Source organism: Bacteroides clarus (assembly GCF_015555825.1).
GTDB lineage: Bacteria > Bacteroidota > Bacteroidia > Bacteroidales > Bacteroidaceae > Bacteroides > Bacteroides clarus.
On sequence record NZ_JADNLF010000006.1, the window covers coordinates 1 to 115,343 of the forward strand.

The 115,343-nt window shown below is 45.3% G+C and carries 110 protein-coding genes, 1 tRNA gene, 1 other RNA gene and 1 pseudogene (1 of these 113 running past the window's edge); 61 read left to right on the top strand and 52 right to left on the bottom strand.

Annotated features, from left to right (window positions below):
• The first annotated feature begins 245 nt into the window (after positions 1–245).
• From I2F54_RS08005 to cysK, 7 genes are all read left to right on the top strand, one after another.
• On the top strand, positions 246–476 hold the full coding sequence (locus I2F54_RS08005) for a hypothetical protein (protein ID WP_009121239.1): 231 nt from the start codon (positions 246–248) through the stop codon (positions 474–476).
• A 371-nt stretch (positions 477–847) separates the two neighbouring features.
• On the top strand, positions 848–2,344 hold the full coding sequence (locus I2F54_RS08010; protein ID WP_009121240.1) for a 2-isopropylmalate synthase: 1,497 nt from the start codon (positions 848–850) through the stop codon (positions 2,342–2,344).
• Positions 2,345–2,417: 73 nt separating this feature from the next.
• Entirely contained in the window at positions 2,418–3,821 is a 1,404-nt protein-coding gene (leuC, locus tag I2F54_RS08015) for a 3-isopropylmalate dehydratase large subunit (protein WP_009121241.1), read from the top strand.
• 21 nt (positions 3,822–3,842) lie between these two features.
• Positions 3,843–4,436: a 3-isopropylmalate dehydratase small subunit gene (leuD, locus tag I2F54_RS08020; RefSeq protein WP_009121242.1), complete on the top strand. Its 594-nt coding sequence runs from the start codon at positions 3,843–3,845 to the stop codon at positions 4,434–4,436.
• Complete coding sequence (locus I2F54_RS08025) at positions 4,426–5,967, top strand: alpha-isopropylmalate synthase regulatory domain-containing protein (protein ID WP_009121243.1); 1,542 nt, start codon at positions 4,426–4,428, stop codon at positions 5,965–5,967. Before leuD ends, I2F54_RS08025 begins: the two co-directional genes overlap by 11 nt.
• Positions 5,968–6,054: 87 nt before the next feature.
• Positions 6,055–7,113 (top strand): 3-isopropylmalate dehydrogenase, encoded by a 1,059-nt coding sequence (leuB, locus tag I2F54_RS08030; protein ID WP_009121244.1) that lies wholly within the window; start codon positions 6,055–6,057, stop codon positions 7,111–7,113.
• A 132-nt stretch (positions 7,114–7,245) separates the two neighbouring features.
• Positions 7,246–8,196, top strand: a complete 951-nt coding sequence (gene cysK / locus I2F54_RS08035) for a cysteine synthase A (RefSeq protein WP_039950533.1) — start codon at positions 7,246–7,248, stop codon at positions 8,194–8,196.
• Here the strand turns inward: cysK and I2F54_RS08040 are convergent.
• Positions 8,181–8,378 carry a hypothetical protein gene (locus I2F54_RS08040; protein ID WP_195501027.1) on the bottom strand — a complete coding sequence of 66 codons (198 nt, stop codon included), beginning with the start codon at positions 8,376–8,378 and terminating at the stop codon, positions 8,181–8,183. The genes cysK and I2F54_RS08040 overlap by 16 nt on opposite strands.
• A 42-nt stretch (positions 8,379–8,420) precedes the next feature.
• Between I2F54_RS08040 and I2F54_RS08045 the strand changes: the two genes are divergently transcribed.
• Positions 8,421–9,272 carry a tetratricopeptide repeat protein gene (locus I2F54_RS08045; protein WP_195500927.1) on the top strand — a complete coding sequence of 284 codons (852 nt, stop codon included), beginning with the start codon at positions 8,421–8,423 and terminating at the stop codon, positions 9,270–9,272.
• 95 nt (positions 9,273–9,367) lie between these two features.
• Here I2F54_RS08045 and recQ read toward each other — a convergent pair whose 3' ends face one another.
• The gene (gene recQ, locus I2F54_RS08050; protein WP_195500928.1) at positions 9,368–11,182 is read right to left on the bottom strand and encodes a DNA helicase RecQ; all 1,815 of its coding nucleotides are present in this window, start codon (positions 11,180–11,182) and stop codon (positions 9,368–9,370) included.
• 280 nt (positions 11,183–11,462) lie between these two features.
• Here recQ and I2F54_RS08055 point away from each other — a divergent pair, with 280 nt between their 5' ends.
• The 8 genes from I2F54_RS08055 to I2F54_RS08090 all read left to right on the top strand — a co-directional run bounded on the left by I2F54_RS08055 (position 11,463) and on the right by I2F54_RS08090 (position 21,329).
• A complete protein-coding gene (locus tag I2F54_RS08055) occupies positions 11,463–11,927 on the top strand; it encodes a helix-turn-helix domain-containing protein (RefSeq protein ID WP_009121250.1) in 465 nt (154 codons plus the stop codon).
• Positions 11,928–12,026: 99 nt separating this feature from the next.
• Positions 12,027–14,075 carry a dipeptidyl-peptidase 3 family protein gene (locus tag I2F54_RS08060; protein WP_195500929.1) on the top strand — a complete coding sequence of 683 codons (2,049 nt, stop codon included), beginning with the start codon at positions 12,027–12,029 and terminating at the stop codon, positions 14,073–14,075.
• Positions 14,076–14,369: 294 nt separating this feature from the next.
• Positions 14,370–15,032 carry a DNA alkylation repair protein gene (locus tag I2F54_RS08065; protein WP_009121252.1) on the top strand — a complete coding sequence of 221 codons (663 nt, stop codon included), beginning with the start codon at positions 14,370–14,372 and terminating at the stop codon, positions 15,030–15,032.
• Between the two features lie 132 nt (positions 15,033–15,164).
• Complete coding sequence (locus I2F54_RS08070) at positions 15,165–15,653, top strand: Fur family transcriptional regulator (RefSeq protein WP_009121253.1); 489 nt, start codon at positions 15,165–15,167, stop codon at positions 15,651–15,653.
• Entirely contained in the window at positions 15,650–16,918 is a 1,269-nt protein-coding gene (locus I2F54_RS08075; RefSeq protein ID WP_009121254.1) for an adenylosuccinate synthase, read from the top strand. The genes I2F54_RS08070 and I2F54_RS08075 overlap by 4 nt, the downstream gene beginning before the upstream one ends.
• A 135-nt stretch (positions 16,919–17,053) precedes the next feature.
• On the top strand, positions 17,054–17,749 hold the full coding sequence (locus I2F54_RS08080) for a zinc metallopeptidase (protein ID WP_009121255.1): 696 nt from the start codon (positions 17,054–17,056) through the stop codon (positions 17,747–17,749).
• A gap of 124 nt (positions 17,750–17,873) precedes the next feature.
• Positions 17,874–19,235 carry a histidine--tRNA ligase gene (gene hisS / locus I2F54_RS08085; protein ID WP_022217752.1) on the top strand — a complete coding sequence of 454 codons (1,362 nt, stop codon included), beginning with the start codon at positions 17,874–17,876 and terminating at the stop codon, positions 19,233–19,235.
• A gap of 591 nt (positions 19,236–19,826) precedes the next feature.
• On the top strand, positions 19,827–21,329 hold the full coding sequence (locus I2F54_RS08090; RefSeq protein ID WP_009121258.1) for a glutamine synthetase family protein: 1,503 nt from the start codon (positions 19,827–19,829) through the stop codon (positions 21,327–21,329).
• Between the two features lie 58 nt (positions 21,330–21,387).
• On the opposite strand, the gene I2F54_RS08095 is transcribed toward I2F54_RS08090, so the two are convergent.
• Positions 21,388–22,239 carry a bile acid:sodium symporter family protein gene (locus I2F54_RS08095; RefSeq protein ID WP_195500930.1) on the bottom strand — a complete coding sequence of 284 codons (852 nt, stop codon included), beginning with the start codon at positions 22,237–22,239 and terminating at the stop codon, positions 21,388–21,390.
• Positions 22,240–22,424: 185 nt separating this feature from the next.
• Between I2F54_RS08095 and I2F54_RS08100 the strand changes: the two genes are divergently transcribed.
• The 4 genes from I2F54_RS08100 to I2F54_RS08115 all read left to right on the top strand — a co-directional run bounded on the left by I2F54_RS08100 (position 22,425) and on the right by I2F54_RS08115 (position 26,029).
• Positions 22,425–22,697 (top strand): co-chaperone GroES, encoded by a 273-nt coding sequence (locus I2F54_RS08100; RefSeq protein WP_004290132.1) that lies wholly within the window; start codon positions 22,425–22,427, stop codon positions 22,695–22,697.
• Between the two features lie 43 nt (positions 22,698–22,740).
• Positions 22,741–24,378 carry a chaperonin GroEL gene (gene groL, locus I2F54_RS08105; RefSeq protein ID WP_009121260.1) on the top strand — a complete coding sequence of 546 codons (1,638 nt, stop codon included), beginning with the start codon at positions 22,741–22,743 and terminating at the stop codon, positions 24,376–24,378.
• Between the two features lie 254 nt (positions 24,379–24,632).
• Positions 24,633–24,851 carry a winged helix-turn-helix domain-containing protein gene (locus I2F54_RS08110; RefSeq protein ID WP_009121261.1) on the top strand — a complete coding sequence of 73 codons (219 nt, stop codon included), beginning with the start codon at positions 24,633–24,635 and terminating at the stop codon, positions 24,849–24,851.
• 155 nt (positions 24,852–25,006) lie between these two features.
• On the top strand, positions 25,007–26,029 hold the full coding sequence (locus I2F54_RS08115) for a threonine aldolase family protein (RefSeq protein ID WP_195500931.1): 1,023 nt from the start codon (positions 25,007–25,009) through the stop codon (positions 26,027–26,029).
• Positions 26,030–26,195: 166 nt separating this feature from the next.
• Here I2F54_RS08115 and I2F54_RS08120 read toward each other — a convergent pair whose 3' ends face one another.
• The gene (locus tag I2F54_RS08120; RefSeq protein ID WP_195500932.1) at positions 26,196–28,724 is read right to left on the bottom strand and encodes a glycoside hydrolase family 9 protein; all 2,529 of its coding nucleotides are present in this window, start codon (positions 28,722–28,724) and stop codon (positions 26,196–26,198) included.
• A 310-nt stretch (positions 28,725–29,034) separates the two neighbouring features.
• On the opposite strand from I2F54_RS08120, the gene I2F54_RS08125 reads away from it, so the two are divergent.
• Both I2F54_RS08125 and I2F54_RS08130 read left to right on the top strand, forming a co-directional pair.
• The gene (locus tag I2F54_RS08125; protein WP_195500933.1) at positions 29,035–30,012 is read left to right on the top strand and encodes a DnaJ C-terminal domain-containing protein; all 978 of its coding nucleotides are present in this window, start codon (positions 29,035–29,037) and stop codon (positions 30,010–30,012) included.
• Between the two features lie 15 nt (positions 30,013–30,027).
• Positions 30,028–30,324, top strand: coding sequence for a chaperone modulator CbpM (locus I2F54_RS08130; protein ID WP_009121266.1), 297 nt, complete (start codon positions 30,028–30,030; stop codon positions 30,322–30,324).
• 78 nt (positions 30,325–30,402) lie between these two features.
• Here the strand turns inward: I2F54_RS08130 and I2F54_RS08135 are convergent, their stop codons facing one another.
• Genes I2F54_RS08135 through I2F54_RS08145 form a run of 3 tightly spaced genes read right to left on the bottom strand, consistent with a single transcriptional unit; the run spans position 30,403 to position 34,034 of the window.
• A complete protein-coding gene (locus I2F54_RS08135) occupies positions 30,403–32,109 on the bottom strand; it encodes an acyl-CoA dehydrogenase family protein (RefSeq protein ID WP_009121267.1) in 1,707 nt (568 codons plus the stop codon).
• Between the two features lie 7 nt (positions 32,110–32,116).
• Positions 32,117–33,136, bottom strand: coding sequence for an electron transfer flavoprotein subunit alpha/FixB family protein (locus I2F54_RS08140; RefSeq protein ID WP_009121268.1), 1,020 nt, complete (start codon positions 33,134–33,136; stop codon positions 32,117–32,119).
• 4 nt (positions 33,137–33,140) lie between these two features.
• Positions 33,141–34,034 carry an electron transfer flavoprotein subunit beta/FixA family protein gene (locus I2F54_RS08145; RefSeq protein WP_022217745.1) on the bottom strand — a complete coding sequence of 298 codons (894 nt, stop codon included), beginning with the start codon at positions 34,032–34,034 and terminating at the stop codon, positions 33,141–33,143.
• 325 nt (positions 34,035–34,359) lie between these two features.
• On the opposite strand from I2F54_RS08145, the gene I2F54_RS08150 reads away from it, so the two are divergent.
• The gene (locus tag I2F54_RS08150; RefSeq protein ID WP_195500934.1) at positions 34,360–36,120 is read left to right on the top strand and encodes a 1-deoxy-D-xylulose-5-phosphate synthase; all 1,761 of its coding nucleotides are present in this window, start codon (positions 34,360–34,362) and stop codon (positions 36,118–36,120) included.
• Between the two features lie 160 nt (positions 36,121–36,280).
• Here the strand turns inward: I2F54_RS08150 and I2F54_RS08155 are convergent, their stop codons facing one another.
• Complete coding sequence (locus I2F54_RS08155) at positions 36,281–37,480, bottom strand: C1 family peptidase (RefSeq protein ID WP_039950535.1); 1,200 nt, start codon at positions 37,478–37,480, stop codon at positions 36,281–36,283.
• A gap of 95 nt (positions 37,481–37,575) precedes the next feature.
• Here I2F54_RS08155 and I2F54_RS08160 point away from each other — a divergent pair, with 95 nt between their 5' ends.
• Positions 37,576–38,424 (top strand): patatin-like phospholipase family protein, encoded by an 849-nt coding sequence (locus I2F54_RS08160; RefSeq protein ID WP_195500935.1) that lies wholly within the window; start codon positions 37,576–37,578, stop codon positions 38,422–38,424.
• A 98-nt stretch (positions 38,425–38,522) separates the two neighbouring features.
• Positions 38,523–38,919, top strand: a transfer-messenger RNA (tmRNA) gene (gene ssrA / locus I2F54_RS08165).
• Positions 38,920–38,992: 73 nt separating this feature from the next.
• On the opposite strand, the gene I2F54_RS08170 is transcribed toward ssrA, so the two are convergent.
• From I2F54_RS08170 to I2F54_RS08180, 3 genes are all read right to left on the bottom strand, one after another.
• Entirely contained in the window at positions 38,993–39,427 is a 435-nt protein-coding gene (locus tag I2F54_RS08170) for a Fur family transcriptional regulator (RefSeq protein ID WP_022217742.1), read from the bottom strand.
• Between the two features lie 14 nt (positions 39,428–39,441).
• Complete coding sequence (locus I2F54_RS08175; protein ID WP_195500936.1) at positions 39,442–41,397, bottom strand: heavy metal translocating P-type ATPase; 1,956 nt, start codon at positions 41,395–41,397, stop codon at positions 39,442–39,444.
• Positions 41,398–41,475: 78 nt separating this feature from the next.
• Complete coding sequence (locus tag I2F54_RS08180; RefSeq protein WP_022217740.1) at positions 41,476–42,357, bottom strand: hypothetical protein; 882 nt, start codon at positions 42,355–42,357, stop codon at positions 41,476–41,478.
• Between the two features lie 113 nt (positions 42,358–42,470).
• Between I2F54_RS08180 and I2F54_RS08185 the strand changes: the two genes are divergently transcribed.
• The 8 genes from I2F54_RS08185 (at position 42,471) to I2F54_RS08220 (ending at position 51,013) form a co-directional block, all read left to right on the top strand.
• Positions 42,471–43,946 carry a DUF5690 family protein gene (locus I2F54_RS08185; RefSeq protein WP_195500937.1) on the top strand — a complete coding sequence of 492 codons (1,476 nt, stop codon included), beginning with the start codon at positions 42,471–42,473 and terminating at the stop codon, positions 43,944–43,946.
• 33 nt (positions 43,947–43,979) lie between these two features.
• Positions 43,980–44,777 carry a phosphonoacetaldehyde hydrolase gene (gene phnX, locus I2F54_RS08190; protein WP_009121278.1) on the top strand — a complete coding sequence of 266 codons (798 nt, stop codon included), beginning with the start codon at positions 43,980–43,982 and terminating at the stop codon, positions 44,775–44,777.
• On the top strand, positions 44,774–45,862 hold the full coding sequence (locus I2F54_RS08195; protein WP_195500938.1) for a 2-aminoethylphosphonate--pyruvate transaminase: 1,089 nt from the start codon (positions 44,774–44,776) through the stop codon (positions 45,860–45,862). The genes phnX and I2F54_RS08195 overlap by 4 nt, the downstream gene beginning before the upstream one ends.
• Positions 45,863–46,160: 298 nt before the next feature.
• Positions 46,161–47,189 carry a L,D-transpeptidase gene (locus I2F54_RS08200; protein WP_181993181.1) on the top strand — a complete coding sequence of 343 codons (1,029 nt, stop codon included), beginning with the start codon at positions 46,161–46,163 and terminating at the stop codon, positions 47,187–47,189.
• Positions 47,190–47,275: 86 nt separating this feature from the next.
• Positions 47,276–47,986, top strand: coding sequence for a murein L,D-transpeptidase catalytic domain family protein (locus tag I2F54_RS08205; protein ID WP_039950465.1), 711 nt, complete (start codon positions 47,276–47,278; stop codon positions 47,984–47,986).
• 128 nt (positions 47,987–48,114) lie between these two features.
• Positions 48,115–49,461, top strand: a complete 1,347-nt coding sequence (locus tag I2F54_RS08210; protein WP_087413315.1) for an MATE family efflux transporter — start codon at positions 48,115–48,117, stop codon at positions 49,459–49,461.
• A gap of 30 nt (positions 49,462–49,491) precedes the next feature.
• Positions 49,492–50,589: a DNA polymerase IV gene (dinB, locus tag I2F54_RS08215; RefSeq protein WP_195501028.1), complete on the top strand. Its 1,098-nt coding sequence runs from the start codon at positions 49,492–49,494 to the stop codon at positions 50,587–50,589.
• Positions 50,590–50,638: 49 nt separating this feature from the next.
• Entirely contained in the window at positions 50,639–51,013 is a 375-nt protein-coding gene (locus I2F54_RS08220; RefSeq protein WP_009121285.1) for a YccF domain-containing protein, read from the top strand.
• 94 nt (positions 51,014–51,107) lie between these two features.
• Here I2F54_RS08220 and I2F54_RS08225 read toward each other — a convergent pair whose 3' ends face one another.
• Positions 51,108–51,248: a hypothetical protein gene (locus I2F54_RS08225; protein ID WP_009121286.1), complete on the bottom strand. Its 141-nt coding sequence runs from the start codon at positions 51,246–51,248 to the stop codon at positions 51,108–51,110.
• A 445-nt stretch (positions 51,249–51,693) separates the two neighbouring features.
• Between I2F54_RS08225 and I2F54_RS08230 the strand changes: the two genes are divergently transcribed.
• The gene (locus I2F54_RS08230; protein WP_195500939.1) at positions 51,694–54,375 is read left to right on the top strand and encodes a transglutaminase domain-containing protein; all 2,682 of its coding nucleotides are present in this window, start codon (positions 51,694–51,696) and stop codon (positions 54,373–54,375) included.
• A 13-nt stretch (positions 54,376–54,388) separates the two neighbouring features.
• Here I2F54_RS08230 and I2F54_RS08235 read toward each other — a convergent pair whose 3' ends face one another.
• The 4 genes from I2F54_RS08235 to I2F54_RS08250 form a co-directional block, all read right to left on the bottom strand.
• A complete protein-coding gene (locus I2F54_RS08235) occupies positions 54,389–55,144 on the bottom strand; it encodes a copper homeostasis protein CutC (protein ID WP_118468953.1) in 756 nt (251 codons plus the stop codon).
• Between the two features lie 123 nt (positions 55,145–55,267).
• Complete coding sequence (gene rny / locus I2F54_RS08240; RefSeq protein WP_022217732.1) at positions 55,268–56,806, bottom strand: ribonuclease Y; 1,539 nt, start codon at positions 56,804–56,806, stop codon at positions 55,268–55,270.
• 127 nt (positions 56,807–56,933) lie between these two features.
• Positions 56,934–57,224, bottom strand: a complete 291-nt coding sequence (locus tag I2F54_RS08245) for a cell division protein ZapA (protein WP_022217731.1) — start codon at positions 57,222–57,224, stop codon at positions 56,934–56,936.
• Positions 57,225–57,236: 12 nt separating this feature from the next.
• The gene (locus I2F54_RS08250; protein WP_195501029.1) at positions 57,237–57,530 is read right to left on the bottom strand and encodes a hypothetical protein; all 294 of its coding nucleotides are present in this window, start codon (positions 57,528–57,530) and stop codon (positions 57,237–57,239) included.
• A 380-nt stretch (positions 57,531–57,910) separates the two neighbouring features.
• On the opposite strand from I2F54_RS08250, the gene I2F54_RS08255 reads away from it, so the two are divergent.
• A complete protein-coding gene (locus I2F54_RS08255) occupies positions 57,911–58,492 on the top strand; it encodes a 5'-methylthioadenosine/S-adenosylhomocysteine nucleosidase family protein (protein ID WP_195500940.1) in 582 nt (193 codons plus the stop codon).
• A 27-nt stretch (positions 58,493–58,519) separates the two neighbouring features.
• On the opposite strand, the gene I2F54_RS08260 is transcribed toward I2F54_RS08255, so the two are convergent.
• Entirely contained in the window at positions 58,520–58,879 is a 360-nt protein-coding gene (locus I2F54_RS08260) for a YbaN family protein (RefSeq protein ID WP_009121294.1), read from the bottom strand.
• Between the two features lie 20 nt (positions 58,880–58,899).
• Between I2F54_RS08260 and I2F54_RS08265 the strand changes: the two genes are divergently transcribed.
• The 3 genes from I2F54_RS08265 to I2F54_RS08275 all read left to right on the top strand — a co-directional run bounded on the left by I2F54_RS08265 (position 58,900) and on the right by I2F54_RS08275 (position 60,732).
• The gene (locus I2F54_RS08265; RefSeq protein ID WP_195500941.1) at positions 58,900–59,733 is read left to right on the top strand and encodes a phosphodiester glycosidase family protein; all 834 of its coding nucleotides are present in this window, start codon (positions 58,900–58,902) and stop codon (positions 59,731–59,733) included.
• Between the two features lie 109 nt (positions 59,734–59,842).
• Positions 59,843–60,175 (top strand): 6-carboxytetrahydropterin synthase QueD, encoded by a 333-nt coding sequence (gene queD / locus I2F54_RS08270; RefSeq protein WP_009121296.1) that lies wholly within the window; start codon positions 59,843–59,845, stop codon positions 60,173–60,175.
• Positions 60,176–60,186: 11 nt separating this feature from the next.
• A complete protein-coding gene (locus I2F54_RS08275; RefSeq protein ID WP_118046586.1) occupies positions 60,187–60,732 on the top strand; it encodes a 7-carboxy-7-deazaguanine synthase QueE in 546 nt (181 codons plus the stop codon).
• 28 nt (positions 60,733–60,760) lie between these two features.
• Here the strand turns inward: I2F54_RS08275 and I2F54_RS08280 are convergent.
• The 4 genes from I2F54_RS08280 to I2F54_RS08295 form a co-directional block, all read right to left on the bottom strand.
• Positions 60,761–60,833 (bottom strand) — tRNA-Trp (locus I2F54_RS08280).
• 75 nt (positions 60,834–60,908) lie between these two features.
• Entirely contained in the window at positions 60,909–61,484 is a 576-nt protein-coding gene (locus tag I2F54_RS08285) for a uracil-DNA glycosylase family protein (RefSeq protein ID WP_009121298.1), read from the bottom strand.
• A 38-nt stretch (positions 61,485–61,522) separates the two neighbouring features.
• Entirely contained in the window at positions 61,523–62,155 is a 633-nt protein-coding gene (locus I2F54_RS08290; protein WP_118468949.1) for a hypothetical protein, read from the bottom strand.
• A gap of 80 nt (positions 62,156–62,235) precedes the next feature.
• The gene (locus I2F54_RS08295) at positions 62,236–62,877 is read right to left on the bottom strand and encodes an AlbA family DNA-binding domain-containing protein (protein ID WP_009121300.1); all 642 of its coding nucleotides are present in this window, start codon (positions 62,875–62,877) and stop codon (positions 62,236–62,238) included.
• 149 nt (positions 62,878–63,026) lie between these two features.
• Here I2F54_RS08295 and I2F54_RS08300 point away from each other — a divergent pair, with 149 nt between their 5' ends.
• From I2F54_RS08300 to I2F54_RS08310, 3 genes are all read left to right on the top strand, one after another.
• Complete coding sequence (locus I2F54_RS08300) at positions 63,027–63,203, top strand: histone H1 (RefSeq protein ID WP_009121302.1); 177 nt, start codon at positions 63,027–63,029, stop codon at positions 63,201–63,203.
• Positions 63,204–63,385: 182 nt separating this feature from the next.
• Complete coding sequence (locus tag I2F54_RS08305) at positions 63,386–64,657, top strand: putative DNA modification/repair radical SAM protein (protein ID WP_195500942.1); 1,272 nt, start codon at positions 63,386–63,388, stop codon at positions 64,655–64,657.
• Positions 64,654–65,427 carry a TIGR03915 family putative DNA repair protein gene (locus I2F54_RS08310; protein ID WP_129618998.1) on the top strand — a complete coding sequence of 258 codons (774 nt, stop codon included), beginning with the start codon at positions 64,654–64,656 and terminating at the stop codon, positions 65,425–65,427. Before I2F54_RS08305 ends, I2F54_RS08310 begins: the two co-directional genes overlap by 4 nt.
• 3 nt (positions 65,428–65,430) lie before the next feature.
• Here I2F54_RS08310 and I2F54_RS08315 read toward each other — a convergent pair whose 3' ends face one another.
• From I2F54_RS08315 to I2F54_RS08330, 4 genes are read right to left on the bottom strand one after another with little or no spacing between them, the layout of a single operon-like run.
• Entirely contained in the window at positions 65,431–66,411 is a 981-nt protein-coding gene (locus I2F54_RS08315) for a lytic transglycosylase domain-containing protein (protein WP_195500943.1), read from the bottom strand.
• 38 nt (positions 66,412–66,449) lie between these two features.
• Entirely contained in the window at positions 66,450–67,175 is a 726-nt protein-coding gene (locus I2F54_RS08320) for an SDR family NAD(P)-dependent oxidoreductase (protein WP_195500944.1), read from the bottom strand.
• A 9-nt stretch (positions 67,176–67,184) separates the two neighbouring features.
• Positions 67,185–67,595 (bottom strand): secondary thiamine-phosphate synthase enzyme YjbQ, encoded by a 411-nt coding sequence (locus I2F54_RS08325; RefSeq protein ID WP_087413578.1) that lies wholly within the window; start codon positions 67,593–67,595, stop codon positions 67,185–67,187.
• A gap of 30 nt (positions 67,596–67,625) precedes the next feature.
• A complete protein-coding gene (locus I2F54_RS08330) occupies positions 67,626–69,500 on the bottom strand; it encodes a PAS domain-containing sensor histidine kinase (protein WP_195500945.1) in 1,875 nt (624 codons plus the stop codon).
• A gap of 356 nt (positions 69,501–69,856) precedes the next feature.
• Here I2F54_RS08330 and I2F54_RS08335 point away from each other — a divergent pair, with 356 nt between their 5' ends.
• Positions 69,857–70,321, top strand: coding sequence for a MaoC family dehydratase (locus tag I2F54_RS08335; RefSeq protein ID WP_009121312.1), 465 nt, complete (start codon positions 69,857–69,859; stop codon positions 70,319–70,321).
• Positions 70,321–70,530 (top strand): hypothetical protein, encoded by a 210-nt coding sequence (locus I2F54_RS08340; protein WP_087413577.1) that lies wholly within the window; start codon positions 70,321–70,323, stop codon positions 70,528–70,530. Before I2F54_RS08335 ends, I2F54_RS08340 begins: the two co-directional genes overlap by 1 nt.
• Here the strand turns inward: I2F54_RS08340 and I2F54_RS08345 are convergent.
• Both I2F54_RS08345 and I2F54_RS08350 read right to left on the bottom strand, forming a co-directional pair.
• Positions 70,476–70,850, bottom strand: coding sequence for a nitrous oxide-stimulated promoter family protein (locus I2F54_RS08345; protein WP_087426584.1), 375 nt, complete (start codon positions 70,848–70,850; stop codon positions 70,476–70,478). The two genes, I2F54_RS08340 and I2F54_RS08345, sit on opposite strands and share 55 nt — an antisense overlap.
• Positions 70,843–71,298 carry a GNAT family N-acetyltransferase gene (locus tag I2F54_RS08350; protein ID WP_195500946.1) on the bottom strand — a complete coding sequence of 152 codons (456 nt, stop codon included), beginning with the start codon at positions 71,296–71,298 and terminating at the stop codon, positions 70,843–70,845. The genes I2F54_RS08345 and I2F54_RS08350 overlap by 8 nt, the downstream gene beginning before the upstream one ends.
• A gap of 161 nt (positions 71,299–71,459) precedes the next feature.
• Here I2F54_RS08350 and I2F54_RS08355 point away from each other — a divergent pair, with 161 nt between their 5' ends.
• The 3 genes from I2F54_RS08355 to nfo all read left to right on the top strand — a co-directional run bounded on the left by I2F54_RS08355 (position 71,460) and on the right by nfo (position 73,256).
• Positions 71,460–71,942, top strand: a complete 483-nt coding sequence (locus I2F54_RS08355) for a PepSY-like domain-containing protein (protein ID WP_195500947.1) — start codon at positions 71,460–71,462, stop codon at positions 71,940–71,942.
• Positions 71,943–72,073: 131 nt separating this feature from the next.
• Positions 72,074–72,385, top strand: a complete 312-nt coding sequence (locus tag I2F54_RS08360; protein WP_039950471.1) for an MGMT family protein — start codon at positions 72,074–72,076, stop codon at positions 72,383–72,385.
• Positions 72,386–72,407: 22 nt separating this feature from the next.
• A complete protein-coding gene (gene nfo / locus I2F54_RS08365) occupies positions 72,408–73,256 on the top strand; it encodes a deoxyribonuclease IV (protein ID WP_195500948.1) in 849 nt (282 codons plus the stop codon).
• Here the strand turns inward: nfo and I2F54_RS08370 are convergent.
• From I2F54_RS08370 to I2F54_RS08400, 7 genes and pseudogenes are all read right to left on the bottom strand, one after another.
• Positions 73,246–74,544, bottom strand: a complete 1,299-nt coding sequence (locus I2F54_RS08370; protein WP_195500949.1) for a rhamnogalacturonidase — start codon at positions 74,542–74,544, stop codon at positions 73,246–73,248. The genes nfo and I2F54_RS08370 overlap by 11 nt on opposite strands.
• A 108-nt stretch (positions 74,545–74,652) precedes the next feature.
• Positions 74,653–75,045 (bottom strand): VOC family protein, encoded by a 393-nt coding sequence (locus tag I2F54_RS08375; RefSeq protein WP_195500950.1) that lies wholly within the window; start codon positions 75,043–75,045, stop codon positions 74,653–74,655.
• A gap of 39 nt (positions 75,046–75,084) precedes the next feature.
• A complete protein-coding gene (locus tag I2F54_RS08380) occupies positions 75,085–75,522 on the bottom strand; it encodes a GNAT family N-acetyltransferase (RefSeq protein WP_195500951.1) in 438 nt (145 codons plus the stop codon).
• Between the two features lie 36 nt (positions 75,523–75,558).
• Positions 75,559–77,202 carry an RluA family pseudouridine synthase gene (locus I2F54_RS08385; RefSeq protein WP_195501030.1) on the bottom strand — a complete coding sequence of 548 codons (1,644 nt, stop codon included), beginning with the start codon at positions 77,200–77,202 and terminating at the stop codon, positions 75,559–75,561.
• Between the two features lie 210 nt (positions 77,203–77,412).
• Positions 77,413–78,093, bottom strand: coding sequence for a hypothetical protein (locus tag I2F54_RS08390; protein WP_009121323.1), 681 nt, complete (start codon positions 78,091–78,093; stop codon positions 77,413–77,415).
• A 101-nt stretch (positions 78,094–78,194) separates the two neighbouring features.
• Positions 78,195–78,323 (bottom strand): annotated as a pseudogene (locus tag I2F54_RS08395) (DUF4357 domain-containing protein); the annotation flags it as partial.
• Positions 78,324–78,693: 370 nt separating this feature from the next.
• Positions 78,694–79,128 carry a DUF6078 family protein gene (locus tag I2F54_RS08400; protein WP_039950473.1) on the bottom strand — a complete coding sequence of 145 codons (435 nt, stop codon included), beginning with the start codon at positions 79,126–79,128 and terminating at the stop codon, positions 78,694–78,696.
• Between the two features lie 163 nt (positions 79,129–79,291).
• Here I2F54_RS08400 and I2F54_RS08405 point away from each other — a divergent pair, with 163 nt between their 5' ends.
• From I2F54_RS08405 to I2F54_RS08450, 10 genes are all read left to right on the top strand, one after another.
• Positions 79,292–79,924, top strand: coding sequence for an RNA polymerase sigma factor (locus I2F54_RS08405; RefSeq protein ID WP_087426581.1), 633 nt, complete (start codon positions 79,292–79,294; stop codon positions 79,922–79,924).
• On the top strand, positions 79,924–80,916 hold the full coding sequence (locus I2F54_RS08410; RefSeq protein ID WP_370762169.1) for a FecR family protein: 993 nt from the start codon (positions 79,924–79,926) through the stop codon (positions 80,914–80,916). Before I2F54_RS08405 ends, I2F54_RS08410 begins: the two co-directional genes overlap by 1 nt.
• A gap of 103 nt (positions 80,917–81,019) precedes the next feature.
• On the top strand, positions 81,020–84,415 hold the full coding sequence (locus tag I2F54_RS08415) for a TonB-dependent receptor (RefSeq protein WP_009121328.1): 3,396 nt from the start codon (positions 81,020–81,022) through the stop codon (positions 84,413–84,415).
• Between the two features lie 24 nt (positions 84,416–84,439).
• A complete protein-coding gene (locus I2F54_RS08420; protein ID WP_009121329.1) occupies positions 84,440–85,834 on the top strand; it encodes a RagB/SusD family nutrient uptake outer membrane protein in 1,395 nt (464 codons plus the stop codon).
• 28 nt (positions 85,835–85,862) lie between these two features.
• On the top strand, positions 85,863–87,869 hold the full coding sequence (locus I2F54_RS08425) for an outer membrane protein assembly factor BamB family protein (RefSeq protein ID WP_195500952.1): 2,007 nt from the start codon (positions 85,863–85,865) through the stop codon (positions 87,867–87,869).
• A gap of 28 nt (positions 87,870–87,897) precedes the next feature.
• Positions 87,898–88,953, top strand: a complete 1,056-nt coding sequence (locus tag I2F54_RS08430; protein ID WP_009121331.1) for an MBL fold metallo-hydrolase — start codon at positions 87,898–87,900, stop codon at positions 88,951–88,953.
• On the top strand, positions 88,953–89,828 hold the full coding sequence (locus I2F54_RS08435) for a sugar phosphate isomerase/epimerase family protein (RefSeq protein WP_195501031.1): 876 nt from the start codon (positions 88,953–88,955) through the stop codon (positions 89,826–89,828). The genes I2F54_RS08430 and I2F54_RS08435 overlap by 1 nt, the downstream gene beginning before the upstream one ends.
• Before the next feature lie 22 nt (positions 89,829–89,850).
• Positions 89,851–90,750: a glycerophosphodiester phosphodiesterase family protein gene (locus I2F54_RS08440; protein ID WP_195500953.1), complete on the top strand. Its 900-nt coding sequence runs from the start codon at positions 89,851–89,853 to the stop codon at positions 90,748–90,750.
• Between the two features lie 12 nt (positions 90,751–90,762).
• A complete protein-coding gene (locus tag I2F54_RS08445; protein WP_195500954.1) occupies positions 90,763–92,139 on the top strand; it encodes an MFS transporter in 1,377 nt (458 codons plus the stop codon).
• Positions 92,140–92,228: 89 nt separating this feature from the next.
• Positions 92,229–93,266 carry an alcohol dehydrogenase gene (locus I2F54_RS08450; RefSeq protein WP_195500955.1) on the top strand — a complete coding sequence of 346 codons (1,038 nt, stop codon included), beginning with the start codon at positions 92,229–92,231 and terminating at the stop codon, positions 93,264–93,266.
• A gap of 11 nt (positions 93,267–93,277) precedes the next feature.
• On the opposite strand, the gene I2F54_RS08455 is transcribed toward I2F54_RS08450, so the two are convergent.
• Positions 93,278–94,090 carry a TrmH family RNA methyltransferase gene (locus I2F54_RS08455; protein ID WP_195500956.1) on the bottom strand — a complete coding sequence of 271 codons (813 nt, stop codon included), beginning with the start codon at positions 94,088–94,090 and terminating at the stop codon, positions 93,278–93,280.
• 253 nt (positions 94,091–94,343) lie between these two features.
• On the opposite strand from I2F54_RS08455, the gene I2F54_RS08460 reads away from it, so the two are divergent.
• Positions 94,344–94,484, top strand: a complete 141-nt coding sequence (locus tag I2F54_RS08460) for a hypothetical protein (protein ID WP_195500957.1) — start codon at positions 94,344–94,346, stop codon at positions 94,482–94,484.
• Positions 94,485–94,616: 132 nt separating this feature from the next.
• Here the strand turns inward: I2F54_RS08460 and I2F54_RS08465 are convergent, their stop codons facing one another.
• The 9 genes from I2F54_RS08465 to drt3b form a co-directional block, all read right to left on the bottom strand.
• On the bottom strand, positions 94,617–95,423 hold the full coding sequence (locus I2F54_RS08465) for a metallophosphoesterase family protein (protein ID WP_195500958.1): 807 nt from the start codon (positions 95,421–95,423) through the stop codon (positions 94,617–94,619).
• A 35-nt stretch (positions 95,424–95,458) separates the two neighbouring features.
• Entirely contained in the window at positions 95,459–96,856 is a 1,398-nt protein-coding gene (gene rhuM / locus I2F54_RS08470; protein WP_195500959.1) for a RhuM family protein, read from the bottom strand.
• A 28-nt stretch (positions 96,857–96,884) separates the two neighbouring features.
• A complete protein-coding gene (locus tag I2F54_RS16190) occupies positions 96,885–97,034 on the bottom strand; it encodes a hypothetical protein (RefSeq protein WP_229097155.1) in 150 nt (49 codons plus the stop codon).
• A gap of 331 nt (positions 97,035–97,365) precedes the next feature.
• Positions 97,366–100,716: a DEAD/DEAH box helicase family protein gene (locus tag I2F54_RS08480; RefSeq protein WP_195500961.1), complete on the bottom strand. Its 3,351-nt coding sequence runs from the start codon at positions 100,714–100,716 to the stop codon at positions 97,366–97,368.
• Positions 100,717–100,723: 7 nt separating this feature from the next.
• Positions 100,724–101,743, bottom strand: a complete 1,020-nt coding sequence (locus tag I2F54_RS08485) for a Fic family protein (protein WP_195500962.1) — start codon at positions 101,741–101,743, stop codon at positions 100,724–100,726.
• Positions 101,744–101,757: 14 nt separating this feature from the next.
• Positions 101,758–102,879: a restriction endonuclease subunit S gene (locus I2F54_RS08490; protein ID WP_195500963.1), complete on the bottom strand. Its 1,122-nt coding sequence runs from the start codon at positions 102,877–102,879 to the stop codon at positions 101,758–101,760.
• 5 nt (positions 102,880–102,884) lie between these two features.
• A complete protein-coding gene (locus I2F54_RS08495) occupies positions 102,885–104,381 on the bottom strand; it encodes a class I SAM-dependent DNA methyltransferase (protein ID WP_195500964.1) in 1,497 nt (498 codons plus the stop codon).
• 50 nt (positions 104,382–104,431) lie between these two features.
• On the bottom strand, positions 104,432–104,638 hold the full coding sequence (locus I2F54_RS08500) for a helix-turn-helix domain-containing protein (protein ID WP_195500965.1): 207 nt from the start codon (positions 104,636–104,638) through the stop codon (positions 104,432–104,434).
• 265 nt (positions 104,639–104,903) lie between these two features.
• On the bottom strand, positions 104,904–106,547 hold the full coding sequence (gene drt3b, locus I2F54_RS08505; protein ID WP_338083442.1) for an antiviral reverse transcriptase Drt3b: 1,644 nt from the start codon (positions 106,545–106,547) through the stop codon (positions 104,904–104,906).
• A 517-nt stretch (positions 106,548–107,064) separates the two neighbouring features.
• Between drt3b and I2F54_RS08510 the strand changes: the two genes are divergently transcribed.
• Together I2F54_RS08510 and I2F54_RS08515 are read left to right on the top strand one after the other, a co-directional pair.
• A complete protein-coding gene (locus I2F54_RS08510; RefSeq protein WP_195500966.1) occupies positions 107,065–107,997 on the top strand; it encodes an IS1595 family transposase in 933 nt (310 codons plus the stop codon).
• Between the two features lies 1 nt (position 107,998).
• The gene (locus I2F54_RS08515; RefSeq protein ID WP_195500967.1) at positions 107,999–108,430 is read left to right on the top strand and encodes a KilA-N domain-containing protein; all 432 of its coding nucleotides are present in this window, start codon (positions 107,999–108,001) and stop codon (positions 108,428–108,430) included.
• Between the two features lie 103 nt (positions 108,431–108,533).
• Here I2F54_RS08515 and I2F54_RS08520 read toward each other — a convergent pair whose 3' ends face one another.
• A complete protein-coding gene (locus I2F54_RS08520; RefSeq protein WP_148359965.1) occupies positions 108,534–109,064 on the bottom strand; it encodes a hypothetical protein in 531 nt (176 codons plus the stop codon).
• 296 nt (positions 109,065–109,360) lie between these two features.
• Between I2F54_RS08520 and I2F54_RS08525 the strand changes: the two genes are divergently transcribed.
• Together I2F54_RS08525 and I2F54_RS08530 are read left to right on the top strand one after the other, a co-directional pair.
• Entirely contained in the window at positions 109,361–109,708 is a 348-nt protein-coding gene (locus I2F54_RS08525) for a hypothetical protein (protein ID WP_195500968.1), read from the top strand.
• Complete coding sequence (locus I2F54_RS08530; RefSeq protein WP_195500969.1) at positions 109,674–109,985, top strand: hypothetical protein; 312 nt, start codon at positions 109,674–109,676, stop codon at positions 109,983–109,985. The genes I2F54_RS08525 and I2F54_RS08530 overlap by 35 nt, the downstream gene beginning before the upstream one ends.
• Before the next feature lie 34 nt (positions 109,986–110,019).
• Here the strand turns inward: I2F54_RS08530 and I2F54_RS08535 are convergent, their stop codons facing one another.
• The 7 genes from I2F54_RS08535 to I2F54_RS08565 form a co-directional block, all read right to left on the bottom strand.
• A complete protein-coding gene (locus I2F54_RS08535) occupies positions 110,020–110,655 on the bottom strand; it encodes a hypothetical protein (RefSeq protein WP_229097156.1) in 636 nt (211 codons plus the stop codon).
• A complete protein-coding gene (gene drt3a, locus I2F54_RS08540; protein ID WP_195500970.1) occupies positions 110,652–112,106 on the bottom strand; it encodes an antiviral reverse transcriptase Drt3a in 1,455 nt (484 codons plus the stop codon). Before drt3a ends, I2F54_RS08535 begins: the two co-directional genes overlap by 4 nt.
• A 127-nt stretch (positions 112,107–112,233) precedes the next feature.
• Positions 112,234–112,638 (bottom strand): hypothetical protein, encoded by a 405-nt coding sequence (locus tag I2F54_RS08545; RefSeq protein ID WP_195500971.1) that lies wholly within the window; start codon positions 112,636–112,638, stop codon positions 112,234–112,236.
• 35 nt (positions 112,639–112,673) lie between these two features.
• Positions 112,674–113,615, bottom strand: a complete 942-nt coding sequence (locus I2F54_RS08550; RefSeq protein WP_195500972.1) for a relaxase/mobilization nuclease domain-containing protein — start codon at positions 113,613–113,615, stop codon at positions 112,674–112,676.
• Entirely contained in the window at positions 113,605–113,913 is a 309-nt protein-coding gene (locus I2F54_RS08555; RefSeq protein WP_008622565.1) for a MobC family plasmid mobilization relaxosome protein, read from the bottom strand. The genes I2F54_RS08550 and I2F54_RS08555 overlap by 11 nt, the downstream gene beginning before the upstream one ends.
• Positions 113,914–114,051: 138 nt before the next feature.
• Positions 114,052–115,131 (bottom strand): DUF6371 domain-containing protein, encoded by a 1,080-nt coding sequence (locus I2F54_RS08560; protein WP_195500973.1) that lies wholly within the window; start codon positions 115,129–115,131, stop codon positions 114,052–114,054.
• A 78-nt stretch (positions 115,132–115,209) separates the two neighbouring features.
• On the bottom strand, positions 115,210–115,343 hold the end of the coding sequence (locus I2F54_RS08565) for a DUF3987 domain-containing protein (protein WP_195500974.1). The gene runs 1,243 nt beyond the window's last position; the window shows 134 of its 1,377 coding nt (coding positions 1,244–1,377); the start codon falls outside the window, past its right edge; its stop codon occupies positions 115,210–115,212.

A 115,343-nucleotide genomic window follows, 5' to 3' on the forward strand; every position in this document is an offset into this window, starting at 1 on the left:
TCCGAACAGAGAAGTTAAGCTCAGTCACGCCGATGGTACTGCGTAACAGTGGGAGAGTAGGTAGTCGCCGTTTTTTTTTAGAGAAGCCCCCGTATCGATAGAAGGATACGGGGGCTTTATTGTTTTCAGAAGGATATTACCGATCGGAATCGGGTGAGCTGTATCCTGTTTTGGAAAATTGAGCTGTTTTCCGTATATTTGCCGGCGAACTGATTTTTTAATTAATATTTAAAGCAAATTGAAGTATGAAAACTAAAGTTTTATTCGCTGCTATGGCAGTAGCATTTTCTTTCGCCGTAACATCATGTGGTAACAAAAAGGCTGATGCCAATGCAACCGGAGCGGATTCTTGCTGCGCTGCACAAACCGAACAAGTATGTGATTCTGCAAAGGCTTGCTGCCAGGCTGATTCTGCTGTTTGTCCGAAAGCTGCTTGCGATAGCGCCAAGTGTGACAAACCTTGCGAAAAGAAGTAATTCAGGACTTGTATTGAACTGAAACATAAGGAAAAGGCGTGCCTTGAAGGTGCGCCTTTTTTGTGATATATTAGAGTGATAAATGAATGTTAACTTATAAAATGATATTATTTCTAATAAAAAAGTTACGAATTTGTTTGTACGGTACGAAATAATCTATACCTTTGCATCGTTAAAACAAAAAAGATAAGATGATTCAGAACTTTACATATATTCTACTGTGTGGTATTATTATTCTACTGGCAAAGTTTAGTGGAAGTGAGTGCTGTGCATAAATATATGTAAGATATAACAATATACTAAAGCCTTTCTCACTTCCCTGTGCGAAAGGCTTTTTTTATGGAATATGAATTTATAAATATAATAAAGCGATGAGTGATAAATTATTTATTTTCGACACAACGCTCCGCGATGGTGAGCAGGTTCCGGGATGCCAGTTGAATACAGTGGAAAAGATTCAGGTAGCCAAGCAACTGGAAGCACTGGGTGTGGATGTAATTGAAGCGGGATTTCCTATTTCAAGTCCGGGTGATTTTAATTCGGTGATTGAAATTTCCAAAGCAGTGACGTGGCCTACGATTTGCGCCTTGACACGTGCCGTACAGAAAGATATCGATGTTGCAGCGGAAGCCCTGCAATTTGCCAAGCATAAGCGTATTCATACGGGTATCGGAACTTCCGACTCGCACATCAAATATAAATTCAATTCCAATCGCGAGGAGATTATTGAGCGTGCGGTAGCGGCCGTGAAGTATGCCCGCCGTTATGTAGAGGATGTTGAGTTCTATGCCGAAGATGCCGGACGCACGGATAACGAATATCTGGCACGTGTGGTGGAAGCTGTTATCAAGGCGGGTGCTACGGTGGTTAATATTCCCGATACCACAGGATACTGTCTGCCTGCCGAGTATGGGGCGAAGATAAAGTATCTGATGGAACATGTGGACGGCATTCATAATGCTATCATTTCTACCCATTGCCACAATGATTTGGGTATGGCTACCGCCAACACAATGGCAGGTGTGCTGAATGGAGCCCGTCAGGTGGAAGTTACTATCAATGGTATCGGTGAACGTGCCGGAAATACTTCGCTCGAAGAAGTGGCGATGATTATTAAATGCCATAAGGATATCAACATTGAAACCAACATCAATACGCAGAAAATTTATCCTACCAGCCGTATGGTATCGAGCTTGATGAATATGCCGGTGCAGCCTAACAAGGCGATCGTAGGCCGCAATGCCTTTGCCCATTCATCGGGTATTCATCAGGACGGCGTATTGAAGAATGTGCAGACTTATGAGATTATCGATCCGCATGATGTGGGTATCGACGATAACTCCATCGTACTGACCGCCCGCAGCGGACGTGCCGCTTTGAAGAACCGTTTGCAGGTGTTGGGCGTGTCTTTGGATCAGCAGAAGCTGGATAAGATTTACGAGGAATTCCTGAAACTTGCCGATAAGAAGAAGGACATTAACGATGATGATATTTTGGTACTGGCAGGTGCGGATCGTGCTCAGAATCATCGTATCAAGCTGGAATACTTGCAGGTGACAAGCGGTGTAGGTGTTCGTTCCGTTGCCAGCCTGGGATTGAACATTTCGGGTGAGAAGTTCGAGGCGGCTGCCAGCGGAAACGGTCCGGTAGATGCCGCGATCAAGGCTTTGAAGAAGATAATAGACCGCCACATGACGTTGAAAGAGTTTACGATTCAGGCCATCAGCAAAGGCAGTGATGATATGGGTAAGGTACATATGCAGGTGGAATATGATAACTGTATCTACTATGGCTTCGGCGCCAATACGGACATTATAGCCGCATCGGTGGAAGCGTATATAGACTGTATCAATAAATTCAAGATGTAAAATCCGTATCTTATACATACTTTATAAATACATAAATCATAATTCATAAACTGTAAATTACAACTCGTTTCCGATGAACACATTATTTGATAAAATTTGGGATGCTCACGTTGTGCAGAAGGTTGAAGACGGCCCTACACAGCTTTACATAGACAGGCTTTATTGCCATGAAGTAACCAGTCCGCAGGCTTTTGCCGGATTGCGTGCAAGAGGGATTAAGTGTTTCCGTCCGGAAAAGATATTCTGTATGCCCGACCATAATACGCCGACGCACGATCAGGACAAGCCTATTGAAGACCCTGTTTCGAAGACGCAGGTGGATACGCTTGCCAGGAACGCGGAAGACTTCGGGCTGGAGCATTTCGGCATGATGGACAAGAAGAACGGCATTATCCATGTGGTAGGTCCGGAACGCGGACTGACCTTGCCGGGCATGACAATCGTATGCGGCGACTCGCATACTTCTACCCATGGCGCAATGGGTGCGGTGGCTTTCGGTATCGGTACGAGTGAAGTGGAAATGGTGATGGCTTCGCAATGTATTCTTCAAACCCGTCCCAAAACGATGCGCATTACGGTAGACGGTAAACTGGGTAAGGGGGTGACAGCCAAAGATGTGGCGCTCTATATGATGTCTAAAATGACTACCAGCGGTGCTACGGGCTACTTTGTGGAGTATGCCGGAGAGGCTGTGCGCAGTCTGTCCATGGAAGGACGCCTCACTCTGTGCAACCTCAGTATAGAGATGGGCGCGCGCGGCGGTATGGTTGCCCCGGATGAAACGACTTTCGAGTATATCAAAGGACGTGAATACGCCCCGAAAGGTGAAGAGTGGGATAAGGCGCTGGCATATTGGAAGACGCTGAAAAGCGATGCGGATGCGGTATTCGATAAGGAAGTACGCTTTGATGCCGCTGATATCGAGCCGATGATTACCTACGGAACCAATCCGGGCATGGGCATGGGCATTACGCAGCATATTCCCGCTACCGAGGGGATGGGCGAGGCTGCCAAAACGTCTTTTATGAAGTCTATGGACTATATGGGTTTCCGGCCGGGTGAACCATTGCTGGGCAAAAAGATAGATTATGTGTTCCTGGGTGCTTGTACCAACGGCCGTATCGAGGACTTCCGTGCATTTGCCTCTATCGTGAAAGGCCGTAAGAAAGCGGCGGATGTCGTGGCATGGCTGGTTCCCGGTTCGTGGATGGTAGATGCGCAGATACGTGAAGAAGGGTTGGACAAGGTGCTGGAAGAGGCGGGGTTTGCTATCCGTCAGCCGGGATGTTCGGCTTGCCTGGCGATGAATGATGATAAAGTGCCTGCCGGAAAGTATGCGGTGTCCACCAGTAACCGTAACTTTGAAGGACGTCAGGGGCCGGGCGCACGCACTTTGCTTGCCAGTCCGCTGGTGGCTGCCGCGGCTGCGGTGACAGGGGTGATTACAGACCCGAGAGAGTTGTTAAATGAAGAATGAAGAACGAAGAATGAAGAAACAATGAAACAGAAATTCAATATCATCAACAGTACTTGCGTACCTCTTCCGTTAGAGAATGTAGATACCGACCAGATAATCCCTGCTCGTTTCCTGAAAGCCACTACCAAAGAAGGCTTTGGCGAGAACCTGTTTCGCGATTGGCGGTATGACAAGCAAGGCAATAAAATAGAATCTTTCGTACTGAATGACCCTACTTACGGCGGACAAATCCTTGTAGCCGGCAAGAACTTCGGTTCGGGAAGCAGCCGCGAGCACGCAGCCTGGGCCATTGCCGACTATGGTTTCCGTGTGGTGGTAAGCAGCTTTTTTGCGGATATCCATAAGAATAACGAACTGAATAATTTCGTGCTTCCCGTAGTGGTGAGCGAACCGTTTCTGAAGGAACTTTTCGATTCGGTTTTTGCCGACCCCAAGACGGAAGTGGAAGTGAACCTGCCCGAACAGACCATCACCAACAAGGCGACAGGCAAAAGCGAGCATTTTGAAATCAATGCCTACAAGAAACATTGCCTGATGAACGGTTTGGACGATATAGATTTCCTTGTGGAGAATAAAGATAAGATAGAATCCTGGGAGAAGAAACATGAAGCATAATCATCCGAAAATAGAAATCATGGACACCACGCTCCGCGACGGCGAACAGACCAGCGGAGTATCTTTCGTGCCCCATGAGAAGCTGATGATAGCCCGTTTGTTGCTTGAAGACCTGAAAGTAGACCGGGTGGAAGTCGCTTCCGCGCGGGTGTCCGAAGGAGAGTTTGATGCGGTGAAAATGATATGCGACTGGGCGGCCCGCCGCAATATGTTGCCGAGAGTGGAAGTGCTCGGCTTCGTAGACGGGCATACGTCGGTGGACTGGATACACGCTACCGGTTGCCGCGTCATCAACCTGTTGTGCAAAGGCTCCTTGAAGCACTGCTCCTGCCAGTTGAAGAAATCGCCCGAAGAGCATATCGAGGATATTCTGGCAGTGGTGAACTACGCGAATGTGCAGGACATGGAAGTGAACATCTACCTGGAAGACTGGAGCAACGGCATGAAAGACTCGCCCGAATACGTCTTTCAGTTGATGGACGCATTGATTCAGACCAATATAAAGCGGTATATGCTGCCCGATACATTGGGTGTGCTGAACCCGCTGCAAGTCATTGAATTCATGCGGAAAATGGTGAAACGCTATCCGCACGCGCATTTCGACTTCCATGCGCACAATGATTACGACCTTGCGGTGAGCAACGTGCTGGCCGCCGTGTTGAGTGGCTGCAAGGGCTTGCACACCACCATTAACGGTTTGGGCGAGCGTGCCGGGAATGCCCCTCTTGCCAGCGTGCAGGCCATCTTGAAAGACCATTTCAGCGCTATCACCAATATCGACGAGAGCCGTCTCAATGATGTGAGCCGTGTGGTAGAGTCTTATTCGGGCATCGTTATCCCTGCCAACAAGCCGATTGTGGGAGAAAACGTGTTTACGCAGGTGGCGGGCGTGCATGCCGACGGAGATAATAAGAGTAACTTATACTGCAACGACCTCTTGCCCGAACGTTTCGGCCGCAAGCGGGAGTATGCCTTGGGCAAGAACAGCGGCAAGGCGAATATCCGCAAGAATCTGGAAGACCTGGGACTGGACTTGGACGAGGACTCCATGCGCAAGGTTACCGAACGCATCATCGAACTGGGCGATAAAAAGGAACTGGTGACGCAGGAAGATTTGCCGTACATCGTTTCCGACGTCTTGAAGCACGGAATTGTGGACGAGCGTGTAAACCTGAAAAGCTACATCGTGAACCTTGCCTACGGGCTGAAGCCAATGGCTACGTTGAAAATAGAAATCAACGGCAAGGAGTATGAGGAGAGTTCCAGCGGTGACGGTCAGTACGATGCCTTTGTGCGTGCGTTGCGCAAAATATACAAGGTGACTTTGGGGCGCAAATTCCCGATGCTGACGAATTATGCGGTGACTATTCCCCCCGGCGGACGTACCGACGCTTTTGTGCAGACGGTAATCACCTGGACGTTTGAAGACAAGGTGTTCCGCACCCGCGGACTGGATGCCGACCAGACGGAAGCCGCCATCAAGGCCACGGTGAAGATGCTCAATATCATCGAGGGAGAATACGATAAATAAGATATTTGTGACGGGTGACCGTATTCGCCGCAGAATAAGGTGATGAAAGATAAAATAGAAAATGAATTGAAAAAGAAATAAATAATTATGGATTTTAAAATTGCAGTATTGGCCGGTGACGGTATCGGCCCCGAAATATCCGCAGTAGGTGTGGACGTAATGACCGCCGTTTGCGAGAAGTTCGGTCACAAAGTGAACTATGAGTATGCTGTCTGCGGTGCGGACGCCATCGACAAAGTGGGAGACCCGTTTCCCGAAGCTACCTATCAGGCTTGCAAGAATGCCGATGCAGTGTTGTTCTCGGCAGTAGGCGACCCGAAATTCGACAATGACCCCACCGCAAAGGTACGCCCGGAACAAGGGTTGCTGGCTATGCGCAAGAAGTTAGGATTGTTTGCCAACATCCGTCCCGTGCAGACCTTTAAGTGCCTCTTGCACAAGTCTCCGCTTCGTGCAGAATTGGTGGACGGAGCTGATTTTCTCTGTATCCGCGAACTGACGGGCGGTATGTACTTCGGCGAGAAATACCAGGACAACGACAAGGCTTACGACACCAATATGTACACCCGTCCGGAGATTGAACGCATCCTGAAAGTAGGCTTTGAGTATGCCATGAAGCGCAACAAGCACCTTACGGTGGTGGACAAGGCGAATGTGCTTGCCTCTTCGCGTCTGTGGAGGCAGATTGCCCAGGAAATGGCTCCGAACTATCCGGAAGTCACCACCGACTATATGTATGTGGACAACGCCGCCATGCGTATGATTCAGGAACCGAAGTTCTTCGATGTGATGGTGACGGAGAATACCTTCGGCGATATTCTGACCGATGAAGGCTCTTGCATCAGCGGCTCCATGGGCCTGCTTCCTTCCGCTTCCACCGGCGAAAGTACCCCGGTATTCGAGCCTATTCACGGTTCATGGCCGCAGGCTAAGGGCTTGAACATTGCCAATCCGCTGGCGCAGATTCTTTCCGTAGCCATGTTATTTGAGTACTTCGACCTGAAAGAAGAAGGCGCGCTTATCCGCAAGGCGGTGGACGCTTCTCTCGACGCCAACGTCCGTACCCCGGAAATTCAGGTGGAAGGCGGCGACAAATACGGCACGAAAGAAGTAGGCGCGTGGATTGCGGACTACATCAAACACTAATCTTTATTAAGGAAAGAAAGGGACAAACGTTTTTTTCCTACCTTTGCGAGGAGATGCCTCAAAAGTATGATACATTTATCTGTGATAATGATTTTACTTTTGATGTATCTCCTCGTTTTATAAGTAATGATTATGGCAAAAATAGCAAAGAACTTGACGGAACTTATCGGCGGCACACCGTTGATGAAGTTGGCCGGATACAGCGGGAAGTACGGACTGCAACGGGATATAGTTGCCAAACTGGAGTCGTTTAATCCGGCAGGCAGTGTAAAAGACCGCGTAGGGTTGGCAATGATTGAGGATGCCGAAGCGCGCGGAGCGTTGAAGCCCGGCGCCACTATTATAGAACCTACCAGCGGCAATACGGGGGTGGGACTGGCAATGGTAGCTACCATCAAAGGTTATCATCTGATACTGACCATGCCCGAAACTATGAGCATCGAACGCCGTAACCTGTTGAAAGCCCTCGGAGCGGAAATCGTGCTGACGGACGGGTTGGCGGGTATGGCGGGCTCTATCGCCAAGGCGCAGGAACTGAGGGATAAGATTCCCGGAGCCGTAATTCTGCAACAGTTTGAGAATCCTTCCAACGCCCGGATACATGAGCTTACTACGGGAGAGGAAATCTGGACGGACACGGACGGACAGGTGGACGTGTTTGTGGCGGGAGTAGGTACGGGCGGTACGATTTGCGGTGTAGCCCGCACGTTGAAGAAGCATAATCCGAATGTTTATATCGTGGCTGTCGAGCCTGCGTCGTCTCCCGTGCTTGAGGGGGGAGAGGATGCGCCGCACCGTATACAGGGCATCGGGGCAAACTTTATTCCGGCTCTTTATGACGCTTCGGTAGTGGATGAGGTGATTCCTGTGCCGGACGATGAAGCCATTCGTGCCGGACGCGAGCTGGCGTCTACCGAGGGACTGTTGGCGGGAATATCTTCCGGCGCGGCTGTTTATGCAGCCCGTTTATTGGCAAAACGTCCCGAATTTGCAAACAAGATGATAGTTACCTTGTTGCCTGATACGGGGGAGAGGTATCTCTCGACGGAGTTGTTCGCTTTTGACACTTATCCTTTGGAATAAATGCCGGGGAGAAACTCCCGTTCCAACGCTTGGTACCTTTCGTACCACCGGCTGGTATTGCTTGTACCAAGGCTTGGTATTGTCTGTACCAGCGGTTGGTATTCTTCGTACCAATGCTTGGTATCTCCGATACCGGCGGTTGGAACCGGTTTAAGTAAATGTTGAAATTCGGTTTGTATCAACACTTGCTTGTTTACTTATCTTATAAATATAGAATCATAAGTATGAAGAAGCTGATTTTTCTCGTTGTGTGTTTATTGGCAGGCGGTATGCCTGTATTTTCGCAGACCTATCAGGAACTTTGCGACCGTGCCATAACTTACACTGAACAGGATAGTTTGCCGCAAGCGGAAGAGTATATCCGCCAAGCCTTAAAGCTGGAACCGGCAAATCCTCACAATGCCCTTCTGTTTTCCAATCTCGGTACGATACAGCGTCGTCAAAGGCAGTACGAGCAGGCTTTGGAGTCTTATAACTTTGCCTTGAATATCGCTCCGCGCGCAGTTCCTATCTTGCTGAACCGTGCGGCTGTTTATATGGAACTGGGGCGTAATAATCTGGCGCAGGCCGATTATTCTCTGGTGTTGGATTTAGAGAAGAACAATGAGGAAGCTTTGCTGATGCGCGCTTATATTTATATGCAGCAGCGTGAGTATAAAATGGCAAAGGCTGATTATGAACGCTTGTTGAAAGTGAATTCAGCCAGCTATAACGGTCGCCTCGGTTTGGCCACTTTGGAACAGAAAGAGGGGAAATACGAAGAAGCGCTGAGCGTCTTGAACAATATGATTGCAACCACGGGAGAAACTTCTCAGTTGTCTTCTTCCCAATATGCCATGCTGTATGTAGCTCGTGCCGGAGTAGAGAAAGACTTGAACCACATGGATATGGCCTTGGTAGACCTGGAAGAGGCAATAAGACTGGATAGCTCGCAACCGGAAATATACCTGATGCGCGGTGAAATCTACCTCGCCCAAAAGAAAAAAGACTTAGCCAAACGCGATTTTGAGAAGGCTGTATCATTAGGAGTGCCGCAAGCCGATTTGCGTGACCTGCTGCAACAGACGAGGAAATAGGGGGAGCGTTTAGTGATTAGTGATTAACGATTAGTGATTAGCGGTTAGCTGTTAACAGTTTATAGCATCACAACTTAATCACTAATCACTAAACGCTAATCGCTAAACTTACGTATTAGGGCAACGAATTCTTTTCCGTATTTCTTCTTTTTGTATTCTCCGATGCCGCTGATGTTGCCGAATTCCTCAATGGTGGCGGGGCGTGAGGTACTGAGCAGGTGAAGCACTTTGTCGGACAGGACGATGTATGCGGGCAAGGCTTCTTCGTCCGCAAGACGTTTTCTCAACTTGCGCAACGCTTCAAAGAGAGCCTCGTTCTCCGTATCGGGAAGTCCCAAAGGCAGCTCTTTGCCGGGAGCGGGCACCTTGCGTTTTCTTCCCTGCTTGGTTTCGTTCGTTTCTTCCCGGCGTATTACTACTAATCGGGCGGTGGCTCTACCGAAAAGAACATCGCTTCCTGTGGAGGTTATTTTCAGATGATTGTTTTCGTTGTAGGCGATTTCAAAGTAGCCGAGCTGCAGCATTTGTAATAAATAATCATGCCAGTCGCGGGCCGGAACTTCACGTCCGGCGGCAAATGTTTTCAGTTGCTGATAGCCTTTGCTCACGACTTCGGGAGACATGGTTCCTCTTAGAATATCCACTAAAACGCCCGTGCTTATTTGCTGTTCCGTACGGGCAATGGCGCTTAAGGCTTTCTGTACGATAATAGTTCCGTCGAAGCGTTCCGGCGGGTTCTTGCAGACATCGCAATTGCCGCAATCATGGTCTGCCGTCTCTCCGAAATAGCTTAACAATATGCGGCGCCGGCAGATGTCGGATTCGGCGTATTGCTGCATGCGTTGCAGTTTCTCTAAGTTAATGCCTTCTTGCCCGCTGTCGGTGGCGAATTTGGTCAGTAAAATCAAGTCAGCCAGCGAGTAAAACAGTAATGTGTCGCTTGGCAGCCCGTCTCTTCCGGCACGTCCGATTTCCTGATAGAAACTCTCGATACTCTTTGGTAAATTATAATGAATAACCCATCGTACGTTGCTCTTGTCTATACCCATGCCGAAAGCAATGGTGGCGCATACCACTTGCACACGGTCATTGATGAAATCATCTTGCGCTTCGTCCCTGCGGGCGGGGGAGAGGCCGGCGTGGTAGACGGCGGTGCGGATGCCTTGCTTTTGGAGCATTTGCGCCACGGACTCCGTCTTGCTTCGACTCATGCAATAGATGATGCCGCTTTCTCCGGGATGACGGGCTATGAAGTCAAGAATTGTCTTGGATTTTTCCTTCTGCCGGTAGCCCCGCTTTACGGTGAGGCTCAGGTTGGGGCGGTCGAAAGAGGAAATGAATATCCGGGGGTGGTTCAGATGGAGTTGCCTGATGATATCTTCGCGCGTGATTTTGTCGGCGGTGGCGGTCAGGGCGATGATGGGCACCTGCGGAAACTGCCGGTGCAGAATCCCCATTTGTGTATATTCCGGACGGAAATCATGCCCCCATTGCGAAATGCAATGCGCCTCGTCGATGGCGAAAAGTGAGATGTGCATATCCCGCAGGAGATAGTTGGCCTCTGCAAGCAGCTTTTCGGGAGAGATGTATAGCAGTTTCAGTTTGCCCTCCGTGCAGGCACGGCGAAGGGCGGCATTCTCCGTTTCGTCATTGCTGCTGTTCAGCGCACCGGCACTGATGCCGTTGGCGCACAACGCTTCTACCTGGTCTTTCATCAGCGAGATGAGCGGTGAGACCACTACGGCGGTTCCTTCGCGCAGTAGGGCAGGAAGCTGGTAGCATATTGATTTTCCACCGCCGGTGGGCATTAACACAAGTGCGTCGTTTCCATCCAGAATGTGACGGATAATCTCTTCTTGCAAGGGGCGGAAACTGTCGTATCCGAAGTATGTTTTAAGCGTTTGTAGCATAAGCGGTGCCGGTATCTTTTTCGGGGGCAAAGTTACATTAATTCTTGCATAAAACGCAAAAGGAAGTGTAACTCAATTAAATAACTTGTGAAATTGACAGTAAAGTTAAATAATCTTATTATTGAGCGTACTCCGCTTCTTTTCAACCTTTTTCGTTGTTTATATATTAAAAATATGTGCGGGAAAAGTTGCGTATTAAAAAAAAATGTTAGACTTTTGTGTAATCTAAGGGAAACTCCTTTGGATTTCCATTTTTAAACAACCCTAACCAGTTAATTCAATGAGTGATTTAGAAAAAAAAGCACAGGAGGAGGCTACAAAGAAGCGTCCCTACAACCTGCGCGAAAAAAAAGAAAAGAAGGCCGCCTACCGTTCCTTGATACGCCCGGAACTGGCAGACGAGCTGTATGACAGGATACTGAATATCATTGTCGTGCAGAAGAAGTACAGAGACCCCAATTATTCTGCAAAAGATTTGGCAAAAGAGTTACAAACCAATACCCGCTATTTGTCGGCGGTTGTAAACTCTCGCTTTGGCATGAACTACTCATGTTTGTTGAATGAATACAGAGTGAAAGATGCTTTGCATTTATTGACAGATAAGAGATATGCTGACAAAAATGTAGAAGAAATCAGCACGATGGTTGGTTTCGCTAATCGTCAGTCTTTTTATGCTGCGTTTTACAAGAATGTAGGAGAAACTCCTAACGGTTATCGTAAGAAAAATGCGGTGAAAAGCAAATAATGCAGTGAAGCTGAATTTATAAAAGGAAATATTCTGAGACGTTTGCTCCGGAATACTTCCTTTTGTCATTTTAATACTAACTATTTCTTCCCGACACACATGAAAAAACAACTAATTACCGCGGTGGCCGCCATGTCTTTGCTGACAGCTTGCGGCGGAGCACCGAAAACGACTGCCGAGGCAGAAAAATTTGATTACACAGTGGAACAGTTTGCAGACTTACAGATTTTACGCTACCGCGTACCGGAATTTGAGAGCTTGTCTCTCAAACAGAAAGAATTAGTTTATTACCTCACGGAAGCCGCTTTGCAGGGACGTGACATCTTGTTTGACCAGAACGGGAAGTATAACCTCAGGATCCGCCGGATGCTGGAGGCTGTCTATACGGGCTATACCGGTGACAAGACTGCGGCAGATTTCAAGGCCATGGAAGTGTATCTGAAACGGGTATGGTTCTCCAACGGTATTCATCATCATTATGGCAGCGAGAAGTTTGTGCCGGGCTTTACTCCCGAATTCTTCAAACAAGCCCTTTTGAGCGTAGATGCATCCACGCTTCCGCTGGCGGAAGGACAGACGGTGGAACAACTTTATGAAGAAATCGCTCCCGTTATCTTCGACCCTCAGGTAATGCCGAAGCGTGTGAACCAGGCTGCCGGTGAGGATTTGGTGCTGACTTCGGCATGTAATTATTATGACGGAGTGACGCAGAAGGAAGCCGAGGCTTTTTACAACGCGATGAAAGATCCTAAAGATGAAACACCGGTTTCTTACGGGTTGAACAGCCGCCTGGTGAAAGAGAACGGCAAGATTCAGGAGAAAGTGTGGAAAGTGGGGGGCTTGTACGGTCAGGCCATCGAAAAGATAGTATATTGGTTGAAGAAAGCGGAAGGCGTTGCCGAGAATCCTGAACAGAAAGCGGTTATAGCCAAACTAATAGAGTTCTATGAAACAGGAGACCTGAAGACCTTTGACGATTATGCCATCCTTTGGGTGAAAGACTTGGATTCCCGCATCGACTTCGTAAACGGATTTACCGAAAGCTACGGAGACCCGTTGGGGATGAAGGCAAGTTGGGAGTCTTTGGTGAATTTCAAGGATTTGGAAGCTACCCGTCGTACGGAGATTATCAGTAGCAATGCGCAATGGTTCGAAGACCATTCTCCGGTGGAAAAGCAGTTCAAGAAAGAAAAAGTGAAAGGTGTTTCCGCCAAGGTTATCACCGCCGCTATTCTGGCGGGCGACCTTTATCCGGCAACGGCTATCGGCATCAACCTGCCCAATGCCAACTGGATTCGTAGCCATCATGGTTCCAAATCCGTCACGATTGGTAATATTACGGATGCCTACAATAAGGCGGCTCATGGCAACGGCTTCAATGAAGAGTTTGTGTATAGTGATACCGAGTTGCAGCTGATAGATAAATATGCCGATACCACCGATGAACTGCATACCGACCTGCACGAATGTTTGGGACATGGCTCAGGTAAGCTGCTTCCGGGTGTAGACCCCGACGCGTTGAAAGCTTACGGCTCGACTATTGAGGAGGCGCGTGCCGACTTGTTCGGACTTTATTATGTGGCCGATCCGAAATTGGTTGAACTGGGATTGACTCCGAATGCGGATGCTTATAAGGCTCAGTATTATACTTACCTGATGAACGGATTGATGACGCAGCTCGTGCGTATCGAACCGGGTAATAATGTGGAAGAGGCTCACATGCGTAACCGTCAGCTCATCGCCCGTTGGGTATATGAAAAGGGCGCTGCCGATAAAGTGGTGGAATTGGTGAAGAAAGACGGAAAGACTTATGTCGTAATTAACGATTACGGAAAAGTACGCGAACTGTTTGGCGAGTTACTTGCCGAAATACAACGTATCAAGTCTACGGGTGACTATGAAGCAGCCCATAAGCTGGTAGAGGCTTATGCCGTAAAGGTAGACCCTGAACTGCATGCGGAAGTATTGGAACGCTATAAGAAGCTGAACCTGGCTCCGTATAAAGGCTTTATCAATCCGAAGTATGAGGCTGTGACGGATGCTGACGGCAATATAACCGATGTGACAGTGACTTACGATGAGGGTTATGCCGAACAGATGCTGCGTTATGGCAAGGATTATTCGGTATTGCCTTCGGTAAACAATTAAATGGATACAGAGACGCAGAAGCTAAGAGGTACAAAGATACAGAGGTACCGAATTTTTCGGTCTAAAGCCTGAAAGGCTTGGAACATATATCCCGGGGTAACTCCCCGGGTGTAAAAAAGCCTCTGTCTTTTTACGCCCTGTAAGGGCAAGAGCCTTGCACGTGAATCTTTTGCCCTTACAGGGTGTAATGCTAATCATATGCATCTTCCCGGGGTGGTTACCCCGGGTTTGAAGATAAAGGGCTTTCAGCCTTACGTGATGAGCAGGACTTTCATTTTACAGAACTCTCATTTTATGGAACTAAAAGAACAACTCAAAGAAATAAAAACGCAGCTCCGTCTCTCCATGAATGGAGCTGTATCTCAAAGTATGCGGGAGAAGGGGTTGGTTTACAAACTCAACTTCGGCGTGGAACTGCCCCGTATCAAAAGTATTGCCGCCGCTTACGAAAAAGACCATGCCTTGGCGCAGGCTCTTTGGAAAGAGGATATCCGTGAATGTAAAATACTGGCGGGATTGCTCCAGCCGGTCGACAGTTTCTTGCCTGAGATTGCGGATATATGGGTGGAGAATATCAGGAACATCGAGATTGCGGAACTTACCTGTATGAACCTTTTTCAGTATCTTCCGTATGCTCCTGCCAAGTCTTTCCATTGGATTGCGGCTGAAGATGAATATACGCAGGTTTGCGGTTTTCTTACCATTGCCCGCCTGTTGATGAAAAAAGGGGATATGAATGAACGCGTGGAGAATGAATTCCTTGACCAGGCAATATCAGCATTCCTGTCGGGTTCTTACCATGTGCGTAATGCCGCACTGACCGCCATCCGCCGCTTTATGCAACACAGCGAAGAAAACGCTTTTCAAGTTTGCCGGAGAGTAGAGGGCATGAAAGAGTCTTCTTCCCAACCCGAACAGCTTCTTTATACCCTGGTAAGGGAAGAGGTGGAAATGTGATAGGGTGATAAGGTATTCACCTTGTCACTTTCTTTCCCTACTTTACTATTCTCGTTATTAATTTTTCTTTTTTTGTTTGCTTTCCGCAAAAAAGACTTAACTTTGTTGGCTGTTAAAAAACTGCGCCTTTAAATGGAAAGTCAGAACGTGAAAGATACGGTTAGGCAGATATTCACCGAATATCTCAATACGAACGGGCATCGCAAGACTCCCGAACGCTATGCCATACTCGAGACTATTTATTCCATAGACGGCCATTTCGACATCGATACGCTTTATTCGCTAATGGCGGATCAGGAAAACTTCAGGGTCAGTCGCGCGACACTTTACAATACGATTATATTACTTATCAATGCCCGTCTGGTTATCAAACATCAGTTCGGGAACTCTTCCCAATACGAAAAAAGCTATAACCGTGATACGCATCACCACCAAATCTGTACGCAGTGCGGTAAGGTTGTCGAGTTCCAGAATGAGGAATTGCAGCAGGCTATCGAGAATACAAAGCTGAGTCGTTTTAACTTGACGCATTACTCGTTGTATATGTACGGACTGTGCAGCAAGTGCGACCGTGCGAACAAAAGAAAGAAGAAAAATAATAACCATAAGAAAGAGAAATGAAAGTAGACATTCTATTAGGATTACAATGGGGCGACGAAGGCAAAGGCAAAGTCGTTGATGTATTAACTCCGAGATACGATGTGGTGGCACGTTTTCAAGGTGGCCCGAACGCCGGTCATACATTGGAGTTTGAAGGTCAGAAATACGTGCTCCGTTCCATTCCTTCGGGAATTTTCCAAGGTGATAAAGTAAATATCATCGGTAATGGCGTGGTGCTCGACCCGGCGCTGTTTAAAGCGGAAGCGGAAGCATTGGAGGCATCCGGCCACAATTTGAAGGAACGCTTGCATATTTCTAAAAAGGCGCATCTCATCCTGCCTACGCACCGCATTCTGGACGCTGCCTACGAGGCTGCGAAGGGAGATGCCAAAGTGGGTACTACCGGTAAGGGTATCGGTCCGACGTATACGGATAAAGTAAGCCGCAACGGTGTGCGTGTAGGTGATATTCTGCATGATTTTGATAAGAAATATGCTGCCGCCAAAGCTCGTCATGAACAAATTCTGAAAAGTCTGAACTATGAATATGATTTGACCGAATTGGAAAAGGCATGGCTTGAGGGTATCGACTACCTGAAACAGTTTAAGTTTGTGGATAGCGAACACGAAATAAACGGTTTGTTGTCAGACGGCAAGTCTGTTTTGTGCGAAGGCGCGCAAGGTACGATGCTGGATGTCGATTTCGGTTCTTATCCGTTCGTGACTTCTTCCAATACAATCTGTGCAGGCGCTTGTACGGGTCTGGGTATAGCTCCTAATAAGATTGGTGAAGTATACGGTATCTTCAAAGCATACTGTACGCGTGTGGGTGCAGGTCCGTTCCCTACGGAACTGTTCGATAAGACGGGTGACCAGATTTGTACGTTGGGACACGAGTTCGGCTCGGTAACAGGACGCAAGCGTCGTTGCGGCTGGATTGACCTGGTGGCCTTGAAATATGCCATCATGGTGGACGGTGTTACTAAGCTTATCATGATGAAGAGCGATGTGCTTGATACTTTTGAAACAATCAAGGCGTGTGTGGCATATAAGGTGAACGGTGAGGAAATCGATTACTTCCCGTTCGATATCGAAGGTGTTGAACCGGTATATGTAGAATTGCCCGGTTGGCAGACGGATATGACAAAGATGCAGAGTGAAGATGAATTCCCCGAGGAGTTCAATGCATATCTGTCTTTCTTGGAAGAACAACTCGGTGTGCCTGTGAAGATTGTATCTGTGGGTCCTGACCGCGGGCAAACCATTGAACGCTATACGGAAGAATAATAGATTTTAGCTAATTCTTCCTAAAAGATAAGGGAAACTGTGAGATTGCTCACGGTTTCCCTTTATTTTTGGCAAACAATTTGTTATATAAATAGAAACGACACATTATTCACTTATTTTTAAAAGAAGAAGATTATGACAACTGGAATGATAGGTATGCAATGGATTATCTTTATCGGTATAGCCGTGGTCAGCTGGCTGGTACAGATGAATCTGCAAAGTAAATTCAAGAAATATTCTAAAATCCCTACCGGTAACGGAATGACGGGAGCCGATGTGGCTTTGAAGATGCTGCACGATAATGGAATCTATGATGTTACCGTTACTCATACTCCGGGACATCTGACAGACCACTACAACCCCGCCAATAAGACCGTGAACCTGAGTGAGGATGTTTATAGCGGCAGCAGTATTATGGCGGCAGCCGTTGCCGCCCATGAGTGCGGACACGCCGTGCAGCATGCACGTGCTTATGCCCCGTTGACAATGCGCAGCAAGTTGGTGCCTGTGGTATCATTTGCTTCCAATATCATGACATGGGTATTGCTGGGCGGTATTCTGATGTTGAATACTTTCCCGCAATTGTTGCTGGCCGGTATCATCCTTTTTGCCATGACTACCTTGTTCAGCTTTATTACGCTTCCGGTGGAAATCAATGCAAGTAAGCGTGCGTTGGTATGGTTGAGCAGTTCCGGTATTACGAATGCCCGCAATCATACACAGGCTGAAGATGCGCTTCGTTCGGCTGCTTATACTTATGTGGTAGCCGCGCTTGGTTCATTGGCAACTCTTGTTTACTATATTATGATATTCCTGGGACGTAGAGAATAAGAGCATTCCGTTCCGCAGAAATAGAAAAATGCTTTCTTCATGCTAAATGGAGAAAGCATTTTTTTTCTTAATCAATAAAATACCGTAACTTTGTCGTCTGATTTTATAAATGATTGATACGATTATGGCAGCAAAACCAAGTATTCCAAAAGGAACCCGCGACTTTTCGCCTGTGGAAATGGCGAAACGTAACTATATATTCAATACGATTCGTGATGTTTATCATCTTTATGGTTTCCAGCAGATAGAAACTCCTTCCATGGAAATGCTTTCCACTTTGATGGGGAAGTATGGTGAAGAAGGTGATAAGCTGTTGTTCAAGATACAGAATTCCGGTGATTATTTTTCCGGTCTGACGGACGAAGAACTGTTGAGCCGTAACGCTCCGCGACTGGCCTGCAAGTTTTGTGAAAAAGGTTTGCGCTATGACCTTACCGTACCTTTCGCTCGTTATGTCGTGATGCACAGGGATGAAATAACTTTTCCTTTCAAGCGTTATCAGATTCAACCGGTGTGGCGTGCAGACCGCCCGCAGAAGGGACGTTATCGCGAGTTCTATCAGTGTGATGCCGATGTAGTGGGTAGCGACTCTTTGTTGAACGAGGTAGAGCTGATGCAGATTGTCGATACCGTATTTACACGTTTCGGTATTCGTGTTTGTATTAAAATCAACAACCGCAAGATTTTGAGCGGCATTGCCGAGATTATCGGTGAGGCCGACAAGATAGTGGATATTACCGTAGCTATTGATAAACTGGACAAAATAGGATTGGACAATGTCAATGCAGAATTGAAGGAGAAAGGCATCGGTGATGAGGCTATTGCCAAATTGCAGCCCATCATCTTGTTGAGCGGAAGCAATGAAGAAAAACTTGCTACTTTGAAACAGGTATTGTCTGCCAGCGAAACCGGATTGAGAGGTGTGGAAGAGAGTGAATTTATCTTGAAGACGTTGTCAACGCTCGGACTGAAGAATGAAATCGAGCTTGACCTGACTTTGGCTCGTGGCTTGAATTATTATACGGGCGCTATTTTTGAAGTAAAGGCGCTGGATGTACAAATCGGAAGTATTACCGGTGGCGGTCGCTATGACAACTTGACCGGAGTATTCGGTATGGCAGGTGTTTCGGGAGTAGGCATTTCGTTCGGTGCAGACCGTATATTCGATGTGTTGAACCAACTTGAACTCTATCCGAAAGAAGCGGTGAACGGTACGCAACTTCTGTTTATTAACTTTGGCGAGAAAGAGGCGGCTTTCTCTATGAATGTACTTGCCCAAGTACGCGCGGCAGGCATCCGTGCCGAAATCTTCCCCGATTCCAGTAAGATGAAGAAACAGATGAGTTATGCCAATTCAAAGATGATACCGTTTGTTGCTTTGGTTGGAGAAAATGAAATGAACGAAGGCAAAGTAACCCTGAAGAATATGGAAACCGGCGAACAGAAGTCGGTTACTCCCGAAGAATTGGTAAGCGAACTGAGTTAATAAAAACTGAAATACTATTAAAAAGGAGCGCATTTGTGCTCCTTTTTTTGTATATTTGTAAAGAAGGTGTTGCAGAAATGTAATATCGGGCTTTTACCTTTGCAGTGACAATAAAATAGGAGGTTTGTATGGTTTCCGTTCAATTTAAACAAGAAAAGCACAATGCTCTCGTCAGTTTTTTGATGATTGTCATAGCGGTGTTGTTTTTGCTTTATATGGGAAGTTCGCTGGTGCACTCTACCAGGACTTTTTGGGAAAACTATTCCATTGAGAATTTATTGGAATGATACTTCATCGATAAGTCTTATAGGAAGTTAACTTGATTGTACCGATGATGTTAACCAAGTGTGATGTGACAAGTTAACATCATGGTATGTATGATGTTAATATCGTATGGGTTATGATATTAACTTATAGTTTTGTTGAGACGTTATTACCTTTTTGCGGTATTTACCTATGTTGAGAATAAATAAAGGCAGCTAATCCCATTGCGGTTGGTTGTCTTTTTGTATATTTGTGAATTAATGTCTCAAAATTTCAGCACGAACGGAGTTTGTTAACCATATCATAAATTAAAAAACAACCAAAATCATGAATCAAGATTTCTCAATGCATGCCAATCCGTTGGTGGCTAAACTTCAAAAGCCGGCTTCCGAATTTACAAAAGCCGACATAGTATCTTATATAAAGGAGAATGAAATCACAATGGTGAACTTCATGTATCCTGCTGCCGACGGACGGCTGAAAACTCTGAATTTTGTTATTAATGATGCCGCTTATCTCGATGCGATACTTACGTGCGGGGAACGTGTAGACGGTTCCAGTTTGTTTCCTTTCATTGAAGCAGGCAGCAGTGATTTATATGTGGTACCCCGTTTCTGTACGGCGTTTGCGGATCCTTTTGCTGAGCAGCCTACGCTTTCCATGCTTTGTTCGTTCTTCAATAAAGACGGCGAGCCGTTGGAGAGCTCACCGGAACATACCTTGCGCAAGGCTTGCCGGGCATTTACGGAAGTAACGGGCATGGAGTTTCAGGCTATGGGCGAGTTGGAATATTATGTTATTTCGGAAGACAGCGGGATGTTCCCGGCTACCGACCAACGTGGTTATCACGAGTCGGCTCCTTATGCCAAATTCAACGAATTCCGTACCGAATGCATGGCTTATATCGCACAAGCCGGCGGACAGATTAAGTACGGACATTCCGAAGTGGGTAATTTCACCCTTGACGGTAAGATATACGAGCAGAACGAAATTGAATTTCTGCCGGTACGTGCCGATCAGGCGGCCGATCAACTGATGATTGCCAAATGGATTATCCGTAACCTTGCTTATCAATATGGATTCGACCTTACTTTTGCTCCGAAAATAACGGCCGGAAAGGCCGGTTCCGGATTGCATATCCACATGCGTATCATGAAAGACGGAAAGAACCAGATGTTGAAAGACGGCGTACTTTCCGAAACGGCTCGCAAGGCTATTGCAGGCATGATGGAATTGGCTCCTTCCATTACTGCATTCGGTAATACGAACCCTACTTCCTATTTCCGTCTTGTACCTCATCAGGAAGCGCCTACCAATATTTGCTGGGGCGACCGCAACCGTTCCGTATTGGTGCGTGTCCCATTGGGCTGGTCGGCTAAGACTGATATGTGCATGCTTGCCAATCCGCTGGAAGCGCCGAGTAATTATGATACCACCCAAAAACAGACGGTGGAGATGCGTTCACCGGACGGCTCAGCCGATTTGTATCAACTGATTGCAGGCTTGGCGGTAGCTTGCCGTCGCGGTTTTGAAATGCCGGATGCTTTGGAAGTTGCGGATAGGACTTATGTGAATGTAAATATACACAAGAAAGAAAATGAAGATAAACTGAAGCAACTGGCTCAGCTACCCGATAGTTGCGCCGCTTCTGCCGACTGTCTGGAAAGACAGCGTGCGGCTTTCGAGAAATACAATGTTTTCAGTCCCGCTATGATTGACGGGATCATTACTAAGTTACGCTCTTATGAGGACAAGACTTTGCGTAGTGAAGTTCAGAATAGTCCGGAAGAGATGCTGAAGCTGGTGGAGAAATATTTCCATTGCGGATAATGGATAAAATGGCTGAATGATTGATTATAATTATAGGGATAGTAACTCGGAACAACCGCTATTTCCGCTTTACTATCCCTACATATCCCAGTAAAATAACATTCATCATCAATGCGTAAATAATGGCCGGTATGGCTATTATGCCGTTATTGAAAACAAAGGGGCTGCTTGCTACGGCAATAGCTTGGGCGGCATTCTGCATGCCTATTTCGATGATGAGGGTGCGTTGTTCTTTTTGGTTCAGGCGCATGGATTTAGACAGTAAAACGCCGCCCCCCATTGCAAGCAAAATGAGCACCGAGATGCACAATCCCAATTTACCGAATTGGGTAATGATAGTGGCGTGATGTTGTATGAAGAAAATCGTAGCCAGCAGGATTAATGCGGGAAAGGCGGTTTTAGAAAGAACTTTATGAATGCTTTCGGCTTTTTGCGGACAATATCTTTTTACCAAAACACCTGTAATAATAGGGAGAAGCATCAACAGAAGGTTTTGCACGATGAGGCTTCCGACCGGTAAGTTTATATCGATATTCAGATGGTTTCCGATGAGGTGAGTGGAAAATTCCATGACGACGGGAATTGTAAACAGCGTAATAATGCTGCTGAGCGCAGTCAGCGATACGGATAAGGCTACATCTCCTTTAGCTATCATTGAAAATATATTGGATGAGCTTCCGCCGGGAGAACAGGCAATCAGCATAATTCCTATGAAGAATAAAGGTTCCAACCGGAATGCGTACCCCAACATGAATGCCAGTACCGGCAAGAACAGTATTTGCCCTATCAGTCCGGCGATGATGGGGCGGGGACGTTGGCGGAACAGCTTAAAGTCTTCTATGCGTAATGTAAGCCCCAGTTCGAACATTAATAGTGTCAGAATGGGCAGGACAATCCATATTGCGTTCATAAGGAATTATTTCTTTTTGAGGCTGCAAATATAGCAATTCCTGCTTTATTCTTTGCCATTTTGTCAGCCTTAATCTGCCAAACGAACAGCTTTGCCTTTTGGCACGGTTTTCGTAAGTCCTTTATCGCTTATATAAAGCAATATTACTATTATAATAAATGTATAACATATAAAACAAAAGAACTATGAACATTAAACCATTAGCAGACAGAGTGCTGATACTCCCTGCACCTGCAGAAGAAAAGACAATTGGCGGTATCATTATTCCTGATACGGCAAAAGAAAAACCTTTGAAAGGTGAAGTTATAGCAGTAGGCAACGGAACAAAGGACGAAGAAATGGTGTTGAAGGTTGGTGATACAGTGCTGTATGGCAAGTATGCCGGTACGGAACTGGAAGTTGAAGGAACCAAATACCTCATCATGCGTCAAAGTGACGTACTCGCTGTATTGGGATAATAAATTTATAAAATAGTAAACCTGAAAAAAAAGTAAAGACATTATGGCAAAAGAAATATTATTCAATATCGATGCCCGTGACCAATTAAAGAAAGGTATTGATACACTGGCAAATGCAGTAAAAGTAACTCTCGGCCCTAAAGGTCGTAATGTAATCATCGAAAAGAAATTCGGTGCTCCCCACATCACAAAAGACGGTGTAACGGTTGCCAAAGAAGTGGAATTGGCTGATGCTTATCAGAATACCGGCGCGCAATTGGTTAAGGAAGTCGCTTCTAAGACAGGTGATGACGCAGGTGACGGTACGACTACTGCTACTGTGTTGGCTCAGGCCATTGTAGCCGAAGGCTTGAAGAACGTAACCGCCGGTGCAAGCCCGATGGATATTAAACGCGGTATCGACAAGGCTGTTGCCAAAGTGGTAGAATCTATCAAGAGTCAGTCAGAGAAAGTCGGTGATAACTATGATAAAATCGAACAAGTCGCTTCTGTATCTGCCAACAATGACCCGGTTATCGGTAAATTGATTGCAGATGCTATGCGCAAGGTTTCTAAAGATGGTGTTATCACTATTGAAGAGGCTAAGGGTACGGATACTACTATCGGTGTAGTAGAAGGTATGCAGTTCGATCGCGGTTATCTTTCTGCTTATTTCGTTACCAATACTGAAAAGATGGAATGCGAAATGGAGAAACCGTACATCCTGATTTACGATAAGAAGATTTCTAACCTGAAAGATTTCTTACCTATCCTTGAACCTGCTGTACAAACTGGCCGTCCGCTGTTGGTAATTGCAGAAGATGTAGATAGCGAAGCGTTGACTACACTGGTTGTTAACCGTCTGCGTTCTCAGTTGAAGATATGCGCCGTGAAGGCTCCGGGCTTCGGTGACCGTCGCAAGGAAATGTTGGAAGACATTGCCGTATTGACGGGTGGTGTTGTAATCAGCGAAGAAAAAGGTTTGAAGCTGGAACAGGCTACTATCGAAATGTTGGGTACTGCCGACAAGGTGACTGTTTCTAAAGATAATACGACTATCGTAAACGGTGCCGGTGCAAAAGAAAACATCCAAGAACGTTGTGAGCAGATCAAAGCTCAGATTGCCTCTACTAAGTCAGACTATGACAAAGAAAAGTTGCAGGAACGTCTGGCTAAGTTGTCTGGTGGTGTAGCTGTTCTTTACGTAGGCGCTGCTTCCGAAGTGGAAATGAAAGAGAAGAAAGACCGTGTAGATGATGCTCTTCGTGCTACTCGTGCTGCTATCGAAGAAGGTATCGTTGCCGGTGGCGGTGTAGCTTATATCCGTGCTTTGGACGCTTTGGAAGGTCTGCAAGGAGATAATGCTGACGAAACAACAGGTATCGACATCATCAAGCGTGCTATCGAAGAGCCTTTGCGTCAGATTGTTGCCAATGCTGGTAAGGAAGGTGCCGTTGTGGTACAGAAAGTTCGTGAGGGTAAAGCTGACTTCGGTTACAATGCACGTACAGATGTTTACGAAAACCTGCATGCTGCCGGTGTGGTAGACCCTGCTAAGGTAACCCGTGTAGCTCTTGAAAACGCAGCTTCTATCGCAGGTATGTTCCTGACTACCGAATGTGTAATCGTTGAAAAGAAAGAAGATAAGCCTGAAATGCCGATGGGCGCTCCCGGAATGGGCGGTATGGGCGGAATGATGTAATATCGTTTTCCCTTGATTTCTTAATCATATAGATTGACCGTGATGTCTTTTTGATAGACATTGCGGTCTTTTTTTACCCGCTTGTTTTTACTTATATCGACAAAAACGTGTAAAATTACGAAACTGTTACAAAAGTGATTAATTTCCATATCTTTTGTTTGTTTTCTGTGTTGTTTTAATTGAAAATAATATCTTTATACCCGATAAAGATAACCCAACAACAAACTATTAACCTCTTTAATTGAAAAAGTAAAATGAACAAAAGTGAAATTGGACTGAATGCCGGTAAAGTTTGGCAGTTGTTAAGTGATTACGCTAAATGGAGTTATGGCGCGCTGAAAAGAAAGTCCGGATTGAAAGACAAGGAATTGGGGGCGGCTATCGGTTGGCTTGCCCGTGAAGACAAGATTGTACTTTCCCAGGAAGAAGATGAGCTCTACATTTCATTGGGAGTAAACGTGTATATCGGATAAATAGAAAGCCGATTGAATCAAGCCTTTTTTGAGGTGCGGTTTCGCAAAACGGAAAGATTACCGTGGATTGTGAAATCTGCACCTCTTTGTTTTTTCATGTTGGGGAAATATTGTTTCCTTTGCATATTCTTTTAATACTGATAATAGAAACGACTATGAGAAGTTTTGCTTCAGATAATAATTCGGGTGTGCATCCTTTGGTGATGGAAGCCTTGAACCAGGCTAATCAAGACCACGCAGTAGGTTATGGTGATGATGCTTGGACAGAAGAAGCTGTTCGGAAAATCAGAGAGGCCTTTACTCCCGATTGCGAACCGCTGTTTGTATTCAATGGAACCGGTAGTAATGCTGTTGCCCTGCAGTTGTGTACACGTTCCTATAATTCGATTATATGTGCGGAAACTGCGCATATTTATGTAGACGAGTGTGGTTCTCCGGCCCGCATGACAGGCTGTCAGATACGTCCGGTCGCCACTCCCGACGGAAAGCTGACTCCGGAGCTGGTACGTCCTTATCTTTGTCATTTTGGCGAGCAGCATCATTCACAGCCGGGAGCTTTCTATATCTCACAATGTACGGAACTGGGGACTATCTATCAACCCGATGAGCTCCGTGCGTTAACGGAGTTGGCGCATCGGTACGGTATGTACGTTCATATGGATGGCGCTCGTCTGGCAAATGCGTGTGCGGCTCTTAATCTTAGCTTTAAGGAACTGACGGCGGATTGTGGTATCGATATTCTGAGCTTTGGTGGAACGAAGAACGGGCTGATGCTTGGAGAAAGCGTAATTATCTTTAATCCGGCTTTGAAGAAAGAAGCTTATTTTGTACGTAAGCAGTCGGCACAGCTTGCATCGAAACTCCGTTATTTGTCTTGCCAGTTTACTGCTTACCTGACCGATGACCTTTGGCTGAAGAATGCTTTACATGCCAATCGAATGGCGGAGCTTTTATATACCGGATTGAAAGAGTTGCCTGAAGTGCGTTTTACGCAGAAAATGGAAAGTAACCAATTGTTTTTGACAATGCCTCGTCCGGTAATTGATAGCTTGTTGGAGGACTATTTTTTCTATTTCTGGAATGAAGAAGATAATGAGATACGTTTCGTCACTTCTTTTGATACTACGGAACAGGATATAGAAGAATTGTTGCGAGCCATTAGAAGTTATTGCCATTAACCGGTATTCATCTTTTGTCATGTAAAAAGCCCCTGAGCCTTCTCAGGCAAGGGGCTTGACTTGAAACTTTCTCTCTCTTGGGGGCGAGGAGAAAGTTTGCTGAAAACAATGCGATTAGACTTTACCTTAAATACCTTTGTTTGATAACCTTTTAACTAACCTTTTTTTATAATGTTGAATCTGTTTTAGTGCCAATAGCCTCGAGTACAGGCGCAAAAGTATAACCTTTACGTTTCAGCGTTTTTATCAGTTTATCCAAATAACCATTGTAGAATTTATCGGTACGACGGTCGTCTGTTCCGAAATGTATCAGCATTAAATGTCCGTTCAGCCCTTCTTTCTTTTCTACTTCCATTATTTTGTTGTAGATGAATTTGCTGCTCCGGTACTTCTGCCCCATGTTCGGGGTAGTATAATCTGCATTACTCATAGTACCGGGAGTATAGTTAATAACCTGTATTCCCATGCTTTTTGCCCAAGCGGCTATTTCCTTGTTGTAATATTCATAAGGCGGGATATATATAGGGGCATCTTTATATTCGATACCTGCCTTACGCATGGTTTCATAGCTTTGCATCATATCTTTTTCAAATTCCTCACGGGTCACCAATAGGGAATCTCGCTTTTCCCAGGGCATATAGAGCAAATGTCCGTAACTATGGCTGCCCACCAGATGCCCTTCGTTGAGCAGGCGTTTTACAACTTCGGGGTAAAGCTTGTAAAATTCACCGGTAAAGAAGAAACCGCCTTTGATGCCGTGTCTTTTCAAAGTGCTGATAATGGCGTCGGCGCCGTCTGCCTTGTCGGCTGCTGTGAATACGAGGCTGATTTGTTTTTTAGAGGGGTCGGTACGCACGATACCGCCATTGACGTATACATTCTTGTCTGCCGATATATTGGCTTGCTTCATTCCTTCTTTCTGCATGGCGGAGAGATAATAGGTGAGGCAGGCGGTTCCGTCCATGGTAGGTTCGTTGGTGGAATAATCATGGATTGCATCGTGATATACCATCAAGTCCGGTTGAAAGCGTTCGTAATCTTGGCCGGGCGTACCGGGAATACCGGTCATGTTAACTCCCCGCAGGCTCTCGAATATACTGCGGTATACAGGGCCGTCTACCAGTCCGCCTGTCGTATTGCCTACGCCTGCATTGAGCAGAGAAGAGTGGGGCTGTGAAGGATAATCACCGTAAAGCGGTAATTCTACAATCATACTTGTTCCCCACGGATTACACCCGAAAAGCCAGTCGCGGAGAGCGGCTTCCATTTCGGCATAAGTCTCGTCACCGGTTGTCTCACGATACAGACGGCATTGTGTCAACATGGCGGTAGTCAGGTTGTTGGAACACCAAATGTAGGGAATGCCGTGCAGGAAAGGGTTCTCAACAGCTTTTTCGTATGTACGCTCAATGCCGGTACGCATATTGCGGGTGAATTCTTTGCTGATACGCTGATTATCCACGGTAGCCAGATGGTAGTGTCCCATATTCATAAACGGATACCATTGATAATGGCGGGCGCTGTCGGCGCCCATCCACGGAGTGACAGGCTCGCGGCGTCCGTATTCGAGGGCTTGCGACAGATATTTGGGATTACCGGTAGCTTTGTACAGCTCCATGGCTCCGAGTTCCATGTCGTCTACCCAGTTGTCTTCTTCGTAGATGTAGGGTGATTTTACGGAAGCGGTCTGACATGCTCCGGGCTTCTTTACGCCTTCTTGATAAGCAGCGTCGGCTTTTCCGCCGATTTCGGCGGAAAATTCAGGATAGAAGTCTTTCAGTATCTTGGCTCCCAGGGCAAAGCAAGAAGCAAATTTACCGGCTGTGCTGGCTACGCCTGTGGTGGCATTTATAAATTGTCCGCGCACTTGAGGCTCGCCGCTGCAGAAATAAACAGGACGGCCTTTGCCCGGTCCGTATCCATAGTCTACCTCGTCTTTATTGGGTAGGCGCATACCGGCATGGTCGCGGTCGTCGGCTATTTGGTTGTACAGTTCACCCGGAGCAGGATTCATGCGATTCAGCCAGTCCAGCCCCCATTTTATCTCATCCACTATATCGGGGATACCATTTGCACCCGGCAGTCCGTCTGCATTGTAGGCGTCGCCAAATGCTTCGGGGTTTTCTTGATAGGCAAACATCATTTGGTATATGGCGTTGGCAGAGGTTGTAGTATATTGCAGATAATCGGTTGCGTCATGCCAGCCGCCGCGGACATCAATGTGTTGTCCGGTTTTTGTGGGATGGTACACTATATAACCGTCGTGCACGTGGCAACTGTCTTTTAGGAACGGATTGTAACCGCAGCGTTGTTGGCGCATGTAGTTCAGCAGGAAGTCGGCCGTACCGTTATATACTTGCGCATTGATAGGAAAGCGTGGAGAAACGGCTTTTCCCGCTTTCAGATAGTAGGTACCCGGTTCTTGAAAATTGCTGAAATCCAATCGGTAGGTACTGTTCATACCACCTAATTTTCCGGTAGCTTTGGGTGAAGTAAAAATATGTACTGTCTTTCCGGTAAAAGCGTCAACCAATGCGTATTCTTTTACGTCGGTATCCGCTTCACTCATAAATACCGCTACTTTAATAGATTGCGGCAGATAGCCAAGTTGGTTAATCCTGATCCACTCGTCTGCCTTGCACGGAAGTGCGGCAATTGCAAAAATTAGTGTTAAGAGCCAATAATAAGTTTTCATAAGGGGTTTTATTTTATTTAAGGTTGGGGAATTGTGTAAAAACAGATTTTATCCCAATACAAATAAAGTGGTTTCTATCAATTTTAGGAAGATTTAGAATAAATAATTAGATGATATTATGTGTCATTTACAAAATTTTAGAATAAATAAAGTGTGAAGGGAGTGTGTGAGCAATAATAAATTATTGTTTATCATTTACTTATATGTGTATGAAATGATTTTTAATTTTCGTTTACGCATTTTAGTTTCTAAAAAACAATGTTGGTGTGTTATTTGTTCTATCCATTTTAGAATACAAAACTTATAAACTATGGCTTATATTGATTATTATCAAGTCCTTGGAGTAGACAAAACGGCATCTCAGGATGACATCAAGAAAGCGTTCCGTAAGTTGGCGCGCAAGTATCATCCCGACTTGAATCCGAATGATGCTACTGCCAAAGACAAGTTCCAGGCTATCAACGAGGCCAATGAAGTGCTTAGTGATCCTGAGAAAAGAAAGAAATATGATGAATATGGTGAACATTGGAAGCACGCCGATGAATTTGAAGCTCAGAAGCGGGCACGGCAGCAGGCCGGTGCAGGAGGTTTCGGTGGCTTCGGCGGTACGGGCTTCGGTGGTCAAGGCGGTGCCGGTTTCGGTACGGACGGGGGCGGTACATACTGGTACTCTTCCGATGGACAGGAGTTTTCCGGGAGTAGTGCAGACGGCTTTTCAGACTTCTTTGAACAGATGTTCGGACACCGTACACGTGGTGGAGGCGGAGCAAATGCCGGCTTTCGCGGGCAGGACTTCCATGCCGATTTAAATCTGTCGCTTCGGGATGCCGCCCAAACCCATAAGCAGATATTGACGGTGAACGGCAAGAATGTCCGTATCACCATTCCTGCCGGTGTGGCGAACGGGCAAGTCATTAAACTGAAAGGCTATGGCGGTGAGGGCATCAACGGTGGACCGGCGGGCGACCTGTACATTACTTTCGTGATAGCGGACGACCCTGCATTCAAACGCTTGGGTGATGACTTGTATGTAGATGTGGATATCGACCTCTATACGGCACTCCTGGGTGGTGAAAAGTTGGTAGATACATTGGAAGGTCAGGTGAAACTGAAAGTCAAGCCCGAAACGCAGAACGGAACGAAAGTCCGTCTGAAAGGAAAGGGCTTTCCGGTATACAAGAAAGAAGGTCAGTTCGGTGACTTGATTGTGACTTATTCCGTAAAGTTACCGACGAATCTGACGGAGCAGCAGAAAGAAATGTTCCATAAAATTCAAAGTATGAACTAAAAAGGAGAACGAGTTATGCAGAACGAATTAATTATAATCAGTGAGTATTGCGACAAGTGTCACATAGAACCCTCGTTCATTGAGATGTTGCAGGAAGGCGGTTTGATAGATATTTTGACGGAAGGCGGGGAACGTTGTCTGCAGTTTTCCCAACTGCCTGATGTAGAGCGTTACAGCCGTATGTATTACGACTTGTCTATCAACATCGAAGGTATTGATGCCATTCATCATTTGTTGGAACGTATGGAAAGTATGCAGCAGGAGATTTATTCATTGCACAATAAGCTGAGGCTGTTGGGAGGTTTGGACTGACGCCTGCGGCAGCGGTACAAAAAAACGTTCCATCCTGTATCAACGGGGTGGAACGTTCTTATATAAGGGTTAAGACGCTTACTTGCGATAGCTTTCCAACTCTTCAGCCTTAAACTTGCGGATAAAGTTGAAATGCTTCTCTATTTCAGACTCAGCATAGTTTACGTATACCAGTGCCGACTTGGCGAACAATTCAGGAGCTTTTGTAGCATCCTGAATCAGCAAGTGGGACATTACGCATACGGCAGCCATTTCGTAAAGACGACGGGCCACGAAATCAAGCAATTCCTGGTCGCCGCTTTCCTTAACGGCATTGGTACAAGCCTCGAGCTTGTTCGTCATTTCTTTAACGCGATCCAACAGCGGTTGCATGTCTTCGCTACACGGAATCAGTTCATAGTCGCGCAGGGTGGCGGCATAGGAACCGTTGGTGACGTAGCGGATAGCGGCTACCGTCTGCAACTGCGTAGTACCTTCGTAGATGCTGGTGATACGTGCGTCACGATAAATGCGCTGACAAGCATATTCCAGCATGAAACCGGAACCGCCGTGAATTTGGATGCTGTCGTAAGCGTTCTGGTTGGCATATTCGGAGTTCATACCTTTGGCCAGCGGAGTGAAAGAATCGGCCAATTTGGCATATTTCTTTTGTTCCTGACGTTCTTCCGGGGTCAGTTTGCGTTCGCGGGCGATATCGTCCAATGCCTTGTAGATGTCTACGTAGCGTGAAGTTTGGTACAACAAAGCGCGGCCTGCATCCAATTTGGCTTTCATGATAGCCAGCATATCGTATACGGCGGGGAACTCGATGATAGCTTTACCGAATTGTTTACGGTCTTTGGCATAAGCCAGACCTTCGTTGTAGGCGGCTTGTGACAAACCTACGGACTGGGCGGCGATACCCAGGCGGGCGCCGTTCATCAATGCCATTACGTATTTAATCAAACCGAGTTTGCGGTCGCCGCAGAGTTCGCACTTCGCATTCTTATAGACCAGTTCGCAGGTAGGAGAACCGTGAATACCCAACTTGTTTTCGATGCGGCGAACGTTTACGCCGCCGTCGCGCTTGTCGTAGATGAACATGGACAGGCCGCGGCCGTCTTTTGTTCCCTCTTCCGAACGTGCCAGCACGAGGTGCAGGTCGGCATCACCGTTAGTGATGAAACGCTTCACGCCGTTCAGACGCCAACAGTTGTTTGCCTCGTCATAAGTAGCTTTCAGCATTACGCTTTGGAGGTCGGAACCGGCATCCGGTTCGGTCAGGTCCATTGACATGGTTTCGCCGGCGCAGATGCGGGGGATGAAACGGCTGTGCTGGTCTTCGTTACCGAACTCGTAAAGAGTTTCGATACAGTCTTGCAAAGACCAGATGTTGCCGAAACCGGCATCGGCGGCAGCTACGATTTCCGCGCACATGGTGTACGGGGTAATCGGGAAGTTCAGCCCGCCGAAACGACGCGGCATGGTCATGCCGTTGAGGCCGGCTTTCACCATAGCGTCGAGATTCTGTTTGGTACCGCTGGCATACTCCACACGGCCGTTGGCGCAATGAGGACCTTCTTCGTCCACGCCTTCGGCATTGGGAGCGATAATCTCACCCGTAATCTCACCGGTGATTTCGAGTACCTTGTCGTATGAGTCGATGGCGTCCGCATAGTCCTGCGGGGCATAATCGAACTTGTCTTTATCTTCGTAGCCGCGTTCTTTCAGTTCGCAGATACGCTGCATCATCGGATTGTTCAAGTGATACTTGAGTTCCGGAATATCTGTATAAAAATTAGCCATGGTTTTCTTACTTACTATTCTGTTTGTAATACTTAATCATCTTCGGGATAACCTCTTCTACCGTACCGTTGATTACATAATCGGCAATGGTGTTGATAGGAGCGTTTTCGTCGTTGTTGACGGAGATGATGATACCGCTCTCTTGCATTCCGGCGATGTGCTGGATTTGTCCGCTGATGCCGCAAGCGATGTAGAGTTTCGGACGGACGGTAACACCGGTCTGACCAATCTGACGGTCATGGTCGGCATAGCCTGCATCGACGGCGGCGCGGCTGGCGCCTACTTCGGCGTGAAGTTCCTTAGCCAGTTCAAACAGCATATCGAAGTTCTCGCGGCTGCCCATGCCGTAACCGCCGGCTATAACGATGGGGGCGCCTTTCAGATTGTGTTTGGCTTTTTCTACGTGGCGGTCGATAACCTTCACTACATAGTCCGTTTCGGGGACATACTTGGCAACGTCGTGACGGATAATTTCACCCTTGTAGTTGGCATCCAGAATCTCTTTCTTCATCACGCCCTCGCGTACGGTCGCCATTTGCGGGCGGTGTTCGGGGTTCACAATCGTTGCTACGATGTTACCGCCGAATGCGGGACGGATTTGGTACAACAGATTTTCGTAGGTCTTGCCCTCTTTCTTGTCTTCATGGTTGCCGATTTCGAGTGAAGTACAGTCGGCGGTCAGTCCGCTGGTCAGTGCGGAAGACACGCGGGGACCGAGGTCACGGCCGATAACGGTTGCTCCCATCAGGCAGATTTGCGGTTGTTCTTCTTTGAACAGGTTGATGAGGACGGAAGAGTGGGGAAGGGAAGTGTATGGGAACAAGCCCGGAGCGTCGAATACGTGTAGTTTGTCAACGCCGAAGGGCAATACTTGCTTTTCAATGCCTGCCAAATTGTTTCCGGCGGCAACAGCTTCCAGCTGGCAGCCCAACTGATTAGCCAGTTTACGACCTTTGGTCAGGAGTTCGAGACTGACATCGGCAACCGTAGTGCCTTCTATCTCTAAATATACAAATACATTATTCATAATCTTATCCTATCGTGTGGTTAGCTAACAGTTCAACAATCAAATCTTCTACATCCTGGTCGCTGCCTGTCAGTGTCTTGCTTTCTTTGGCTTGGAATGAAATGTTCTGAATGGTTTTCACCTTTGTAGGCGAACCGCTCAGACCGCATTGTACGAGGTCGCCGTTTACGTCGGCTACACTCCACTCGGTGATGTTCAGATAAGGATATTTCTCATAAAGGGCTGCGTACGGCAGTTCTGCGCCTTCTTTTTCAATGGCGGCTTTCTCCTGTGCACCGAGAGCGCGTTTGTATTTCTGTACCAGTTTGGCATTGCGCGGACGGCAGGGAGCGGCACTTCCGTTGACGGTGATAACGATGGGTAACGGACCTTCTACCGTCTCCACACCACCGTCGATATGACGTTTTACGGTAATCTTCTTGGCGGCCTTGTCTACATTCAGAATCTCTTCTGCATAAGTAACCTGCGTCAATCCCAATTTTTCCGCTACCTGCGGACCTACTTGAGCCGTATCACCGTCGATGGCTTGGCGGCCACCGATGATGATGTCGCAATCGCCAATCTTCTTGATGGCGGTGGCAAGGGCATAGGAAGTAGCCAGTGTATCAGCTCCGGCAAAAGCGCGGTCGGTCAGCAGATAACCGTTGTCAGCGCCACGGTAAAGTCCTTCACGAATAACTTCGGCTGCGCGTCCCGGTCCCATAGTCAGGATGGTTACGGTGGAGCCCGGATGTTCATCTTTCAAACGGAGAGCTTGCTCAAGGGCATTCAGGTCTTCGGGGTTGAAGATGGCAGGGAGTGCCGCGCGGTTAATGGTTCCGTCGGCTTTCATGGCATCTTTCCCAACGTTACGCGTGTCGGGAACTTGTTTTGCCAATACAACAATTTTCAAACTCATGCTATTAATAATTAGTATTAGTATTTCTACATGTCAGTGCCGGGAATAGGAGTAGTAGAGTCCTGCTACTGAAATTATCCGGTTAACTATCAGCGTGCAAATTTACGCAAAGAGTTGGGTTTGACAAGAAAACAAAGTAAAAAATGCACATCCGAGAAGATTTTGAGCAAAAACGCAAAACGTAAAAATGGTAATTCAAACCGTAATTCGTCTACTTCCCGAATGTTTCTTCCGTTGTATTTTTGCAGCGTTGAATATATCAGGAAATATTTCTGATACCAGATAATCAAGAATAATTTTGAATCAATATATTTTAATAAAAGCTATGTATATAGAAAAGATTAACGGGCCTGCCGACGTGAAACGGCTTTCGGCGGGCGAACTGGAAACATTGAGTGAAGAAGTGCGCAGCGTATTGCTGAAAAAGCTGAGCGAACATGGCGGTCATGTAGGGCCGAACCTGGGTATGGTAGAGGCTACCATTGCCTTGCATTACGTATTCAATTCACCGATAGATAAGATTGTCTACGACGTTTCCCACCAAAGCTATACGCACAAGATATTGACGGGGCGTAAGGCGGCATTTATGAACGCTGCCGAGTATGATGAAGTGTCGGGCTACACCGAACCGTCGGAAAGCGAACACGACTTCTTCGTCATCGGACATACGTCGACTTCCGTCAGCCTTGCCACCGGACTGGCCAAAGCGCGTGATTTGAAAGGTGATACGGGCAATGTGATAGCCGTAATCGGTGACGGCTCTTTAAGCGGCGGCGAGGCTTTCGAAGGATTGAACAATGCGGCCGAATTAGGTACGAACTTCATCGTGATTGTGAACGATAACCAAATGTCCATTGCCGAAAACCATGGCGGACTGTATCGTAACCTGCAACTGTTGCGTGATACCGACGGACAGGCGCCTTGCAATTTCTTTACTGCTATGGGATTGGACTATCTGTACGTAAAAGACGGTAATGATGTGCAGGCATTGATAAGCGCTTTCCAAAAAGTGAAAGATATCGATCATCCGGTTGTGGTGCACATCAATACCCTTAAAGGTAAAGGCTACCGTCTTGCCGAGCAGCAGCAAGAACGTTTCCATTACAGTATTCCGTTTAGTTTGGAAACGGGTAACCCGTCGGTTGACTTCGGTAATGAAGAAGATTATGGCGACCTTACGGCACGTTACCTGCTGCAAGAGATGAAGCGAGACCGTACCATTGTCGGTATCACAGCGGGTACACCCACTGTTTTCGGCTTTACGGCGGAGCGTCGCGAAGAGGCGGGACGTCAGTTTGTTGATGTGGGCATTGCCGAGGAACATGCCGTTGCCATGGCTTCTGCCATTGCTGCCGGTGGTGGAAAGCCTGTCTTCGGTGTATACAGTACTTTCATCCAGCGTGCCTACGACCAGTTGTCGCAAGACCTGTGTATTAATAACAATCCGGCATTGATTCTCGTCTTTTGGGGCGGAGCGTCGAGCATGAATGATGTCACTCACCTTTGTCTCTTTGATATTCCGGTCATCGGCAATATTCCGAATATGGTCTATCTGGCTCCAACCTGCCGTGAGGAGTATCTGGCTATGTTGGAGTGGGGCATTCACCAGACGGAGTATCCGGTGGCCGTCCGTGTTCCCGCCAACGGGGTTATTTCACGCGGCATCGAGCCGGAAAAGGATTATGGCAAGCTGCTGAACCGCTATGAAGTGTCGCGCCGTGGCGAAAAGGTTGCCGTTCTCGGACTTGGTTCTTTCTATCAATTGGGTGAGGAAGTAGTCAGGAAGCTGAAAGAGGACACCGGAATCGATGCAACGCTTGTCAACCCTCGTTTCATTACGGGTGTGGACGAAGAACTGCTCGAAGACTTGAAGTGCGATCATACATTGGTGGTTACTCTGGAAGACGGTGTGCTCGATGGCGGCTTTGGAGAGAAGATTGCCCGTTACTATGCTTCGTCGGATATGAAAGTCTTGAATTATGGTATCAAGAAAGAGTTTGCAGACCGCTATGACATAAGCGAGTTGTTGCGGGATAACCGTTTGACAGCGCCGCAGATAGCGGATGATATAAAGAGGGTAAGATGAGAAAAAGCGGAGATAAGCTTTGGCAAAATAAACTCCCGGTTTAATGGGGATAAATTAAGAGTTTAATAGCAATAAACAGGCAGTTTATTGCTATTAAACTCTTAATTTGTTTTGGGTAAACGATAGTAAACTATACGTGTCTCGATTGTCGGTCTTCAGGTTACTTGATACCCAGCTTCTTGGCAATGTCTTTGGGCAGTGCATCCTTATGAACGATGATGTTCATCGTTTTGTAGCGCACGAACGCTTTGGAAGCATACCACAAACCTTTGTATGTGCCGGCTTGTCCCCAAGAATTCTTTACCATATAATATTCGTTGCCCTCTTGGTCTTTGGCGATACCGTAAATCAGCATACCGTGGTCATCGGTCGTTTCCCAGTTGTCGTATGCCAACTGACGTTCTTCCTGTGTGCACCATTTTTGCGGTTGCGGCTTGCTGTTCAGTTTCTTTTCCTCGGGTTTCATCTTCAGCCAGTGCGCCATGTCGGAACCGCTTAACTCTTGAACTTTTTCAGCATCAGGCATAACGGCCACACCGTCGCGTGTGAAACCCTGTTCGCTTACGTCGCTGCCCCAAGCGATGGTGTAACCCTTGTTGATGGCATTGTCGAATACTTGCATCAGCTCGTCGATAGGCAGGTTGTAGGAAGAAGCCCAGCGCCAGTTGTCTTGGATTTCCAGAACGAACGGCTGGTAGAACGGGTGGTGAGTATAGGAAGTGAGTGAGATGTAATCATCAGCATTCAAGCCTGTGGATTCGTAAAAGGACTTCGGGGTATACTCCTTGCCTTTGTAGGTGAACTTTTCGGGACGTTCGCCCAAATAGATGTCGTGTATGGAAGCGATGGCTTTCTTCCAAAGCAGGTTGTTGTCTTTGTCGGCCTGCAATTTGCGGTGATTTCCTTTGGCGATGGCTGCCACTACGGCATCGGATACGGCTGTCAGCTCGTTATGATTGCTCAGCGTATCACCGTACATCACTCCCGGACGCATTTCTTCTTCGGGCACCAGGCCGAATGTTTTCATACCGTATATCACATCGTAGAACGAACCGCCTTGCGAGAAAGATATATCGCCGTGTGTGCGTACTGCTTTGTCGGCACGGTCTAAGTAAGTGTTGTGCACGATAAACATTTCTGACAGGTCGTACTCGCCCTTGCCCATACGGAGCAACTCGGATTCGATGAACGCCAGTCCGGAATAGCACCAGCATGTGCCGGCACGGTTTTGGTTCTTGATGGATGTAATCGGGTTTTCTTTTACGGTAGTAAAGACGAATCCCTCTTCTTTCGGGGTGTCCTGTGCCATTGTATTCAGACTGAACAGTCCTAAGGCAGCGATCAGTATAGACTTTTTCATCATGATTAAATTGTTATTAATTTATAGTTGTAGCCGCAAATATAGGTAGAATATCGTAAACAAAAGCTATCTTTGGCACGTTAATTCTGACACTTATGGAGAAAATAGTACGTATGGACAATCAAAGCGGCCTGGTTCTTGAGGGTGGCGGCATGCGCGGCGTCTTTACTTGCGGCGTGTTGGATAATTTTATGGACCGGGGTATCCGCTTTCCTTATACGATTGGCGTCAGTGCAGGCGCATGTAATGGACTGTCGTATATGTCGGGGCAGAGGGGACGTGCCAAGTATAGCAATATAGACCTGTTGGAGAAATATAATTATATCGGACTGAAGTATCTGCTGAAAAAGCGCAATATCATGGATTTCGACTTGCTGTTCAGGGAATTTCCCGAACATATCCTGCCGTACGATTATGATGCGTATTTCCGTTGCCCGGAACGTTTTGTCATGGTAACGACCAACTGCCTGACGGGGGAAGCCAATTACTTTGAGGAAAAACGGAATAAGGAACGGGTCATTGATATTGTCCGCGCTTCGAGCAGCCTGCCTTTTGTTTGCCCCATTACCTATGTGGATGATATCCCGATGCTGGATGGCGGCATTGTGGACAGTATTCCTTTGATGCGCGCCCGCTGGGACGGTTACGACCGCAATGTAGTGGTGCTGACACGTAACCGGGGCTACCGTAAGGATATTCAAGGGACTAAAGTTCCGCCTTTTATTTATAAGAAATATCCTCATTTGCGTGAGGCAATCAATCGGCGCAGCAGTGTCTACAATGAGCAGCTGGAATTGGTGGAACGACTGGAAGATGCGGGGGAGATTACCGTTATACGCCCGCAAAAGCCGATAGTGGTAGACCGCATCGAAAGAGATATAAACAAACTGACTGCTCTTTATGAAGAGGGATATGCGTGTGCGGCAACTTTCCGGTTTGAGTAAGCTGTTAACTAAGGTATAAATTTGCCGGATAAGAATCATAATAAGGAAAATAATTTGTATCTTTGCGCCCACATAACTTCTGCAAGTTATGAATATCCGGGGTTGACTGGATTTGACAGCGGGCAGAAATGGTAAGTAAGCATGCAGTGCGTCGTTGATTTGCACTTAAATCTCAGTCTTCAAAATTTTATCTGGCGAAAGACAATTTGCTCTTGCTGCTTAATCGAAGTATAGTAGATTAGCTTAATCCCGATACAAGGTGTCGGGACGGGACATCACTCGGAAGCTGTTGCTCCGAAGCATTCCGGTCAAGTGGTGCAGTCAAATCGGGGATAGTTCGTGTCGGCCTCGCGGCATGGATGAAACTTTAGAGGATAAGGTAACGGTTGATGGCTTTGGTTCTGCCGTTGCACGAAAACTTAGGCAAAGATAAGCATGTAGAAAGCTTATGATTTCCTCGTTTGGACGAGGGTTCGATTCCCTCCAGCTCCACTTTTGATGTTGAAAGACAGGAGATTGGAATAACGACTCCCCCAATTAGTCTCATAAAACTAATTGGGGGAGTTCTTTATTCTTTGGGAGTTGCCTTTGCCGCGCATTCCGGGCAAAGCCCTTTCAATACATAGTTGATACTGCTCAGCGTAAATCCTTCCGGCACCTGTACTACCGGCGTAGGGATATTCTGGAAGCAGAATGTTTTGTTGCATTCTTCGCAATGAAAATGAGTGTGCAAATCATTGACTTCGCAAGAACAGCCGGCGCTGCATACCGCATATTTAAACGACCCCGACCCGTCGTCAATGCTGTGTATCAGGTGATGAGAAAGGAAAAGAGTGATGGTGCGGAAGATAGAAGATTTATCAACCGTATCCAGCATATTTTCCAAATCGAGCAAAGAGACGGAGCGGCCTGCCTTTAGCATGGCCTGCAACACTAATATGCGTATGGCGGTAGGTTGTATCTCTCTCTTTTCCAACAGGTCTAAATAATCCTTTTCTTTCATAAGATTCTGCCTTTCTATTTTATCAGTTTCTGTATGCGGATAGCGTTTACTATAGCGATAAGAGCCACGCCGACATCTGCAAAAACGGCTTCCCACAGTGTAGCCAATCCGCCGGCACCTAAAATCAGTACTAACAGTTTAACCCCGAAAGCCAGCGAAATGTTCTGCCAGACAATCCGGCGCGTCTGCTTACCGGCACGAATCGCAGTAGTTACTTTGGAGGGCTGGTCGGTCTGGATTACGACATCGGCCGTTTCAATGGCGGCGTCGCTGCCCAATCCGCCCATTGCGATTCCCACATGGCTGAGGGCGAGGACGGGAGCGTCATTGATGCCGTCGCCTACAAAAGCTATCCGATTGCCTGCATTCTGCCGAAGTTCCTCTATGTGCTCCACTTTGCCGTCGGGCAGTAAGTCGCCATAAGCCTGTGTTACTCCCAGCTTTTCTGCAAAGTTAGTGACAATCGCTTGTTTATCTCCCGATAATATCTGAATATTATTGATATTTAAAGCTTTCAAATCCTCTATGGCTTTGCGGGCGTCTTCTTTCAGCGTATCGGATAACAGCAGGTAACCCGCATAGGCAGAATCGATGGCGCAGACTACCACCGTATCGGCAATCTTGGATAATTCCTGCGGATATTCCACGTTATATTTGGATAATAGGCGGGCGTTACCTACCAGTATGCGCTGTCCGTCTATCTTTGTTTCAAGACCGTGACCTGCAATTTCCGTGACTTCCGCAGTGGGAACAAAGGATATCCGCCTTTGCTCCGCGTAGCCGGTAATAGCCTTGGCTATGGGGTGTGTGCTGTTGCGCTCCGCGGAAGCGATGATTTGTATCAGCTTTTCTTCGGATACGCCGTGTTGTGTACGGCAGGACTGTACTTCAAACGTTCCTTTGGTCAGTGTGCCCGTCTTGTCGAAGACTACCGTATTGACTTTGGTAATGGCATCCAGGTAATTACCGCCTTTGAACAATACACCCAAGCGGGATGCGGCGCCGATACCGCCGAAGTATCCCAAAGGAATGCTGACTACCAGAGCGCAAGGACATGAAATGACCAGAAATACAAGTGCCCGGTACAGCCAGTCGTCAAAGGTGAATATGAACTGCGTGTTTGCCAATGAATAGAGGAAAGGCAGCAGTACTATCAACACCGCCAGCCCGGTTACAATCGGTGTATAGATGCGGGCGAACCTGCGTATGAACAGCTCGGCGGGCGCTTTGCGTTCGGACGCGTTCTGCACCAGCTCCAGTATGCGCGACAAAGCGCTCTTCTCAAAGGACTTTGTCACTTCCACCCTGATAACCTTATCTGTGGCAATCATTCCGGCAAGTACTTCTTCGCCTTTTCGTATCGTGCGGGGCACGCTTTCGCCCGTAAGGGCGGAGGTGTTGAATGCGGCCGATTCGCCCAGCATTGTTCCGTCCAGCGGAACACGTTCCCCGGGTTTCACTTCGATAATGTCACCCACCTGTACATTGCGGGGAGATTCGGTAACGGCCTCATTATCCCTGATAACCGTAGCCTTTTCCGGGCGTACATCAAGCAATGCGCTGATATTCCGCTTGGCTCTGCTTACCGCTTTGTCCTGAAATAATTCCCCCAATGAATAGAACAGCATTACTGCCACGCCTTCCGGGTATTCCTTAATATAGAAAGCCCCTAACGTAGCGATAGACATCAGTGTAAATTCACTGAAAACATCTTTCCGCAGAATACTTTCCCATGCCTCTTTCAGTACGGGTAACCCTACGGGCAGATATGCCAGCAGATACCAGACAAGTACGACGGTATCGTCCGAGAAGAAGCTTATATTCATCGCTTTCATGGCTATTCCGCCAAAGAGCAGAAGGGCTGAAAGCAGGATTCTCCGATACTCCTTTAAGAAACCGGTATTTCCCGGTGTATTCTTCGGCTGTGCATTGTCATGCGCACAGCAACATGTACAACTATGATGTCCCATATTATCTTTATTTTTGATGCAAAGATAGGCAATGGGAAATGCAACCAAGTTGCAAAGTTACGTTACTCTGGATAATATTCAGATTTCAAGCATTTTCTTTTCTCTTTCCAAATCCTTTTCATTGAGAAGGGGAGAGGGGACAGAGCAGGTTTTGATATAATCGCCCGGTTGGCAGGTATAATTATAATAAGGTATTTGCTCTTCCGTCAGTTCTTCTTTAGGGATGATAGCGCCCTTCAGCTCCAGAAAGTCATCCATGTTGGTGCTGTCCGAGTATTTGATGAAGATGATTCTTCGGGCTATCGGGTTGCGGTTATAATCCAGACAGAGGTAGAGGCCTTTGAGCATGTGCGGGAAATCGTACATGGGCAGTTGCAGATAGATTGTGAATAAGGCCATTTGCGGAGATTCCCGTTCGTTGAACATAATGTAGGAATTCTGATGATTGCTGAAGATACCTGTGCCGAAGTGGGTAGTGTTGTAGGCGCTCATGTGTATGACCTTGACATAATCGTTGTTTTCGGATGTCGTGATAAGGTAAGGCTCCACTTTCAGGGCGTTGGTTGAGGAAGAAAGGCTGTAACTGATGTATATGCCGCTATAATTGTACGCGTCTTGCACCGAGCGGAGCATTTCTTCCGATATCATGTCCAGAAAGGGATTCTCTTTCTGTCCGGTGGCAGCGGCGGGTTCCAGTTCGTACAGTCGCTCTTTTAATTCTTTCAGATTACCGAGAAGGCGTTTTTTCGATACATTGTTCACTTGCGACAGCGCGTAGTCCAGTGCTTCTTCTTCATTATTACCTTTTTTAATGCACCCGATATAGGTGGGCAATACGCTTGAGTAGAGCGAGGACAATACGCTTGCCGCCATATTGGTATGGTCGGCTATCTCTTTCATCTTTACACCTTTGTTGCGCAGGTACTCAATGCGTTTGTATATTTCCGGCAGTTCGTTCATATCGTTGCGGGTTACTGGCTGTTTACTTAAAATGTCTGCAAAGAAAATCACGTGGTGTTATGCTTTCATTACATTAATATTGCATTAATGTTACATTATAAAATGCTGGTTTCATGAATATTATTAATAATGGAAATTCATTTTTGCTGTTGAAAAGCTGCCTTACATTTGCTGCCGGAATCAAAAACAAGATAGATATTATGAATACGATAACCGGTAAAAAAGAAGCCGTTGTTTCCAACAAGAAATTGTCTGATGCCCTGTTTATTCTTTGGGCGGGCGGGGCGGCACTGCTTTCTTATTCTTTGGTATATGCATTGCGCAAGCCGTTTACCGCCGCAACTTTCGACGGACTCGACTTTTTCGGAATGGACTATAAGACTGCGACCAGTATTATACAGATATCCGGTTATTTTATTTCCAAACTGATAGGTATCAAAGTGATTTCTGAGCTGAAGAAAGAAAACCGGCTGAAGTTTATTATCCTTTCGGTCGCGGTCGCCGAACTGTTTCTCGTTCTTTTCGGAGCGCTTCCGCAGCCTTTCAATGTATTCGCCCTGTTCTTCAACGGGCTTTCTTTGGGATGCATGTGGGGAGTGATTTTCAGTTTTCTGGAAGGGAGGCGGGTAACGGATTTGCTGGCCAGCCTTATGGGACTGAGCATCGCTATCAGCTCGGGCACCGCAAAGTCGACCGGACTTTTTGTGATGGATAACTTGCATATCAGTGAATTCTGGATGCCTGCTTTTATCGGAGCGTTCGCTTTTCCGCTTTTATCCTTTTTGGGGTGGCTGATGACGCGGATGCCCCAGCCTACGCAGGCTGACAAGGAACTGCGCACGGAAAGGGTTACGTTGGACAGCAAAGCCCGCCTGAATCTGTTCAAGAGCTTTATGCCTGTACTGATAATGCTGTTCTTCGCCAACCTGTTCATTACGGTATTGCAGGACATCAAAGAGGATTTTCTGGTGAAGATACTCGATATCAATGCTGCGGGACTTTCTTCGTGGGCGTTTGCCCGGGTAGACGCGACGGTTACATTAATCATTCTGTGCATGTTCGGGCTGATGTCAATGGTAAGGAGCAACATAAAGGTACTGTGCCTGCTGTTAGGACTGGTTACTTGCGGCACGGCCGCGTTAAGTTTCATGGCTTTCAATTATTCGGCTTTGCGGTTGCCGCCTATGATGTGGCTGTTTCTCCAAAGCTTGTCGCTCTACACAGTCTACCTTAGTTTCCAGACACTCTTTTTCGAGCGCTTCATCGCTTGCTTCAAGATAAAAGGGAATGTGGGCTTTTTCATTATTACACTGGATTTCATTGGTTATACGGGTACGGTGGTGGTACTGGTATTCAAGGAATTCTTTAATCCTGCCGTCAACTGGCTGGACTTTTACAATCTGATGTCCGGTTATGTAGGTATAGTGTGCAGCGTTGCGTTTGTCGGTTCGGCAATTTATCTGGTACAGCGTTATCGCCGTGAGAAATATGCGGAAACTTCCGGCGAGGAATTCGATACACCTCATCCGGCGGGTGGTTTATCCGGTAAGCGTGTTTCATTGGAACTTCTTCCGGATATGGCAAAATAAGCAGACAGGAAAAATAACAGTAAGATATAAATTATGAAGAAAATTGAATGTATTATCATGGATTGGGCAGGCACGGCAGTCGATTACGGCTGTTTCGCTCCGGTCGCCGCTTTCATTGAGAGTTTTAATGTGATAGGCACTCCGGTAACGGCTGCTGAGACACGTGCCCACATGGGGCTGACCAAAGTAGAGGAAATACGCGCTTTGTTCCATATTGACCGCGTAAGAAACGAGTTTGAAAAGAAATACGGCCGCCCGTATACCGAGGAAGATATATTGGCGCGCTATGCGGATTTTCAGCGTGTGTTGTTTGCATCCCTGGAAGACTATACGACACCCGTTCCCGGTGTGGTCGAAACAATATCGGGATTGCGTGCGCAAGGGATTAAGATAGGCTCTACTACCGGTTATAACCGTGCAATGATGGATGTCGTATTGCCTGCCGCCGCAGCCCGCGGATATGTGGTTGACAATTGTGTCACTCCCGACGGACTGCCTGCCGGGCGTCCCGCTCCTTATATGATTTATAAGAACATGACGGAGCTTGCCGTGCCTTCGGCAGACTGTGTAGTGAAAGTAGGCGATACGATTGCCGACATCAAAGAGGGAGTGAATGCCAAAGTCTGGACGGTAGGCGTCATACTTGGCAGCAACGAACTGGGGCTGACCCTGGAAGAAGTGAATGCTTTGCCCGCCGCCGAATTGACAATCCGCAAGCAGGATGTCCGCCGCCGTATGCTGGCCGCCGGAGCCCATTATGTAATAGACTCCGTTGAAGAACTTCCTGCCGTGATAGATGATATTAATAACTTTAAAATACCAAGAATATGAAACCTTACATTTTATTGACCCCCGGACCTCTCACTACTTCCGAAACCGTAAAAGAAGCCATGCTCACCGATTGGTGTACATGGGATGCGGATTATAACGTGCATATCGTGGAAGAAATCCGCAAATCCCTCGTTGCGCTTGCCACAAAGCAGACTGATGAATATACTTCCATTCTTTTGCAAGGCAGCGGAACCTATTGTGTGGAAGCCGTTATCGGAAGTACTGTTAAGCCGGGTGACAAGCTTCTTATTTTAAGTAACGGAGCCTACGGTGACCGTATGGGAAATATAGCCGAATATCACGGCATCGACTACGATATGCTGGCCTTTGATGAGACGGAGCAGGTATCTGTCGACTATGTGGATGATTATTTGGCGCATAATGCGGAGATTACGCATGTGTCGGTAGTGCATTGTGAAACCACTACCGGGGTGCTGAATCCGTTGAAGGAGATTGCCCATATTGTAAAGATGCACGGCAAGAAACTGATTGTAGATGCCATGAGCAGCTTTGGCGGCGTACCTTTGGATGTGCAGGAGCTGGGTATCGATTTCCTTATCAGCAGTTCCAATAAGTGTATTCAGGGAGTACCGGGCTTCGGCTTTATTATTGCCCGCAAGTCGGAGTTGGCGCACTGTAAAGGCGTTTCCAAATCTCTGTCGCTCGATATTTACGATCAGTGGGAAACAATGGAAAAAGGTCATGGAAAGTGGCGCTTTACATCGCCTACCCATGTGGTGAGAGCTTTTAAACAGGCCATGGATGAATTGCTGGAAGAGGGCGGGGTAGAGGCACGCCACGAAAGATATTGTGCGAATCATGACGTACTGGTAAAAGGAATGCGCTCACTCGGCTTCAAGACTTTGCTTCCTGATGAAATACAGTCTCCGGTTATTACCTCTTTCCTCTATCCGAATGCGGACTTCGATTTCACATCGTTTTATGCGCAGCTCAAGGAAAGGGGCTTTGTGATTTATCCGGGCAAGATTTCCCAGGCGGACACGTTCCGTATCGGTAATATCGGTGATGTGTATCCGGAAGACTTCGGCAAGCTGATTGAGGTAATCAAAGAATGTAAGTATTAATGAGCGTTTCGGGCAAACTGCGGTTTCCCGGTCGCATACCGAGATACTCCGGGGCATATCCTCGGGGTATCTCGGTCGTATTCACAGGGTATCTCGGCTGTACCTTCAGGGTGTCTCAGCCGTACCTTCAGGGTACCTCGGTCATATACTTAGGTATCCCCCTGCCTGAAATGCGCTGTGGGGCACAACAATTATCGGGGGAAAATCGTTGTAGACGTAAGAAAAAATTATATCTTTGTTCGTAGAGTCAGGTATTCATGAAGATTCTGAACCCGATTACGAACTTAAATTCATCTTTATGAAACGATTCTTCCTCTTTGCCGCTGTGGCTGCATACATGGTGCTTGCAGGATGTAACGGGCGTCAAGACCACGCTTCATCTCCTGTCGCGCGGGTATCGGAACCTGCCGATACCGTTGTGCCTGTGGTGGAAACGCCTTTCAGGGAGAAGTTGCTGACGGCAGCCGATATCACGCTGACCAAAGACTTGCTTTACGATACGTATACGTTGGAAGATACCTATCCGTACAAGGATACCGTGCGTTCGTTCAAATGGGATGTAATCCGTAATTGTCTGGCTTATATAGAGAACATGCAACGGGACGGCGTGAAGTGGGCGGTATTGCAGAATTATAAGAATCTGAATCGGGAAGCCCCTTTAGTCCGCAAGTTTGTGCGTAATGCCTATCGCCGCGTGGCGGACACACTCGGAGTGGAGCGTTATCAGTCCGTTCCCTTGTATCTGCCGGGAGATACGTTGGTCCCCGAACGCTATGGCAGGGATGGGACATTGGCTTATCTGCTGGGTACGGAAGGCGGTTTCGACCGTATTCTTCCTATTACGCTGGAAGATGAATGGCTGGTACCTCATCGTTATCTGAGAGAGCTGGCGGACAGTACCGTCTTTCATCATGTCATTTTCGTAGACCGGCTTGACCAGAATATCGCCACGCTGGAGCGCATGGATAAAGGCGAATGGAAAATCCGCAGCATGAATCCTGCCACCACGGGACGGCATGCGCCGCCCTATGCGCAGGAAACGCCGCTGGGGATGTATTTGCTTCAGCAAAAAAAGTCGCGTATGGTTTTTCTGAAAGACGGCTCTACGGCAACGGGCGGGTATGCACCCTATGCCAGCCGCTTTACCAACGGTGCCTATATTCATGGAGTACCGGTGAATGTGCCGCGTACGGCGATGATTGAGTATAGCTGGTCGTTGGGCACTACGCCGCGTTCGCATATGTGCGTGCGCAATGCTACTTCACATGCAAAGTTTGTGTTTGACTGGGCGCCGGCGGAACGATCTTTAGTGGTTGTTATCGAATAATACCTTTCTTTTTAACTATCTGTGTGATAGGTGTATGGACGGAAAGTGCTAACTTTGCCGCCGATATTTTCTCAGGTCGGATATTTATGTTGCGAGTTTGCTTGTCTTTTTTATTCCTGTTTTTTCCTTGTTTCCTGTTTTTGGGAAGCAAGCCTGCCACGGGTGTGCCGGATAAGCCTGATGTTGCGCCGGCGGTGGAATCGGCGGCATGCGCAGAGCTGTACCGTTCCATGCAACTGGAAGGAGTGGTGAGTTGGAACGCTTTCCGTCAGGCGGTAACGGGGTATCATAAAATAGCAGGCCGTAAACGGGATGTGCTCACTCTGATTGATTTCTCCCGTCCCTCTACCGAGCAACGTCTGTTTGTATTCGATATGGGGCGGCGGAAGCTGCTTTTTTCCTCGGTCGTTGCGCATGGCAAAAACAGCGGTGACAAGTATGCTACCTCATTCTCCAACGAATACGGTTCTTACAAAAGCTCCTTGGGCTTCTACCTGACGGAGACGACCTATCAGGGCAGGAACGGATATTCCCTTATCCTGAACGGGTTGGAAAAGGGTATCAACGACCGTGCCCGTGAGCGCGCCATTGTGATGCACGGGGCTGCCTATGCCGATCCTTCGGTGGCAAGCAGGGGAGGACGTTTGGGACGGAGTTTCGGCTGTCCGGCTGTCCCGCAAAAACTCAGCCGTCCTATCATTGACGCCATTAAAGGAGGGAGCGTGATGTATATCTACGCCGGGGCTCCCGACTATCTGGCTCATAGCTCCGTACTGAAGAAAACGACCGGCTTGTAAGCGACTGTTTTCTGTCTGAATAAACATGTCGAATCACTCTCCGGATTTTCCGCATCTTTTGATATGCATCAATTTCCGCCAGCATTTCTTTTACTAATTTTGCACCGACTTTCGGGGGATTAGATTGTATGGCGACATCAAGAGAAATGACGGAAGGACGGGCTCTTCCGCTGATATTCAATTTCACTTTGCCTTTATTGCTGGGTAATTTGCTGCAACAGACCTATTCTTTGGTGGATGCTGCGATTGTCGGTAAGTTTTTGGGGATAAATGCGCTGGCTTCTGTCGGGGCGAGTACATCGGTCATATTCCTGATACTCGGTTTTTGCAACGGATGTTGCGGCGGGTTCGGCATTCCGGTGGCGCAGAAGTTCGGGGCGAGGGATTATGTAACGATGCGCCGTTATGTGGCGGTCAGTCTGCAATTGGCCGTGGTAATGTCGGTGGTGCTTGCCGTGGTCACAAGCGTTTATTGTGCGGATATTCTGCGCATGATGCGTACACCGGAAAATATCTTTACCGGAGCTTATTATTATCTGCTTGTCACTTTTATAGGTGTTCCCTGTACTTTCTTCTATAATTTGTTGTCCAGCATTATACGTGCTTTGGGGGATAGCAAGACGCCGTTTTGGTTTCTGCTTTTTTCCACCGTCCTGAATATTCTGCTCGACTTGTTTTGTATCCTTGTTTTGGACTGGGGCGTGGCGGGAGCGGCGATCGCTACGGTCTTTTCCCAGGGAGTTTCGGCGGCGCTGTGTTACATCTATATGATGAAGCGTTTTGAAATTCTGAGAACTACTCCTGCCGAACGTAAATTCGACGGCGCGCTGGCGCGTACGCTGATGTATATCGGAGTGCCTATGGGGTTGCAGTTTTCCATCACCGCTATCGGCAGTATCATGCTGCAGAGCGCCAACAACGCGTTGGGTACGGCGTGTGTAGCGGCTTTTACGGCTGCCATGCGTATCAAGATGTTCTTTATGTGTCCCTTCGAAAGCCTGGGTATGGCGATGGCCACTTATAGCGGACAGAACTACGGTGCGGGCAAGCCCGAACGTATATGGCAGGGTGTCAAGGCAAGCGCTCTGATGATGATTGTCTACTGGGCGTTCACTTTCGTGGTGCTGATGCTCGGAGCCGGAACGTTCGCTCTGCTGTTTGTAGAGGCTTCGGAAGTGGAAATACTGAGAGATGCGGAACTTTTCCTGCATATATCTGTCTCTTTCTTCCCGATACTGGGGTTGCTTTGTATCCTGCGCTACACGATTCAAGGAGCGGGCTACACCAATCTGGCTATGCTTTCGGGCGTTTCCGAAATGATAGCCCGTATTCTGGTCAGCTTGCTGGCGGTTCCGGCATTCGGCTACATCGCCGTTTGCTTCGGTGACCCGACCGCTTGGATTTTCGCGGATTTGTTCCTCATTCCCGCTTTTATTTATGTCTACCGACGTATACTTCGGATGAACAAAAAATAGTGTATCTTTGTACCGGTAGTTGGTACGATGATGGCCGAACGGAAGATTATACATATCGATATGGACGCTTTTTACGCATCTGTGGAACAGCGCGATAATCCGGAACTGCGTGGCAAGCCTGTGGCAGTGGGGCATGCCGAGGAACGGGGCGTGGTGGCTGCCGCCAGCTATGAAGCCCGCCGGTTCGGGGTGCGTTCGGCCATGTCGTCACAGAAAGCGAAGCGGTTGTGTCCGCAGCTTATTTTCATTCCGGGGCGCATGGATATGTATAAATCGGTATCCCGCCGGATACATGAGATTTTCCATGAGTATACGGATATCATAGAGCCTATCTCTTTGGATGAGGCTTTTCTGGATGTGACGGAAAACAAGTCGGGTATGCCCCTGGCTGTGGATATAGCCAAAGAAATAAAACGGAAAGTACGTGAAAGGCTGAGCTTGGTGGCGTCTGCGGGAGTTTCCTATAATAAATTCCTTGCCAAAATAGCATCCGATTACCGTAAGCCGGATGGCTTGTGCACCATTCATCCCGACCAGGCGTTGGGGTTTATAGCACGTTTGCCGATAGAAAGTTTCTGGGGAGTAGGACCGGTGACGGCAAGGAAAATGCATGCTTTGGGGATACACAATGGAGAACAGCTGCGCGCCTGTTCGCAAGCAATGCTGCTGCGCGAGTTCGGGAAAGTAGGAAGTATCTATTATGATTTTGCCCGTGGGATAGACCTTCGTCCGGTAGAGGCGGTACGCGTTCGCAAGTCCATCGGGTGCGAACATACTTTGGAAAAAGATATCAACCGGCAGGCGTCGGTGATTATCGAATTGTATCATACCGCGGTGGAACTGGCAGGCCGTTTGGAACATAAGAACTTCCGGGGGAATACATTGACGCTGAAAATCAAGTTTCATGACTTCAGCCAAATCACCCGCAGCATCACGCAGTCCAAAGAGTTGACTGCCCTTGATGTGATTCTGCCTTTGGCAAAGCAACTTTTGAAAGAAGTCGATTACGAACATCATCCCATCCGCCTGATAGGGCTTTCCGTTTCCAATCCTCGTGAAGAAAGTGATGAAAAAGGTGTCTGGGAGCAGCTGAGTTTTGAATTTAGTGACTGGGAATCCAATGAATAAGGAAGAAAGAATATTATCTTTGCAATGTCGAACATAAAAACGTAATATAATGGGATGTCTGATGAATATTTTGTGGCTGGTATTCGGCGGTATTTTTACCGCGGTGGAGTATATGATAGCCAGTCTGTTAATGATGATTACAATCGTCGGTATTCCTTTCGGCATGCAGACAATGAAAATGGCAGGCCTTGCTTTGTGGCCTTTCGGCAAGGATGTGCGTAGCGGAGTACGCTCCGGCGGGTGTCTGTATATACTGATGAATGTGCTGTGGATTTTTCTGGGTGGAATATGGATTTGCCTTTCACATTTGGGGTTTGGCATATTGCTGTGCATCACTGTCATAGGCATTCCTTTCGGTATGCAGCATTTCAAACTTGCCGCTTTGGCATTGGCTCCTTTTGGAAAAGATATTGTGGAGGCGTAAGCATGCTGTCTTGCATAGGCAGAAGACCGATAAAAGAAGAGGGCGGGAAACTGAAAAATTTCCCGCCCTCGTTCATTTTATTTAAAGGTGTGATTTACATGGTCATGGTGGCTTGCTTTGCCAGCAGTTTTTGTAGTTTGCCGTTTAAGGTTTGGCACATAGCTCCGTTACCCATTGCTTGATAGCGTTTGATACGGTACTGTAACATAAAAATTTCATTTGCATTCTTTTTCATAATCGTCTTCTTTTTTGCCTTCCGCGTTTCGGAAAGCGATTAAACATCTTTTATTGTTTTCTCTCTTATTAACGCTGCAAAGATACAAAATGTTCGCGAGAAGTATGTTTTATAACATAGAAATTTGCGTCTACCCTTTCATTTTCTTAAAAAACACATCGTTTTGCTATCCGGGTATTACAAATATATGGCAGAACGTGCGGTTGGTACGTGATCGGAAAGAGGCGACAGGGATGAGTCCCTCCCTTTACGGGAACATATCTTCGGAGGATAAGGGGATTTCTTCGGAGGGAAACGATATCTCCCCGGAGCGTTCGGTTTCTCCGGCAATACGAAGGATGGTTTAGAGAAGATGCCGCCTCGATAATACATTCGGGATAAATAAATTTTCTTTTGCACGTGATTTATGTTACTTTTGCAGCTCAACCTTAATGATATGTACCTTATGAAACGTACCACTTTTCTTTCCGGAATAATCGGCTTGCTGTGTTTGCTGGCTGCTTGCGGCGATTCTCATTTCATGACGGATGCCGCTTATCGCTCGCGTGTGGAGCAAGATTTTCAAAAGAAAAAGACTTTGATGCCGCAAGGAGACTTGTTTACCATATTCGATGCTTCTCTCACTGCTTACGAGCGTGAGGCTTTGGAGTTTCTTTATGCTTATATGCCCTTGGCGGATATTGCGGATTACCCCGGAGAGTTTCACTTGATGAATGTGCGTGCTTCTCGGCGGGCTGCCGATGAAATGCCTTGGGGAAAGATTATCCCTGAAGATGTATTCAGGCATTTTGTTCTTCCGGTGAGGGTGAATAATGAGCATTTGGACAGCGCCCGCGTCGTATTCTATAAGGAGCTGAAAGACCGGGTGAAATCTCTTTCTTTGCGGGATGCCATTTTGGAAGTGAACCACTGGTGCCATGAGAAAGCCATTTATATGCCTTCCGATGCGCGTACGAGTTCGCCTCTGGCAACGGTACGTACGGCTTACGGCCGTTGCGGGGAGGAATCAACATTTTTGGTTGCCGCACTCCGTTCGGTAGGTATTCCGGCACGTCAGGTATATACGCCCCGTTGGGCTCATACCGATGATAATCATGCGTGGGTGGAGGCATGGGCAGACGGTAAATGGTATTTCTTGGGAGCTTGCGAGCCCGAACCGGTTCTTAATCTCGGGTGGTTCAATGCGCCTGCCAGTCGGGGGATGCTGATGCATACAAAAGTTTTTGGACGCTATGAGGGGAAGGAAGAGATAATGTCCGTTACTCCCACTTACACCGAAATCAATGTGATTGACAATTATGCACCTGCTGCAAAAGCTTCCGTAACCGTTGTGAATGCGGACGGTACGCCCGTGGATAGCGCCTGTGTGGAATTCAAACTTTACAATTATGCGGAATTCTATACGGTGGCTACCAAATATACCTCTGCCGGCGGCACTTGCGGATTGACCGCAGGAAAGGGAGATATGTTGGTGTGGGCATCGAAGGACGGATGCTTCGGTTTTGCCAAACTCTCTTTCGGCAGGCAATCGGAACTGACGGTGAAACTTGATAAAAAGAAGGGCGATGCTTTTGCCGTGGATATAGATATCGTACCGCCACCGGAAACAGCCAATCTGCCCGAAGTGACACCGGAGCAACGCGCTGGGAATGATTGGCGGCTGGCGCAGGAAGATTCTATCCGTAATGCCTATACGGCGACATTTATGACCGAGGATTCGGCGCGCGCCTTTGCCTGTAAGTATAAGCTGGATGAGGAAGCCGTCGCGAAGATATTGGTTGCTTCCCGCGGCAATCATAAGGTAATTTGTGACTTTATGACCCGTTTGCGCTCTGATAAGTCAAAGAAAGGTGGCATCGACCTCTTGCAACGGATTTCGGCTAAAGACCTTCGGGATGTCGGTCTGGAAGTACTGATAGACCATATGCTCTCCAGCGTGCGTACCGATGCGGAGACTTTCCGTAACTATGTACGTAACCCGCGTGTAAGTAACGAAATGCTGACTCCCTACAAAGGTTTCTTCAAGAAAGTCGTTTCAAAAGCAGATATGGAAGCCTATGCGGCACTGCCGATGAAATTGGTGAAGTGGGTGGCGGAAAACATCCATGTGGATAAGAATTGTAATTTAGGCGGCGACCCTGTTTCTCCCGAAGGCGTGTGGAGAGCGCGGTTGGCGGATGCGCATAGCCGGGATATCTTCTTTGTATCCATGGCGCGTAGCATGGGTATACCTGCACGTATAGACGAGGTGACGGGCAAGGTACAGCTGATAAGGGCGGAAGGCGCAACAGATGTCAATTTGGACCGCAATCCGCAAGACCTTGTATCTATGGAGGAAACTATTCCTCTGAAGGGTAAGCTTGTCGCTGAATATCCGCCTATCAAGTCTTTGGACGATCCCAAATATTATTCTCATTTCACCCTTTCCAAAGTAACTCCGCAGGGGAAGTTGCGGTTGTTGGCTTACGATGAAGGTGACCTTGATATGGGCGGCGGCACTACTTGGAGCAGCCTGTTGAGGAAAGGGACATCGTTGGATAGCGGAGATTACCTTTTAGTGATCGGAACCCGTTTGGCAAAAGGCGGCGTGCTTTCCCGTATCACGGAATTCAGTATCAAACCCGGGCAGACGACTCATCTCGAGTTGGCGGTACGTGAAAGTAAGGATGAAGTGCAGGTAATAGGTAATTTCAATTCGGAGTCTCCCTTTACTCCGCTGCAAGCGGCCGGTTCCAAGCAAAGCCTGTTGGAAGCCTGCGGACGGGGGTACTTTGTTGTCGGAATCTTGGGAGTTAACCAGGAACCTACCAACCATGCGTTGCGTGATATAGCCGCTTGCAAAACAGATTTGGAAAAGTGGGGACGGAAGATGGTATTGCTTTTCCCGAATGAGGCGCAGTCCGGGAAATTCGTTCAAGAATCTTTTCCCGATTTACCTTCTACCGTTATCTATGGTATAGATACGGACGGTATTCAATCTCAGATTGCGGAGACGATGAAGTTAAGACATAAAGAAACCTTACCTGTATTTATCATTGTGGATACATTTAACAGGGTAGTCTTTATCTCGCAAGGTTATACAATAGGATTGGGCGAGCAGTTGACGAAAACGATTGGTAAGTTGTAAGTAGGTGAGGGATTTAACTCCCGGCTCTCAATTTTCCAATTGTTTTTTTCACCCGTTCTTTAGTTGTCACGTTGCGTTCAAATTCATTGATTTGTACGGTTGCGCCCATCGGCACCCGTTCTTTGCGGTATTGCATACGGCTTGCTACTGTTTCTCTGGCCGAGAAATGAAACTCGTTGATACCTGTCTCTTGGGCTATACGTGCGATATTTGTTTCATTTACTCCACAACCGGCAAGCAAGGTGATACGTCCTGCCGCCTGCTGTTGCAGTTCTTTCAACAGGGGAATGCCCAGTTCGGCTGTGGCTTGCTGTCCCGAGGTCAGGATACGGTCGCATCCGAGACTGATAATGTCTTCCAGCGCTTTTTGCGGATTGCGGCAAACATCGAAAGCCCGGTGAAAAGTGACCGATATATCTTGAGCGGCTTCCATGAATTGCTTCATTAGCGGAATATCGATTTCTCCGTCATCCGTCAGACAGCCTAAAACAACACCGTCTGCTCCTAAGCGGCGGGCATTGTCTATGTCCTTTAGCATGATGCGTTGTTCGATAGGAGAGTATAGAAAATCACCGCCGCGCGGACGGATAATAACATGTAGTTTGGTTTTTTGCAGGACTTCTCTTGCAATGACAATATCACCGTACGAAGGGGTAGTTCCCCCTTCGGGTATTCCGGCGCACAGCTCTACCCGATCGGTTCCACCCGCTTGGGCGGCAATGCAGCTCTCTACCGAGTTTGCGCAAACCTCAAATAAATATTCCTTCATGGCTTTTATCTCTTTTTATAGTCACAAAAATAAGAAAACTCCGTGAACTTCGGAAGCGGATAAAATAAAAAAGGAGCGAATGGCCTGTTGCCAACGCTCCTCTCATGGTTTTAATTCTTTTATTTACTTAGCGTAGCTTACCGCACGTGTCTCACGGATAACGGTAATTTTCACCTGTCCCGGATAAGTCATCTCATCCTGTATCTTCTTGGCTATTTCACCGGAAAGGTTTTCTGTCGCCTTATCGTCAATCTTGTCTGCACCGACGATGACGCGCAATTCACGGCCTGCCTGGATAGCGTAGGTCTTTGTTACGCCCGGATAAGACATCGCCAGTTGCTCAAGGTCGTTGAGACGCTTGATATAGGCCTCTACAATTTCGCGGCGGGCTCCCGGACGCGCTCCTGAGATGGCGTCGCATACTTGTACGATAGGAGCCAGCAGACTGGTCATTTCCACTTCATCGTGGTGAGCGCCGATAGCGTTGCAAATATCCGGCTTTTCCTTGAATTTCTCTGCCAGTTTCATTCCGTAGAGTGCGTGCGGCAATTCCGGCTCTTCATCGGGCACTTTACCGATATCATGCAGCAATCCGGCACGTTTTGCCTTTTTGGGGTTCAAACCGAGCTCAGATGCCATTACAGCACATAAATTGGCTGTTTCACGGGCATGTTGCAACAGGTTCTGACCGTAAGACGAACGGTATTTCATCTTACCGATGATACGGATAAGCTCGGGATGCAGACCATGAATACCTAAGTCTATGGTAGTACGTTTACCGGTTTCTATAATTTCCTCTTCCACCTGCTTGCGTACTTTGGCTACTACTTCCTCGATACGTGCAGGATGGATACGTCCGTCTGTTACCAGCTGGTGCAATGCCAGACGGGCAATTTCGCGGCGAACCGGGTCGAAGGCTGATAATACGATGGCTTCCGGAGTATCGTCCACAACGATTTCCACACCGGTGGCAGCTTCCAACGCACGGATGTTACGTCCTTCACGACCGATGATGCGTCCTTTGATTTCATCCGATTCGATGTGGAATACAGTAACGGAGTTTTCGATAGCGGTCTCTGTCGCTACACGTTGGATGGACTGTATAACGATACGTTTGGCTTCTTTGCTTGCTGTCAGTTTGGCATCGTCCATGATATCATTGATATAGGATTGCGCCTGCGTCTTGGCTTCTTCCTTCAAGGATTCTACCATGCGCTCTTTGGCTTCTTCGGCGGAAAGGCCTGAAATAGCTTCCAGCTTTTCGATTTCCTGGCGTTGCATATGTTCCAGTTCCTCTTTCTTTTTGTCAACGATTACCAATTGGGCTTCCAGATTCTCTTTCACCGCCTCGGCTTCCATCTTCTTACGCTGAATTTCTTCCTGACGCTGGTTCAGTACCAGTTCGCGTTGTTTCAACTTATTCTCTGCCTGCTGTATCTTTTGGTTACGGAGTGATACTTCTTTCTCCAAATCCGCTTTCTTGTTCAGGAATTTTTCCTTTACTTCCAGCAACTTATTCTTTTTAATCACTTCCGCTTCAGTCTCGGCTTCTTTAAGGATGCTGTCGTATTTGGACTTCAATCCATGCTTGAAGAACATATACGAAGCAAATCCGCCGACGATGAAACAGGCAATGGATACTACTATTGTAACTACTGTCATTTTATTAATTTGTTTTTAAGTATATAAATAAAAAGCACTGCATAAAAGCCTGTCCGTTACCGGACGGGGCTTTTGTACAGTGCGCGATATTGTCTCTCTCGTAAAAACGGAACAGAAAATTGTTTCCTTATCTTTCCTTGAAATAGGATTCCAATACTTCTGTCAGTTCTTTTATCTTGGCTGTATAGGGCTCAGTATCATTACGGTCTTTCAACTGAAGGGTCTCCAAAGCAAATTGATAAGCCACCATGGCTATAATCCTCTCTGAAGAGATGTTCTGATAGTGTTCCCGATACGCATTGATCCGGATATTGACCTGTTTGGCAGCTTCCCTTACTATTTCCTCGTCCTCACGGTTGATCGTGAGAGGATAGGTGGCCCCTGCCATTTGCAGGTTTATCTTTATCTTATCGTTCATACATCCTCTTTTTTATTCATTCAATAAAGCGATGCATTTATCGACTTCACGCACTAATTTGGACAATCGCAGTTTCGTCTCTTTTACGTCACTGCCGTTAAGGCTGATTGTCGTAGCTGTTTTTAGGTTTGTGTAGTTCGTTTCCAGCTCTTTGTAATCGGAACGTACTTTCTCGCATTCTTCCTCTTTAGCTTCGAGAAGTTGCTTAAGTTCAGCATTTTCGCGTTTTAATTCATCATGCAGATAGATTAAATGCCGCAGTCTGGCTTCAAAAGTACTTAATAGCTTCTTTTCTTCGTCTGTCATTACTACACCAAAATTGTACACAAAAATACAATTAACTTGGAGATTACAAAAGCTTTTCAAAGAAAAATGTTCCGTATGTACTGAAATAAGGGAAAAAAGAGGTTATGTCATGTGGGATAAAGGGAACTTTGGACTATTTAAGTGATAGTATGGCCGATATTAATCCGTAGCAATATCGGAGATTACTGCCTTAATAACTTTAGATTGGTTTTCTGTGTGTGTATTGAAATCTTCATAAAATAATTTGTGGGATAATTTAATTTATATACTGAACTAATTGTATACCTTTGTGTACCATATCTGTGCAGTTGGATAAACCGGGTAAGAAGGAGTATGTGGAGGTGTTGAATTTGTATATTATAAAACAGGAATCAAAGAATATGAGAATTTTAGTTACTTACGCCGTTCAGGGTGAATTTACGGAATTGAAGTTTCCCGGTTTGACAGGGGAAGAAGAAGTGCAGGTGGGCTATCTTCGCACCGGAATAGGAAAGGTGAAATCGGCTTTTTATCTTACGGAAGCTATCAATCGCGCACAGCCCGATTTAGTTGTCAATATGGGTACGGCAGGTACTGTCCGTCATCAGGTGGGGGATATTTTCGTATGCCGTCATTTCGTAGACCGCGATATGCAGAAGTTGACTGATTTTGATATGGAATGTGAGATAAACTCGGCGGAACTGTTGGCTCGGAAAGGCTATTGCCTGCATTGGCAGGGCGAAGGAATATGTAATACGGGGGATACTTTTCTGACGGAACTGTCGGATGTAAAAGGAGATGTTGTGGATATGGAAGCTTATGCCCAGGCATGGGTGTGCCGTACCAAAAATACACCGTTCATCGCGGTGAAGTATGTAACCGATATCATCGGGCAGAATTCGGTGAAGCATTGGGAGGATAAACTTGCGGATGCCCGTAAGGGATTGGGAGAATTCTTTGAGGCGCTTGGAGGAGCAAGGTAATTCGTAATTGAGAAGCAAGGCTTTACTTTATTTCAGTGTTTTGAAAGAGAGGATATGGTAACTTGTTCCTATTGCAATCAGTAACAATAATATTTTCAGCCACCAATAGGGGGCTATGAAAAAGATGCAGTTGAGAATTGTTATCCATATAAGTGATATGGAAATGATTTTAGCTCTTAACGGAATAGCCTTATTCTCACGGAAATTACGGATATAGTTTCCCAAATATTTTTGGTGCAACAGCCAATGGTAGAGGCGGGGAGAACTGCGGACGTAAAGAGCTGCTGTAAGTAACAGAAATGGAGTTGTAGGCAGCAATGGAAGAAAAACTCCGATGATGCCGAGTATTAAAGAAAGTGTACCGAATAGGATATAAAGGGCTTTCATGCCGCAAAAATAGAAAAAATATGAAGAATAAAGTCGTTTTGCTATTGTTTATTGTTTGTTGCGCATGGACCGCTACGGCCCAGACGGTTGCGGATTCTTTGGCTTTGGTTGCCGCGCATTGGCAGGTGACGTCTTTAAAGAAAGGCGTACTTTGCCGAAAGGCTTTTTTCAATTCTTTATATGGTGTTCCACAGGAAGTTTCCGTACTCGAAATAACTCCGAAGTATTACAATCTGGATGTACTGATTCATCAGCCTAAAGAGGAAACCAGTGTGGCTGCACACCGTTCGGGAGCAATAGCTGCCGTTAATGGTTCTTATTTTAATATGAAAGCAGGTAATTCGGTTTGTTATTTGCGGAAAAACGGAGTGGTGGTGGATACAACTGCTAACGGTGCATTGGGTACGGTTTCCAATGGAGCTGTATTCATAAAGAAAGGACGGATGAAATTGTTGCCCTGGAGCAAACAAGAAGAAAAGGCTTGTCGCTTGAAGCATGGGACGGTGCTTGTTTCCGGTCCTTTGATGCTGATGAATGGAAAAGAGTGTGATATTTCCGCCTGTAACCAAAGTTTTGTGAATACCAAACATCCGCGTAGCGCCATAGTGCTTACGAAAGATAAAAAGATTTTGTTTGTTGTTGTGGACGGACGTATGAAAGGAAAGGCGGAGGGTGTCAATATACCTGAACTGACACACATGATCCGCGTATTGGGTGGAAAAGACGCGTTGAATCTTGACGGCGGCGGTTCTTCTACTTTATGGAGCGGGGAATATTCCGATACGGGTATCATTAATACACCTTCGGGTGGAGTGGAACGCCGGGTTGCCAATTCTATCTGTGTGTATGAATAAGTGGTAATCTGATGTGTAAATTCCAAGTTTTTTGTACTTTTGCTGTCGCATCGAGGTGACATTAGATGCACAGTACTATAAATGATATTTTAATTAGCGTATTAACAGTATGTATACAGTCATTAAACGAATGGAAGTTTCGGCTGCCCACAGTCTGAAGCTTTCCTATCAGAGTAAATGTGAAAATCTGCATGGTCACAATTGGATAATCACAGTTTATTGCCGTTCCAAAGAGTTGAATGCCGATGGTATGGTAGTTGATTTCAGCCATATCAAACAGGTGGTGAAAGAGCAGTTGGACCACCGGAATATCAATGAAGTTCTTCCTTTTAATCCTACAGCCGAGAATATTGCGCGTTGGATATGCGACCAAATACCTACTTGTTTTAAAGTAGAGGTACAGGAATCCGAGTCGAATATAGCCGTATATGAAGAAGATTGACACGACCGCTTATGAGAAAGATTAACGAAATATTTTACAGTCTGCAGGGAGAGGGATTTCATACGGGTACTCCTGCTGTTTTTATCCGTCTTTCCGGTTGTAACCTGAAGTGCCCGTTTTGTGATACGCAGCATGAAGAGGGTGTTTTGATGACAGATGAAGAAATCATGGCGGAGGTGGGGAAATATCCTGCGATGATGGTGATACTGACGGGTGGAGAACCTTCGCTTTGGATTGATCGGGAATTTGTAGACCGTCTGCACCGGATGGGAAAGTATGTGTGTATCGAGACTAACGGGACACACGAGCTACCGGATAATATAGATTGGGTGACTTGCTCGCCCAAACGAGGGGCAAAACTGAGCATTTCCCGCATGGATGAGGTGAAAGTGGTGTATGAAAGTCAGGACATTACCGTGTATGAACAACTACCTGCCAAGCATTTTTTTCTGCAACCTTGTTCTTGTAGTAATACGGTAGAAACTGTGGCGTGCGTGATGCAGCATCCGAAATGGAGACTGAGTTTACAGACGCATAAGTTGATTAATATTTCTTGAGCGGTGGCTTTGCCTGATAAGGCGGTTGCACGGGAGGAGAGGCTCGAACTCCCGACACCCGGTTTTGGAGACCGGTGCTCTACCAACTGAGCTACTCCCGTGTTTGCGGCTGCAAAGGTAATGGAAACTTTCAAATCTGCAAGCCCTTTGTCACTTTATTTTAAAGGGAAAATCGCTTATAGCATTTGTAAGTCCTGATACATAACGCGATAGGCTGCCGCTTTTTTTTCTAAAGCCAGCGGATAAGCTCTTGATGAAGAAGGCATGCGATAGAGACGTATGGGGCGATCCTCGAAAATGAACTCTGTAAAATCCCCGACCTTGGGCTCTTTCAATGAAAACAGCGCGCAAAGTGTGTCCGTCGCCTTTTGCCCCGTGGTGACAATCGCTTCGCATTGCGGCAGTTGCTGCAGCAATGCGGCTATATCAGTAGGTTGGACTACCTCAAGGAACTTATCGGATGCATTATCCTGTAATCGCCGTACGGCGGTGGCCGTATCGAACAGGGCTATTCCCTTTTTGTTCAGGAAACTGATAATACACTCTTTACAGAAGGCCTTTCGGGATTTATCTACGAAATGGTCTTTATCATTAAAGAATAAGAGACCTGCAATGCGCCACATGTCGTTATTCCAATTCGGATAATAAAACTCCATTGACCACCGCTTCTTTTGCGGCGGGAAACTCCCCAGCATCAGTAAACGTGCATTGCCGGGGAGAAAAGGTTCTAAGGGATGCTGTTCTATTTCCATAGAAAAAAGCGTTTGCGCTTATTGGCCGAGACTTCGGCTTATGCTTTCTCTTGTTCGTCGGCTTTCTTTTTCGGCTCTTTCTTTGCCAGCATAACGATATTGTACACATACTCGGTCATCCATTGTTCCGAGTATCCCAAACGTTCTTTGTACTGACGGACTGTCATGGCTGTTTTGTGTACGTCATCCTTTTTCCAAACGGCCTTGGTACAAACCTCATGTACCGTTTTTTCGGTCATGCTGCGCAATGCGCCTTTAAAAATAGACGGCATACGGAATTTCCATTGCATCAGGTTACCCATCAACATCATCAGATCGTTAGAGAAGCCCTGATACATGAAAAGATAACCTTGTACGTCATTCTGAGTACGGCAGTGTTTTTTTACGGAAGCGTCGATCTCTTTAAAGAAGTTCTCGCTTATTCCGTAGTCCTGCATCAGCATCTTGCGGGAAGCCGCTTTTTCCGCTTGTCCCAGACGACCGCCCTGTGTAGGAATTTTGAATAAACGTTTGAAGTTGGCTACATCCGGTACAAAACGGATGTTGGTGATACCCAGGTTTGCGGCTATCACAGATTGGAAGTAGACACGTGTCAGTGAGACAAAGTCTTCCACATTTTTGGAAGAAACCTCTTCCGAATTCTTGTTGAATAGTTTGGCAAATATACCCATGATGATAGTTTTTCTAAATTTACGGGTGCAAAGGTAGTAAATAACTTGCTTTTTACCAGCACTCCAACTCTTTTTCTACTTCATTTCAGTTTGAAGTGAAACTTATGTCCTTCGAATATGGGTTCCACAATGTCATAGCGAATGAGTTTAGCCAGCAAATGTTCCGCGGAACGGCGTGACAGATGTGCCAGACGGCAATAACGGTTCAGTGACAATCGGTCGTTTTGTTCCAGCAAATCAAGAAGCAGTTGTTCCCGTTCGGTGTATTCCATCAGTTCTCCTTTGGGACTTTCGCTTTGCTGCCAGATACGCAGGTGTACCGGGGTGGCAAGAATGTTTTCGTCTTTAATGCGCAGGTAGGCGAGATACCTGCCGGTTTCGTCTTTGGCATATACCGGTTTCCGGTCGCTTTCATCAATTTGCACGAGTAGCACGCTGCGGCCTTCCACCTGATAAGTCTGCGTGCTGTAACTCACTTCCGGGCGACAGTATAATCGGGCTGCCGCTTCTATCATATATTGTTCCTCGTCGGAGCGTACTCCGGCTATTTTTCCATTGTCTTTTACGCCGATAAGGAGACGTCCGCCGTCCGTATTTGAAAAGGCCGAAAGCGTCTTGGCAATTTTTCGCGCATCGGATATTTCGAACTTGAAATCTTGCTGCTGGTGCTCTCCTTCGGCTATGAGAGCATGTATATATTGGGCATCAGTAAGCGTTTTCATGCCTGCAAAAGTAGATAAAAAACACGTATGAGCCCTTTTTTATGCCGATTTTGCGTATTATTTCAAAAAAAATATCGTTTTTCTGCATTTATTTCAAGAAAGAATGTATTTTTGTCGGACATTATTAACGAAGTAATTAAAAAAGGATTATGAAAGAATTAGTTGAAAAAGTTGCAGAATTGTATGCAGCATTCGAAAAAGATGCAAAAGCTCAGTTGGAAAACGGTAACAAGGCAGCCGGTACTCGTGCACGTAAGGCTTCTTTGGAAATCGAAAAGACAATGAAAGAATTCCGCAAAGCATCTTTGGAAGCTTCTAAGAAGTAAGAAAAAAGCAGATTTAATGCTGTGAAAGACTGCCGTTCGGCGGTCTTTTTTATTTTATATATAGTAGTTCCTTTGTACGGATAAGTCGTTTTTCTATCCTATCCCTCAACGATTTTTAATATATTAATTGCTTGGCCTTCGTCCTTGAAATCGAAGTTTTATTGCTACTTTTGGCACGGGTTATGGACGAGAATGTATTAAATAAGTTGAAGATATTGGCGGAGTCGGCAAAGTACGATGTATCTTGCTCATCCAGCGGTACTGTGCGTTCCAATAAAGCGGGCATGGTGGGTAATACTGTGGGCGGGTGGGGTATCTGTCATAGCTTTGCAGAGGACGGACGCTGTATTTCGTTGTTGAAAGTGATGCTGACGAATTACTGCATATACGATTGCGCCTATTGTATCAACCGTCGTAGCAACGACTTGCCTCGCGCCACCCTTTCCGTCGGCGAACTGGTGAATTTGACAATGGAATTTTATCGCCGCAACTACATCGAAGGGCTTTTTCTGAGTAGCGGTGTGGTGCGCAACCCCGATTATACAATGGAACGGTTGGTGCGTGTGGCCAAAGACCTTCGTACCATCCATCGCTTCAACGGCTATATCCATTTGAAGAGTATTCCCGGAGCCAGTCGGGAGTTGGTGAATGAAGCCGGGTTATATGCCGACCGTCTCAGTGTCAATGTGGAAATCCCCAAAGAAGAAAACCTCAAGCTGCTTGCTCCGGAGAAAGACCATAAGAGCGTGTTTGCTCCGATGCGATATATCCAGCAAGGTGTTTTGGAGAGTGCGGAAGAACGTAAGAAGTATCGTTATGCGCCCCGTTTTGCTCCGGCGGGACAGAGTACACAGATGATTGTGGGGGCTACCGCTGAAACGGACAAGGATATTCTTTTCCTTTCATCGGCTCTTTATCAGCGTCCTACGATGAGGCGCGTCTATTATTCCGGATATATCTCGGTGAATACGTACGACAAGCGCCTGCCGGCTTTGAAACAGCCGCCCTTGGTACGCGAGAACCGCCTCTATCAGGCTGACTGGCTGCTGCGTTTCTATCAGTTCAAGGTAGATGAAATCGTAGATGACGCTTATCCGGATTTGGATTTGGAGATAGATCCGAAACTGTCGTGGGCCTTGCGTCATCCTGAGCTGTTTCCCGTTGATATCAATAAAGCGGATTATGAGATGATACTCCGCATACCGGGTATCGGCGTGAAATCGGCGCGCCTGATAATCGCTTCCCGCCGTTTTTCCAAATTGGGATTTTATCAGCTGAAAAAAATCGGCGTGGTAATGAAGAAAGCGCAGTATTTTATTATGTGCAGTGAACTGCCTATGCGTACGGTCAATGAAATGACTCCGCAAGGGGTGCGCAATCTGTTGGTGCGAAAGCCTAAAAAGAAATACGATGACAGGCAGTTGACACTTGATTTTGGAGAAGAAAGAGAATGAACCTGTTTATATTCGATAATACTTTCGAGGGATTGCTGACTTCTGTTTTCGAGGCCTATTCCCGCCGTACTTTTCCTGATGCTTTGTTGGTAGAGGGAGAGCCGCTACCCTTATTCCATGATGAGGCTTTTACGGTGGTTTCCGATGAAGAGAAAGCGGGTAGGGTTTGGCGCGGCTTACAGAAAAAACTGTCTGCATCCGCCTTGTCCTGCCTTACCCAATGCTGGCTGGCGGAAGAGCCGGAAACGGCATCGCTCCTGTTTCGTTATATCCGTAAAGCAATAGATGCTCCCCGTTCCATTGAAACCAATTTTGCCGACCCTGATGTCTTGGAATTCTCACGTATGTGGAAACGGGTAGATTGGGAACGCATACGGATGTTGCAGTTCATCCGTTTTCAAAAGGCTGCGGACGGTACTTATTTTGCAGCGGTGGAGCCGGAGAAGAATGCACTTCCCCTGATAACCGGGCATTTTAAAGACCGCTTTGCCGACCAACGTTGGTTGATATATGACATTAAGCGTGCCTATGGCTATTATTACGATTTAAAAGAAATACGGGAAGTTACTTTCGGCGAAGATAGTCGTGAAGGGCATCTTGTGACGGGTATGCTGGACGAAAGCCTTATGGATAAAGATGAAAAACTCTTTCAGCGACTTTGGAAAACCTATTTCAAGGCAATCTGCATCAGAGAGAGGCTGAATCCCCGCAAGCACAGACAAGATATGCCTGTGCGTTATTGGAAGTATTTGACGGAGAAACAGACTTGACTCTTAATTTATTACCCAGTGCTTGTTATAAGGAACGGTCTTATGCGGATCGTAGTGCATTCCGGCTTGCGTCGGTATCTTTAGGATGTATGTACGTCCGCTTTTGTTCATCAAAGAAATATCACGCAGCCAGGGATTGGCATCTTTCAGCTGGGCATAGGTGATACCTTTGCTTTTGGCGAATTGCGCCAGATTGGTTATTCCCGTAGTGACTTTCACTTCAGTGTATGGGATGGACGGATAAAGATGTTCACGTTTCAGTAAGAAGCCGTATTGCTGCGGGTTGCTGATAACAGCCTTTGCCGCCAGCAAACGGAACATATAGCGTGAGGTTTCCTCTACCAGCCAAAGGTCTGCCGCCCGGCTCACCATTTGTTTCTGTAATTGTGCGGAGATGCGTCCTTGTCCGGCATTGTAGGCAGCGGCTACGCAGAGCCAGTTGCCATATTTGGCATAGGCCTCTTTCAGATATTTGCAGGCGGCTTTCGTTTCTTTTTCCACGTGATAACGTTCGTCGATGTTATTGTTTACTTCCAAACCGAACTCACGTCCTGTACCGGGCATGAACTGCCACATGCCTGCGGCACCGGCGGGTGATTTGGCAAGCGGGTTAAGCGCACTTTCTATTACGGCCAGATATTTAAAATCATCCGGTATGCCGTTTGCTTTTAATATAGGTTCTATAATAGGAAAATAGCGGTTTGCACGCTTTACGGTGAGCATCGTGGTGGAATGCATATAGGTGAACGACATCAGTTCACGGTCCATACGTTCCCGGTGGTCGTAGCGCAGCAAGTCCACTTCCTGTCCGGCAAAGGTAATCTTGGCGGGTACGGTAGGAGAGGTGACGCAGTAGGGCACTTCCGATTTAACGGATTGTTGTTCAGGATTCAGCACACTGTTGCCGAAGAGAAAAGGCAACGAAGCGCCTGTACACAGGGCAACGGTGGCTGTAAGTATCATATATCCGGCTTTTTTTTTCATCTTGGTCGTTTTTGGTTTATTGGCGTGAAGATACGAAATCAATTCTTTATAGGCAACCGTTCCCACAACCAACGTGGAATCATTCGCCAAAAGAATACCAATAGGCTGTAACGTCCGTCAATTACCGCCACCCGTTTTTTATGTTTTAATGCCCGGACGATGTGTCGGGCTACTTCGTCGGCATGCATCAGCATCGGGTACTTGCCGTTCCGCAGCAAGTCCGTTGCTACGAAGCCCGGACGGATATCGGTGAAGCGGATGTTGAGGCGCTGCATCCGCGAAAGTTGCGCCAAAGCGTCGATGTACGTATTCTGAAACCGCTTGGTGGCAGAGTAGGCGGGTGCTACACCCAGCCCCTTGGTGCCCGCTATGGAACTGATTACAGCGATATGTCCGCCACCCGTTTTTTTGAAATAGTCGAAAGCGGCGGTTACCATTCGGGTAAATCCTTCGACATTGGTACGTGCGGTGTTCAATTCTATTTCCGGTTCCAAGTCTCTGTTCTGATAACCCACACCGGAACTTAGGAAAAACAAGTCCATACCGCCTAGGCGGTCTACCAATCGGTTGAGATGCAGGATGGCATTATCCTCTGTCACATCAAGACATTGTATCTCTATCTGTTCGGGGTTGGTTTGCTGCATGCTCCGCAGGGCTTCTTCGCGCCTGCCGGCAATACCTATGCGCCAACCTTGCCGCACGAGTAAACGGGCTACTTCCTGACCGATGCCTGAGGTGGCTCCTATGATAATGGCTTTTTTCATGGGCAGAGATTATCCAATAACGGTTGCGACGATTTTTCTTCCGCCGCCACGATTGCGGAATTCACACAGATAGATACCTTGCCAAATGCCCATGTTCATCCGTCCGTTGGTAATGGGGATGGTCAGTTCCGCTCCCACAATGGTGGACTTGGCATGCGCCGGCATATCGTCGTCCCCCTCGCAGGTATGTTCGTAATAAGGTTCACGTTCCCTGACAAGGCGGTTGAAGATGGCTTCCATATCTGTCTGTACATCCGGGTCGGCATTCTCGTTGATGGTGAGTGCGGCACTTGTGTGCTTGATGAACAAATGCAATAATCCGGTTGGCGGCAACGGCGGCAGGTTGCGGGATATTTCTTCCGTAACCAGATGAAAGCCACGCTTGTGAGGGGTGAGGGTAAACTCTTTTTGTATTATCATATTTCTTTCCTGTTCTTTATTTCTATTCCGTTATGTCGCCGGCTGTACTTGGCAGGGAAACGTTACGGTAAACGTACTGCCTTCGCCTACGGCGGATATCACCTCGATTCTCCCGTTCATGTGTTCCACGATGGACTTGCAGATGGATAAGCCCAGTCCGGCTCCTTGTACGAAAGAGTCCGTTTTTTCGAACCGCTCGAATATCACGCCGAGCTTTTCTTGAGGTATGCCGCGCCCGGTATCGGAAACGCTTATCCTCGCTTCGGACTGTCCCGTTTCGTATGAAATCTCGACATATCCCTGCGTTGTATTCTTCAACGCGTTCGATACGAGGTTGCTTAATACCTGCTTGATGCGCATCGGGTCCTGCTCTATCAGGCGGGGAATTACCGGATAGCGGGTTTTGAGCGTTACGCCTTCGGGAACATTACGTTGACATTCGGTGCAGCTCTCGTCTATCAGGTCCGAGAGATTGAGCCAGACGGGAGACAGCTCTATGTGCCCGGCTTCTATTTTCGACAAGTCCAATACATCATTGATGATATTCAGCAATAACTCATTGTTGTGGTTTATCAGGGCTATATAGCGGTCGCGCTCCTCGGCATCCTCTATGTAGGGCAAAAGACCGGAGAAACCGATAATGGCATTCAGCGGCGTGCGTATTTCGTGACTCATGTTGGCGAGGAAAGCGGATTTCAGGCGGTCTGATTCTTCGGCTTTCTCTTTGGCCAGTATCAGCATTGCTTCCGTATCTTTGAGCCGGGTGATATCGTAGTTGATACAGATGAGTTCGATACAGTTCCGTTCGGGAGCGTACACTTTCACTATCAGGTTGACGTGCGTCCAAGAACAGTTGCCGTCTTGTCTGAGAATGCGTATTTCCTTGTTGAACTTGTTCTCTGCACCTTTTAGGGCGTTATCCAGAAAGCGGAGCATATCGTGACGGTCGTCGGGATGGATGTGGTTGTACACTCCGATGATTTCGGACAACGGTGTGTCCTCCTGCTCACCGACATTGATATACCAGCTGTGTTGGGCATATCCCTGCCGGGTGAGCAGATTGTAATGGGCATACCCTACTTTGGCATAGTTACCTATCAGTTCGAAGAAACTCTCGAATTCCTGTATTTTGTTGTAGGCTACGGTAGTCTCGGTCTTATCGGCATTTATCAGCAGATAGTTGGTAGGGACGTGATTTTCGTCGTACAGCGTGGTTACTTTGGTCACGAGGTCTATCGTACCCGTTTTGGTCTGCGGGTCGTAGTAAGAGCCTACTTGCGCGAAGTCGTAGCGGAACGTGAAATCGGCGTTTTCATATTTTCTCAGTTTCTCTTTCATCTCTTGCGGAAATACGGGATTGTCGAAGATATTGACACCCAGCAGGTCTTCTTTCCGTCGCAAGTGGAACATTTCCAGTTCCTTGTCGTTGAGGTCTATCAGAACTCCGTCTATGTTGTAGAGTTCGATGCCCACCGGAAGGTTCTTGTAGATGTTGTGCAAAAGCCGTTCGCGTTGTTGTAGCACTTGCGAGGCGGATGACATATAAGGGCCGTCCTGTATTTCGGCTATGCCGTAAATCTTGGTATGTTCTTTTTCATCGGTTTTCTGCATGCAGGCTTTACTGCGCACCCATACGGGGCCCTTTACGCTATCGAGCAGATAGACGGCTTCATTCATCTGCTGCATATTGTAAAAGGAATGTGCGGTGGTATGCGGTTGCTCCTCTTTCAAGATGCGTTTGTTGAAGTCTTCAAAGCTGATGTAACCGTCTTCTTTCAAACCCAGCAGGTTGGCGATGTATTCGGAACAGATATAACTCGCATCCTGCACGTCGGCTTCCCACCAGCCCATGTTGGCATTGCGCATTATGTCTGATAACAGGTTATAATCCTTTTTAGCGTCCATACAGGAATATTTAGAGTGATTGATATTCTTATTATATACTTGTATATGCTTACAAAAATAGATATAATTCGCAGAAATGAAAAGAAATGGGGAAGAGATATAATAAAAATACAATACAATAACAGTTATTACCAACCGTATGTTTGTTTTGTTATGCGGAGCCGTGACATTATCTGTTTGCAGACAAGTATAAACTTACGCGTTCTTTGTGGAATGTGCGGCTCATAATAAGGTAGACTATGGTAAAAACAGCCGGAATATATGGCTTTTTAGCAGTCTGTTTGTAATTTATTCGGAGATAAGCGGTATCTTTGTTACCGTTTACAACGCTATTTACCCAACAAAACAAAGAATATATGGAAAAAGTTATTATCAACTCGTATGAGGATTTTGAAAAGCTGATAGGTCAGCAAATCGGTGTTTCGGAATATGTGGAGCTTACGCAGGAACGTATCAACCTCTTTGCCGACGCAACGCTGGACCACCAGTGGATTCACGTTGATACCGAGCGTGCCAAGACCGAAAGTCCTTTTAAGAGTACTATTGCGCACGGTTATCTTACCCTCTCCATGCTGCCGCATCTGTGGAACCAGATTATTGAGGTGAACAACCTGAAGATGATGATTAACTATGGTATGGACAAGATGAAGTTCGGCCAGGCTGTACTGTCCGGGCAGAGCATCCGTTTGGTGGCTTCCCTGCACTCGCTGGCAAACCTGCGCGGTGTGGCAAAGGCGGAAATCAAGTTTGCTATCGAAATAGAGGGCGAAAAGAAGAAAGCGCTCGAAGGTATCGCCATCTTCTTATATTACTTCAACTGATGACGCGTAAAATGATATGCCCCCAATGTAAAGTGGGGGCTTTTTTTGTCTTGAACGGCAGCGGAGAGCGTCTGCCCGTATATGTTTCCCGTGAGGGAGAGATTGTGCCCAAAGATCCCGAAGCTTCTTTGGAAGGGTATGATTTGACGGAAGTCTACTGTTTGTGCTGTTCCTGGCATGGCAGTCCGAAGCGTTTGCTGAAATATTGATGTATATACTCCTTCCATAAATGCCGGAGTGCCGCCGCAGGGTGATAAAGCAGCATTCGCGGTCCGGCATACCGCATCACCTCACGCATCCGTTCTTTCATGGCAGGCTTGTAGCAATGAATGGGGCAGAGCCTGCAAGTGTTCTTCTTCTCGCCAAACGGGCAGCGGGACAGGCGCATGCGGGCATACTCCAGTAACTCGAGGCATTGCGGGCAAAGTTCTTTGTTGCCCTCTTTCTTGCGACAGTAGAGACGGATCATCTGCTCTACGGTGCGTTGCTCTTGGGCGATGCGTGATGGGCGGGCGTTATTTTTACTCATTCATGCTGCGTTTCAGGTAAATCATATCTTTCAGTTGCTTGCCCGCTTCGTATATGGGATGGTCGTAGTTGTCCGTAAAGAAGTCGGGGATGCGGTGCGAATATGTGAATCCGCAGCTTTCATAAAAGGGAACGGTCAGAGGACTGTCGCCCGTACCCACGAGCATGGTTCGGCATCTGCCTGCATACCGCTTGAAAAGATATTCTATCAGTATCCTGCCATATCCCTGCCGTTGGAATTGCGGGTAGGTGGCAATGTTCTTTATCTCGAAAACATCTTCCGCTTCACGAGTAACGACACAGGCGGCTTTTATGTTGCCTGCATCCGTCAGGACGAACATTTCGCCACGTTCCAGATAACGGTCTATCATGGACTCTTGTTCGTCGGCCAGGAGTAGGAGGTCGAGGTATTGTTTCTTGTTATGAAGAACAGGATATATACTTATCATATCGCTTTCATGGATTTACGTTGCAAAATTAATCTTTGCAGGGATACTACCAAACAAAAAACGAAGTGATACTGTTGATTAATCAGTGATAATTCGTGTAATAAGTATAATCCGTGCTTGCCGCGCATCATTTGCGGTGAACCATTAATACCTGAACGATTATGAATAAATTGAAAACTGCTTTATTGATTCTGATGCTTCTGGCATCTATATCCGCCTCTGCCGGTTATGCTCCCGACAGCGTGCAAATAGCTCTTAAAAAGATGTATCCCACAGCCGTCGGCATAGCCTGGTCGCAGGACAAGGCGTATTATGTGGCGGATTTTATGATGAATGGCTTCGATACCAAAGTCTGGTTCAACTCGGATGCGGAGTGGGTAATGAAGCAAACGGACTGGGAAACGCTGGATGAAGTGCCCGCCGCTGTGTTCAATGCTTTTGCCGCCAGCCAGTTTTCGGACGGGGTGGTGCAGAACGTTGTTTGGGTGCAGTTTCCCAAATGGCAACCCATCGTGGCCATACAAGTGGGCAAACCGAATGTGCAGATAAAATATCAGATATTGTTTACTCCGAAAGGCGAGGTCCTTCGCCAGCAGAATATCACTTACGCCTATAACACGCTTGGAGCAAGTACTTTCCTATAAACGGAAAGGGGGGGGGGTCCCTGTCCCGACAGGCGGGCATCTCATCCCGTCATTCGGTGTAAAAAATGAGCGGACTTGTTTTGTATGCTCTCCGTTTGCCTTATCTTTGCCGGAAAGAAAGACTGTATCTTATGAATCACGATGCTTTTCTGCAAGATGTTTACAGCGTTGTTGCCGCGATTCCTGCGGGACGCGTGGTGACTTACGGACAGATTGCCTATCTGGTAGGCAGACCTCAGTGTTCGCGTATGGTGGGACAGGCGATGCACAACGTGCCGGAAGATTTGCACCTGCCTTGCCATAGGGTGGTGAACAGTCAAGGCAGACTGGTACCGGGCTGGACGGAGCAAAGAGCGTTGCTGGAAAGTGAAGGTGTCCGGTTCAGGGCAAACGGTTTTGTAGATATGAAAAAGTCTCAATGGGAATTTATGAAAGAACAATAAACAAATGAATAACAATCGGAATATGAAATTTATAGGCGCGCATGTATCCGCCGGCGGCGGTGTGGAATTCGCTCCCGTCAATGCCCATGAAATAGGGGCGAACGCTTTTGCCCTGTTTACCAAGAACCAGCGCCAGTGGGTGGCGAAACCTCTGACGCGGGAAAGCATTGCTTTATTTAAGGAGAATTGCGGAAAGTATGCTTTGGATGCACGCTATATTCTTCCGCACGACAGTTATCTGATAAATCTGGGACATCCCGAAGAGGAAGGACTGGCGAAAAGCCGTGCGGCTTTTCTGGATGAGATGCAGCGTTGTGAAGAGTTAGGATTGAAGTTGCTGAATTTTCATCCGGGCAGTCACTTGAACAAGATTTCCGTTGAGGCTTGTCTGGATAGGGTGGCCGAATCCATCAATATGACATTGGGCAAGACGCAGGGCGTTACGGCGGTTATTGAGAACACCGCCGGGCAAGGCAGTAATGTCGGCAATGAATTCGGGCACTTGAAGCATATCATCGACCGGGTGGAAGATAAGTCCCGCGTAGGCGTTTGCCTTGATACCTGTCATACCTATACGGCGGGATATGATATTGTAAATGAGTACGATAAGGTGTTTGAGGATTTCGATAAGACCGTCGGTTTCGGCTTTCTTCGCGCTATCCACCTGAATGATTCCAAAAAGGCGTTGGGTACTCGCGTAGACCGCCATGATAGCATCGGGAAAGGACTTATCGGCATAGATTTCTTTGAACGTTTCATGAAAGATGAACGGTTCAACGACATGCCGATTGTGCTTGAAACTCCCGATGAATCACTTTGGGCGGAAGAAATCAATATGTTGCGTGGTTTTGAGGCGAACGTTATTGATTGACCTTAACGTTCTTCCATTCAAAATTAGAGATAATCTCTTTATCGCATTTGGCGTCCTTTGTCTTGATATTCAGATTCTCGAAAGTGAAATCCTTCAATTCGTACTGGTCGGACTTGCTGACGTTGAAGAATATGTCGCAACTCAGGTTGATATTGCGCAAAGTTACGTTGTTGGCACGTGAGAGGGGAATATCCTTACGGCCTTTGAGGTCGAAGAACTGTGTCCACGGTTTGATGAGCAGCATGCTCTTGGCATCGCCTGTGATGTCTTCCACCAGGATGTATTCGTAGTGTTGCGGCGTGTCGGGACGCATCTTCAGCCACAGCAGACGAGTAGCGTTGCTGATTTTGCAACGGCGGAGTATGATGTTGCGGTTGTGTATTGATTCACTGCCGCACGTCAGGCCGCTGTGGCAAAAACCATATGTACAGTCTTCTATGATGATATTGGTATTGCTGCCGTTATTGGCGTCTTTATCCGCCCACGGGCCTTTACCGCCTTTCAGGGCTACGGCATCGTCATTGACGGACATATAGCAGTTCTTAACCAGTACGTTGCTGCATACATCAATATCGATGGCGTCACTGCTCGGCGCTTTTACCGGAGCGGCGGGAGCGAAAATATGGAGATTCAGCAACTTGATGTTATTGCAGCGGTAGATATGCGTAGTCCAGAACGGAGAGTTCATGAGACGTACTCCGGAGATTTGCACATCGTTGCTGTTGGAGATGTAGAGCAGACGGGGACGCAACTCGTCCATGTTGGTGCATTTCGGGATAACCTGCCGGCGCAGCCAGAATGATTTCCAGTATCTATGTCCGTTACCGTTGATTGTGCCTTTGCCGGAGATTGTAAATCCGTTTACTTTGTCGGCATTGACCAGAGCGGCGAAATACTTCAGGCTTTGTCCTTCTATGCGGGTGTTGACAATGGCGAAATTGCTGATGTCGTCACTTCCTTTCAATACGGAACCTTCTTCCATATATAGATGTGTCCGGGGTTTGAAGAAGATTGAACCGCTGAGGAAAGTTCCTTTGGGGACAACAATGACACCGCCGCCGTTTCGGGCTGCCCGGTCTATTACCGCCTGTATCTTTTCTGTTTGGAGGATTGTACTGTCGTTTACTACACCATAATCGGTTATGGTATATTTCTGTCCCAGTGTTTCGATGTTTACGATTTCGTTTTGTCTGAACCAGTCGGGGATAGGCGTACCGTCGGGGAATTTCTCTTGTCCGAACGCTTGCAGACTGATAAATGCTGTAAATAGGAATGCAATGATTTTCATGGTTTCCGATAAATTTAAAATCAACTTATGAATTACGCTGCAAACATAAGAAACTTAGTGCAATGCCGGGCGAAAGGCGTTGATTTAAATTCTGTGTAAAATGACTTTTTAGACTGCCTTGAACACGCATTCCACCCGGTTGTCGTCGGGGTCGAGTACTACACTTTCAAAATATCCGTCTCCCGAGGTACGGGGCTCCCCGGCGATGGTATATCCGGCGCTGCGCAGTTGTTCCGTCAGGTCGAGAACTTCCTCTTTGCTGTTGAGTGCAAAGGCGAAGTGGGTCAGGCCGAGTCTGTTTTCTTCAATGGGAGTATCCCGTACATCGGTACGGCTCATCAACTCCAGGTCGGCTCCGCTGTCGAAACGGATAAAGTAGGATTCAAATCCTTTTTGGGGATTGACGTACTTTTCATTGCCTGTACCTTTGAAGTAACGGATATAAAACTCTTTCATTTCTTCCAGACGAAAAGTCCAGATGGCGATGTGGTGTATTCTCATGGAGTCAATCTGTTTTTGTGTTATGCGATATGGGTTTGTTTACGGCTTCCATTGCAGGTGCAATATGGGAAAAGGATTTCCCGCAGGGTCGGTTTCATCTCTTCCGATAAGCCGGAAGCCCGTGTGCAGGTAGAATCGGTGAGCTGATTCGTTTTGCTCGTTGACGTCTACCTTATATATATGCTTTTCGTGGAGCGCGTATTGTATCAACTGCTTGCCGCAGCCTTTTCCTTGCTCCGCGGGATGTACAAAAAGCATTTCGATGAGCTCATCGCTCAGTCCCATGAAGGCGGCGATTTTTCCTTCCCGGTTCCGGATGATGTAAAGCTCTACGGCTTGAAAGTATCGGTTTCGTACCAATGGCTTATAGAACTGTATGTTCTCTTCCGTCAGGAAATGGTGGGTGCTTCGTACGGAGGCTTCCCATACGGCGAGCAGCTCGTCATAGTCTTGCGGGGTGGGGCGGAGAATAATCATTCTGATATGTATTGTTGTTTATTCCTGAACATTTGATTAAAAGTCTGCTTTTCGGCTGATTCTCACTTGCTTCCCGGTTATGGGATGGGTGAATTCCAGTGTCTCGGCATGCAGATACAGCCGTTCGGCTTTCTTTCCGTAGAGCTCGTCGCCGATAATGGGGCAGTGCAGTCCGAGCGGGTGGGCGGCGTGTACCCGAAGCTGATGTGTGCGTCCGGTACGTGGATAAAAAGCGATGCGGGTGCGGTTATCCCCGCGTTTCAATACCTCAAAGTCTGTTACGGCGGGTTTGCCATATTCGGCATGTACCATTTGCCGGGGGCGGTCAAGCGGATTCGGGCATAGTGGCAGCTCAACCGTTCCCGTATCTTGCGAAACCATTCCTTGAAGCAATGCTATATAGCGCTTTTGGATACTGCGGTTTTTAAATTGCGCCTGCAGGTTTTGGTGAACCTGCTTGGTCTTTGCCACCACCAACAGACCCGATGTCGCCATGTCCAGGCGATGCACAATCAACGGACCGTCCGCGTCAGGATACCGTTCACGTACCACGCTGTAAACGGAAGCCGCATCTTCTTTGCCGGGAACGGACAACATGCCTGCCGGTTTATTAACCACCGCCAACCATTCATCTTCATAGATGATTTCCAATTCTTTCTTGTTGGACTGCAATTCCTTCAGCATCGGATTCTCGTCCACTTCAAGACCTTGCAGCATATGTCTCAAAATCGGTTCGCACTTGCCTTTGCAAGCCGGATAGTAATGTCCGTGATGCCGTATCTCTGTTTTGGGAGACTCTCCCCACCAGAACTCTGCCATTGCAATAGGCTTCCAACCATGCAGATAGGCTTGTTGCAACAGTTTGGGGGCGGCGCATTCACCGGCTCCTGCGGGTGGGGTTTTGTGTACGGTCTGCTCAAAGATGTCGCAAAGCGTCTTGACTTCTCCCCGGTGATTCAGCATTTTGAATTGTCCGAACAGTTTTTGTTGCAGAGCGGCGGAGCGTACCTTCCGTTCGGCTTTCAATGCCTGTATGCCGGCCTCGTGGGTGGAGACGGTTTGTTGTAAAGGGGCGATACGCTCTTTCCAGGCACGTTCCATACGTTTGTATTCCGCTTTCTGAAACTGGCTTTCACGTATCAGAGTGCTTTCTTCTTCGGGAGTGATTCGGCAATCGGGAGATAAGGCGGCCTGCCGTCTCCGTTCTTCCCGCCTCTCTTTGGCGGCTTTCATTTGCAGCCTGGCTTCTTCCAAAGACGCTCGGGCGACTTGTTGCAAGGCGGTCAGTTGCTCAATCCGCCGTCTGTATGCTTCATCCTCTTCCAACTGTCTGATACGTACGTTGATTTGTGAGATTTGCTCTTCTTCTGTTTTGAAGAATCCTTGCGGTTGCAACAGGTCGTACACGGGCGGTACAAAGAAAGGATGCACGTTTTTGCCTGCCAGGATGCCCGAGAAAGCCGCGAGATATCCTATTTCGCCTTTGTCCGTTTCCACCACCAATACGCCGAACATTTTGCCTTGTGCCAACTCTTCTTTCCATCGGTCTTGTCGGCCAAGATAGTCCTGTACCTCTTTCACCGCCGCGATGCAGAGCGGATGCGGAGTGTAGCAAAAGGGGTAAGTAAACTTTTCCGGCAGCGGAATGTCTGTTACGGACGTATGGAAGGGATGCAGCATAACTTCTTCCGAATCGGTCACAACATCATCTTCGGCTTGTTGCGGCAGAGGGCGCGGGTGTACAGATTTCTTTTTCTTTCCGTATTTACGTTCTCTTTCCCAGGCGGCCTTGCGTGCCAGGTATCGTTCGTATTGATTTTCCAGATAGTTGTCGGCCATAATCTGTTGTTTATAGGTTGTTCGGTTCGTATGGAAACTCCGGTAACTCTTTTACCGCCTGGTGGACAGTGAGAATTCCTGCCAGTCGTATTGTTGCCCGTTTCCGTCGGCTACGGCCACGCGTATGGTGATATCGCCCGTCTTTATCCGGTCTCCTGCGCTGATGTTGGCGGTATACTTCACGCCGTTGCGCGGAGCTATCTGTTCCACCATGACGGGCGGAGAAATATAGATGCGCTTCATGCCTGTAATTTCCGTCACCATAGGGACTACATTATATATTGTCTGATTCCCCTCGTTCATGATTTCAAAAATCACTTTGCTGCTTTCGCCGGAAGTGATTATATGGTCGCGGTCATCGTCGATGAAACGTATGTTTCGTATTCTCAGATTGTCGAAAACGGAGGGAGCGGGATAGGCTTCGGGCTTCGGTTTGCAGGTTTCCGTTCTTTCTATCCGATAGCTGTATTCTTCCTGTTTCGGGGCGGAGACGGCATTCCCAATGGCTGCTCCGGCAATGGTTCCGATAATTGTGCCGATGGCCGAGCCCCGATAACCGCCTCGCCAGCCGCCGTTATTGTCACCTATCAGACCGCCGATGGCACCACCGACATTTCCGCCGATGGCTGCACCCGCAAATATTGCGCCGGGGTCGCCCGACGCCATTTGGCTTGTGCCGCAACCGCTGCACACAGCGACTAACGCCAGAAATCCAACGAAACACTTCTTCATATCATTCAATTTTGTTTTATGATATACAAAGGTAGGGAAAGTATTGGAAGGTTATTCTGTTTTCTTACTTTTTACTTTTTTATTCAGTATCTTTATAATATCTACTCTAATTGCTTTCTGTAAACAGCGTCCAATGTGTTTCCGTCTTTGTCTTTCCAAACGCGCCACCCGTTATTGCAGCTGCCGGTGCAGAAGTCGGCAGCGGTACTCGGACTTGAAAAGGTGATGTCATGCTCGCTGTTATCGCGTATTCGTATCGCAAAGATAGAAAAAGAATTTTTATCCTTGTCATTTCAGTTCCTTATATGCTTCTTTTTTGTCCTGTTTCGTGTGTTGTTTCCCGTTTGCGTAGGGTGAACGGACGGCGTTGATATGGCCGACTGTTTGTTTGGATGCGCGAAACAAACTGTTTCCCTATGGAGAACACTTTGTTCGGTACGTTGGAACACTTTGTTTCAACGCATGGAACATTTCGTTTTATCGTATGGAAACAAAATGTTTTTATACGATAGAACAAAGTGTTCACCGTTGTGAACTAATCTGTTAGCTTACTTGTCGGATAAAATAGGATCGCGTATTCCCCGGCATTCCTGCGGTACTCTACCAGCTATATTCCTCGCTGTAAGAATCGAAGGCCGGTTCTCCCTGGATGTTATACTGACGGAATATGCTGCGAATATATGCTTGGTCGTCGGGAGAGAGGTAAGACTCTTCCCGGTAGAAGCGGTAGTATTTTCCGCGACCGAAGTGGGCGATGAGCCGGTTTTTCAGCGTATGCAGATATTTGTACGGAACATCATCGAGCAAATGGCTGATGCCCCACGCCACATGTGCCTTTTGTGCCGACTGGAAGTAAGGACATTTGCTGCTGTCTGCCGGTATGCACAGTGGGTTGATGACGCGGATGGACGGATATTCGGGCGTGTCGCGGACAGCGGCAAGGCGGTGCAGGCAGGTTTCGGCTTTTGCGCATTGGGCGTTGAAGCAACGTGAGAAACTATAAGGTGCCAATGGCTTTTCTGATTGATGTTTCATATTTACAGGTATAATGATATAGCAGACAAAGGTAAGGCCTTTTTTCCCGGGAAGGAAAGGAAACAAATGAAAAGTTTTCTGCTATTTTTTATCCTTTTCTATTCTACTCAATCTATAAATACCTATATTTGGCCTGTTTTTGTAACCTTAGAGCAACTGTAGGATGTCTTTGTTTATACCACTAACACCGGATATGGATGATGAAACACTTTTCGCGCGGGTAGAGCGGGGAGACGTGGAGGCGTTTACCGTGGTCTATAAAAAGTATCATAAGCTGCTTTATGTACTGGCTTATCGCTACCTGATGAACAAGACCATGGCAGAGGATGCGGTGCAGCATGTCTTTACCCGTTTCTGGGAGTTCCGTTCGGAACTTCGCGTAGGTGTCAGTCTGAAGAACTATCTGGTGACGATGACGAAGAACCATATTCTTAATGTAATCCGCAATGAGAATACTGCCGTCGCAAAGAATTATGAGATAGCGCAAAGCACGCCCGAATATGAAGATACGCTGGTAGAGAATCTGGAGAAGAAGGAACTGATGTCATTGTTTTATCAAGCGCTGGACAAACTGCCGTCTCAGAAACGTGAAATCTGTATGATGAAAGTGCGTGATGAACTTACCAATCAGGAAATAGCGGAGCGCATGCATTTGTCGGTCAATACCATCAAGACCCATTATTCGGAAGCGTTGAAGTTGTTGCGCGCGCATCTGCATAAATTGCTAATATTTGTTACATACCTCACCCTGCTGAAGCATTTAAGTGTCTTTTTTATACTATGGATAATAAGATGATGAATAAACCCACCGAAGAACAGATACAGGAAGTACTTGCCGGAACATCTACTCCTGAAACAGCCCGTCTTGTCGCGCAATGGTTCGCTACGGATGAAGGAACGGCCTATTTGTCCCGAAGCATGGATTGTGAGGTGGAACAGGTGAAGCTTGGTTATGAAGAACTTTATGTGAACCATGAAATAGCGTCTGATGAATTGTTTGCCCGTATTCGCAGGAATATCCGCCGGAAGCGTATCCGCAGGATAGCTTTCCGTGCGGCTGCGGTATTGATTCCGTTTATTGTGCTGGCAGGCCTGTTTGTACAGTTGGACAAGCGGGTGGATTTGTTTGGCGGTTCCGGTTACGAAGAAATCTATGTGGCAAAGGGTGAGCGCCTGCAAATGATGTTTCAGGATGGCACACGCGTATATATCAATTCCGATTCCCGCTTGAAGTACCCCAGGAAGTTCGCGCTTTCCAGCCGCGAAGTCTATCTGGAAGGTGAAGCTTATTTTGTGGTATCTAAAAATCCGGACCGCCCTTTCATCGTTAATCTGAACGGACCTGCCATTCATGTACTGGGAACTTCGTTCGATGTCAATGCCTATCCGGATAATAAAGATATTACCGTATGTCTGGATGAAGGGCGTATCGACCTTACGCTCCCCTCGGACAAGAAATATCCGGTGCAGCCCGGTGAACGGCTGGTGTACAACCGGGAGGACGACCGCTGTACCATTTCACGAAACAGTGACACCCGCTTTTCTTCTTTGTGGAAAACAAATGTAATCGCTTTCAGGGATGCTCCTTTGGCGGAAGTTATCAAGGTGCTGCATCGCTGGTATAATGTTGATTTTAAAGTGGAGAACCAGGACGCTTGGAATGTTTATTTCACGCTGACTTCCGAAAATACACTTCTTGAAAAAGTATTGCGTGATTTGGAGAAGATCGCCCCCTTATACTTTCGGTATGATGAGGCTGAAAAAGAGGTAATTGTCACTACAAAATAAAATTCAGCAAAAAAAAGAGATTTTCTCTCACCCGTTCCGGACTCTTGTGTGTCTACTTAGTATAAAGAGAATTTTATACTATTGCTAATCTAAAATTAAAGTTATGAAACACAAGATTCTGCTTGTACTGCTTTTTAGCTCTATGGCTTGTATTACGGCCACTGCTCAAAAGGTTTCAATGGATTTCCGGCAGGTGAAACTGGCGAAAGTCTTTGATGCCATTACTCAACAGACCGGACTGACGGTTGCATACAGCCGTCCTACGGTCAATCCCGATAAACTCGTAACTGTCCGGGCGGATAAAGAAGAACTGTCTGATGTACTGAACAGATTGCTGTCCGGCATGAACGTTGCTTATGAGATAAGCGGGAAGAAAGTCTATCTGAAAGCGAAAAACAGTTCGGAAGCTGCAGGGCAGGGTGGAAAGATGAAAAGGATTTCCGGTATCATCGTTGACGAAAAAGGCGAACCGGTAATTGGTGCGAGCATTGCCGTGAAAGGCACTTCTTTGGGAACGATTACGAATGTTGACGGAGAATATACATTGGCTGGCGTTCCCGAGAAAGCGGAAGTTGTCATCTCGTTTATAGGCTACAAGACACGGACTTTTTCGGCAGGGGACAAAGCGCTTGCCAATATAATTCTGAAAGAGGACAGTGAATTGTTGGAGGAAGTAGTGGTTGTGGGATATGGCGTGCAGAAGAAGAGCGACGTATCTACTTCCATATCTTCTGTGAAGGCGGAGGATATTGCCAAAACATCCGCTTCGGATTTTCGTCAGGCGTTGGCGGGAAAGATGCCGGGAGTGCAGGTAACTACTCCAAGCGGTGATCCGGAAGGCAATGTCAGTATCCGCGTGCGTGGTATCAGCACTGTCAATGCCGGTAGCGATCCGCTTTACATCATTGACGGTGTACCGGTAGAACGTGGCTTCGCCAATCTTAATAATAATGATATAGAGTCGGTGGAAGTGTTGAAGGATGCTTCGTCGGCAGCTATTTATGGCAGCCGCGGTTCCAATGGTGTTATTATTATTACTACCAAACAGGGGCAGACGGAAAAAGTGAAGATACAGTATGACGGTTATTATGGCATACAGAATGTATCGAAGAAACTGGATATGATGAATGCCTACCAGTTTGCGGAGTTTGCCAAGGACGGTCATGACAACGCCTATCTGGATGCCAATCCGGGAGTTTCGCCCGACGACCCGAACGGCATGCGTCCCAACTCGTGGGAACGTATTCCCACCGAACTGTTCCCTTACCTGAATGGCGACCGCGGATTGACGGACACCGATTGGCAGGATGCCATTTTTCGGACTGCCGGTACACAGAGCCATAATATCTCTGTTTCGGGGCGTGGGAAAACGGTCGGCTATTTTGTTTCGGCCAATTATTACGATAAAGAAGGTGTCGTTATCAATTCCGATTTTAAGAAATACAGTATGCGTATGAATCTTGACGGCCAGTACAAAAGATTCAAGTTCGGGGTTAATTTCTCTCCGTCCTACTCGACTTCCAACCGTGTGGACGCATCAGGTTCAGGCGGTGTTGTACAGTCTGCGTTGATGATGCCGCCTGTATGGCCTGTATATAATGCGGACGGAAGTTATAATTATCAGGGAAACGGTTATTGGAGAATCGGGAACGACTATCAACACAATGCCATATTGAACCCCGTCGCGATGGCCAATTTGCAATCCGATGTTGTAGACCGCATGGCCATTGTAGGAAAAGTGTTTGCTGAAATAGAGTTTTTTAAAGGGCTGACTTATAATATTTCTTTCGGTGGCGATTATTACGGCTCGCATAATGATACGTACCGTTCCTCGGAATTACCGTTGCTGGGACAGAAGTATTATGATACCAAATCCAATCCTGTTGCTTACAGTTCTTCCGGATTTTATTTTAATTGGTTGATAGAGAATAAGATAAATTATAATACTACTATCAATGAAGACCATTCTTTAAATGTAGTGTTGGTTCAGTCTGCGCAGAAAGAAACCTATAAAGGAGATAATGTAACGGCCACAGACTTTCCGAATGATTATATCCAGACCATCTCGGGCGGTACGGTGACGAAAGGTAACTCCGATAAGACGCAATGGACCATAGCCTCTTATCTGGCACGCGCTCAGTATAGCTATAAAGGTAAATATATGGCTTCTGCCGCCATACGTGCCGATGGTTCTTCACGTTTCGGAAAGAATAACCGTTGGGGGTACTTCCCGTCAGCTTCGGCAGCATGGAGAGTCAGCGGTGAGGATTTCTTCCAAAACACTCAGGCGCTTTCTTTTATAGATGATTTAAAGATAAGGGCAAGTTACGGTGTTACCGGTAATTTTCAAATAGGCAACTATGACCATCTGTCGCTTATGGCAATCGATAATTATATACTTGGAACAAACAGCGGCCAGCTCATTTATGGCTATAAGCCCAATACGATTAAAAATGAGGATTTGAGCTGGGAAAAGAATGCGATGATTAATGCCGGTATTGATATACAGATGTTTAAGGGGCTGCTGGGAGTTACGGTAGATTATTACAATACGAACACTTCCAATATGCTTCTGAATGTTCCTGTTCCTCATCTGACAGGTTATAGTACTGCGTTGATGAATATCGGTAAAGTGAATAACAGAGGATGGGAGATAGCTTTGACTTCTCAGAAGAATTTTACGAAAGATTTCGGATATTCGTTCAATGCCAATTATGCGACCAATACGAATGAGGTGAAGGCTCTTGGTCCCGGCAACGCTCCTATTATCTCTACCGGCAGCGTAGACCATGCTTATTATATCACTAAAGTGGGTGAGCCTATCGGCAGTTACTATCTGCTGGTGCAAGACGGTATCTTTTCCAATGAAGAAGAGCTGAAGAAGTATCCTCATTTCAGCAATACTCAGCCGGGTGATTTCCGTTTTGTAGATGTAGACGGTGACGGCGTGATGGATTTGGATAAAGACCGTACGATTGTAGGTAATTATATGCCTGACTTTACTTATGGTTTCGGTGGTAAAGTATGGTATAAAGGGATAGACTTGGATTTTAACTTCCAGGGTGTTTATGGAAATGAGATATTGAACCTGAACAGAAGATATATTGATAACATGGAAGGTAACGTCAATGGAACGACGATTGCTCTGGGGCGTTGGAAGAATGCTGATAATCCGGGTAACGGTCAGGTGAATCGTGCCAATCGTAAGTCAAAAGGCTACAACGGCAGAACTTCAACCTGGCATTTGGAGGACGGTTCTTACCTGAGATTGCAAAATGTGACTTTAGGATATACTTTGCCTCAAAGCTTGACTCGCCACTTCTTTGTCGAGAAGCTGAGAGTGTATGTGTCGGGACAAAATCTTTGGACATCTACCGATTACAGCGGATATAATCCGGAAGTTAATGCACGTCCCGGAAACTCACTCTCTCCGGGTGAAGATTATGGAACGTATCCACTGGCCAGAACGTTTTTATTCGGCCTGAATATAACTCTTTAATTATCCCTTTAATAGATATGAAATATGAAAAAATATAAACTTCTTCTAATAGCATCAGCCGCTTTTCTGTCGGTGTCCTGTACTGATAATTTTTTCGATTTGGAACCGAGCAGTAGTGTACCTACGGATAAGATATATAAGACGGCCGAGGATTTTAATGTAGCGGTTATAGGTTGTTATTCAAAGTTGCAGACGCAGGTAAGCTATTTTACCGAGTGCTGTGAATATCGGAGTGATAATCTGTATTTGAGCGCTCCCACTACCGGAACGCAAGACCGGTATGATATAGACCAGTTTTCCGATAAACCGTCGAATGGTATCTTGCAGGATGCATGGGCTAATTTTAATAATGGTGTGTACCGTTGTAATCTGGTGCTGGATAAAATAGATGGAGCGGATTTCGATGAAGCGTTGAAAAAGCAGTATAAAGCTGAAGCCTTGTTTATCCGTGCCCTGACGTATTTTAATATGTACCGTTTATGGGGAGGAGTACCTATGACTGATAAAGTCGTAACCGTTTCTGAAGCGCTGGCGATCGGACGCAGTTCGGAACAACAGGTTTATGATTTTCTGACAGGTGATTTGAAGCAGATAATAGAAAATAATATGTTGCCTCAGTCGTACACAGGTACCGAAGTAGGGCGTATAACTTCGGGAGCTGCCAAAGCGCTGTTGGGTAAGGTGTATCTAACTTTCCATAAGTGGGAGGAAGCAAGGGATGTTCTGTCTCAGATTATAGGTAAATATAGTTTGATGTCTTCTCCGGACAAAGTATTCGATGTGGATAATGAAATGAATAATGAGGTCATTTTTGCAGTTCGTTTCAATAAGGATATAGAGGGTGAGGGGCATGGCTATTGGTTCTCCATAACCAATCTGAGCGATGATACCAACCAGACGGAAGCATTGAAAAAGTGTTATTCGGACGCTGATGATAAACGTAAGGAATTGATAGAATATACACAAGTGGAAAGCAAGGTCTTTGTGTTGAAAAAATTCAAGGATGTCAAGAGCGCCACTTATAATACGGTGGGTAATGACCAGATTGTTTTGCGCTATGCCGATGTACTGCTTATGTATGCCGAGGCTCTAAACGAAATAGAGTATAGCAACTCGCAGACCTCTGTTGCCATGAATGCTTTGAATGCGGTTCATACACGTTCATGCAGTTCTGCCATACAGATCGCAGAGCTTCCTGATAAGGATAGTTTCCGCAAGGCGATTATGTTGGAGCGTCAGCGCGAGTTCCCCTACGAAGGACATCGATGGTTTGACCTTGTACGAATGGGGGGCGCTAAAGAGGCTATGAAAGCGGAAGGACATGAAATTCAAGATTACCAATTCCTGTATCCTATTCCCAAAACGGAACTGGAACGTATCAATAATGAGAAACTTCTATGGCAAAATCCCGGATATTGATTCCTTGTTAAACTTAAAGAAACAGACAATGAAAAAAGTAATATATAGTTTATTTTTTGTCTTTGCGGCAGTTTTTACTGCATGTGAAGAAGAGCTGCCGAAGGCTAATTTTGATTTGTATGAATTGAAATCTTTAGAGGCAAGTGCCGGAGATATGAATGTAACTCTGACCTGGGAAGACTATGAAAACGCTCACCCATCCGAATATCTGGTTATCTGGACTACCGGAGCCGCTGAGGATGATGGCGGACAGATGACAGTAGAAGCTGACAAGAAAAGTGTAGTTGTAGAGAATTTGGTGAATGACATGACTTATGGTTTTTCCGTACAACCTCGTTATGCAGGTGGGCTGGCCGGTAAAACGTCTGTAAATTGTACTCCCAAGAATGCACGTTATCCTGTTACGGACTTAACGGCTACTGCTGGTAATGAGCGGGTGCGGTTGAGTTGGACAAAACCTAATAGTGAACGTTTTACGAACTATCAGATAACTGTGAGCCCGAGTGGTAAGGTAATAACATTGGATGATACTTCATTGGAGTCTTATATCATTGAAGGATTGACTAATGATATGGAATATACTTTTAGTATGGTAGCTTCTTATCCTACGGGAAACTCTGAACCTGTTGAGGTTTCGGCTACTCCGGGAAAGGTTTCTCCTATTTTGGTTGATCAGTCTGAAAAGACGGAACTGACACTTTGGGAGCCTGTGACATTTACATTGAATGACATGTTTTTTATGGGAGGTGATGTACAGTCTGTAAATTGGGATTTTGGTGATGGAACGACATCTGTGGAACTAAGTCCAAAGCATGCGTATGGAGCTATTGATGAGTATGTCGTTTCCGTGACAGTGACTTACACGAACGGTACTGTTGATACAGGAAGCCTGAAAGTTATAATAGTAGATTATAAATGGAATTCGGTAGACTTGAAATTTGCAAATTATAATGGTGATGTAAAAGCGTCTAATCCGGTATTTTCATTAGATGGTAAAACAATGTATATCCCAACTACTGTGAAAGATTTGTCCGGACATCTATTTGCCATCGATGTTGCCAGTGGAGTTATTAAATGGGTATTTGCAATTGGTTATTCCAATAATAAAGGTGGTGGTGGCGCATTGGTTGGAGATGATGGGATTATCTATCAATGTGTAGGCAACAATTCTAAAGATAATGTATATGCCATTAAACCTGATGGTACTAAACTTTGGTCTGTAAAATTAGATGCCGGAATTGATGCTTTTCCTGCATTATCAATAGATGGGAGTAAACTTTATTGTCTCACTAATAAGGCTACATTATATGCTCTTAATGCAGCAAATGGAGAGATAGAATGGGCCGAGGAATTAGATAAAAGCGGGATAGGAAGTGCAGTTGCTGTCGATAAAGCTGGGAATATTTATGCGGGTACCAATGCGAAAATTTACTCTTATACTTCGGAGGGAGAAAAGCGTTGGGAAACATCAGAAGAAACGAAAGTTACGGAAACTGGTGCGTTTGCTTTGAATGGAAAACATTTGTATGCAGCATTGAAAAGTAAAGGTGGATTGATATCGATCAATATGGATACAGGAGTAAGAGAATGGAGTTGTCCTGTTTCTACCGATGATAGTTACTTTCCTGTAGTGGACAAAGATGGGGTTATATATTTTACAGAAAAAAAATCTGCTAATGTATATGCAGTAGATCCGACTAATGGAAATAAAAAATGGACGAAGGGATTAACAACAACTTATAATTTAATTTATAATGGCCTTGCTTTAAGTGATGATGGTGTACTTTATATGGGAACTCAAAAAGGATTTGCAGTATTTGGATTGAATACTATTGATGGAGAAGTCAATAGTATGATACCTAATGTTGGACAAGTCATGGCAGGTGTTACGATTGGGCCGGATAAACGTCTTTATTGTGGTACTATCAAAGGAAACATCGGATCTATTAAGGCTTTGGCTATTGATAAGGTCTTTGAAGCATCCTCCTGGAGTATGCGTGGCGGCGACCTGCAAGGTACCAACCGTCAGAAGTAAATATGAATTTTAAAGATATAGAAAGTTTATGGACAATATAAGAAAAATAAAATATTTCCTTACCTGCTTATTGGCGGTAGGGCTCATGAGTTGCAGTAATGATAATGATGACATAACGACAGGATATGAAGGAATTCTTGATGACCTCTCGGAAGAAGTCAATGTTACAGTACAAGAATTGTGGAGCACGTCTCCACTTACTCTTGACGCAAAACGAACCGGAGCTTTAACTAAAATACAAGGATATGCAGATAATTGTTTAAGTGATTACTTTTCAACTTTTCTGAGCGGATATGATCAGACTAGTGAAAATATGGAGAAAGCAGACCCTATATTAATATATTATCGTAGTGCATTTGATCGTGTTTTGGAGGATATTAAAAATTCTTCAGTAGAAGAAGGCACCGTTGAATTGTGGCAACTGTACAATATGGGATATGTGATAAAAACGTCATCGGGTTGTTTCGCCATAGATATTTCTCATCGTTGGGCAAAAGAGTTGGCTCCTTATATTGATTTTTTATGTGTGACTCATAATCATGCCGATCATTATAATAAGGAACTGATTCAAGCGATGTTTGACCTTGGCAAACCGGTTCTTTCGAACTATCTGCAAGATGAGTCGTATGAATATACCTCTAAAACTCCGACGGATTATACAATCGGTAACTTTGCTATTCACACCAGCATAACCGATCATAATAATTCCGGTTTATCCAATTTCGTAACAGTCTTTTATATAGATTGTGGTGAAGACACCGGTAACTTTACTTTGATACATACGGGGGATTCAAATTTTAAACCGGAACAATTTACTAATATTGCATCTCATGTGAATGTCCTGATTCCACGTTATGCACCGAATGCCTTGACCGAAAATAATATTATTGGTACAGGTTTGGGACAGACGCTTCCTGATTATGTATTATTGTCTCATATACTGGAACTTGCCCATGCAGATACCGATTCGTCCAGATGGTCTGTTGAAATGGCTTTGGAACGTGCCTCAAAGATAAACTGTGAACAGACGTATGTGCCTATGTGGGGCGAAAAACTGGTTTGGAAGAACGGAAAATTGAACTAATGAGAAAGTATATACTTATGACAGTGTTGTCTACATTCTCATTCATTTGCCATGCGCAACAGTATGAGGTGGGGACAACCACTGCCATTTGGAAAAATCCGGTGGCAGCAGACTTCAAGAAAGCAAAAGAACAGGGTGTTCATTATGTAGAAGTAGCTTTTAATCAGTGTTATCGGGGTGTTCCGGCGGAAGAAGTAATACCTCGTATTAAAATGATGAAGAGTAAAATTGATAGCGCAGGTATGCAGGTGTGGTCCGTTCACTTACCTTTTTCACGGGTATTGGATATTTCGGTTTTGGATGATTCGCTCCGTGAAGAGAATGTTCGTTTTATGGCACGGATGATAGAACAATGCAGGCATTTTAAACCTGCACGATTAGTTTTACATCCCAGTTCAGAACCGATAGCGGATAGTATTCGTGCACAACGTATAAAAAATGCACGGCATTCTATTATTTATCTTAAACCATATGCCGACCGTATAGGAGCACAGTTGTGTATTGAAAACTTGCCACGTACTTGTTTAGGAAATACGCCTGAAGAATTGTTAAAACTCATTCATGATATTCCCGGTGTAAAAGTATGTTTTGATACAAATCATTATACGAAGGGGTCCACAAGGCATTTTATGGAGGTATTAGGTCAATATGTAGGAACAATTCATGCTTCGGATTTTGATTTGGTGAATGAGTGTCATTGGCTTCCTACTCAAGGGAAAATAGATTGGCAAAACTTTATGAGAGATTTGCGGAGTAACGGATATCAAGGAGTGTTTATGTATGAGGCAATGAAAGATTGTGATTATAACAAAATACGCCCTGTTCCATCCCGTATTCGTGAAACTTTTGAAAAGATAATAAGCGGTGTACAGTAAACTTATTAAAAAGAAACATATTATGAAAAGATTATATTGGTTTTTCTTATTGTTTGTTTTCACCCAGTTATGTTGGGGACAGAACAAAGCTGATGAAATTAGAAATACTTTTTTGAATGACAATCTATCTCAACTTTTAGTTGTTGCTCATCGTGGGGATTGGCGTAATGCTCCTGAAAACTCTTTGCAAGGAATTCTGAACTGCATTGATATGGGAGTGGATATGGTAGAAATTGATTTGAAAAAAACAAAGGATGGGCATCTTGTCTTGATGCATGATAAGCTGATTAATCGTACCATGAACGGGAAAGGGCGTCCTGAGGATTATACATTGGCAGAATTACAAATGTTGAGACTGAAGAACGGTGCCGGTTGTAAAACTCGTCATCAGATTCCTACCTTTGAAGAGGTGATGACATTGTGCAAAGGTAAGATAATGGTGAACGTGGACAAGGGTTATGATTATTTTAAAGATGCTTACGCCATCCTTGAAAAAACAGGTACGGTGGACCAGTGCGTCGTGAAAGCCGGTTTGCCTTACGAACAGGTCAAGGCGGAGAATGGCGATGTACTGAATAAAATGCTTTTCATGCCTGTGGTGAATTTACATAAGGCGGATGCGGAAGCCGTTATTGACAGCTATCTTACTCACATGAACCCTAAAGCCTTTGAGCTGGTGTTTAATAATGATGGTCCCGAAGTACAGCGGTTGATAAAGAAAGTGCGTGATAGTGGTGCAAAAATCTTTATCAACAGCCTCTGGCCCGAACTCTGTGGCGGACATGATGATGACCGTGCCGTGGAACTGTGTCAACCGGATGAGAGCTGGGGATGGATAATCGGTCAGGGAGCCCGCCTGATTCAGACTGACCGTCCCGCCCTGTTACTGGAATATCTAAGAGGCAGGAAACTGCATGAATAAAGATTGAGTGTTATGTTTAAGTCTATTATTGATTTTTACAGGGTATCGCAAGCGAAACCCTGTAACGGCGGAGCTTTGTCCTCCAACTCGCTTTCTAGTGATTTCCGGCCTGAGGATAGACGGCGCTTGAAGCGTTTGCAATGGTCTACTTTTCTTGCCGCCACATTGGGTTATGGCATATATTACGTTTGCCGTCTGAGCCTTAACGTCGTGAAGAAACCGATAGTGGATGAAGGTGTCTTTTCGGAAACCGAACTGGGTATCATTGGCGCCGTCCTGTTCTTTACCTATGCTGTCGGTAAGTTTACGAACGGTTTCCTTGCGGACCGTAGCAATATCAACCGCTTCATGTCAACCGGTCTGCTGGTGACCGCATTGGTGAACCTTTGTTTGGGCTTTGTACATTCTTTCATCCTGTTTGCCGTACTTTGGGGTATCAGCGGTTGGTTTCAGTCTATGGGAGCTGCTTCCTGTGTGGTCGGTCTGTCCCGCTGGTTTACCGACAAGGAGCGTGGCTCCTTCTATGGCTTCTGGAGTGCCAGCCATAATATCGGTGAGGCAATGACCTTTATCATCGTCGCTTCCATTGTCAGCGCACTCGGATGGCGTTACGGTTTTCTCGGTGCCGGCCTTGTGGGGCTGATTGGCGCTTTGATTGTCTGGCGTTTCTTTCATGACACTCCCCAGAGCAAGGGTCTTCCGGCTGTCAATGCTCCTGCGGCTAAAAAGGCGGTGGATTCTGTGGAAACGGACGAGTTCAACCGTGCCCAGAAGTCTGTTTTGAGAAATCCTGCCATCTGGATACTTGCTTTCAGCAGTGCTTTCATGTATATCAGCCGCTATGCGGTTAACAGCTGGGGTGTTTTCTATCTTCAGGCTGAGAAAGGTTATTCCACATTGGATGCGAGCTTTATCATTTCCATCAGTTCGGTGTGCGGCATTGTGGGGACGATGTTTTCCGGAGTTATCTCTGACCGTTTTTTCTGCGGGCGTCGTAATATTCCGGCCTTGATTTTCGGATTGATGAATGTTTTTTCCCTTTGTCTTTTCCTGCTTGTTCCGGGAGTGCATTTCTGGTTGGATGCCTTGTCTATGATTCTTTTCGGTCTGGGTATCGGTGTGCTGATTTGCTTTCTGGGTGGCTTGATGGCCGTGGATATTGCTCCCCGTAACGCTTCCGGTGCGGCTTTGGGTGTAGTGGGTATTGCGAGTTATATCGGTGCCGGTTTGCAGGATGTGATGAGTGGTGTCTTGATTGAAGGTAATAAGCGGTTTGTTAATGGTGTGGAGGTCTATGATTTTACCTATATCAATTGGTTCTGGATAGGTGCGGCATTGCTGTCCGTGTTATTGGCGTTGCTGGTGTGGAATGCAAGCAATAAAGAGTAGTGTTTTTTGTGTTATCGTTCTTTTATTATGTGCGTTATGATTATATTCGCAAAAAAAAAATTAGGAACTGATAATAAAGGAGGGATGCTATGCTTGCATATACATATATCGAACATGGAAGATTCGGGCTGTTGGACAAACCAACACCCGATTTGAGAGATTCGCGCGACGCTATTGTTCGTGTAACACTTGGCAGTATCTGTACCAGTGATTTGCATATTAAACATGGTAGCGTGCCGCGTGCTGTCCCCGGAATAACGGTCGGGCACGAAATGGTGGGTGTTGTTGAACAGGTTGGGAGCAGTGTAATTTCGGTCAAACCGGGTGACAGGGTTACTGTAAATGTTGAGACTTTTTGCGGCGAATGCTTTTTCTGTCAACACGGATATGTGAATAACTGTACGGATGTGAATGGTGGTTGGGCATTAGGATGCCGTATTGATGGCGGACAGGCGGAGTATGTCAGAGTCCCTTATGCCGATCAGGGATTGAACCGTATTCCTGATTCGGTGAGTGATGAGCAGGCGCTTTTTGTAGGCGATGTGCTTGCAACTGGTTTTTGGGCGACTCGTATCTCGGAGATTTCTGAAGATGATACTGTACTTATTATAGGGGCGGGACCTACCGGAATATGCACTTTGCTTTGTGTGATGTTGAAGAAACCGAAACGCATTATTGTTTGTGAAAAGTCTTCTGAAAGGATTCGGTTTATTCGTGAGCATTATCCTGATGTGCTGGTGACAATACCGGAGAATTGTAGAGATTTTGTGCTTCGAAACAGTGAGCATGGCGGTGCTGATGTTGTGTTGGAAGTGGCTGGGGTTGAAGATACTTTCCGTATGGCATGGGAATGTGCCCGTCCTAATGCGGTCGTCACTGTAGTAGCCCTTTATGACAAACCTCAGCTCCTTCCCTTACCGGATATGTATGGTAAGAATCTGACTATCAAAACAGGTGGGGTTAACGGATGCGACTGCGCCGAAATACTCCGTTTGATTGAGGAAGGAAAGATAGATACTACGCCGCTTATTACACATCGGTTTCCTTTGGGGAAGATTGAAGAGGCATATCATATTTTCGAAAATAGATTGGAAGGGGTGATTAAGATTGCGATAGAAGGAAAATGAGAATTATACTATTACTTGTTGGAATCCGGTGCACGGAGTTGCCAAAAAGCTACGGCAGCGGCTGCTGCCACATTGAGTGAGTCGACATCATGTGACATGGGGATGCGTACTACATAGTCGGCTTCGGCAATCGTTTCGTATGATAGTCCGTCTCCTTCAGTTCCCATTATAATAGCTAATTTAGGTTCGGTTGCCAAAAGAGGGTTATCGATGGAGATGGAATGATCTGTTAGTGCCATAGCTGCTGTACGGAATCCTAAATCATGAAGTTTGCTAAAGGTGGTATCCAGCCAAGTCCATGGTACCAGAAAGACTGACCCCATAGATACTCTTACTGCACGACGGTTGAGCGGATCACAGGAAGTAGGGGTGAGCAATACAGCATCTATGCCAAGAGCAGCAGCAGAACGGAAAATGGCTCCGATATTGGTTGCATCAACTACGCCGTCTATTACCACGATGCGGCGGGCTTCCCGACATATTTCTTCGATGCTATGTGGTTTAGGGCGACGCATAGCGCAAAGAACACCACGGGTCAGAGTGTATCCGGTCAAGGTAGCAAGCAATTCTCTTTTACCTGTATAGACCGGAATATTTCCACAACGTTCAATGATAGTTGCAACATCACCTGTGATATGCTTTCGCTCACATAAGAGAGCTAAAGGTTCATAGCCTGCATTGATAGCCACAGAAATAACTTTAGGACTTTCTGTGATAAAAATACCTTTGGATGGTTCGATACGATTGCGTAACTGTGCTTCGGTGAGAGTACTGAAGATTTCTACTCCTGGGTAGGATAGTGATGATATTTCGATGATGGGCATATTGCTATTTATTGATGGTGTTATATGTTTTGGAAACTTTTACGCTAGGTTTTTATTATTTTCCGATGCAACATATTTACATCACTGACTATCAGTGACTATTCATTTTAATCGGTACAACCTCTGTTTTTGCAAGTACACAGAATGTGGGGACAAATGCAAACCGTTGTATTTCACAGTTTTGCATATACGTGTTGTACCGCCTCTTTTCAGCCCTTTTGTGGAATATTCGCTATCAGATTCAACGCGTTGAATGATAGGGAATTTCCGCATGGATGTTACAGAACGCTTGCTGAATGCAAAGGTAGTGGTTTTCTTGGAATTTCTGTGGTTTGTGATGGGATTTTTTGCGCTCCGATTATTTTGGGGACTCGATTCGTTGGAAAAAGTGTAGCGAAACTGAATTATTCGCTTGGAAAAGTGTTTGTGTGCCATAAATGGTACACTTTTATTTGGAGGAAACCATTATATCCTATCGGGTATAATCCTGCATCGAACATCAATATTATACCTGAAATGGTATAAATCAATAGACTTGGCTGAACTCCATAATGTCGAGCATCTGATATAGTATTCCGTCAATGGCGGAATGCCAGCTTTGATGGAAATGACCATAGTACCAATGGTTCAACGGGTGATTGTCAGTTTTGAGATGATGCAGGAGTATATCCATTGTTTTTCTTTCAGATTGTACATCATCAAGAAGTGATGAATCGTTCTCAGCCCATTGATTGAGGTTGCTTTTTAAGAATAGCTCACAATGTGATGGCGCAGTATGTGTGACAACTGTATCAATCAAGAAGTCTGCACGGATAATATTCATCTTATCCGAATCGTAAATAGGAGCTTCGCTCTGCCAATATAAATTGCGGGAAATATCATTTTCTTGCAACTCATTGGAATGAACACGATACTTTCGTTTGTTCCATTCATTTATGCGATAAATACGGTCAATGGAAATTGCTCCACCTACACAAAGGATGGTATGATTACAGGCTTGAAGAATAGTATAATCAGGAACAGCGATGAAGCGTTTGTAATTGAATGTTGTTCCATCGAAATAAGCTGGATTATCATGATTGCCACGCACAAATACAATCCAATTGTTGGCTTGGTTCATTCGCTTGGCATTTCGTCTAACCATTTGCTCATAGTATTCTTTCTTTTCAAAGCCAAAGCCACAATCCCCAGCTACAATCAATAGAGTGTCCTTCAACTTGTATTGAATACAGAGTTTGAACACTAATTGATTAAAGTCTCCATGAATATCACCGGAAACAATAATTGTCTTGGCTTCGGGAAAAGATAGTGAGAATGTGTTGCTATGATTCATTTTATGTTCCTGATAAAGTGCTTATATCGACAGAATTAATCCTTATCAAACAATCCTTTCTCTTTCCACGCCTTGATTTCCTTATCAAAATCAGAAAGATATTCTTTATCTTGAATCAAGCGAAATTTGTCGTATTCAGCGTATGCTTTTTCTCTCGCCTGTTCTGCGGAAATAGTTCCGGCATCGTTCAAGGTGTCATATTTGTATGAAGTCAAGAACTCATCCAATTGTTTTTTCCAATCTGCCATCGTGGTAATAATCTGCCTTTCTGCACGAAGTTCTGCAAAATCAAGGAATGCGGTTGAGAGCCGATTTAAGGCTAAGACTTCCTTATCGGGCAAGTAGTTTTTGGCAACTATTGTGTCTGATTTTTGAACTCTGCCATCAGGCGCATTTTTCCAAGTGGTAAGCCCCATGTGAGGCATTTCTGCATCTGCTCTTGAAAATACGATTTCTGCTGCCGTTTGGTGGGTAATAGCCCAATGCATCATATTCTGTACCATTTTGAAAAACAGTTGGGTCGTTTCGGATTTGGGGTCATAATCGGCACTACATTCGGCATATACATCAGTGATTTTTTGATAATATCGGCGTTCCGAAGCTCGTATTTCCCGGATGCGTTCTAATAAATCATCAAAATAATCTTTGCCAAAATGCTTGCCCTGTTTCAACCGTTCATCATTTAACACGAATCCTTTGACTATCATTTCTTTCAGAACAGATGTCGCCCAAATTCTGAATTGGGTAGCTTGGTAGCTGTTGACACGATAGCCTACGGCAATGATGGCATCCAAATTATAGAACAATGGTGTCCGTTCTACGTCTCGTTCTCCTTCTGATTGAACTATCCCAATTTTTCGGATAGTTGCCTCTTTGGTGAGCTCTCCTGATTCATAAATCTGCCCAAGATGATAGTTGATAGTGCGCACATCCACTCCAAACAAATCAGCCATACGTTTTTGTGACATCCAGAATGTTTCACTGTTGAAGATGACCTCAATATGTGTTTCCCCTTGCTTCGTTTTATAGAGTAAAATATTGGATGATAAACTGTTGCTGATTAATTCAGAAGTAGGTGTTTCCTGTCTGAAGTATTCTCTTGCTATTTGCACTTGTGGTTTCTTTCCATCGGCATTTTCCGCAATTATCAGACAAGCCATGCGTGATAAGTGTATGTTTTCTACTTTACGGAATGAGCCGGAACCTAATCTGACCATTTCAACCGTATGGTTAAAATGCTCTGTTGTATTAAGTCCTTTATGATTGGCTATCGCAATGGCTTTGCTTATTGTGCGTGTGAATTTTTGATAGGTACTATAACCTAATGCAACGCACAAATCACGAGAAGTCCAATACTCTGAACCGTTTTCATTCTGCTTTTTTATCTGCTCAAAATCAGAGCGGATAGTGGATATACTACTTTCTTCCATCATCCTTATTACATTTTAGAATTGTGAAACCTTACTTATATAGCTCCGGTCTCAATTCCATATTATGTTTCGTGATAATTTCTTCCATAAGAGAGCCTTTGGGGACAACTTCGTAGGGATAAGATTTCTCAAATGCTTGTCGTCCGGCATCTGTCATAAGTCCTCGGTCTTCAAGATTCATACAGCGTTCTTTGTTTAACTCAGTCCAATGACTTCTTTTGCGACGAGGTGAAAGCCGTTGTGCAAGACGTCCGTCAGGTAATTTCTTTATAGTTGAATCAATCCACCCGAAGCATAATGCTTCCTCAACGACCTCAATGTATGGAATACATTTGTATGTGGGCTGTTTAGAGCGTGAAGTGATAACCCAACACGATTTCGCTTGGTTGTGGTTAGCCTTCAGCCAATTCCTCAGCTCGTTGCGGTCTGTGAAGTCCAGTAGATTGATAATTTCCATATTACTCGTAATTCAAATTATATGTTATAGTGCATCCGATTATACAAATATTTATTTACGCTGCAATTACCTGACTGATAAGTTTTACATAATCAATAAGTGATTTGGAACTATCTCGGAAGATGGTAGGGAATTTATTGAATGGTGGTTTTTGTAATACCACAGTGGCAATATCGCCATTCTCGCATACATAGCGGATGAGTGTACGCAGATACTCCTCTTGCATACGGGTTAGTTCCGCACCATGTATCAATGCACGATATTTTTCAAGAGCCACATCCTGTTCCACACCAATGATGGAACGGATGAAGGCGGCTACGTTATGTTGGTATGGTTTTGTTCTCGTTTGTGCATCAAATTCTTCTTTTGAGCCTAATTCTTCCCAGAAAATCTGTTCCAATCGGGCAATGTCCTGTTCGGACAGCGGTTCAAGGTGATATATCTTCTGCAAGGCGTCATCATCTGATAGATGCTCTTTGAGATAGTCTTCCACTCTGCGGCGATAGGTGCGGATAGGGGTTACATTGACGCCAGAATTGTCTTCTTCAAATGTGTCGGTAACATTGATTGTAAATGTCTGCCCTGCCGTGCCACCATCCAAGTATTGGATAAGCTCACGAAGCTCCAGCCTGATGCGTTCGAGTGAGTCAAGGCTTTTCGATTCCCAGAAATGAGCGGACAGCACCTCGTTCAGCACATTCATCTTAGCCATCACTTGCGGAATGGAGGCTTTCTTCTCTTTGAGATAACTTGCTATGTCCATTATTTTCCGCTCTGACGAGGTGGAATTAACCGTTTCATCAACCAATGCAAGTTGTGATTTTAGCACAAGAGCGTCAAACTTTAAAGCAGAAGTGTCTGTCGTTGCATTTTTGAATAAAGGTGAGATATTTCCTTTCATTGCCATTACATCACCAAGAGTTAAACAAGTCATTGCTTCCAGTGTGGTGTATGTCTCTACGGCTCTCAGCTGAAGGCGCACATCTATCCGATTTCTGTTAAGTTCGGCTATCTGCTTGTGTAATATGTCGGCAAGGTTGTCGTGAAAAGCCTTTGATTCCTCCTTGCTTTGATATGCTCCATCCTGCAAGGCGAATTTAATATCCGTGCGAAGATTAAAAAGCATACTTACAATAGACTGTGATTTGGAGGGTTTGGCTCCTTCGGGATTCATTTCAAAATACTCAAAGTTTCGATAGAAATCGAATATCAAAAATTCTTCTTTATCTCTACCTTCGCTAAATAAGTTTTCACACAGGCGTGTGCCTCTGCCAATCATCTGCCAGAACTTTATCTTGGAGTGGATAGGTTTGAAGAAAACCAAGTTTACGATTTCAGGCACATCAATGCCAGTGTCGAGCATATCTACAGATACGGCAATTTGCGGTTGCTTTTCTGCATCGGCAAACTTATCAATCAGGTCGGATGAATATTTCTCGTAATTATCAATCACCCGGCAGAAGTCTGCTCCCAAGTCGGGGTAAAGGGCTGCAAACCGTTCGGCTATGAACACAGCGTGTTTGTGATTATAGGCGAAAATGATGGTCTTGCCTATCAGGGTGTCGTCTTTCACACGGATGCCATCGTTCATCAGCCTGTTCAATACATGGTCTACGGTGTCTTGGTTGAAGATGTATTTGAATATCTCTGTTGCGTTGATGGTGCGGCTGTATGGAGCATCCGGCTCCAGCCCTGCCTTCATCTTCTCATACTCGAAAATCTCTTCCAACTGCTCCCGTTCTTTCGGGGTAAGCTGTTCGGGGTCAATTCCTGTGGTCAGAATCTTTGAGTTGTCTTTTATGGCTCGAAATGGATTTAGATACCCATCGGCCACCGCTTCATCATATTCGTAACTGTCGGTCGGTTCTCCTTGTTCCATACCGAAGAGGTCGTATGTAGAGCGGTCAACTTCATCACGAGGGGTTGCCGTCAGTCCTAAGAGCAGTCCATCGAAATACTCAAAGATTGCTCCATATTTACCGAACACACTGCGGTGTGCCTCGTCGATGATAATAAGGTCAAATCTGCCTAATGAGAATGTCTTGGCATCCCTGTCCAGATGTCCTATCATGGTCTGATAAGTGGAGAATAGGATACGTGCCGATATATCCACATCACTGTCACGCAAGGAGCTGACCGTCATATTGGGCAATAACTTTGTGTAATTCTTTTTTGCCTGATTGACCAGTTCGATGCGGTCGGCAAGGAACAACACATTCTTTACCCAATTGTTTCGCACTAATACATCAACAAGCGAAATACTGACACGAGTCTTTCCCGTTCCGGTAGCCATTACCAATAGGGCACGACGATGCTTGTCGTTATAATGTTTGCACACCGATTCAATCACTCGCTTTTGGTAGTTGCGATTGGTTATCTTGTCCGAAATTTGCAAGTCGGTAATGTCGTTGCGGCCACGTTGTGCAATCATTCTGCGCAATTCATCAATGGTATGGAATCCCATCACTTTGCGCGACGGATAACCGATACCATCTATTATATGGGTTTCAAAACCATTGGTGTAGTAGATAACCGGACGAGGACAAGCGTAGTGTTTAGCTAGACAGTCGGCATACAATTCCGCTTGGTGGCGACCTGCTGCCGCATCCACACTGGTGCGCTTGGCTTCTACTACTGCCAGTGGCGTTCCGTCTGCATCAAACAGTACATAGTCTGCATATCCCACACCACTCTCATTGGGCATCCCCTGTACTTCTATTTCTGTTCCGGCTTGACGGGGGATGATTTCGCCCTTATGTTCAGATACTTTCCAACCTGCCTCGTGGAGCAACAGGTCGATATATAATTTTCGGGTTTCTGCTTCCGAGAGGTCGTTTACAACAGGCTGGGCATCCACCGTTGTAGGCTGTGCATCGGAACTTTCTTTCACCGCTTTTGCGGCAGTATCGGCAGTCTGTGTGGTAGCTGAAGATGCTTGGTCTGTTTGAGGAACAACGGCAAGGTCGCTTGGTTGGGGTGATTGGGGAATCAACTCTTTATCAAAGTCTGGCAATGTGTCAATCACCTGCCAAGCCAATAAGATGGAACCAATGATGTAATATAGATTCAGTACGGCAAAGAAAGACTCTCTACGTCCCACAAATCCATCACTGGCGTGTGCGGCATTGTTTCCTATCTTGCGCACATAGTGGATGCGCTTCATCAGGTCTTCGCTGTTTATGAATGCCGTAAAGCGTTCATCGGTGGTGAGCGAAAGCAACGAGGCACGTTCGCCTATTTGCCATCCTTTCAGGCGATAAACGGTCTTTACCATCGTTTCCAATGCAAGTCGTGCCTGCATGGCTGAGACCATTGGATTAGCTACTTGAAAATCCTCTGCCGTAGCACAATAACGATAAATTGTTCTTAATCCGTCAATGTCTTTTATGATGTCGAAATTCCTCATAACTCAATCATTCTATAAATTTCCAATAACCATCCTTGTCCGATCCGATGCGCTGAATGACTGTTCCATTCAATTTCTTGATATGTCGTGCAACAGTGGCACGGCCGATATTCAGGAGTTTGGCATACTCATCGTATGTATATTCAGGATGTTCTTTAATGGCTGCAATGAGTCGGGTTGTGGTGTCTTTAGGCGTTGCAGTGTCATTTACAGTATCACCATCTTCTTTTACAGTATCATTCATGCTTTGTTGATACTGTAGAATCCGATTTTCAAGATTGGTGATATGTTGGGTGAGCATTACATTTTGTACAATGGTGCTGTCTTCCTGCTCACGACTGTCAATCAAAGCCTGAATGTATTCACCTTTTGTCTCTTTCGTAACTATAGATGGGATAAGACCTAACTGTCGTTGTACGATGTTCATCAGCAATCGGGTTGTACGCCCGTTGCCATCAACCCACGGATGAATGGTGACAAGCCGAAAGTGCGCTTCAAAACTCAACCGATAACATGCCGCTATATCGCTTCTATCTATAGATGCCAGTTCTCTGTTTAACCAATCGCAAAAGTCGGCTGTTGCTTTAGGTACTTTTTGAAATGCCAAATAACTTCTGCCTCCGATTCCGGCACTTACATTGCATCGTCGCAATTCTCCTTTTGAGGAATCGAAACAGCCACCCATAGTGGAGTATTCCGAACCGGTACGGCGCATGACTTTGGCAGACAATTCACAAAGTAGTTCGACCGTGTATGGCTGTCCGGTTTTTGCCCATTCAAAGCCGTAGAGGTATGCGTTTTTCAAATCCACATTCATCATCTGTTCGTTCAGGCTTCTACCTTTGGCTGCAATTCCCTCGTCAAACAACAACTGGTTTTCTACTTCGGTAACAGTAGAACCCTCAATAGCTGTAGAATGGGTAATCAGTGAATAGAGGTAGAATTTTTCATAATCCACCTGTTGGTCTATCCCCGAAGCTGTATATCGGCTGATGGTCTCTATCAGTTTCTTATCAATCTCTTTCATGCCGTTATCTTGTTTTAAGAGAAATAATATTGCATCCGTTCTGCCATCAGCGTTTCTGCATCGGCTAATTGCTGACGGAGTAGCTCTTTTTGCTTTTCGATGGATTCGACTTGTGAAGCATATTTTTTCTGCATATCAATTGGAGGAACAGGTATAGGCAAACTGCTCAATAGCTTTTGGTTAATATTTTGAATACCAATGCCATTAGATTTTAAAATATGAGTATTCTTAAATTCGACATCCGTTAGTACAGCTACCAAGTACTTATTTATAATCTCCACAGACTTTCTAAATCGAATGCAGAATCCACTGAATGTCACGTCTATATCATTAGGAAAAACTTCTAAGCATCTGCCAACTAAATTTTTATTCCCATTAGAACGTACAAATACAATATCTTCATTATTAAGCAAGTATTCTTGTGGTATGTCTTCAACTTCGATATAGGATATATTATCAAATGAGGAAATACATTTAAGGTTTTGAAAATCTCCAACGCCTATTATTTTTACGGACTTGCCTCTTTCTTCTTTACTATAGTTTAATCCATTCTTAAAGTCACCAAGTTGCCCCATTGGTATAATATTCCAACATTTATCGTCAATTGCAACATTGCCGAATGTGTTATGAAAGATAGATTGTGCGAGGTCAGCAAGGTCGGCAATCTGTGCCTTGTAACCGTCAATCATTTCTTGCAATGCATCAAGCTCTGAGGCAATAGTGCATTGTTCATCAGATTTAGGCAATTTAATAAGAAGTTTTGAAAATCGCTTTACATCCAAATTCTTTTGAGCTGCACCTCTTGCTAATGAATATATTTTATCATTTAATGCAAAAGTATGCCATTTTAAAAATTTGAATAATAATAAATTTGTTTTGGGATGAAGCGTTAATCCACTATCATTGAGAAAGAATTTACCTTCAATAAATCTAGTACATTCCCTAGAAAGAGCAAAACGAGATACCGTAATAGCATTTTCTCGATTATAACTCTTTGTGGTAAAAGTTGCGCCACCTCCACCATATACATAATATTGCCCAGCTTCTGTCTGTTTTTTGACAATGCGTGTTCCAAATTGAATATCACAAACACTATCCAGCGTACAAGATGTCCACTTCGATTTATCCACTCTCATACCCCTTACGAATTTAGTAGTTTCTTAAACTCAGCAAAGGCTGCATCAATATTCTTTTGTCTTTCTTCCATCCGGGCGATAATAGTTTCCGGGGCTTCATATTCAATCGCTTCACGCTCCACCTCGTGATAACGCTTATAACTGAGGTCGTAGCCATTGGCACGTATTTCATCGGCAGTGATAAAGAACGATTGCTCTTTGCGACTGCGGTCGGCTTCCGCTTCGAGGTTGTGGAAACGGGAGATAATATCGGGAATATCGTTTTGTTCGGGCTGGGGAGTGCGCTGCGTGGTGAGCGAGAACCCATCGGCACGCATATCATAAAACCAAACCTTGTCGGTGCCGCCTGTGCCTGTCTTGGTAAAGATAATGATGGCTGTAGAAACACCGCTGTAAGGCTGGAACACACCGGAAGGCATTGTGATGATGGCTTGTACGCAATGTTTGTCCACCAATGCGGAACGTATGGTCTTGTATGCCTGTGCATCCCCAGTGAGAACCGTGTCCGGCACAATGGAAGCGCATCGTCCGCCCGACTGAAGCATCCGCATCATCAAGGCAAGAAACAACAACTCGGTTTTCTTGGTCTTGACAGCAGCTTTCAGCGTATGCGCTATGTCGTCAGTGTCGAGGCTGCCTGCAAACGGAGGATTAGCAAGGCAAAGGGTATAGCGGTTGGTATCGTTGTTCTCGTCCGACAGCGAGTTGCGATAGTACAGATTAGGCTCATCCACATCATGAAGCATCATATTCATGCAGCCGATGCGAAGCATGGAAGCGTCCGAATCCGAACCGTGAAATATCTCTTTGCGGAAACGGTTTCCCTCTTCAATATTGAGCAATTCATCACTTTGATGTTCAGCGATGTATTTGGCTGCTTCCATAATAAAACCGGCAGAACCCATTGCCGGGTCGCAGATGGTATCATTAAGAGTGGGGCGCATCAACTCCACCATCATGCGGATGATATGACGAGGGGTGCGGAATTGTCCGTTAGTGCCCGATGCTGCCATGATGCTGAGCATATACTCATACACATCACCCATCATGTCAGCCCCATCGGAAGCAATTTTTTCAATACCTTCAATGACACGAGATAACAGCCGAGCGTTGGTAATCTGAAAAACAGTGTCTTCCATAGCCTTTCTATAAGCCGAGTCCTCTTTCCCCACATGACGCAAAAAGATAAACGCATCGTTGCGCACCCGATCCAACATTTTGGTCGCCTCCATTTCTTTGAACACGTGCCAACGCATTTCGTGGTAGGGCACATCTTGGTTGGTGGAAGGATTGCGCCACACGCCGCTGGGGAATGTAGGGTTAAGCAAAACATCACCCGTAAGGTTGGCTATCGCTTCTTTTTCACGTTGCTTTTCATCAAGCATCTTCATAAAGAGCAGATAGGTTATCTGTTCAAAGATTGCTGATGGTTGGGTGAATCCATTGTTCCAGAATGTCTGCCATACTTCATCCACCTTTTGCTTTATATCGCCTGTAATCATATTATTCTCTGTTTCTTTAATTTACTGAATAGGTAAAACAAGGATGTTCGTTATTTCCCAGATGATTGAATAAGTTCTTTTACATCCACATTCAAGATTTTGGCTATTTCAAACAACACTTCTAAACTGGGTTGCCGTCTGTTGCATACATACGCATTGACTATACAGAAACTTTTGCCAAGTTTCTCTGCCAGCCAAGTTTGTTTGATACCTCTTTCTTCAAGTACCTCTTTTATTCGATTCATGGGTTTATCCATTGTTTTATCTTTATATCATCAATTTGAATACAAAGGTATAAAATATCATGCTATAAAAAGAGAAAAGAGGAAGAAAAACTCTCCCTCTTCATTCAATTCCAATCAAATGCCGCTTAATTGGATGTAAGTGTTTTAAAAAAGCAAGATTTCACATTCGGTACAATCCTAACCAACCATTTGGGAAAACGCAACTTCCTGCGTCGTTTCGGCTAGCTTGAAGGTTATGTGTGTGAAAGTGTAGTTGGACCAACAGCTGTTACAGAAGTTACGAATATACCTCCTGTGAAATCTTTGCCTGTAATTCTTTATTTAAATTAAACATTGTCCAGCGGGTGAAAATGTACTTTTGCTTCTTGGCAAAGTGCATTATCATCTGCTGATCTTTCATCTCTGTAATGCCAATCAATGTAAGAATGTTTTGCTTGTATGCATTATCTACAAAGGGACAAGTCATCATATCAGCCGTGAGAATCGTGAGTTCTGAATTGCGTTTGCGCTCAGATTCCGCAACAAGCCGATACTTCTTCAAAATCTCGTCTTTCAATAAAGCCTTTTGTGCATCATAGCACTTGTGATTCGCATAGTAATACAATAATATAATACATGCGAAAAGGTTATACTGTAGCTCACTTTTACCAATGAATGATTTAATAACTTCTGGTGCGAGTAGATATGCATAGCCTAACTCTTTAGCCAATATTAATAGATAGAGGCTTTCATGTAAGGTGTTTCGATGTGAATCTGTTGTAGCCAGCACCAAGGCTATTTCATCTTGAATCTTTTTAAAGATAATATCCTTGCTTATCGTTTGGAATCTAACCTCCGGATTAACTTTGAAATCACCATGTCGTTTTCCATAGATAATAATGGAATTCATTATCTTCAGCAATTTCAAGGTTGTATTTATCTGCCTGTTGCTATTGAACACGAAGAATGCCACATCAATTAGAGATACAAGATAACTTGTGAGCTTCCTTTGTACTCTTTGTGCATGAATTCCAATCTCGTCCTTATTTACCTCTTCCTTTGACATCAGGCGCTCATACTTCTTGAAACCTATTTCATATCGATTAAGAAAAGCATCAAGGCGTTGACTTATCTTCTCAAGCAGATAGTTTGCTATATCGCGATATTCAATTCCGCATTCCCTTACTATTGCTTTTATTTGAGCATTTACGCTATTTGCAGACAGGTATATATTGAATTTCTTATCTAATATTTCTTTGTCTTTATCCGACTCTTCGTCTTCCGTGTCCTCCTCTTCTTCTGCGTTTAATTTTGATTCTACTTCTTCCCAAAGTGGGGTCGAGAATATATTGCTCAGCAAATTTTCAATTCGCTGTTTGGCTATAGTCACCTTCGTTATAAAGGGCCTTTCAAACTCTTCTGTTTTGGATGGACTAATCTGCAATTTGAATTCCTTCAGCCATTTTGTTAGACTTTCCATGAAGAGATTCCTGTCCTTTTCGTCATTATAGAAGAGGAAATAGTCATCAACATACCGATAACACTCATAGGAGGATTTCTGACGAAGGTCTTTTTCTAATAGTTCCTGTTCAACCTTTTGATCTATATACTGAAGTATAATCTCTGCAAAGATTCGAGAAAACTCTGGACCTATTACGATACCATTCGTCTCGCGAGCATTGACCGACTGCATTAGATTGTCAAATGCATCGCCAACCCATGAACCATGATATCCAGGTAAGACTTTTACCTTGTCCGCACCACCTGCTGTTGCCCAACTTATGGTATGGGTATAAATACTGTCGAAACAACTCTGTAGGTCGAATTTCACAAGATGTTTGAATTTCTTTTCTGCACGCTGGTATCTGTAATCCTCATAGAACTTGTATATATTTGAGGGAATTACATACCTAATTACACTTAGTGTCCAAATGCCAAATATAAATAGCTAATATCCTACATCTTTTATATATTATATTGGGTTATTTTGGGCACTTTTTAAAAGTCTTAATCGTTGTAAATGTGGAGTGTCCTACCACTCCACATTGATAAACTATTAATTTATCGGAATCCAAAATTTAAACACTTTAGACCTTTTCGGATAAATCGTTTTGCCGTTTTTCCTAATTGATTTAGCAAAAACAAGCTTATATAGTTTACCTTTTTTGACTTTAAAATAGGACATAATAACACCTCCTTTCTTTTTGGCTTAATAGCCTTATCGTCTTGTGTCCTACCACAAGACAAAACCCAGTAGTAGGATACTGGGTTTATCTTTTTTGGTCTTAATAAACAGAGATGTTTTTTTAAGCTCCCTATTTTAAAGTCGGTACAAATGTAGTTATTATATATAAGATAACCAAATAATTTTTTCTTTTATTATTAGTGTAATATATTGCTAATTTATTTGTTATTGTGTAATAAATTGCTATATTTGTATTATACTAATTTGTTACACTATGTTTGAGGAGTTTAATTCACTGTCCGAGTTAATGGCTGCTTTTCCAGATGAACAAACTTGTATCGAGTATTTGGAATATAAAAGGTGGCGTAATGGTGTAGTATCTCCATACGATGCAACATCAAAGGTGTATAAGTGCAAAGGCAATAATTACAAGTGCAGGAATACAGGACTGTACTTTAATGCTAAAACAGGCACTCTGTTCCATAGGTCGTCTGTACCTTTACAAAAGTGGTATGTAGCCATTTGGTTATTTATGACAAGTAGGAAAGGTATTTCGTCCATACAGTTAAGTAAGTGTATTGGGGTCACACAAAAAACCGCATGGTTTATGCTCCAGCGGATACGTAAATGTTTTGGTGAAGAAAACCAAAAAACAAAATTAAAAGAAACCGTAGAAATTGATGAAACATTCGTAGGCGGTAAGAACAAAAATCGACATAGGGATAAAAAAGTCGCACGATGTCAAGGACGCTCTTTTAAAGATAAAGTTCCAGTATTTGGCATGTTACAACGGGGTGGTAGAGTCGTTGCCAAAGTTGTTGAAAATACCAAAGCTAAAACACTCCGAAAAGAAATCCTAAAAACGATTGAGAAAGGTAGTACTATATATTCCGATGAATGGAATTATGGTAACTTGTCAAGATGGTACCAGCACGCCTATGTATATCACTGTTATGGAGTATATGCAAGAGGTAATGTTTACACCAATTCGATTGAGGGCTTTTGGAGTATTTTAAAGCGTGGTATTATCGGTGTTTATCATCGGGTATCAAAGAAACATTTACAAAAATATGTAGATGAATTTGTATTCAGATATAACACAAGAAAGTTATCTTTGCAAAATGTATTTGATTACGTGTTGAGCAATTCACATCATAGATTAACTTATAAAGATTTGACGTATGCCTACGAGAAAACCAAAGTATAATATGAAAGAGATTAATGGTATTGAAATTAATCAGAGAGTTTCAGATGGTTATTTGGATGCAACCGCTATGTGCGATTCATGCGATAAAGAACTGGATGAATACTTGAATATAAGGTTTACGAGAAGATTTATTAATGAATTATCTCGTTCGTTAGGAATAACGGAAACCGAATTGATACAATTCCAAGAGGGAAATGACGAAGTGTGGGTACATCCGATGCTTGCTATCAATTTAGCGCAATGGTGTTCTGTAAAACTCGCTGTTATCATTCCTCAATGGGTATTTGACTGGATGTATGAGAATGTTTCTCAAGAGAAAGAAGTGAAAAGTGAAAATCCGCCTAAGAACAAGTTTGACGATTATGACCCGCAGTTTGGTGAGTGGATTTCCAAAGCAATAGCTTATGACCCTCGAAAGAAAAAAGACATCTAAAATTAAGTACCTTTTTCTATTTATTTCTTACTACAAGCATTTGCAAGCAATGTCAAATTTCGATGCCCTTGTGGACTTGTCTGGTAAAACTTTGAAAAAGTAACTATAAAGAACGCAATCTTTTGGCTACTTTCACTTCATCGGTATCTGCAAAGTATGTGACCACTTCTGGAAACATGAGTTTAATAGAATCTTCCGGCTGATGACAAGATGTAGGATTGTACCATCTGCTTATAAAGCACACGTTATAATCTCGTGCATGAAAATATAAGCTGCGGTTATTTATTCGCTGCGTTTTGTTTATCTTTTCTGTAAGTAAATAAATGAACATATTTTCAGCGATGTTGATGTCTTCTTTATTATAGCGGTTTTCAAAAGCTCCTATCCATATATTTCTACGGTTCGGGATTTCATTTATATGGTGATTTTTATCCTTAAATCTTTTGGGAACAGTTCTTATTGTCTGTCCACAATAGTAGGAATAAATCTTGGCGTTAGGCTTCTTTCCCTGCAATAGATAAAGACTAAAATCAATATTCTGTTGGCATTGCCATTCCTCCATTTCTTCTATACTATGAAATGGCCCATACCAAGATAATATGTATGTTCTTAATAAAGGTTTTCTTGTTCCCATTCTACATTTTATTTAGGTTAGACAATAATTTGTAAAACGGCAACGGTATAAACGAAAGACGTAGAACCACTGCCCAACGTTGTCATGGCCTACCACAGCCAACTTATCCATAGGAGTGATTCTACGCCAATGCGTACAAATACACTTTACCCAATGGATAAGTTCTGTAATTAGCCTGTTCATATCAAGGTGGTAGTTCGACAACGATTAGGCTATATGTAATGATAGAGCGTTATACTCTAATCAATCACAAAAATAGTTACTTTATTAGTAATAACCAATTAAAATTTAGAATTATGAGAGTAAAAGTAAAAATTGTGGTGTTTGAACACCCAGCACCTCAAACTTTTGGCAAATTTTGTGGATATTGTCCTGCTACGAAATATTTTTGTAGTGGCACCGATGTAACTGATATATCAAATAGAATAACGGATATTCTTATGATAGTACTACAACAGCGAAAAAAATTCCCAAATTATTTGAAAAAAAGAGGGTGGAAAATCACTGAAAATTCAATAGAAAGTCCTATTTTTACAGACAAGGAATTAGTACAACTTACGGAAAGTTCTTATGTTCTAAAAATAAATAACCCGATAATTGTAGAATTAGATGTCAAAATCCCACAGCCCCAAGAATTATTCTGATTATGAAAAAGTGGAAATAAGTCATGTTATTTTCTTTATAATGAAGCATGGTTATTCACATTGTCGTTTAAGAGATAAAGATTATATTTTATCTAAAGAAGACTTTGTTGTAATCTCTAAAGAAGAAACAGCAACTTATAAACAAGTGAAAGAACTTCTTGAAGACCTTAAATTAGATATTGATGATTTTAATATGACTTTGGAATCTTCCGATGTTAAAAAGGAATGTAAGGAGTTTATCGAAAGTTTAGAAGACGGCAAAAAACACAGTTTGTAATTTTCAAAACTATTTGTTATATTTACATATACCACTATACTATATTTAGTATTGTGATATATGTTAGTGTAATTAAGTATGTATATCCCATATTTGAATACTTCTCGTAGCTGAAATAAGTTTTCAAATTTTCATATTCATTGAAGAACAATTCAACTTTATCACTTTCATGCCCGGACAACCTTCGGTGAAGTCGATCTCTATAGTAAAAGTATTGTGCTATCTTGTGCGGTTTGCGAAGAGAATATTTACTTTGGCTGCAAAGATAGAGTATAGAATACTTATACTGATCATAAAACTCCACTACCTGCCACTGATTATATGGATGAATAATTGACAGCGTTCGGGTCTTATTCGTCTTGTGAGCGATATTAAATTGATATGGGTAGAATAGGGCACTATTCTTGTGTTTCAAATCACTTATTGGCTTACCATGCTCATAACAGCCAAAAAGTAACGCAGCAAAAGCAGATGAATCTTCTTCATCAGTTCGTTTTGTTTGTTTCAATTGTGTCTCTTTCTTTCCAACTTTACCAACCCATAGGTATTTTGCAAGAAATCTGTATAGATACTTATTTGAGAAAATAATCGGACACTCGTAGGGTAGAACGTCTGAAAAGAGTACTCTCTCTTTACTATAATTTAGTTTTACCTTTTTTCTACGCTTCATACCCACGATGATTTAATTGTTCGAAGTCTCTGCTTCTTTACTTTGTAACGCTTGTGAGGATAATCAAAACCCTTTGTAAAAGATAGTAATGCGAGCTTCCTTTTTAGACTTTCCTCTATTGCAGTTCTATGTGCAATTGCAATAGATTTCTTTGAAGAAAGATTTAACCTACCTATATTGCGCTTCAATTGTCCATCTAAATATGATAGATTTTTTTTATTATCCAATAGCTGATTGGAATAAAAAATACCAACTTTAACTCCTTTCTTTGCGTTGTACAGATTTATGTTGCAGGTCAATACATGAAGCGCATCAAACAGATAGTGTGCTGCAACATCAAAACCTGCGATATCAATCATATTATAAAAAGTTGTAAACGACTTATCTATTCTGCTTGTAATACGATCTAATTTGTCTTGAGAGAGCGAGAATAGTAGATTATCTTCTTTATCAATATGAATATTATATCCTAATAGATTAAAATCTAAATCTACAGCATTAGTCGAATCATAAATGTAGCATTTCCCTGAACCATCTGATGGCGTATGTATATCTAATCCCATTTGGGAATAAATATTTTCAAGTTTATCAATGTACCAATCTATTGGTTTATGGTATTCATCTCTGATATCAGGATGAATAACAAGCACCATATCGTCCACATACCTACCAAGAAATAATATACCGGGCAATGTATACTTAATTATCTCATCTATCTTGGACAAATAGAATTCAGATAGTAGCGAACTTATAGCACAACCTCGTGGAATACCAGTTTGTGGAGTCGGTACAAGTGGACGCAGATTCTTGGCTTCAAACTCTTTTCGGATGAGTCCGCGCAAAAGGGATTTACTCTTTACATCAAGCAGATTGTTGCTCTCCAGATACTCAAACAACTTATTATGCGGTATCGATTCGAAACAGTCACGGACATCTGTTCGGATAATATAGTACTTGCTTTTATCTTCCCTCAATAACATCTTTAATTGAGAAAGGATTTCATGGCGACTTGACATGGAGATTTTAAACAGTTTCTTTACATTTCTGCAAAGGACTTGCATTGCGAAAAACTCTTCAGCTGTAGCTCCAATAGAATAAAGTGGCTTCTGCGGATTTCTTGACGTATCTGGAGTAAGGTTGAACTGAAAACTGCTTGATAAAATTCTTGAAGACACTTTGCTAAGATGCTCTTGCAATAAAATTTTCTGTTGCTGAGCATTATTCTTCATCCATTGCTTTAATTGGTCAATCTTACTAGTTTCTTCCTCTGTACGCTCTGCCTTTTTCTTTTTCAATATCTTATTTAGTTCCGCTCTCATTTCACGATACTCTTGAGCAGCAGCCAAATACTCAGGTGAAAGATACCTTTTTTGTATCTTTCCCTTCCTATTCACCGCATTGAATGCATCATGTAGCGAATCGTAGTTATATGAGAAACTATATTGAGACATCTCTTTGAGTTTATCTATTTTATATGTTCCGAAGAATGCACTATTTCAGTTTGCAAAGATATAAAATTATCTGCTATATAAAGAGAAAAGGAGAGGAAAAATCCCCTCCTTAATTCAAAACCAAGTATCAGACATTCAAATCCTTCATTGCCAATCCATAGTTCTCTTGTCCGAACAGGTCTTGATGGATAAGTTTCAAGCCAAGTGTCTGATAATACTTGTAGTCATCACCTTCTGTGCAGAGGTGTTTGTAACCGTAGCGTGGCATGTACTCCTTGAAGAAACGAGCCAAGTCTTTCAGACTTTCGGCTTGGTTCTTCTTGAAGTTACTGCGCACGATGATGATGCTCCAGTCAGGGAAGTTGCCTCTTCCTTCGCTATACTCCCAAAAGCGGATGTAGCAGTCTAAATCACGCTCACGGATGTCCACACAAAAGCCATTGGCATTTTGCATCACGCTACAACTGTTTCTGTAGCCAAATTTCTCACACAAGTAGAGATTGAAATCAAGAATCAAATCGTTTTGTAACATAATTGATTGAATTTAAAAAGTTAATAAATAGTGAATTATAAATGAAAGCCTCGCTTGCGCTTAGCCTTTTTCTTTTTCATCAGGCGATTGAACTCGGCTTCTTCTGCGGCAGTAGCATCGTAGGATGAACTGCCGTTCAACAGGCCAAGACCGATACTTGAACCATTATCGGAATGGGAAACGCTTTGCTGTACGCCTTCATCTTTATGTGTGAATCCTTGTTTGGGGTATTCAAATGAAGATGCACAAGCATTCTGTTCCAATCGGTTGTCGATGTTCAAATAGCTGAACTCACGGCTGACTTTTGAGCCGGAGAAAGAAAAGCCGTTGTACTCAAATTTGACACCCTGTATTTCCCGTGTAGTCCGGCTGACCTTGAATTTCATATCAATGTCACGGTCGGCAAGAGCTTCTTTCAGTTCATTCCAACTTTGAGCTTTGGGCAGTTCTTCTTTCAGTGCTTTGTATATTTCATGTTTTGCCCGGTCGTATGGGCGCAAGCGTTCCTCCTTGATATGGTCTTTGCCGTTGGCAAAGTGCAAGCGGTATTTTGCCGTCAGCATCTTACACACCTTTTCATTTCTGCGGAAGTCGTTCTTGTCGCTAATCGTCTTACCGTCATTGTCTACCCGATTGAAAACGATGTGACAATGCGGATGCTCACGGTCAATATGCCGGGCGATGATGTACTGTGTGTTTTCGATGCCCATCAGTTTCATGTAGTCGTGGGCGATTTGCAACATCAACACATCATCTGACTTCAAGCGTTCGCTATCTTCAGGGGAGAAGTTGAGTGAGGTGTGTCCGACAATATTCTTTACCTTGTCGTTGAGCAATGCCTGTAATTCAAATTGCTCCGCCATCTGTTCGGGTGAGCCGTCCACTCCGACAGCTTCCAGCAATTTGGATTTTTCCTCTTTCAGAACATAGCGGACACAGCCACCGAACGATGTCCCTTTGGTCTGCTTACCTATCATCTTTCAGTTGTTTTATAAGTTGGTTAATACGCTGCGCCATCTCCTCGCATCTTTTGGCAACGGCAAAGAAACCGTAGGTATTTGCCTGCTTCGCCAACTGGTTGAGGTTGGTGCTTTCACCTATCAACTGACGGATGATGTGGATATGCTCTTTCGTGATTCGCTCACGTACCGTCCCATTCTCGATGAGCGAACGGATGACTGCGCTTTGGGTCTGCTTGCTCCGTCTGCAAAGCGCACCGAGCCATGCGAATTGGTCGTATGACAGACGGAGTGTTATCGTATGTTTCTTTTCCATTTTGAATTGCTTTTAGTGAATAATTTGTGACCATCGGGAGCCGCCTCCTCAGACTTTTTGAGGAGCAAGTGGTCGGGAAATGTAATACACCGACATTAACTTGCTACAGTAAAAAAGTCTCAAATCCTCTCCCTTTGCTCAAAGTTTGAAACCTCGTTTCTTAGGCGGTGAAACCTTCGATTGAGAGATGCCTCGTTGTACGTTGATGAGCTTCAAATCGAATGTCTCTATCAGTGTTTTCAAGTTCGGATTCCTCTTAATCATCTGCTGGAGTATGGCTTCATCGGGGCGTACTTTCAACAGATAATCGGCAATGTCGTATCCCTCTTTCCGTTCGCTTTCGGTTGCTTTGGCTTCCAGATAATCGAACAGTTGCACGTCAATTCCATAGCTTTTCATCAACCCGATTTTGCTTTGCCAATAGTCGGTCGCTCCCAAATCGGGAAACAACACAACGCTTCTTCCTGCAAGAACGGACAGGCTGTTGGCGTTGAAACAACCGTTCTTTCCTCCTGATGCAATCCATAGGAATTGGGGTAGGTGGTAGGATGCAATGAGAGCGGTTTTCTCGCTCTCGACCAATGCAACAGGACGGCTTTTATCTTCTGAGAGCAGATGCTCACCGAAGAAACATTGCTTCAGATTATAGTTATCCTTGTGCAGTACGGAATGTACCCATGTGACATGATTGTACGGTTCTTTTATCCGTTTGCCTGTTGTTGGATTGTAAAGCATTATCTTACCAGTGCGGACTCTGTTATGATAATCTATTTGCCAAAATACGGTTGCACCGTCCCAATGCTTGGAAGTGCCAACTTTGTATTTCGCCATCAGCTTCAATGTTTCCGCTTCTCCGAATTGAGCCGATAAGAATTGAAACAGTTTGTTGCCGGGATAGCGTTGCAGTGACTGATTGACTATATCCAAATCAATGTAGGAAGTGGCTTTGGGCTCGACTTTTTTAATAAATGTATAGCTTCGAAAATTATCTTCAGATAACTTTTCTTTCTCAGACGGATTCCGTTCAAAGTAATCACGGGGCGTAAAGTGATACCCACATTTTTGTTCGTGGTCACAACGCCCGACGTAACCAGGGAACTGGATTCGTTTCTCCGTATCAATGTACTTGGAGAAACATCTTTTGCGGTGACAGTTCGGGCAAGTATGCCGGGTGCTGACACCTTTGTAGGGTTCTAATATGAATCTATGTGTACTCATTGTTTGTTTCTTTTTAGGTGTGTCACTTTTGTCGTTATTGTCGTTTTCGGTTGGAAAGTGTCAAAACCGACAAAAATGTCACGGGTTAATCTTTGAATATTTTCCATGCTTCTCTTTGCGGAACAATGTTCCGATGTTGTCATTGAGAAAGCGTTGAAATGTCCGCTCCTTCATTCCGTTTTGCTCGGCTACCTGTATAGCTTGGGCAGTGG

Excerpts from the sequence above, each read along its gene's own strand:
- I2F54_RS08005 (WP_009121239.1), top strand. The coding sequence starts at position 246 with ATGAAAACTAAAGTTTTATTCGCTGCTATGGCAGTAGCATTTTCTTTC.
- I2F54_RS08010 (WP_009121240.1), top strand. The coding sequence starts at position 848 with ATGAGTGATAAATTATTTATTTTCGACACAACGCTCCGCGATGGTGAG.
- leuC (WP_009121241.1), top strand. The coding sequence starts at position 2,418 with ATGAACACATTATTTGATAAAATTTGGGATGCTCACGTTGTGCAGAAG.
- leuD (WP_009121242.1), top strand. The coding sequence starts at position 3,843 with ATGAAACAGAAATTCAATATCATCAACAGTACTTGCGTACCTCTTCCG.
- I2F54_RS08025 (WP_009121243.1), top strand. The coding sequence starts at position 4,426 with ATGAAGCATAATCATCCGAAAATAGAAATCATGGACACCACGCTCCGC.
- leuB (WP_009121244.1), top strand. The coding sequence starts at position 6,055 with ATGGATTTTAAAATTGCAGTATTGGCCGGTGACGGTATCGGCCCCGAA.
- cysK (WP_039950533.1), top strand. The coding sequence starts at position 7,246 with ATGGCAAAAATAGCAAAGAACTTGACGGAACTTATCGGCGGCACACCG.
- I2F54_RS08045 (WP_195500927.1), top strand. The coding sequence starts at position 8,421 with ATGAAGAAGCTGATTTTTCTCGTTGTGTGTTTATTGGCAGGCGGTATG.
- recQ (WP_195500928.1), bottom strand. The coding sequence starts at position 11,182 with ATGCTACAAACGCTTAAAACATACTTCGGATACGACAGTTTCCGCCCC.
- I2F54_RS08055 (WP_009121250.1), top strand. The coding sequence starts at position 11,463 with ATGAGTGATTTAGAAAAAAAAGCACAGGAGGAGGCTACAAAGAAGCGT.
- I2F54_RS08060 (WP_195500929.1), top strand. The coding sequence starts at position 12,027 with ATGAAAAAACAACTAATTACCGCGGTGGCCGCCATGTCTTTGCTGACA.
- I2F54_RS08065 (WP_009121252.1), top strand. The coding sequence starts at position 14,370 with ATGGAACTAAAAGAACAACTCAAAGAAATAAAAACGCAGCTCCGTCTC.
- I2F54_RS08070 (WP_009121253.1), top strand. The coding sequence starts at position 15,165 with ATGGAAAGTCAGAACGTGAAAGATACGGTTAGGCAGATATTCACCGAA.
- I2F54_RS08075 (WP_009121254.1), top strand. The coding sequence starts at position 15,650 with ATGAAAGTAGACATTCTATTAGGATTACAATGGGGCGACGAAGGCAAA.
- I2F54_RS08080 (WP_009121255.1), top strand. The coding sequence starts at position 17,054 with ATGACAACTGGAATGATAGGTATGCAATGGATTATCTTTATCGGTATA.
- hisS (WP_022217752.1), top strand. The coding sequence starts at position 17,874 with ATGGCAGCAAAACCAAGTATTCCAAAAGGAACCCGCGACTTTTCGCCT.
- I2F54_RS08090 (WP_009121258.1), top strand. The coding sequence starts at position 19,827 with ATGAATCAAGATTTCTCAATGCATGCCAATCCGTTGGTGGCTAAACTT.
- I2F54_RS08095 (WP_195500930.1), bottom strand. The coding sequence starts at position 22,239 with ATGAACGCAATATGGATTGTCCTGCCCATTCTGACACTATTAATGTTC.
- I2F54_RS08100 (WP_004290132.1), top strand. The coding sequence starts at position 22,425 with ATGAACATTAAACCATTAGCAGACAGAGTGCTGATACTCCCTGCACCT.
- groL (WP_009121260.1), top strand. The coding sequence starts at position 22,741 with ATGGCAAAAGAAATATTATTCAATATCGATGCCCGTGACCAATTAAAG.
- I2F54_RS08110 (WP_009121261.1), top strand. The coding sequence starts at position 24,633 with ATGAACAAAAGTGAAATTGGACTGAATGCCGGTAAAGTTTGGCAGTTG.
- I2F54_RS08115 (WP_195500931.1), top strand. The coding sequence starts at position 25,007 with ATGAGAAGTTTTGCTTCAGATAATAATTCGGGTGTGCATCCTTTGGTG.
- I2F54_RS08120 (WP_195500932.1), bottom strand. The coding sequence starts at position 28,724 with ATGAAAACTTATTATTGGCTCTTAACACTAATTTTTGCAATTGCCGCA.
- I2F54_RS08125 (WP_195500933.1), top strand. The coding sequence starts at position 29,035 with ATGGCTTATATTGATTATTATCAAGTCCTTGGAGTAGACAAAACGGCA.
- I2F54_RS08130 (WP_009121266.1), top strand. The coding sequence starts at position 30,028 with ATGCAGAACGAATTAATTATAATCAGTGAGTATTGCGACAAGTGTCAC.
- I2F54_RS08135 (WP_009121267.1), bottom strand. The coding sequence starts at position 32,109 with ATGGCTAATTTTTATACAGATATTCCGGAACTCAAGTATCACTTGAAC.
- I2F54_RS08140 (WP_009121268.1), bottom strand. The coding sequence starts at position 33,136 with ATGAATAATGTATTTGTATATTTAGAGATAGAAGGCACTACGGTTGCC.
- I2F54_RS08145 (WP_022217745.1), bottom strand. The coding sequence starts at position 34,034 with ATGAGTTTGAAAATTGTTGTATTGGCAAAACAAGTTCCCGACACGCGT.
- I2F54_RS08150 (WP_195500934.1), top strand. The coding sequence starts at position 34,360 with ATGTATATAGAAAAGATTAACGGGCCTGCCGACGTGAAACGGCTTTCG.
- I2F54_RS08155 (WP_039950535.1), bottom strand. The coding sequence starts at position 37,480 with ATGAAAAAGTCTATACTGATCGCTGCCTTAGGACTGTTCAGTCTGAAT.
- I2F54_RS08160 (WP_195500935.1), top strand. The coding sequence starts at position 37,576 with ATGGAGAAAATAGTACGTATGGACAATCAAAGCGGCCTGGTTCTTGAG.
- I2F54_RS08170 (WP_022217742.1), bottom strand. The coding sequence starts at position 39,427 with ATGAAAGAAAAGGATTATTTAGACCTGTTGGAAAAGAGAGAGATACAA.
- I2F54_RS08175 (WP_195500936.1), bottom strand. The coding sequence starts at position 41,397 with ATGGGACATCATAGTTGTACATGTTGCTGTGCGCATGACAATGCACAG.
- I2F54_RS08180 (WP_022217740.1), bottom strand. The coding sequence starts at position 42,357 with ATGAACGAACTGCCGGAAATATACAAACGCATTGAGTACCTGCGCAAC.
- I2F54_RS08185 (WP_195500937.1), top strand. The coding sequence starts at position 42,471 with ATGAATATTATTAATAATGGAAATTCATTTTTGCTGTTGAAAAGCTGC.
- phnX (WP_009121278.1), top strand. The coding sequence starts at position 43,980 with ATGAAGAAAATTGAATGTATTATCATGGATTGGGCAGGCACGGCAGTC.
- I2F54_RS08195 (WP_195500938.1), top strand. The coding sequence starts at position 44,774 with ATGAAACCTTACATTTTATTGACCCCCGGACCTCTCACTACTTCCGAA.
- I2F54_RS08200 (WP_181993181.1), top strand. The coding sequence starts at position 46,161 with ATGAAACGATTCTTCCTCTTTGCCGCTGTGGCTGCATACATGGTGCTT.
- I2F54_RS08205 (WP_039950465.1), top strand. The coding sequence starts at position 47,276 with ATGTTGCGAGTTTGCTTGTCTTTTTTATTCCTGTTTTTTCCTTGTTTC.
- I2F54_RS08210 (WP_087413315.1), top strand. The coding sequence starts at position 48,115 with ATGGCGACATCAAGAGAAATGACGGAAGGACGGGCTCTTCCGCTGATA.
- dinB (WP_195501028.1), top strand. The coding sequence starts at position 49,492 with ATGGCCGAACGGAAGATTATACATATCGATATGGACGCTTTTTACGCA.
- I2F54_RS08220 (WP_009121285.1), top strand. The coding sequence starts at position 50,639 with ATGGGATGTCTGATGAATATTTTGTGGCTGGTATTCGGCGGTATTTTT.
- I2F54_RS08225 (WP_009121286.1), bottom strand. The coding sequence starts at position 51,248 with ATGAAAAAGAATGCAAATGAAATTTTTATGTTACAGTACCGTATCAAA.
- I2F54_RS08230 (WP_195500939.1), top strand. The coding sequence starts at position 51,694 with ATGAAACGTACCACTTTTCTTTCCGGAATAATCGGCTTGCTGTGTTTG.
- I2F54_RS08235 (WP_118468953.1), bottom strand. The coding sequence starts at position 55,144 with ATGAAGGAATATTTATTTGAGGTTTGCGCAAACTCGGTAGAGAGCTGC.
- rny (WP_022217732.1), bottom strand. The coding sequence starts at position 56,806 with ATGACAGTAGTTACAATAGTAGTATCCATTGCCTGTTTCATCGTCGGC.
- I2F54_RS08245 (WP_022217731.1), bottom strand. The coding sequence starts at position 57,224 with ATGAACGATAAGATAAAGATAAACCTGCAAATGGCAGGGGCCACCTAT.
- I2F54_RS08250 (WP_195501029.1), bottom strand. The coding sequence starts at position 57,530 with ATGACAGACGAAGAAAAGAAGCTATTAAGTACTTTTGAAGCCAGACTG.
- I2F54_RS08255 (WP_195500940.1), top strand. The coding sequence starts at position 57,911 with ATGAGAATTTTAGTTACTTACGCCGTTCAGGGTGAATTTACGGAATTG.
- I2F54_RS08260 (WP_009121294.1), bottom strand. The coding sequence starts at position 58,879 with ATGAAAGCCCTTTATATCCTATTCGGTACACTTTCTTTAATACTCGGC.
- I2F54_RS08265 (WP_195500941.1), top strand. The coding sequence starts at position 58,900 with ATGAAGAATAAAGTCGTTTTGCTATTGTTTATTGTTTGTTGCGCATGG.
- queD (WP_009121296.1), top strand. The coding sequence starts at position 59,843 with ATGTATACAGTCATTAAACGAATGGAAGTTTCGGCTGCCCACAGTCTG.
- I2F54_RS08275 (WP_118046586.1), top strand. The coding sequence starts at position 60,187 with ATGAGAAAGATTAACGAAATATTTTACAGTCTGCAGGGAGAGGGATTT.
- I2F54_RS08285 (WP_009121298.1), bottom strand. The coding sequence starts at position 61,484 with ATGGAAATAGAACAGCATCCCTTAGAACCTTTTCTCCCCGGCAATGCA.
- I2F54_RS08290 (WP_118468949.1), bottom strand. The coding sequence starts at position 62,155 with ATGGGTATATTTGCCAAACTATTCAACAAGAATTCGGAAGAGGTTTCT.
- I2F54_RS08295 (WP_009121300.1), bottom strand. The coding sequence starts at position 62,877 with ATGAAAACGCTTACTGATGCCCAATATATACATGCTCTCATAGCCGAA.
- I2F54_RS08300 (WP_009121302.1), top strand. The coding sequence starts at position 63,027 with ATGAAAGAATTAGTTGAAAAAGTTGCAGAATTGTATGCAGCATTCGAA.
- I2F54_RS08305 (WP_195500942.1), top strand. The coding sequence starts at position 63,386 with ATGGACGAGAATGTATTAAATAAGTTGAAGATATTGGCGGAGTCGGCA.
- I2F54_RS08310 (WP_129618998.1), top strand. The coding sequence starts at position 64,654 with ATGAACCTGTTTATATTCGATAATACTTTCGAGGGATTGCTGACTTCT.
- I2F54_RS08315 (WP_195500943.1), bottom strand. The coding sequence starts at position 66,411 with ATGAAAAAAAAAGCCGGATATATGATACTTACAGCCACCGTTGCCCTG.
- I2F54_RS08320 (WP_195500944.1), bottom strand. The coding sequence starts at position 67,175 with ATGAAAAAAGCCATTATCATAGGAGCCACCTCAGGCATCGGTCAGGAA.
- I2F54_RS08325 (WP_087413578.1), bottom strand. The coding sequence starts at position 67,595 with ATGATAATACAAAAAGAGTTTACCCTCACCCCTCACAAGCGTGGCTTT.
- I2F54_RS08330 (WP_195500945.1), bottom strand. The coding sequence starts at position 69,500 with ATGGACGCTAAAAAGGATTATAACCTGTTATCAGACATAATGCGCAAT.
- I2F54_RS08335 (WP_009121312.1), top strand. The coding sequence starts at position 69,857 with ATGGAAAAAGTTATTATCAACTCGTATGAGGATTTTGAAAAGCTGATA.
- I2F54_RS08340 (WP_087413577.1), top strand. The coding sequence starts at position 70,321 with ATGACGCGTAAAATGATATGCCCCCAATGTAAAGTGGGGGCTTTTTTT.
- I2F54_RS08345 (WP_087426584.1), bottom strand. The coding sequence starts at position 70,850 with ATGAGTAAAAATAACGCCCGCCCATCACGCATCGCCCAAGAGCAACGC.
- I2F54_RS08350 (WP_195500946.1), bottom strand. The coding sequence starts at position 71,298 with ATGATAAGTATATATCCTGTTCTTCATAACAAGAAACAATACCTCGAC.
- I2F54_RS08355 (WP_195500947.1), top strand. The coding sequence starts at position 71,460 with ATGAATAAATTGAAAACTGCTTTATTGATTCTGATGCTTCTGGCATCT.
- I2F54_RS08360 (WP_039950471.1), top strand. The coding sequence starts at position 72,074 with ATGAATCACGATGCTTTTCTGCAAGATGTTTACAGCGTTGTTGCCGCG.
- nfo (WP_195500948.1), top strand. The coding sequence starts at position 72,408 with ATGAAATTTATAGGCGCGCATGTATCCGCCGGCGGCGGTGTGGAATTC.
- I2F54_RS08370 (WP_195500949.1), bottom strand. The coding sequence starts at position 74,544 with ATGAAAATCATTGCATTCCTATTTACAGCATTTATCAGTCTGCAAGCG.
- I2F54_RS08375 (WP_195500950.1), bottom strand. The coding sequence starts at position 75,045 with ATGAGAATACACCACATCGCCATCTGGACTTTTCGTCTGGAAGAAATG.
- I2F54_RS08380 (WP_195500951.1), bottom strand. The coding sequence starts at position 75,522 with ATGATTATTCTCCGCCCCACCCCGCAAGACTATGACGAGCTGCTCGCC.
- I2F54_RS08385 (WP_195501030.1), bottom strand. The coding sequence starts at position 77,202 with ATGCTGCATCCCTTCCATACGTCCGTAACAGACATTCCGCTGCCGGAA.
- I2F54_RS08390 (WP_009121323.1), bottom strand. The coding sequence starts at position 78,093 with ATGAAGAAGTGTTTCGTTGGATTTCTGGCGTTAGTCGCTGTGTGCAGC.
- I2F54_RS08400 (WP_039950473.1), bottom strand. The coding sequence starts at position 79,128 with ATGAAACATCAATCAGAAAAGCCATTGGCACCTTATAGTTTCTCACGT.
- I2F54_RS08405 (WP_087426581.1), top strand. The coding sequence starts at position 79,292 with ATGTCTTTGTTTATACCACTAACACCGGATATGGATGATGAAACACTT.
- I2F54_RS08410 (WP_370762169.1), top strand. The coding sequence starts at position 79,924 with ATGAATAAACCCACCGAAGAACAGATACAGGAAGTACTTGCCGGAACA.
- I2F54_RS08415 (WP_009121328.1), top strand. The coding sequence starts at position 81,020 with ATGAAACACAAGATTCTGCTTGTACTGCTTTTTAGCTCTATGGCTTGT.
- I2F54_RS08420 (WP_009121329.1), top strand. The coding sequence starts at position 84,440 with ATGAAAAAATATAAACTTCTTCTAATAGCATCAGCCGCTTTTCTGTCG.
- I2F54_RS08425 (WP_195500952.1), top strand. The coding sequence starts at position 85,863 with ATGAAAAAAGTAATATATAGTTTATTTTTTGTCTTTGCGGCAGTTTTT.
- I2F54_RS08430 (WP_009121331.1), top strand. The coding sequence starts at position 87,898 with ATGGACAATATAAGAAAAATAAAATATTTCCTTACCTGCTTATTGGCG.
- I2F54_RS08435 (WP_195501031.1), top strand. The coding sequence starts at position 88,953 with ATGAGAAAGTATATACTTATGACAGTGTTGTCTACATTCTCATTCATT.
- I2F54_RS08440 (WP_195500953.1), top strand. The coding sequence starts at position 89,851 with ATGAAAAGATTATATTGGTTTTTCTTATTGTTTGTTTTCACCCAGTTA.
- I2F54_RS08445 (WP_195500954.1), top strand. The coding sequence starts at position 90,763 with ATGTTTAAGTCTATTATTGATTTTTACAGGGTATCGCAAGCGAAACCC.
- I2F54_RS08450 (WP_195500955.1), top strand. The coding sequence starts at position 92,229 with ATGCTTGCATATACATATATCGAACATGGAAGATTCGGGCTGTTGGAC.
- I2F54_RS08455 (WP_195500956.1), bottom strand. The coding sequence starts at position 94,090 with ATGCCCATCATCGAAATATCATCACTATCCTACCCAGGAGTAGAAATC.
- I2F54_RS08460 (WP_195500957.1), top strand. The coding sequence starts at position 94,344 with ATGATAGGGAATTTCCGCATGGATGTTACAGAACGCTTGCTGAATGCA.
- I2F54_RS08465 (WP_195500958.1), bottom strand. The coding sequence starts at position 95,423 with ATGAATCATAGCAACACATTCTCACTATCTTTTCCCGAAGCCAAGACA.
- rhuM (WP_195500959.1), bottom strand. The coding sequence starts at position 96,856 with ATGATGGAAGAAAGTAGTATATCCACTATCCGCTCTGATTTTGAGCAG.
- I2F54_RS16190 (WP_229097155.1), bottom strand. The coding sequence starts at position 97,034 with ATGAATCTTGAAGACCGAGGACTTATGACAGATGCCGGACGACAAGCA.
- I2F54_RS08480 (WP_195500961.1), bottom strand. The coding sequence starts at position 100,716 with ATGAGGAATTTCGACATCATAAAAGACATTGACGGATTAAGAACAATT.
- I2F54_RS08485 (WP_195500962.1), bottom strand. The coding sequence starts at position 101,743 with ATGAAAGAGATTGATAAGAAACTGATAGAGACCATCAGCCGATATACA.
- I2F54_RS08490 (WP_195500963.1), bottom strand. The coding sequence starts at position 102,879 with ATGAGAGTGGATAAATCGAAGTGGACATCTTGTACGCTGGATAGTGTT.
- I2F54_RS08495 (WP_195500964.1), bottom strand. The coding sequence starts at position 104,381 with ATGATTACAGGCGATATAAAGCAAAAGGTGGATGAAGTATGGCAGACA.
- I2F54_RS08500 (WP_195500965.1), bottom strand. The coding sequence starts at position 104,638 with ATGGATAAACCCATGAATCGAATAAAAGAGGTACTTGAAGAAAGAGGT.
- I2F54_RS08510 (WP_195500966.1), top strand. The coding sequence starts at position 107,065 with ATGTTTGAGGAGTTTAATTCACTGTCCGAGTTAATGGCTGCTTTTCCA.
- I2F54_RS08515 (WP_195500967.1), top strand. The coding sequence starts at position 107,999 with ATGAAAGAGATTAATGGTATTGAAATTAATCAGAGAGTTTCAGATGGT.
- I2F54_RS08520 (WP_148359965.1), bottom strand. The coding sequence starts at position 109,064 with ATGGGAACAAGAAAACCTTTATTAAGAACATACATATTATCTTGGTAT.
- I2F54_RS08525 (WP_195500968.1), top strand. The coding sequence starts at position 109,361 with ATGAGAGTAAAAGTAAAAATTGTGGTGTTTGAACACCCAGCACCTCAA.
- I2F54_RS08530 (WP_195500969.1), top strand. The coding sequence starts at position 109,674 with ATGTCAAAATCCCACAGCCCCAAGAATTATTCTGATTATGAAAAAGTG.
- I2F54_RS08535 (WP_229097156.1), bottom strand. The coding sequence starts at position 110,655 with ATGAAGCGTAGAAAAAAGGTAAAACTAAATTATAGTAAAGAGAGAGTA.
- drt3a (WP_195500970.1), bottom strand. The coding sequence starts at position 112,106 with ATGTCTCAATATAGTTTCTCATATAACTACGATTCGCTACATGATGCA.
- I2F54_RS08545 (WP_195500971.1), bottom strand. The coding sequence starts at position 112,638 with ATGTTACAAAACGATTTGATTCTTGATTTCAATCTCTACTTGTGTGAG.
- I2F54_RS08550 (WP_195500972.1), bottom strand. The coding sequence starts at position 113,615 with ATGATAGGTAAGCAGACCAAAGGGACATCGTTCGGTGGCTGTGTCCGC.
- I2F54_RS08555 (WP_008622565.1), bottom strand. The coding sequence starts at position 113,913 with ATGGAAAAGAAACATACGATAACACTCCGTCTGTCATACGACCAATTC.
- I2F54_RS08560 (WP_195500973.1), bottom strand. The coding sequence starts at position 115,131 with ATGAGTACACATAGATTCATATTAGAACCCTACAAAGGTGTCAGCACC.